Annotated in this window: 99 protein-coding genes and 4 pseudogenes (1 of these 103 running past the window's edge); 23 read left to right on the forward strand and 80 right to left on the reverse strand. The window is 54.5% G+C overall.

Annotated features, from left to right (window positions below):
- Nucleotides 1-175: 175 nt before the first annotated feature.
- The 6 genes and pseudogenes from GOW93_RS15400 to GOW93_RS15425 all read left to right on the forward strand — a co-directional run.
- Nucleotides 176-862, forward strand: a pseudogene (locus tag GOW93_RS15400) (IS30 family transposase); the annotation flags it as partial.
- A 267-nt stretch (nt 863-1,129) separates the two neighbouring features.
- On the forward strand, nt 1,130-1,804 hold the full coding sequence (locus GOW93_RS15405) for a phosphatidylserine decarboxylase (protein ID WP_170386170.1): 675 nt from the start codon (nt 1,130-1,132) through the stop codon (nt 1,802-1,804).
- Between the two features lie 12 nt (nt 1,805-1,816).
- On the forward strand, nt 1,817-2,563 hold the full coding sequence (pssA, locus tag GOW93_RS15410) for a CDP-diacylglycerol--serine O-phosphatidyltransferase (protein WP_170386173.1): 747 nt from the start codon (nt 1,817-1,819) through the stop codon (nt 2,561-2,563).
- A 9-nt stretch (nt 2,564-2,572) separates the two neighbouring features.
- Nucleotides 2,573-3,196, forward strand: a complete 624-nt coding sequence (locus GOW93_RS15415; RefSeq protein WP_170386176.1) for a class I SAM-dependent methyltransferase — start codon at nt 2,573-2,575, stop codon at nt 3,194-3,196.
- Nucleotides 3,197-3,412: 216 nt separating this feature from the next.
- Nucleotides 3,413-4,885: a pyridoxal phosphate-dependent decarboxylase family protein gene (locus GOW93_RS15420; RefSeq protein WP_170386179.1), complete on the forward strand. Its 1,473-nt coding sequence runs from the start codon at nt 3,413-3,415 to the stop codon at nt 4,883-4,885.
- Between the two features lie 146 nt (nt 4,886-5,031).
- Nucleotides 5,032-5,715, forward strand: a complete 684-nt coding sequence (locus tag GOW93_RS15425) for an IS6 family transposase (RefSeq protein ID WP_170386182.1) — start codon at nt 5,032-5,034, stop codon at nt 5,713-5,715.
- A gap of 218 nt (nt 5,716-5,933) precedes the next feature.
- Here the strand turns inward: GOW93_RS15425 and GOW93_RS15430 are convergent, their stop codons facing one another.
- From GOW93_RS15430 to GOW93_RS15530, 21 genes are all read right to left on the reverse strand, one after another.
- The gene (locus GOW93_RS15430; RefSeq protein WP_170386185.1) at nt 5,934-6,770 is read right to left on the reverse strand and encodes a shikimate dehydrogenase family protein; all 837 of its coding nucleotides are present in this window, start codon (nt 6,768-6,770) and stop codon (nt 5,934-5,936) included.
- 259 nt (nt 6,771-7,029) lie between these two features.
- Nucleotides 7,030-8,424 carry a dihydrolipoyl dehydrogenase gene (gene lpdA, locus GOW93_RS15435; protein WP_170386188.1) on the reverse strand — a complete coding sequence of 465 codons (1,395 nt, stop codon included), beginning with the start codon at nt 8,422-8,424 and terminating at the stop codon, nt 7,030-7,032.
- Nucleotides 8,425-8,492: 68 nt separating this feature from the next.
- Nucleotides 8,493-9,491: a zinc-dependent alcohol dehydrogenase gene (locus GOW93_RS15440; protein ID WP_217354794.1), complete on the reverse strand. Its 999-nt coding sequence runs from the start codon at nt 9,489-9,491 to the stop codon at nt 8,493-8,495.
- Nucleotides 9,488-10,489: a Gfo/Idh/MocA family protein gene (locus GOW93_RS15445; protein WP_170386191.1), complete on the reverse strand. Its 1,002-nt coding sequence runs from the start codon at nt 10,487-10,489 to the stop codon at nt 9,488-9,490. The genes GOW93_RS15440 and GOW93_RS15445 overlap by 4 nt, the downstream gene beginning before the upstream one ends.
- The gene (locus GOW93_RS15450; protein WP_170386194.1) at nt 10,486-11,574 is read right to left on the reverse strand and encodes an SDR family oxidoreductase; all 1,089 of its coding nucleotides are present in this window, start codon (nt 11,572-11,574) and stop codon (nt 10,486-10,488) included. Before GOW93_RS15450 ends, GOW93_RS15445 begins: the two co-directional genes overlap by 4 nt.
- Nucleotides 11,571-12,638, reverse strand: coding sequence for a 2,3-butanediol dehydrogenase (locus GOW93_RS15455; protein WP_170386197.1), 1,068 nt, complete (start codon nt 12,636-12,638; stop codon nt 11,571-11,573). The genes GOW93_RS15450 and GOW93_RS15455 overlap by 4 nt, the downstream gene beginning before the upstream one ends.
- 11 nt (nt 12,639-12,649) lie before the next feature.
- Nucleotides 12,650-13,417 (reverse strand): SDR family NAD(P)-dependent oxidoreductase, encoded by a 768-nt coding sequence (locus GOW93_RS15460; RefSeq protein WP_170386200.1) that lies wholly within the window; start codon nt 13,415-13,417, stop codon nt 12,650-12,652.
- Between the two features lie 17 nt (nt 13,418-13,434).
- A complete protein-coding gene (locus tag GOW93_RS15465; RefSeq protein ID WP_170386203.1) occupies nt 13,435-14,214 on the reverse strand; it encodes a glucose 1-dehydrogenase in 780 nt (259 codons plus the stop codon).
- 17 nt (nt 14,215-14,231) lie between these two features.
- Entirely contained in the window at nt 14,232-15,206 is a 975-nt protein-coding gene (locus tag GOW93_RS15470; RefSeq protein WP_217354795.1) for an ABC transporter permease, read from the reverse strand.
- Nucleotides 15,206-16,168, reverse strand: a complete 963-nt coding sequence (locus GOW93_RS15475; protein WP_170386206.1) for an ABC transporter permease — start codon at nt 16,166-16,168, stop codon at nt 15,206-15,208. The genes GOW93_RS15470 and GOW93_RS15475 overlap by 1 nt, the downstream gene beginning before the upstream one ends.
- A 13-nt stretch (nt 16,169-16,181) precedes the next feature.
- A complete protein-coding gene (locus GOW93_RS15480) occupies nt 16,182-17,672 on the reverse strand; it encodes a sugar ABC transporter ATP-binding protein (RefSeq protein ID WP_170386209.1) in 1,491 nt (496 codons plus the stop codon).
- A gap of 65 nt (nt 17,673-17,737) precedes the next feature.
- Nucleotides 17,738-18,868 (reverse strand): ABC transporter substrate-binding protein, encoded by a 1,131-nt coding sequence (locus GOW93_RS15485; protein WP_170386212.1) that lies wholly within the window; start codon nt 18,866-18,868, stop codon nt 17,738-17,740.
- A gap of 308 nt (nt 18,869-19,176) precedes the next feature.
- Complete coding sequence (locus tag GOW93_RS15490; RefSeq protein ID WP_170386215.1) at nt 19,177-20,445, reverse strand: pyruvate dehydrogenase complex dihydrolipoamide acetyltransferase; 1,269 nt, start codon at nt 20,443-20,445, stop codon at nt 19,177-19,179.
- 12 nt (nt 20,446-20,457) lie between these two features.
- Entirely contained in the window at nt 20,458-21,003 is a 546-nt protein-coding gene (locus tag GOW93_RS15495) for a VOC family protein (RefSeq protein WP_170386218.1), read from the reverse strand.
- 1 nt (nt 21,004) lies between these two features.
- Nucleotides 21,005-23,200, reverse strand: coding sequence for an alpha-ketoacid dehydrogenase subunit alpha/beta (locus GOW93_RS15500; protein ID WP_170386221.1), 2,196 nt, complete (start codon nt 23,198-23,200; stop codon nt 21,005-21,007).
- Between the two features lie 24 nt (nt 23,201-23,224).
- Nucleotides 23,225-24,679 carry an NAD-dependent succinate-semialdehyde dehydrogenase gene (locus GOW93_RS15505; RefSeq protein ID WP_170386224.1) on the reverse strand — a complete coding sequence of 485 codons (1,455 nt, stop codon included), beginning with the start codon at nt 24,677-24,679 and terminating at the stop codon, nt 23,225-23,227.
- Complete coding sequence (locus GOW93_RS15510) at nt 24,676-25,584, reverse strand: NAD(P)-dependent oxidoreductase (protein ID WP_170386226.1); 909 nt, start codon at nt 25,582-25,584, stop codon at nt 24,676-24,678. Before GOW93_RS15510 ends, GOW93_RS15505 begins: the two co-directional genes overlap by 4 nt.
- 52 nt (nt 25,585-25,636) lie before the next feature.
- Nucleotides 25,637-26,995, reverse strand: a complete 1,359-nt coding sequence (locus tag GOW93_RS15515; RefSeq protein ID WP_170386229.1) for a M24 family metallopeptidase — start codon at nt 26,993-26,995, stop codon at nt 25,637-25,639.
- Nucleotides 26,996-27,371: 376 nt separating this feature from the next.
- The gene (locus GOW93_RS15520; RefSeq protein WP_170386232.1) at nt 27,372-27,896 is read right to left on the reverse strand and encodes a VOC family protein; all 525 of its coding nucleotides are present in this window, start codon (nt 27,894-27,896) and stop codon (nt 27,372-27,374) included.
- 14 nt (nt 27,897-27,910) lie between these two features.
- Entirely contained in the window at nt 27,911-28,990 is a 1,080-nt protein-coding gene (locus GOW93_RS15525) for an aldo/keto reductase (protein ID WP_170386235.1), read from the reverse strand.
- A gap of 57 nt (nt 28,991-29,047) precedes the next feature.
- Entirely contained in the window at nt 29,048-30,205 is a 1,158-nt protein-coding gene (locus GOW93_RS15530; protein WP_170386238.1) for a substrate-binding domain-containing protein, read from the reverse strand.
- Nucleotides 30,206-30,452: 247 nt separating this feature from the next.
- Here GOW93_RS15530 and GOW93_RS15535 point away from each other — a divergent pair, with 247 nt between their 5' ends.
- Complete coding sequence (locus GOW93_RS15535; RefSeq protein WP_170386240.1) at nt 30,453-32,075, forward strand: FAD-dependent oxidoreductase; 1,623 nt, start codon at nt 30,453-30,455, stop codon at nt 32,073-32,075.
- On the opposite strand, the gene GOW93_RS15540 is transcribed toward GOW93_RS15535, so the two are convergent.
- Nucleotides 32,069-33,607, reverse strand: a complete 1,539-nt coding sequence (locus GOW93_RS15540) for an ABC transporter substrate-binding protein (protein WP_170386243.1) — start codon at nt 33,605-33,607, stop codon at nt 32,069-32,071. The two genes, GOW93_RS15535 and GOW93_RS15540, sit on opposite strands and share 7 nt — an antisense overlap.
- Before the next feature lie 507 nt (nt 33,608-34,114).
- On the opposite strand from GOW93_RS15540, the gene GOW93_RS15545 reads away from it, so the two are divergent.
- Nucleotides 34,115-34,891, forward strand: a complete 777-nt coding sequence (locus tag GOW93_RS15545; RefSeq protein ID WP_170386245.1) for an SDR family NAD(P)-dependent oxidoreductase — start codon at nt 34,115-34,117, stop codon at nt 34,889-34,891.
- Nucleotides 34,892-35,116: 225 nt separating this feature from the next.
- Here GOW93_RS15545 and GOW93_RS15550 read toward each other — a convergent pair whose 3' ends face one another.
- From GOW93_RS15550 to GOW93_RS15575, 6 genes are all read right to left on the reverse strand, one after another.
- A complete protein-coding gene (locus GOW93_RS15550) occupies nt 35,117-36,349 on the reverse strand; it encodes a threonine/serine ThrE exporter family protein (RefSeq protein WP_170386248.1) in 1,233 nt (410 codons plus the stop codon).
- Entirely contained in the window at nt 36,342-37,322 is a 981-nt protein-coding gene (locus tag GOW93_RS15555; protein ID WP_170386251.1) for a CobW family GTP-binding protein, read from the reverse strand. Before GOW93_RS15555 ends, GOW93_RS15550 begins: the two co-directional genes overlap by 8 nt.
- Before the next feature lie 79 nt (nt 37,323-37,401).
- Nucleotides 37,402-38,631 (reverse strand): carcinine hydrolase/isopenicillin-N N-acyltransferase family protein, encoded by a 1,230-nt coding sequence (locus GOW93_RS15560; protein ID WP_170386254.1) that lies wholly within the window; start codon nt 38,629-38,631, stop codon nt 37,402-37,404.
- Nucleotides 38,632-38,721: 90 nt separating this feature from the next.
- Nucleotides 38,722-40,242, reverse strand: coding sequence for an amidohydrolase family protein (locus GOW93_RS15565; protein ID WP_170386257.1), 1,521 nt, complete (start codon nt 40,240-40,242; stop codon nt 38,722-38,724).
- A gap of 191 nt (nt 40,243-40,433) precedes the next feature.
- On the reverse strand, nt 40,434-42,821 hold the full coding sequence (locus GOW93_RS15570) for an arylsulfatase (protein ID WP_170386260.1): 2,388 nt from the start codon (nt 42,819-42,821) through the stop codon (nt 40,434-40,436).
- Between the two features lie 127 nt (nt 42,822-42,948).
- Nucleotides 42,949-43,230 (reverse strand): hypothetical protein, encoded by a 282-nt coding sequence (locus GOW93_RS15575; RefSeq protein WP_170386263.1) that lies wholly within the window; start codon nt 43,228-43,230, stop codon nt 42,949-42,951.
- Between the two features lie 109 nt (nt 43,231-43,339).
- Here GOW93_RS15575 and GOW93_RS15580 point away from each other — a divergent pair, with 109 nt between their 5' ends.
- Nucleotides 43,340-44,773: a DUF1254 domain-containing protein gene (locus GOW93_RS15580; protein WP_217354796.1), complete on the forward strand. Its 1,434-nt coding sequence runs from the start codon at nt 43,340-43,342 to the stop codon at nt 44,771-44,773.
- A 54-nt stretch (nt 44,774-44,827) separates the two neighbouring features.
- Here GOW93_RS15580 and GOW93_RS15585 read toward each other — a convergent pair whose 3' ends face one another.
- The 4 genes from GOW93_RS15585 to GOW93_RS15600 all read right to left on the reverse strand — a co-directional run bounded on the left by GOW93_RS15585 (nt 44,828) and on the right by GOW93_RS15600 (nt 48,948).
- Nucleotides 44,828-46,138: a TRAP transporter large permease gene (locus tag GOW93_RS15585; RefSeq protein ID WP_170386265.1), complete on the reverse strand. Its 1,311-nt coding sequence runs from the start codon at nt 46,136-46,138 to the stop codon at nt 44,828-44,830.
- Complete coding sequence (locus GOW93_RS15590) at nt 46,135-46,659, reverse strand: TRAP transporter small permease (RefSeq protein ID WP_170386268.1); 525 nt, start codon at nt 46,657-46,659, stop codon at nt 46,135-46,137. The genes GOW93_RS15585 and GOW93_RS15590 overlap by 4 nt, the downstream gene beginning before the upstream one ends.
- A gap of 65 nt (nt 46,660-46,724) precedes the next feature.
- Nucleotides 46,725-47,726, reverse strand: a complete 1,002-nt coding sequence (dctP, locus tag GOW93_RS15595) for a TRAP transporter substrate-binding protein DctP (RefSeq protein WP_170386271.1) — start codon at nt 47,724-47,726, stop codon at nt 46,725-46,727.
- Nucleotides 47,727-47,937: 211 nt separating this feature from the next.
- Nucleotides 47,938-48,948, reverse strand: coding sequence for a helix-turn-helix transcriptional regulator (locus GOW93_RS15600; protein ID WP_170386274.1), 1,011 nt, complete (start codon nt 48,946-48,948; stop codon nt 47,938-47,940).
- Nucleotides 48,949-49,193: 245 nt separating this feature from the next.
- On the opposite strand from GOW93_RS15600, the gene GOW93_RS20940 reads away from it, so the two are divergent.
- The 8 genes and pseudogenes from GOW93_RS20940 (at nt 49,194) to GOW93_RS15640 (ending at nt 58,472) form a co-directional block, all read left to right on the forward strand.
- Nucleotides 49,194-49,532, forward strand: coding sequence for a helix-turn-helix domain-containing protein (locus GOW93_RS20940; protein WP_368039681.1), 339 nt, complete (start codon nt 49,194-49,196; stop codon nt 49,530-49,532).
- 44 nt (nt 49,533-49,576) lie between these two features.
- Entirely contained in the window at nt 49,577-50,377 is an 801-nt protein-coding gene (locus GOW93_RS15610) for a trimeric intracellular cation channel family protein (protein WP_217354797.1), read from the forward strand.
- Nucleotides 50,378-50,457: 80 nt separating this feature from the next.
- Complete coding sequence (locus GOW93_RS15615; protein ID WP_170386280.1) at nt 50,458-51,954, forward strand: amidohydrolase family protein; 1,497 nt, start codon at nt 50,458-50,460, stop codon at nt 51,952-51,954.
- 198 nt (nt 51,955-52,152) lie between these two features.
- Entirely contained in the window at nt 52,153-53,172 is a 1,020-nt protein-coding gene (locus GOW93_RS15620; RefSeq protein ID WP_170386283.1) for a CobW family GTP-binding protein, read from the forward strand.
- A 373-nt stretch (nt 53,173-53,545) separates the two neighbouring features.
- On the forward strand, nt 53,546-54,298 hold the full coding sequence (locus tag GOW93_RS15625) for a hypothetical protein (protein WP_170386286.1): 753 nt from the start codon (nt 53,546-53,548) through the stop codon (nt 54,296-54,298).
- A 149-nt stretch (nt 54,299-54,447) separates the two neighbouring features.
- Entirely contained in the window at nt 54,448-55,770 is a 1,323-nt protein-coding gene (locus tag GOW93_RS15630) for a carbohydrate porin (protein WP_170386289.1), read from the forward strand.
- Nucleotides 55,771-56,365: 595 nt separating this feature from the next.
- Nucleotides 56,366-57,349, forward strand: a complete 984-nt coding sequence (locus GOW93_RS15635; protein ID WP_170386292.1) for a BamA/TamA family outer membrane protein — start codon at nt 56,366-56,368, stop codon at nt 57,347-57,349.
- A gap of 130 nt (nt 57,350-57,479) precedes the next feature.
- Nucleotides 57,480-58,472: pseudogene (locus GOW93_RS15640) on the forward strand (IS30 family transposase).
- A gap of 85 nt (nt 58,473-58,557) precedes the next feature.
- Here the strand turns inward: GOW93_RS15640 and GOW93_RS15645 are convergent.
- From GOW93_RS15645 to GOW93_RS15720, 16 genes are all read right to left on the reverse strand, one after another.
- Nucleotides 58,558-59,394, reverse strand: coding sequence for a hypothetical protein (locus GOW93_RS15645; protein ID WP_170386295.1), 837 nt, complete (start codon nt 59,392-59,394; stop codon nt 58,558-58,560).
- 224 nt (nt 59,395-59,618) lie between these two features.
- A complete protein-coding gene (locus GOW93_RS15650) occupies nt 59,619-60,551 on the reverse strand; it encodes an alpha/beta fold hydrolase (protein ID WP_170386298.1) in 933 nt (310 codons plus the stop codon).
- Complete coding sequence (locus tag GOW93_RS15655) at nt 60,548-62,464, reverse strand: acyl CoA:acetate/3-ketoacid CoA transferase (protein WP_170386301.1); 1,917 nt, start codon at nt 62,462-62,464, stop codon at nt 60,548-60,550. Before GOW93_RS15655 ends, GOW93_RS15650 begins: the two co-directional genes overlap by 4 nt.
- 4 nt (nt 62,465-62,468) lie before the next feature.
- The gene (gene phaC, locus GOW93_RS15660) at nt 62,469-63,572 is read right to left on the reverse strand and encodes a class III poly(R)-hydroxyalkanoic acid synthase subunit PhaC (RefSeq protein WP_170386304.1); all 1,104 of its coding nucleotides are present in this window, start codon (nt 63,570-63,572) and stop codon (nt 62,469-62,471) included.
- Nucleotides 63,565-64,410 carry a poly(R)-hydroxyalkanoic acid synthase subunit PhaE gene (locus GOW93_RS15665; protein ID WP_170386307.1) on the reverse strand — a complete coding sequence of 282 codons (846 nt, stop codon included), beginning with the start codon at nt 64,408-64,410 and terminating at the stop codon, nt 63,565-63,567. Before GOW93_RS15665 ends, phaC begins: the two co-directional genes overlap by 8 nt.
- A complete protein-coding gene (locus tag GOW93_RS15670) occupies nt 64,410-65,564 on the reverse strand; it encodes an iron-containing alcohol dehydrogenase (protein WP_170386309.1) in 1,155 nt (384 codons plus the stop codon). Before GOW93_RS15670 ends, GOW93_RS15665 begins: the two co-directional genes overlap by 1 nt.
- Before the next feature lie 99 nt (nt 65,565-65,663).
- The gene (locus GOW93_RS15675) at nt 65,664-66,353 is read right to left on the reverse strand and encodes an SDR family NAD(P)-dependent oxidoreductase (RefSeq protein WP_170386312.1); all 690 of its coding nucleotides are present in this window, start codon (nt 66,351-66,353) and stop codon (nt 65,664-65,666) included.
- Nucleotides 66,354-66,377: 24 nt separating this feature from the next.
- Nucleotides 66,378-67,835, reverse strand: a complete 1,458-nt coding sequence (locus tag GOW93_RS15680; protein WP_170386315.1) for an NAD-dependent succinate-semialdehyde dehydrogenase — start codon at nt 67,833-67,835, stop codon at nt 66,378-66,380.
- Complete coding sequence (locus GOW93_RS15685; protein WP_170386318.1) at nt 67,832-68,953, reverse strand: glycerol dehydrogenase; 1,122 nt, start codon at nt 68,951-68,953, stop codon at nt 67,832-67,834. Before GOW93_RS15685 ends, GOW93_RS15680 begins: the two co-directional genes overlap by 4 nt.
- Before the next feature lie 776 nt (nt 68,954-69,729).
- A complete protein-coding gene (locus GOW93_RS15690; protein WP_170386320.1) occupies nt 69,730-70,029 on the reverse strand; it encodes a hypothetical protein in 300 nt (99 codons plus the stop codon).
- Between the two features lie 172 nt (nt 70,030-70,201).
- Entirely contained in the window at nt 70,202-70,849 is a 648-nt protein-coding gene (locus GOW93_RS15695; RefSeq protein WP_170386324.1) for an HAD family hydrolase, read from the reverse strand.
- Nucleotides 70,850-70,873: 24 nt separating this feature from the next.
- A complete protein-coding gene (locus GOW93_RS15700) occupies nt 70,874-71,590 on the reverse strand; it encodes an ABC transporter ATP-binding protein (protein WP_170386327.1) in 717 nt (238 codons plus the stop codon).
- Nucleotides 71,571-72,308 (reverse strand): ABC transporter ATP-binding protein, encoded by a 738-nt coding sequence (locus GOW93_RS15705; protein WP_170386330.1) that lies wholly within the window; start codon nt 72,306-72,308, stop codon nt 71,571-71,573. The genes GOW93_RS15700 and GOW93_RS15705 overlap by 20 nt, the downstream gene beginning before the upstream one ends.
- Nucleotides 72,305-73,300, reverse strand: coding sequence for a branched-chain amino acid ABC transporter permease (locus GOW93_RS15710; protein WP_170386333.1), 996 nt, complete (start codon nt 73,298-73,300; stop codon nt 72,305-72,307). Before GOW93_RS15710 ends, GOW93_RS15705 begins: the two co-directional genes overlap by 4 nt.
- An 11-nt stretch (nt 73,301-73,311) precedes the next feature.
- Nucleotides 73,312-74,196 carry a branched-chain amino acid ABC transporter permease gene (locus GOW93_RS15715; RefSeq protein WP_170386335.1) on the reverse strand — a complete coding sequence of 295 codons (885 nt, stop codon included), beginning with the start codon at nt 74,194-74,196 and terminating at the stop codon, nt 73,312-73,314.
- 63 nt (nt 74,197-74,259) lie between these two features.
- A complete protein-coding gene (locus tag GOW93_RS15720; protein ID WP_254443626.1) occupies nt 74,260-75,513 on the reverse strand; it encodes an ABC transporter substrate-binding protein in 1,254 nt (417 codons plus the stop codon).
- Nucleotides 75,514-75,767: 254 nt separating this feature from the next.
- On the opposite strand from GOW93_RS15720, the gene GOW93_RS15725 reads away from it, so the two are divergent.
- Complete coding sequence (locus tag GOW93_RS15725) at nt 75,768-76,571, forward strand: shikimate dehydrogenase family protein (protein WP_170386338.1); 804 nt, start codon at nt 75,768-75,770, stop codon at nt 76,569-76,571.
- Here GOW93_RS15725 and GOW93_RS15730 read toward each other — a convergent pair.
- The 9 genes from GOW93_RS15730 to GOW93_RS15770 all read right to left on the reverse strand — a co-directional run bounded on the left by GOW93_RS15730 (nt 76,568) and on the right by GOW93_RS15770 (nt 85,618).
- Complete coding sequence (locus GOW93_RS15730; protein ID WP_170386340.1) at nt 76,568-77,005, reverse strand: acyl-CoA thioesterase; 438 nt, start codon at nt 77,003-77,005, stop codon at nt 76,568-76,570. The genes GOW93_RS15725 and GOW93_RS15730 overlap by 4 nt on opposite strands.
- Before the next feature lie 17 nt (nt 77,006-77,022).
- Entirely contained in the window at nt 77,023-77,997 is a 975-nt protein-coding gene (locus tag GOW93_RS15735) for a zinc-binding dehydrogenase (protein WP_170386343.1), read from the reverse strand.
- Between the two features lie 68 nt (nt 77,998-78,065).
- Nucleotides 78,066-78,530: a cupin domain-containing protein gene (locus GOW93_RS15740; RefSeq protein WP_170386346.1), complete on the reverse strand. Its 465-nt coding sequence runs from the start codon at nt 78,528-78,530 to the stop codon at nt 78,066-78,068.
- Nucleotides 78,531-78,556: 26 nt separating this feature from the next.
- Nucleotides 78,557-79,591: an ABC transporter permease gene (locus tag GOW93_RS15745; RefSeq protein WP_170386349.1), complete on the reverse strand. Its 1,035-nt coding sequence runs from the start codon at nt 79,589-79,591 to the stop codon at nt 78,557-78,559.
- Entirely contained in the window at nt 79,581-81,074 is a 1,494-nt protein-coding gene (locus GOW93_RS15750; protein WP_170386352.1) for a sugar ABC transporter ATP-binding protein, read from the reverse strand. The genes GOW93_RS15745 and GOW93_RS15750 overlap by 11 nt, the downstream gene beginning before the upstream one ends.
- 64 nt (nt 81,075-81,138) lie before the next feature.
- Nucleotides 81,139-82,383, reverse strand: coding sequence for a sugar ABC transporter substrate-binding protein (locus GOW93_RS15755; RefSeq protein ID WP_217354799.1), 1,245 nt, complete (start codon nt 82,381-82,383; stop codon nt 81,139-81,141).
- A 74-nt stretch (nt 82,384-82,457) separates the two neighbouring features.
- Complete coding sequence (locus GOW93_RS15760; protein ID WP_170386358.1) at nt 82,458-83,699, reverse strand: sugar ABC transporter substrate-binding protein; 1,242 nt, start codon at nt 83,697-83,699, stop codon at nt 82,458-82,460.
- A gap of 81 nt (nt 83,700-83,780) precedes the next feature.
- A complete protein-coding gene (locus tag GOW93_RS15765) occupies nt 83,781-84,758 on the reverse strand; it encodes a transketolase family protein (RefSeq protein WP_170386361.1) in 978 nt (325 codons plus the stop codon).
- A 2-nt stretch (nt 84,759-84,760) separates the two neighbouring features.
- Nucleotides 84,761-85,618, reverse strand: coding sequence for a transketolase (locus tag GOW93_RS15770; RefSeq protein WP_170386364.1), 858 nt, complete (start codon nt 85,616-85,618; stop codon nt 84,761-84,763).
- Nucleotides 85,619-85,724: 106 nt separating this feature from the next.
- Here GOW93_RS15770 and GOW93_RS15775 point away from each other — a divergent pair, with 106 nt between their 5' ends.
- A complete protein-coding gene (locus GOW93_RS15775) occupies nt 85,725-87,212 on the forward strand; it encodes an aldehyde dehydrogenase (RefSeq protein WP_170386367.1) in 1,488 nt (495 codons plus the stop codon).
- On the opposite strand, the gene GOW93_RS15780 is transcribed toward GOW93_RS15775, so the two are convergent.
- From GOW93_RS15780 to GOW93_RS15880, 21 genes are all read right to left on the reverse strand, one after another.
- Nucleotides 87,187-87,903 carry a GntR family transcriptional regulator gene (locus GOW93_RS15780; protein ID WP_217354800.1) on the reverse strand — a complete coding sequence of 239 codons (717 nt, stop codon included), beginning with the start codon at nt 87,901-87,903 and terminating at the stop codon, nt 87,187-87,189. The genes GOW93_RS15775 and GOW93_RS15780 overlap by 26 nt on opposite strands.
- A 109-nt stretch (nt 87,904-88,012) precedes the next feature.
- On the reverse strand, nt 88,013-89,620 hold the full coding sequence (locus tag GOW93_RS15785) for a GMC family oxidoreductase (protein ID WP_217354801.1): 1,608 nt from the start codon (nt 89,618-89,620) through the stop codon (nt 88,013-88,015).
- A gap of 281 nt (nt 89,621-89,901) precedes the next feature.
- Nucleotides 89,902-90,819, reverse strand: a complete 918-nt coding sequence (locus GOW93_RS15790; protein ID WP_217354802.1) for a MurR/RpiR family transcriptional regulator — start codon at nt 90,817-90,819, stop codon at nt 89,902-89,904.
- 62 nt (nt 90,820-90,881) lie between these two features.
- On the reverse strand, nt 90,882-91,763 hold the full coding sequence (locus tag GOW93_RS15795) for a sugar phosphate isomerase/epimerase family protein (RefSeq protein ID WP_170386374.1): 882 nt from the start codon (nt 91,761-91,763) through the stop codon (nt 90,882-90,884).
- A 9-nt stretch (nt 91,764-91,772) separates the two neighbouring features.
- Nucleotides 91,773-92,558, reverse strand: coding sequence for an SDR family NAD(P)-dependent oxidoreductase (locus GOW93_RS15800; protein ID WP_170386377.1), 786 nt, complete (start codon nt 92,556-92,558; stop codon nt 91,773-91,775).
- A 3-nt stretch (nt 92,559-92,561) separates the two neighbouring features.
- A complete protein-coding gene (locus GOW93_RS15805) occupies nt 92,562-93,557 on the reverse strand; it encodes an ABC transporter permease (protein WP_170386379.1) in 996 nt (331 codons plus the stop codon).
- 11 nt (nt 93,558-93,568) lie between these two features.
- Nucleotides 93,569-95,077, reverse strand: coding sequence for a sugar ABC transporter ATP-binding protein (locus tag GOW93_RS15810; protein WP_170386382.1), 1,509 nt, complete (start codon nt 95,075-95,077; stop codon nt 93,569-93,571).
- 59 nt (nt 95,078-95,136) lie between these two features.
- Nucleotides 95,137-96,180 carry a sugar ABC transporter substrate-binding protein gene (locus GOW93_RS15815; RefSeq protein WP_170386385.1) on the reverse strand — a complete coding sequence of 348 codons (1,044 nt, stop codon included), beginning with the start codon at nt 96,178-96,180 and terminating at the stop codon, nt 95,137-95,139.
- Between the two features lie 124 nt (nt 96,181-96,304).
- Nucleotides 96,305-97,609: an MBL fold metallo-hydrolase gene (locus GOW93_RS15820; RefSeq protein WP_170386387.1), complete on the reverse strand. Its 1,305-nt coding sequence runs from the start codon at nt 97,607-97,609 to the stop codon at nt 96,305-96,307.
- Nucleotides 97,606-98,526, reverse strand: coding sequence for a phosphoglycerate dehydrogenase (locus GOW93_RS15825; RefSeq protein ID WP_170386390.1), 921 nt, complete (start codon nt 98,524-98,526; stop codon nt 97,606-97,608). Before GOW93_RS15825 ends, GOW93_RS15820 begins: the two co-directional genes overlap by 4 nt.
- Nucleotides 98,527-98,542: 16 nt before the next feature.
- Entirely contained in the window at nt 98,543-99,118 is a 576-nt protein-coding gene (locus GOW93_RS15830; protein WP_170386394.1) for a glucose-6-phosphate isomerase, read from the reverse strand.
- Nucleotides 99,119-99,130: 12 nt separating this feature from the next.
- Nucleotides 99,131-100,081 carry a shikimate dehydrogenase family protein gene (locus GOW93_RS15835; RefSeq protein ID WP_170386397.1) on the reverse strand — a complete coding sequence of 317 codons (951 nt, stop codon included), beginning with the start codon at nt 100,079-100,081 and terminating at the stop codon, nt 99,131-99,133.
- Between the two features lie 8 nt (nt 100,082-100,089).
- The gene (gene glpK / locus GOW93_RS15840; protein WP_170386400.1) at nt 100,090-101,592 is read right to left on the reverse strand and encodes a glycerol kinase GlpK; all 1,503 of its coding nucleotides are present in this window, start codon (nt 101,590-101,592) and stop codon (nt 100,090-100,092) included.
- 23 nt (nt 101,593-101,615) lie between these two features.
- On the reverse strand, nt 101,616-102,671 hold the full coding sequence (locus tag GOW93_RS15845; protein WP_217354803.1) for a galactitol-1-phosphate 5-dehydrogenase: 1,056 nt from the start codon (nt 102,669-102,671) through the stop codon (nt 101,616-101,618).
- Nucleotides 102,668-103,723: a zinc-dependent dehydrogenase gene (locus GOW93_RS15850; protein ID WP_170386402.1), complete on the reverse strand. Its 1,056-nt coding sequence runs from the start codon at nt 103,721-103,723 to the stop codon at nt 102,668-102,670. Before GOW93_RS15850 ends, GOW93_RS15845 begins: the two co-directional genes overlap by 4 nt.
- 4 nt (nt 103,724-103,727) lie before the next feature.
- On the reverse strand, nt 103,728-104,564 hold the full coding sequence (locus GOW93_RS15855) for an SDR family oxidoreductase (RefSeq protein ID WP_170386406.1): 837 nt from the start codon (nt 104,562-104,564) through the stop codon (nt 103,728-103,730).
- A 34-nt stretch (nt 104,565-104,598) separates the two neighbouring features.
- Nucleotides 104,599-105,237, reverse strand: a complete 639-nt coding sequence (locus tag GOW93_RS15860; protein ID WP_217354804.1) for a bifunctional 4-hydroxy-2-oxoglutarate aldolase/2-dehydro-3-deoxy-phosphogluconate aldolase — start codon at nt 105,235-105,237, stop codon at nt 104,599-104,601.
- Between the two features lie 117 nt (nt 105,238-105,354).
- The gene (locus GOW93_RS15865; RefSeq protein ID WP_170386411.1) at nt 105,355-106,380 is read right to left on the reverse strand and encodes an ABC transporter permease; all 1,026 of its coding nucleotides are present in this window, start codon (nt 106,378-106,380) and stop codon (nt 105,355-105,357) included.
- Entirely contained in the window at nt 106,380-107,357 is a 978-nt protein-coding gene (locus tag GOW93_RS15870; protein WP_170386414.1) for an ABC transporter permease, read from the reverse strand. Before GOW93_RS15870 ends, GOW93_RS15865 begins: the two co-directional genes overlap by 1 nt.
- Nucleotides 107,358-107,368: 11 nt before the next feature.
- Nucleotides 107,369-108,871, reverse strand: a complete 1,503-nt coding sequence (locus tag GOW93_RS15875; protein ID WP_170386417.1) for a sugar ABC transporter ATP-binding protein — start codon at nt 108,869-108,871, stop codon at nt 107,369-107,371.
- A gap of 68 nt (nt 108,872-108,939) precedes the next feature.
- A complete protein-coding gene (locus GOW93_RS15880; protein WP_170386419.1) occupies nt 108,940-109,935 on the reverse strand; it encodes a substrate-binding domain-containing protein in 996 nt (331 codons plus the stop codon).
- A gap of 179 nt (nt 109,936-110,114) precedes the next feature.
- Between GOW93_RS15880 and GOW93_RS15885 the strand changes: the two are divergent.
- Nucleotides 110,115-110,384 (forward strand): annotated as a pseudogene (locus GOW93_RS15885) (DDE-type integrase/transposase/recombinase); the annotation flags it as partial.
- Between the two features lie 275 nt (nt 110,385-110,659).
- Nucleotides 110,660-111,166, forward strand: a pseudogene (locus tag GOW93_RS15890) (ATP-binding cassette domain-containing protein); the annotation flags it as partial.
- Between the two features lie 224 nt (nt 111,167-111,390).
- Here GOW93_RS15890 and GOW93_RS15895 read toward each other — a convergent pair.
- On the reverse strand, nt 111,391-112,536 hold the full coding sequence (locus GOW93_RS15895; protein ID WP_170386429.1) for a serine hydrolase domain-containing protein: 1,146 nt from the start codon (nt 112,534-112,536) through the stop codon (nt 111,391-111,393).
- 327 nt (nt 112,537-112,863) lie between these two features.
- Nucleotides 112,864-113,985, reverse strand: coding sequence for a linear amide C-N hydrolase (locus tag GOW93_RS15900; RefSeq protein ID WP_170386432.1), 1,122 nt, complete (start codon nt 113,983-113,985; stop codon nt 112,864-112,866).
- Between the two features lie 173 nt (nt 113,986-114,158).
- Here GOW93_RS15900 and GOW93_RS15905 point away from each other — a divergent pair, with 173 nt between their 5' ends.
- Together GOW93_RS15905 and GOW93_RS15910 are read left to right on the forward strand one after the other, a co-directional pair.
- Nucleotides 114,159-114,947 carry a Crp/Fnr family transcriptional regulator gene (locus GOW93_RS15905; RefSeq protein WP_170386435.1) on the forward strand — a complete coding sequence of 263 codons (789 nt, stop codon included), beginning with the start codon at nt 114,159-114,161 and terminating at the stop codon, nt 114,945-114,947.
- 273 nt (nt 114,948-115,220) lie between these two features.
- Nucleotides 115,221-115,343, forward strand: the 5' end (the start) of a protein-coding gene (locus GOW93_RS15910; protein WP_170386437.1) for a tyrosine-type recombinase/integrase. 933 nt of this gene lie beyond the right edge of the window; the window shows 123 of its 1,056 coding nt (coding positions 1-123); it begins with the start codon at nt 115,221-115,223; its stop codon lies beyond the right edge, outside the window.

The raw sequence follows: 115,343 nt of genomic DNA on the forward strand, positions 1-115,343 counted from the left end.
AACAGTGGACGACTTTTGCTCCGCCCAATGGCAGACTTTCTCACCGCCGTTGACACGGATCTGGTAGCTAATTTAACATAATTTAGCTTACAGGCCGAATGTCTATTCAGGGGGTGGATTCACAAACGAAGTGCGAATTCTGTATCAAAACAGAGTGTTGCATGGAGGATGTTGAATGGGAAGCTGTTACCCTCACCTGAGTTTGGAAGAACGTCGTAAGATTGCCAAGTGGCGAGACGCCAAAATGCCTGTGCCAGAGATTGCGGATCGGATGGGGCGCGCTCCGTCGACGATTTATCGCGAATTGAAGCGCAATTTCTTCAGGGACAAGGAATTGCCGCAGCTGAACGGCTATCACGCGATAGCGGCACAAAACATGTATGAACGCCGCCGGGCCATCCATCGGAAGATGATCGCGTACCCGGATTTGAAGGCTGCCGTAGAGGATCGCCTAAAAGCTGGCTGGTCTCCGGAGCAGATCGCAGGTCGCATGCGCCTGGAACGCCACCCGATCCGTGTGAACCACGAGACGATCTACCGTTTTGCCGATTCCAAGGATGGGCGTGACGAGCAGTTTTACCGGCATCTCCCCGAACACCGAAGACGCCGCAGGCCACGCGGACATCGGCGGCATCACCGCACGCAGATCTTCGACAGCCAGAGCCTGTCACGAAGGCCCGAGCGCGTTGGAGAACGTACCGAGTTTGGCCATTGGGAGTGCGATCTCATAATGTTCCGCAAAGAGTATGGGAAGATCAACGTGACGTCCCTTGTCGAGCGTGTGAGCCGCTATGCGGTCGTCATGCGCAATGAAGACCGCCAGTCCAAGCCGATCATGGAAGCGTTGATCCAGGGTCTAGCCCTAAAATATGTATGTTTTCCATCGGTTCATCCTCCCTATCGCGGCGCTCATTGGGCGCTCCGGTTCGATTATTAGTCGGCGGGAGGGGCATCCAACCCATCAGCTTACCGGTCACAAGGCTGAAGCCTAAGCGCCGAGGTGCTTTAAGTAGCGCCCATCAACTTGTAACACCCTAACATCAATTGACGCCAATCGCGCTAGTCACACTTGCCTTCCCCACCAATCCACTTATGAAGTTCGATCAATTGACCTAAGGGAAAGTTTGCGATGCGCATGCGCGATACGTTCATCAAACCGATGCACCCGGAAGGTATTCGGTTTGTCGCGATCTTTGCCGCCATAACGGTCGGTCTGTTTCTCCTGTCCGACATTCTGGGCTGGATCGGCGTCGGTCTCACGGTTTGGTGCTACTATTTCTTTCGCGATCCTGAACGTGTGCCACCGACAGGAGACGGCCTGATTGTTAGCCCGGCGGACGGGGTGGTTTCGCTGATCGAAGCGGCAGTGCCGCCGAAGGAACTTGGGATGCCCGACACACCTCTCACCCGAGTCAGTGTGTTCATGAGTGTCTTTAACTGTCATGTGAACCGGACGCCCATTGAAGGTGAGATTACCGCAGTTGCTTACCGCCCTGGCAAGTTTTTCAACGCATCCCTAGACAAGGCCAGTGCCGATAACGAGCGCAACAGCCTGCGTATCCGTATGAAAGACGGTCAGGACTTGGCCGTCGTTCAGATTGCCGGCCTTGTGGCCCGGCGGATCGTCTGCTTCGTCAGACCAGGCAACGCGCTTCAAACAGGAGACCGGTTTGGATTGATCCGTTTCGGGTCTCGGTTGGATGTCTATCTTCCCGATGGCGTGGAGCCGCAGGTACGTGTCGGGCAAACGATGATTGCGGGTGAAACCATCCTTGCCGGCTTGCACAGACCCAAAGAAAAGTAGGTGGCTGGATCAGTGGCAGAACCATCCAAACAGGAAGAGACCGGGTTTGCGCTGATCCAATTGTTGCCAAATGCGCTGACCATAACAGCCATTTGCGCGGGCCTGTCTGCAATCAGATTTGGCGTTCAGGGCAACTACGTGCTCGCGGTGCAGCTCATTATTGCAGCCTGTGTGCTGGATGGGCTGGATGGCCGCATTGCCCGCCTTCTCAGCAGTGACAGCAAACTGGGGGCGGAGCTGGACTCACTTGCAGATTTCCTGAACTTCGGCGTCGCGCCACCGCTCGTTCTATATTTCTGGGCCTTGCAAGATATGCGCAGCGCGGCGTGGATTGCCGTTCTGTTTTTTGCAGTGTGCTGTGTCATGCGTCTGGCGCGGTTTAATGTGGGTGGCAAATCCGAGACCTGCGATCAGGACAATGCCTATTTCGAAGGGGTTCCGGCTCCCGCAGGGGCACTGCTGGTCATGTTGCCAATGTATATTTCCTTTGCTTTCGCGGATGCCCCTTTGCTGCCCAGCATATTGATATGCCTCTACATGGTGATCATTGGCCTTTTGCTCATCAGCCGCATTCCGACCTGGTCTTTCAAGGCCACGCGGATCTCACGCGAAAACGCGAAGTTTTTTCTCATCGGTGTCGCTGTTGTGGGGGCCGCTCTGCTGACCTTTGCCTGGGTCACGCTGATCGCGCTTTGCGGCGGGTATGTGGGAATGGTCGCCTGGGCCTGGCTGGACAAGAAAGTACCTTCAAACCATTAAGGACTCGAAATGGATATCAAAGCCGTTCAAACTTCTTATGCTCGCTGGGCACCTATCTATGACAAGACGTTTGGGGCGATTACCAATGTCGGGCGACAGCACGCGGTTGATTATATTAATAGACACCCAGGTAAGGTATTGGAGGTCGGCGTAGGCACCGGGCTGTCATTAGAAAATTACGGGCCAGAGACGCAGGTAGCAGGAATCGATTTCAGCGAGGACATGCTGCAAAAGGCGCGCGACAAAGTAAGCAATATGTCGCTAAGCCATGTTGCGGAATTGAGGCAAATGGATGCCCGCGCGCTTGATTTCCCAGACAACCATTTCGATACGGTTGCAGCGATGCATGTGCTGTCCGTCGTTCCGGAACCGGAAAAGGTGATGGCGGAAATAGCGAGGGTCTGCAAACCGGGTGGCAGAGTGGTGATCACCAACCATTTCCAACGTAAGCGGGGGCTGCTTGCATCTTTGGAACGCATATTTGCCCCGCTGGCAAATACAATCGGTTGGCATTCAGATTTCGAGATCGAAACTGTGCTGCAAGAGGATGCTCTCGCTGTCGAAGAGCAAAGGCCTCTGCCACCGCTTGGGATGATGACCTTTCTGGTTTTGAGAAAAACTGAAACCGTGTAGTACCCTCCTTCACAAAGATGTATCAAGGACGAATCTTGCCGCTGCTATAGATGGAAGTGCGACATCTGTTAAAGAAGACAAAATGGTGGATGAGATCTCGCTAGTCGAGCGCACCAAGCGTTAGCGAACGTACTCAACTGCTACCTTTTTGCCCCCAACTTCGGACGGCAGTCGCACACTCCGACGAGATAGGACATGCAAACTGGCAAATAAAATATGGAAAAACCATTTATAGAAAAACGTGTTCTTGCAGACCAGGCGAAGCTTGATCCGGAAGACTGGGACGTGTTCCGGCGGTCGGCCCACGCCATGCTTGAAGCAGCCATTGATCATATGCAACGGGCCGAAGAAGGGAGAGTGTGGACGCCATTTCCCGAGGATATGAAGGTTTCTCTGGGCGTGCCCGTTCCACAACAACCCACCGATTTAGACAAAGTTAGAGAGCAGATCGAAACCTTGCTGCCCTATGGCGTCGGCAACACCCACCCGCGTTTTTTCGGATGGGTTCATGGCAGCGGTTCGCCGGGAAACCTGATCGCTGAGATTGCAGCGTCAGCGCTCAATGCCAATCTAGGTGGACGCGATCACGGAGCAATCTACGTCGAGCGCCAGGTGGTGGAATGGTGCCGCCAGATTATGCGTTTTCCGTCGAGCGCAAGCGGGTTGATCGTGACCGGGACATCAATGGCTACTGTCATCGCCCTTAAGATTGCTCGCGACCGGGCTCTCGGCTGGCAAAGCCGTTCTGATGGAATCGGGAACACGCGGCTGGTGGGGTATACCTCAGAACAAACCCACAGCTGCGTAGCGCGGGCCTTTGACATCCTTGGGCTCGGGTCAGCTGCATTGCGTAAGGTTCCGACCGATGCAGATTATAGGTTGGATCTTAATGCGCTTGAAGCGGCTTTGGCGGCAGACAAGGCCAGTGGGCTGACGCCTTTCACCGTAATCGGTACGGCGGGTTCGGTGAACGTAGGATCGATAGATGATCTGAATACCTTGTCCGCGATCTGCGAAAAAGAAGGTCTCTGGTTTCACATTGACGGTGCCTTCGGTGCTCTTGGGATGCTCTGCGATGCGGTGAGGCCAAAGTTAGCAGGGCTCGAAAAGGCAGATTCCGTTGCTTTTGATTTCCACAAGTGGATGCATGTAAACTACGATGCCGGCTGTGTACTGATCCGGAACAAAGATGAGCATCTGCGTACGTTTTCGGAGCGCCCCGAGTACCTGAAAGGCAAGGAACGAGGACTTGCGGCAGGGCACCCCTGGCCGGTGGATTTTGGCCCCGAACTGTCGCGCGGGTTCCGGGCGCTCAAGGTTTGGACGCAAATAGTCGAGCATGGAACCACCAAGCTGGGCAATGTGGTTGAACGGAATTGCGATCAGGCAGCGTACCTCGGTGATTTGGTTAGCGCCAGCAATGCTACTGAATTGCTAGCGCCCGTCGCGCTCAACATCTGCTGTTTCCGCGTTGTTAGGGAAGGGATGGTTGAACAAGAACTCGACGCGCTTAACGAAGAAATCGTTATCCGCCTGCAAGAGGAAGGAACGGCTGCTCCTTCAACCACAATTTTACGCGGGCGAGTTGCAATCCGAGTGAACATCACCAACCATCGCACCCGCCTTCAGGATATGGACGTTCTCTTTGATCGCATCGTCACGCTAAGCGGCACGGAACCGCATCCATGAGCACCCGCCCAAGGTTGGGCGATGACTATATTTGTTTGTCGCCAGTACTATTTATGGATGTGTCGAAAACTCTGGGGTCTAGTTGACGAGCATGTGTGATCTGAGGTTTGTACTGGTCGAATAATTTTCAAACAGGTTATTTGAGCATGATCTCGTTAAAGGGCTGTCATTTCCCCAAGGATGCAGTTTTGTACGCTGTTTACTTCTATCTGCGGTACATGGTGTCCTATCGTGACTTTGAAGAGATCATGGCTGAGCGCGGTGTACGGGTTGACCTTGCCACATTGAATAGGTGGGTTGTGAAATACTCGCCGATCGTCGCAGGCCGTGCGCAATCGAAGAAACGCCCAACGCTAAGCTCCTGGCGTATGGACGAGACCTACATTTGTGTTCGCGGCAAATGGATGTACCTCTATCGGGCCGTCGACAAAGCTGGGAATACCCTTGATTTCATGCTGTCTGAGCGCAGGAATCGTCCAGAGGCAGCAAGTTTCTTTGCCAAAGCGCTGTCTTCAAATGGAATCCCGAGCAAGATCGTCATCGACAAAAGTGGGGCCAACACGGCGGGCATTCGAGAGGTGAACAAAATCCTTAATCGGTTTGGCTGCCCAGCCAAAATCCAAACGGTCAGGTCCAAGTATTTGAATAACCTGATCGAGCAGGATCATCGGTTCATCAAGCGTCGCGTGCGGCACATGTGCGGGTTTAAATCGTTCAGATCCGCTTCGGCTACTCTGGACGGTATTGAGATTGCGAACATGATCCGAAAGCAGCAGTTCTCAAGCGATACGACTTCTGGCTTTCGGCTATTCGCCGAGATCGCAGGATAGGTGTCTCCAGTAAATCGCTGACTTTGGCCGTTCCAAATGTTTGCGACACATCCATCTGAAGTCTCCGCCCTGACAGGCTTTGCTACCGTCGTGCCCTGTGGTGACACTTCAGCTTTGCAGAACCAGTGACATTTCTACTTGGTTGCAACACAAGTATCGTTCACGTCACACGCGGGCTATATCCCGAACCTGGATTGCTTATGGATGCATCTACACCTTCAGAACCATATCTGCCGAGTGACCAGTGAAACATCATATGTGATAGGAAGCATCCCCAGGAAATCGAGGATCGCGTCAACTTGACTGTTTATCGTTCGAATAGTCGAATTGGCGGCGCATTTGGTTGAGCATTCAGCTTTGAGTGGTTCCGATTCACCGTCCATCTCAACAAATACTTGATGCCTACTCAATAGATTGACACCATCCCTACCCTGCGTTCCAGTCGATGAAGTGTTGATAACAATATCGGCTGCCCGGATGTTGTCTGTACCCACTCGAAATGTCGTAGGCAGCCTCTGGTTGGACAATTTGGACACGAGGGTCTCGGCCTTCTCAACCCGACAGTCCGACACCGAGACCTCAGCCGCTCCGGCCTGCGCCACAGCATGTGCAACCGCGGCACCAGCGCGCCCACATCCGAAAATATGAATTGCTCTCTCTTTTACGATTACACCAGACCGCCAGAGTTCGCGCACCAACGCTTTGCCATCTGTCACGTCAGCAACCCAAGCCCCGTCAGCTTCGACCCGTACGATATTTGCCGACCCCACAAATCCCGCAGATTCCGAGATGTGGTCGACATACTCCAGCACAGCGGCATCATGCGGCTCCGTGATTACGAGACCCGCCCAATTGCGCAAGTGCCGAAATCCCTCGAGCACCTTGCGCAGACCGTCGGGATCGACATCTACTGGAATAAAGAGCGTGTTATGACCAAACTGTGCTGCCCGGTCGCTTAGCAAGACTGGATAGTCGGTCTCGGAGACGGGGTTGCCGAACACCGGCACAATGAGCGTCTCGCTCGAAACACTTAATAGTGTCGTTTCAGTATCCATTGTCCCCCACTGACAAGTACTGTCCTCGGAACCTGCTGTTACGGCGGCGCGATACATTTCGTCACCCCATCACAATCATTCCGTCCTTTGCATCAATCTGACTGCCGGTTTGAACGTGAATCGATTTGATCTCCACATGGCGTTTAACGTGGATTTCAATTCCCGTGTTCGTTGCTTGGATGATCAGCACAGACCGGAGTCTTTGACGCAATCTGTCACGAAGTTTGCGCCAAAACCGTCGCTTTCAATTACGATCCTTCTACATGTGGATTACGCGCCCGTACGCATCCAGCACGCTTTCGTGCATCATTTCGGATAGCGTTGGGTGCGGGAAGACGGTGTTCATCAGGTCTTCTTCCGTGGTTTCCAACTGGCGACCGACGACGTAGCCCTGGATCAGTTCCGTCACTTCTGCACCGATCATGTGGGCACCCAGCAACTCACCGGACTTGGCATCAAACACCGTTTTGATCAGACCCTCCGGTTCACCCAAAGCGATGGCCTTGCCGTTGCCAATAAAGGGGAAGCGGCCGACTTTGATGTCGTAGCCGAGCTCCTTGGCTTTCGCCTCAGTATACCCGACTGAGGCCACCTGTGGCTGACAATAGGTGCAGCCCGCGATGCTTTCGGGTTTGACCGGGTGCGCATGCTGGCCCGCGATCAGGTCGGCGACCATCACACCTTCATGGCTGGCCTTATGCGCCAACCACGGCGCACCGGCGATGTCTCCAATGGCATAAAGACCGTCTACCCCGGTCCGGCAATATTCATCGGTCACGACATGGGTGCGGTCGATTTTGACGCCCAAAGCCTCCAGCCCCAGGTTTTCGACATTGCCGACGATGCCAACAGCCGAGATTACGGTATCGAAATCATGCTTTTCGACTTTGCCGTTGCTTTCGATATGCGCTGTGACCTTGCCCTTGGCGCGATCCAACTGCTTGACCATCGCTTTTTCTTTGATGGTCATGCCCTGCTTGGTGAATGCCTTTTTTGCGAGTGCGCTGATTTCAGCATCCTCAACCGGCAGCACGCGATCCATCACTTCAACAACTGTCGTGTCCGCACCCAAGGTGTTGTAGAAGCTGGCGAATTCGATACCGATCGCGCCCGAGCCGATGACCAGCAGTTTCTTTGGCATCCGCGGCGGCTGCAGCGCGTGCTTGTAGGTCCAGACGAGATCGCCGTCGGCCTCGAGCCCCGGCAGTTCCCGCGCGCGTGCACCGGTGGCCAGAACGATATTCTTGGCCGTCAGTTCCTCAGAGCCTTTGTCGGTTTGGACGCTGACCTTGCCCTTGGCAGGGATCGTGGCCTCACTCATCACCACGGTTACTTTGTTTTTCTTTAGCAGATGCCCGATGCCGCCCGAGAGTTGCCCCGCAATCCCCCGAGAGCGCTTAACCACCGCGTCCAGATCATACCCGATCTTTTCCGCCTTCAGACCGAAATCCTTGGCGCGCTCCATCAAGTGGAAGACTTCGGACGAGCGCAGCAGCGCCTTGGTCGGAATACAGCCCCAGTTCAGACAGATACCACCGAGATGCTCACGTTCGACCACGGCCGTTTTCAGACCCAGCTGAGCTGCGCGAATAGCCGCAACATAGCCGCCCGGGCCGGCTCCGATTACGATCAGATCATAGGAATTAGACGACATCTTTGACTCCGTGAGGTCTAGGATTGAGCCGCCTAAACAGCCGTACCCAAATAGTTAGGTGAAAGATTTCAGTTTGCTATGTCGAGCGTGACCTTCACCGCCTGTGTCGGCTCTTTCCCTAACTCATACGCCTCAGCCGCCTGATCCAGATTGAACACATGAGTCTGGATTGGTGACAGGTCCAGCCCCGTCCGGCCGAGGAACCGAATGGCTCCGGGCCAGACGCCCGGCGATCCGATGCAGCCGTTTACTTTCAAGTCCTTGATCTGGATGAGGCCAAGCTCTACAGGAAATTTCTGACCGATATTGATACCGACCATGGACACCCGTCCCTCCGGGCGCGCGTAGTCAAACACATTGGCGAGCGACGACGCGTGGCCTGCGGCCTCAATCACCAGATCGGCCCCGCCATTGGTCAGTTCCTGCACTGCCTCAACAGGGTTCCCGTTGGTTGGGTCGACCGCCGCATCCGCTCCGAGTTTCAATGCCGTCTCGCGTCGCAACGGGATCGGGTCGACAACGATCACGCGCGCACCCATGCCAATCGCCGCGGCCGCTGAAACCAGACCGATTGTACCACCACCAGAAACGACGACGGTTTCGCTGGCGTTTGTGCCGCCTCCGCGCAAGACCGCATAGTAACCGCATGTGAATGGTTCGATCAGAGCGCCCTTGGCATCGTCGACCTCGTCCGGCAATTTGTGCAGCCACTCGGGTCGGGCCGTGAAATACTCCCGATCCGCGCCGTTCATCGAAAATCCGAAATGGTGAATGCGTTCTGGGGTATTGATCACGCATTCGCCAACTACGCGGTCACCCAGCGCAAACCCAGTTACGTTTTTTCCTACTTCAACAACCTCGCCGACCCACTCATGGCCCGGAACAACGGGATAGCTGATCGGAATGATGTATTGCCCAGCCAACAACTCATAGTCCGAGTGGCAAATGCCGACCTTTCGCGTTTTGACCAGAACCGTGTTGGCGTCAATCTCGGGAACGGGTTGAGATGAGACGACAAGCTTTTTGGGTTCTTCGAAAACAAGTGCTTTCATCGTTGAATTTGTCATGCAATTTCCTCGATCTTTCCACTATGGGCCGATTTGAAAACGCTCTCGAGCAGCGCGATGTTGTTGACCAGATGGTCAGATGTAATTGGGTAGGAATTCTTACCTTCGACCGCATGGGCAAAGGCGATCAGGTTGAACTTTACTGCTTCCGCTGTTGGGATTTCCTCGACTGTAATTGGCGTATCCACCAGTCCTTTGGTGACAACCCATCCGTCCGGTGCCTCGACATGAGCCTTATCGCGGATTTCGACCCAGCCCTTTGATCCGTAGACCGCAAAACGCGAGACGAATGGATTCGCCAGAGAGGCCGAGACATAAGACGTACCGCCATTTTTGAACTTTACGAAGGCCGCCACGGTGTCGCCCTGCGGTAAATCGGTAGATAGGTTTTCGCAATGGCACAGAACACTTTCCGCCTCACCGAGCAGTCGCACCGACAAGTCCAGCAGGTGAATACCGGTAGCGGTCATCCCGCCAGCTGGGGCCTGATCGGCCTTGAGGCGCCAGTTGTCTCGATCAAGTGACACGAATTTGTCGTGGCTAAAATTGGCCTCGATCTGATGGACACGCCCCAGATCTCCTGAATCTGCCATGGCAAGCAGTTCGGCCATGGCCGGTTCGAACCGACGTTCATGACCCATACCCAAAACCAAGCCCGCTTCCTCGCATAGGCGCACGGCCTTTTCAGCACCTGCTTTCGTGAGGGCCAGCGGCTTTTCACAAAAGATATGCTTTCCGGCAGCAACCGCCTGTTCGATCTGCTGCTCATGCAGAGAATGCGGCGTCGCCAGAACGACCGCCTCAACCTCTGGATCGTTGAGAGCATCCGCGTATTCCGTCGTAACAAACAGCCCCTTTTCGCGCGCGAATCTTTTCACCGCACTGAGGTTTGGTTCTACCGCGCGCACAATCTCAATCTCATCCGGCGCGGCTTGCAGGACAGAAACCATTTTCTGCCCCCACCAACCCAGTCCGATCATGGCGACTTTGACTGTCATGTTATTTCCTTTCCAATCGGAGCCGGGATAACCCGGTTTTTCACAAGCGCCTCAAAAACTTCAAAGAACGAGCGAGCACTGTTTTGATGAGAACAAAACCCGGCCTGACGGCTATTGCGCATGTCGTTGAAGCATTCGATCTCCCGACCCAGATCAGCGTCCGTGTGCCACCAAGAGGCCAGCTTGACCGCAGAATGATCCTGGAGCGCGTGTTTGCTCACAATCCGGGGCCACACTTCGCCTGCGTCCTCCATTTGGGATTCCAACGGAGTGACATGGTCGGGTGCGCCTGCATCTTCGAGCCCGAACCAGTCCGCGATACGGCCCCACATCCACTCCCACCGGAACAGATCTCCGTTCACTACGTTGTAGGCAGTGTTTGCCGCGACCGGCGTTGTCGCAGACCATTCCAGGTGTTGGGCCAGTAAGCGGGCATCAGTGATGTCTGCCACAGCATGGTACTGTGCCTTCGATCCGGGGAACAGAAACGGCCGTCCTGTTTCAGCACAGATTGACGCGTAAACGGCCAGCGTAACGGCCATGTTCATTGCATTACCAAGCGTATAGCCGATCATCGTGTGCGGGCGATGGACCGACCATGTGAAACCGCGTTTTTCGGCAGCGTCGAAAATTTCGTCTTCCTGTTCGTAGTAGAAGTTTTCACCCGGCAATCTGGGCTGATCTTCCAGAAACGGGGTGTACGGTCGACCCTGCGCATAGGCTTCGAATGGCCCCAGATAATGCTTGGTTCCGGTCACAAGGGCGACATGCTTCAATGGGGAATTTTTTAGCCCTGTCAATGTGTTGCGAACCATCGCCCGGTTCACCCTACAGTTTTCGGCCTCGGTTTCCTGTCTTGACCAAGTGCAGAAAAAGACATGGGTGACATCGGTCAGCTCAGACAGCAGCGCCACGCTTTTTGTTTCATCCGTCAAATCCGCGGCGAGGGGCATGTCGACGCCGGGCACGTCCTTTCCCCCACGGGACAAACCGTAAACATGCCAGCCTCCGGATTGGCTCAGGCGAGCTGCCAGATTGCTACCGGACAGGCCAGTAGCGCCTATGATCAAGGCTGTCCGGGTCATGTCTCTACGAGTATCTTGAGGTGTTCACCGCCCGGGTCCAACAGGGCCTCGAACCCTTTGGCGACTACATCATCCGCATCGATCCGACCAGTGATCACTTTTTCCACCGGCAGCTTTCCGGCGGCGATCAATCCCGCAAGACGAGGCCAGACATAAGTTGGATAGCACCACGTCGCTTCGACGCTGATATCCTTGAGCGCCCAAAGCATCGCATCAATGCTGGCGGGTTTCATGTGAAGCCCCACCTGAACAACCTTGCCGCCTCTGCGCACCGCGTCGACGCATGTGTTCAGCGATACTTCCAGTCCAACACATTCCAGCGCGACGTCGACGCCAACATGGTCCTCGGTCAGATCTCTGGCGACATCGCCCGCCTTTTCGGCTACCGGATCAACAACGATCACAGCGGGATCGATCTGTTGGATGATCCGCCGCCGGTTGGGGTTCGGTTCAGAGACGATGATCAGGCTTGCTCCGGCAGCCCGCGCACAAATCACCGTCAAGGCACCGATCGGACCGGCGCCCGAAATCAACACGGTGGATCCCGCGCCGATCTGGCCGCGATCAACCCCATACATAGCGACCGCAGCAGGCTCGATCATGGCGGCTTGATCATCAGACACCGCATCCGGCACAGGCTGTGCGCAATAGCCCGGCAGCACCGCCTGTTCGGCCATACCACCCCAGGCCCAACTGAGGCCGACACATGCCATTTTGTCACTCAGATGGTATTGACCACGCCGACCAAAATAGTCGTCCCGAGGCGAAATCAGTGGCTGAGCGGAAATCCTGTCTCCGGGTTTCACGTGGCTGACATTGCTACCGACCGCCTCGACCACTGCGACGAATTCGTGGCCCAGAATCTGAGGGTTCGTGGCCCCTGTAAACACATGCGGTGTTTCCGGGGTCACGATGGGGCCTGCGATGTATTCGTGCAAATCGGTTCCACAAATCCCGCAGGCCCCTGGTCGCACCAGCACTTCGTCAGCGGCCAGATTGCTGTCGGGCGCGGGCACCTCTTCTACGCGGATATCCTTGGCGTTATGAAAGCGGACGGCACGCATATCTTGTCTCCTTATTGCGCTGTATAGCCGCCATCTACGGCCAGGCTTGCTCCTGTCACAAAGCGGGCCTCGTCTGAGGCGAGGAACAAAACACAGTTGGCCACATCAACCGGCTCTCCCAGACAGAGTGGATGAAGCTTGCCCATCATGTCGAGGTAAGCTTGTTTGCCTTCGGGATAGGTTTCCGCCGCCTGCATAAAGATTTCGGTCATGGTCGAGCCGGGATGCACAGTGTTCACCCGGATGCCATGGCGCGCGTAACACATCGCGTCGGTTTTGGTCATCGACAGGATTGCGCCTTTGGTAGCGTGATATGGTGGCAAGTCGTCGTTGCCGATCAGGCCGTAGATCGACGAGAAATTGACGATTGCGCCCTTCTTTTGCTCCATCATCGGCCGAACACCGTACTTGGTGCACAGGAACGAGCCTTTGACGTTCACATCAAAGACCTTATCCCATTCTTCGGCTTCGACCTCATGAGCAAATTTGTTCACGCCGGTGATCGCCGCGCAGTTCACCAAAATGTCGAGCCGTCCATGCTTGGCAATCACCTCATCAATCGCCGCTTGCACGTTCTCTTCGTTGGTGACATCAACCTTGATGAAATCAACATCCAAACCCCTGCTCTGTAGTTTTTCGGCATGGGCCAGCCCGGCCTCTTCGATCACATCAAAGATCGTGACCTTTGCGCCTTCTTCAGCCAGTCGCTTTACCGTGGCTCCACCGATCCCGCGCGAGCCACCAGTAACGATGGCGATCTGGTCTTGTGTACGTCCCATTGTCATTGTCCTTCTATTCAGATCAGAACCATGCCGCCGTCGATCATGACGGTTTGGCCGGTCATGTAGTCAGAGGCTGAGGAGGCCAGGAACGTCGTCGTTCCCACGATATCGGCTGGAATCGCAGCATGACCCAACAGAATGGATTCCGAGAACCCGTCGATCGCCTCATTTTCTTTTTCGGTGACGCCCCGTTCGATGAACTCGCGGTCCAGCTGCTCCCACAGCTCGGTTTTGACGACCCCGGGTCCAAATGCATTCACCGTGATTTTGTGCTCGGCTAGAGCGCGTGCCGCGGCCTGAGTGAGCGCGGCGACCGCAAATTTCGAGGCACAGTAGTGGGCAAAGAGCGGATAGCCCTGTTTCGCGGCGATCGATGCCGTATTGATGATCTTGCCCGGTGTACCCTGCGCGATGAATTGCCGTGCCGCTTCCTGTGTACCGATCAACACACCCTTGCCGTTCACATCCATGATGCGCTGCCAGTCGTCCTCGACGATTTCCATGAACGGGCAGGTCTGGCTGATCCCGGCATTGTTGAAGATGACGTCAAGCTTACCGAATGTCGCCACTGCTGCGCCGATCATCGCGCGGGTGGATGCCCGGTCGGCCACATTGACGCCGACACCTATGGCCCCATGACCAATCTTGGCGGCTACCTCTTTCGCGGCCTCTTCGTTTAGATCCGCAACGCAGATCTGTGCGCCTTTCTCAGCCAGGTCCTTTGCGATCCCGGCTCCTATTCCCCGACCTGCGCCGGTCACGATGATCGATTTACCTGTAACGTCGTTACCCATGTCTTCCTCCTGGCGCTTTAAGCGCCGCGTTTAACGTAGAAGGCGGCCGCGATGACGATCACGATGCCTTTGATGATGATCTGAAACTGAACCGGCATTCCGAACAGCAGAACTGCGTTGAACACGACGATCAGGATTGCGGCACCAACCAGGCCGCCCAGAATGCTGCCGCGTCCGCCGGACAGGGCAATGCCTCCCATGACGGCTGCCACGATGGAGTCCAGTTCGAACCCGCGGCCAACCCAGTTGTCCACGATGCCGACGAACCCTGACAGGACCAGTCCGGCAATGGCAGCAAGGCCACCCGAAATAACATAGCAGATGATGGTGACCTGATCCGCGTTGATTCCGACCAGTTGCGCGACCTTGGGGTTGCCGCCGGTGATATATACCTGCCGGCCAAAGGCCGCCTTATGTAGCACGACCGAGAAGATGACGGCGAGGATCGCCAGAATGACCACGTTGTACGGCAGCCCATAGAAGGTCTCGGCACCAATGATCCGGAAGAAATGCGGTACATTCCCGGATGGTGCGCCTTGCGTGTAGGCAAAACGTAACCCTTGCAAAACGATCATGGTCGCAAGCGTGGCAAGAAACGGGGATACGTCGCGCTTGGTAACCAACAGGCCATTGATCAAGCCGGTGCACAGCCCGATACCCAATGCGATCAGGATGATGGGTATGACATCCCCGGGCTGGCCGTTGAATGCCGTGGCAACAACGGCTGCTGTCGCCATGATAGAGGCCACTGACAGGTCCAGACCGCGCACAAGGATCACAAAAGCCTGACCAATCACGACGATACCAAGCGGCGCCGCTTGCAAAAGCATGTTCGAGATGTTGTTGCCCGACAGAAAGGCCGGAGACACAATGCCCGACACTACGATCAGGGCGACAAGCGCCAGATGAATACCGTAGCGGGCGCCAAGTTCCTTTATTGCCCTGGATTTCTGGTTTGTGGTCGACATTTCAGCGTTCACGGCTTGTTGCATCACACAGCCCTCTTTTTCTCGACATAAACGGACACGGCCAGAATGATGATCAGACCCTGGATGATAAGCTGATAGTGCGTGGAAATATCCATGAAATTCAGCAGGTTATTCAAAAGCGAGATCAGGTAGACTCCGAACAGAGTCCCGATGACACCACCGCGACCTCCGGTCAGAAGGGTGCCTCCGACCACCACCGGAGTGATCGACGCAAGCGTGTAGTTTTGCCCGGTGTAGACATTGCCTACCCCGAACCGACCAACAAGGTAGATCGCAGTCAGTGCGCAACAGAAGCCGGAAAACGCATAGACAAAGACAAGCACGCGCTTGCGTGGAAGTCCCATCAGGCGGGCACCGGCCTCATCGTCGCCAACTGCATAGATAAACCGGCCAAACGGAACATACCGAAGGAACAGAGCCACCAGAATGAACAGGACGATCGTGAAGACCGCACCGACTGGCAGCCCAGCAACTCGGCCATAGGCTACAAAGTCGAACTCAAATGGAACCGAGCCTGCCGGTCCCAAAGTATACAGAAGAGTAACTCCCTGCAGCAGTGCACCCATGCCAAGTGTGACGATCAAAGGATGCACTTTCAGCCAGATTACGGTCAGGCCGTTCAGACTTCCGATGGCTGCGCCCAGTACCATGATGCCCAGACACACAGGCAGGACCCGCGCCGCTTCGCCGTCAATCGTGCCGGACAGAAGTACGCTGAGCAGGCTGATCATGGAGCCAACCGACAGGTCAATCCCTGCGGTCAGCACCGCCATTGTTTGCCCAAGGCTAACCAGTGCCAGCCCGGTCGATTGTTCAAACACGTTCAATATGTTCGAGGCAGAGCTGAACCTGTCGGAAATAAACGCGCCAAACAGTAAAAGCAGGACCAACAATCCAATGACAACCAACAGGCCAGACTGACGTTTGGTGAAAAAGTTGTAAGAGCGATAAGCAAGTTCCGTCATGTTTCGTCCTCCCTCACGCTGCTTCCTGCTGGGTTGCCAGCTGCATGATTGCTTCTTCTGAGAGTTCCTCTTTCGATAACTCTCCGGTGACGATGCCTTCTCGCATCACAACGACCCGGTCCGACATTCCGACAACTTCGGGCAGCTCGGATGAGATCATCAGGATCGCGATCCCCTTGGCCGCCAGTTCCCGCATAATCCGGTAAATCTCGGTTTTTGCACCGACATCGACACCCCGAGTAGGTTCATCCAGGATCAGGACCTTGGAGCAAGTGCGCGCCCAACGCGCGACGATGACCTTTTGCTGGTTGCCGCCTGACATCGTTGCTACCGGGTTGCGCGGCCCGCGACAGGCAATCTGATACTCTTCGATTTCCTGTTCCGCGATTTTGAATTCTTTGGTGAAATTGATGAGACCGGATTGTGTGACCGAACCCAAATCAGAGGCCGTCACATTCGCGGCGACATCCAGTTGCATTGCCAGCCCCTGCCCTTTGCGATCCTCGGTCACGAGACCGATGCCCATTTTAATCGCCAATGCAGGATTCATCTGAGAATAGGTTTCGCCGTCGATCTCAACGGTCCCGGACTTGAGAGGCAGACCACCAAAGATGCCCATCGCCAACTCCGTACGCCCGGCACCAACCATCCCGGCCAACGCGGTGATCTCACCAGCTCTCAGTTCGATACTGGCATTGTGAACCCGCCCATTCACTGAAATGTTCTGAGCACGCAGAACAACGTCACCGGCAGGCGCATCGTCTTCCTTGATAGGGAACAGTTCGGACATATCACGGCCAACCATCAAGGCGATCAGTTGGTCCCGGTCGATCTCGTCGATTTTCTTACTGTCCACGAACTGACCGTCTTTCAGAACGGTGACCCGGTCGCAGATCTCAAAGATTTCTTCCAAACGGTGCGAAATATAGATGATGGCCACGCCATCCGCTTTTAAAGCCTCGAGACGTTTGAACAGCAGCTCAACCTCGTGACCCGAGATCACGGCAGTTGGTTCGTCCAGGATAAGCAATTTAACCTTGTGAACCATCGCCTTGGCAATTTCGACCATCTGTTGGTCAGCGACCGTCAGTTCGGACACAAGCTGATCGGGGTCGATGTCGACGCCAAGGCGTTGCAAAAGCTCACGCGCGTCCCGGCGTGTCTGCGCATAATCAATCAGACCCAGCCCATTCCGGCGTTCATTTCCCAAAAAGATGTTCTCGGCGACCGAGAGATGCGGGAATAGAACAAATTCCTGATAGATGACATGAATTCCGGCGTCTTTGGCATCGCCTGGCGCGGTCCAGTGAATGATTTCCCCGTCGAACTCGATCTGACCTTCATCGGGCTGGTAAACCCCGGCAATCGTTTTGGTCAGCGTCGACTTGCCGGCCCCGTTTTCACCGAGCAGCCCGTGGATCTCACCGGCACGGACATCAAGATCGACTTGGTCCAACGCTTTAACGCCCGGGAATGATTTGGATATGGAAGTGAGTGTCAGCATGTCTGGCCTCAGCTGTGGGTTGGACAGGGTCCTTCAGGACCCCGTCCGGTTTGAGTGGTTAAGGCTTACTTGGGATAGTCGACGGAGTAGGTCGTCGGGTCATAGTCCTGCCCCATACCGCCGGTAACCAGCATGTCCGGTGCGCCGTTCGGCACGACAAGGTCGGTCAGACGCAGGTTGGTTTGAATAGAAGGCGTATTGTGACCTTCGGACACGGCGATCTGAGCGTTGATTTCATAGATGCAAGGCACCGGTGCACCAGCCAGAACGTCCAGTGCGACACCGACCGAAATTCCGCCCATCGCCGGAGGATAACCGACCTCAAGCATCGGGATGCCGTGTTCGATCGCCATTTGCAGCGGCCCGTTCACATCCGCTGTAGTATGTGGGGGAATATTTTCGGGTGCCCACCCCGCTTCGAGGAACGCCTCGACCGAGCCCGGCGTTTGCAGACCATGCGCAGACCACACGGCATGTATGTCATCACCGTACTTGGCAATCATGCCCTGCATGACCTGTTTGCCCTTCACAGGCGACCAGTCGGAGTAGACAGTTTCCAGAATATTGATGCCAGGATACTGCGCGAACACTTCACGCGCGGGTTTTTCGCGGTTTTCCGAAGGGCTGGATCCGGCCTGGCCGGCCAGCATCACAACATTCCCTTCACCATCCAACTTTTCCACAATCCACTGTGCAAAGAGCCGTCCCATCATCGCGTCCGACGCGGTTACGAAGGTCACGAAATTGTCCGAGGCAATCCGGCGATCCATCATGACCACAGGGATTCCGCGCTGCATGGCGCGGGAAACGGCGGGGTCCAAAGCCTGTTGTGTGTTTGCAGAAACGATCAGCAGATCCACACCCCGAGAAATCAGATCCTGAATATCAGCGACCTGTTTTGCATCGTCATGTCCAGCGTCAGTGATGATAAGTTTTTCGATCTGATCACTATGCTCGGCGGCGGCAGTCATGACCGAGTGCTGCATGACGACGCGCCAGCTGTCCCCAAGACCGGCGTTCGAGAACCCGATCGTGTAGGGACCTTCCTTTTTATACTGCGAGGTATCGTTGAAACATACCTCAACATCGGGATTGTACAGATATGTGCGCGGCGCGCCGGTATAGACTTCGGCTGCGACTGCGGTTGCGGCGATAGAAGCCACGGCCATCGCCGCCGCAATTTTAAAGGTTCTCATCGGGTTCTCCTCCAACTTCAGACGTGCCGGGCCGCAATTTTGAAGCCCTCCCCATTCCGCTTTGCCCCAACCTGGGTGGCTCTCAGAATCGGCACATGGGTGCATGAAAAAAGGTTACGACTTGGAAGGGTTCGAATGGCTCCGAAGTTATCCGCATTGGATATTGGCGGCATGTCGCCGGACAGCGCGATTGCCCCGGTATTGTAAGGCATCCACAAAAATCAAAACCGCATCGCGCCGGGAGCGGGCGCGATGCGGTATACCCGTGATCGTAGGCGCAATAACGTCTTCGAATCGGGTGAAAAAAGTCAGGACAGGATAGTCAGCGGCGCTTCGACATAACGTTTGAAAGCTGTAAGAAGCTCTGCGCCAACTGCACCGTCCACCATTCGGTGATCAACGGATAGAGACACCGTCATAACGGTTGCAACCTCTACCTGTTCGCCTCGAACAACCGGGCGGCGCGTGCCTGCGCCGACAGCAAGGATAGTCCCTTGCGGTGGGTTGATCACCGCATCAAACGAGTCCACACCAAACATACCCAGATTGGATACCGAAGTAGTCCCACCCTGGAACTCTTCCGGCGTAAGTTTGCGCGCCCGGGCCCGTTCGGCAAGGTCCTTCATTTCCGACGAAATGGCTGAGATGCTTTTTCCCTGGGCGTCCCGAATGATCGGCGTGATCAACCCGCCGTCGATCGCGACCGCAACGGCGACGTCAACGGCCCGGTGACGCAACACATTGCCGTCTGCCCAAGTGACGTTGGCATCCGGTACTTCTGCCAGAGCCAGCGCAAGCGCCTTTATCACCAGATCGTTGACCGAAATCTTAAAGGACGGGGTTTCCTCTACTTTCGATGCTGCCGCATTGAGTTGCGACCGCAGCGCCAACAACGCATCCAGTTCAACGTCCGCCCGCAAGTAGAAATGGGGGACGGTTTGCTTGGCCTCGGTCAATCGCCGTGCGATCGTTCGGCGCATAGAGTCCAGTTCGACAACGTCATAGCTGCCTTCAGGATATAGGTCCGAAAACTGCGCTGTTTCAGACGTGGCTGGTTCTTTCCGAGGTGGTGCTTGTTTAGGTTGCTTTAACGCATTCTCGACATCCAGCCGAACGATCCGCCCCTTGGGACCTGTGCCTGAGACACCCGAAAGATCCAGCCCACCTTCTGCGGCGATCCGTTTCGCCAGAGGTGACGCAAAAACCCGGCTATTTGATTGAACCGCCTTAGATGCGATGTCTGGATTTGGTTCTGGGGCGTCCGGAAAACTGACAATTTCAGCCTGTTTTTCAGGCTTATTTTGACCTGGCAGTGCTATGCCTGATGCGTCTTCACCGTCTTCGGCGATTATGGCTATCAGTGTACTGACAGCCACGTTTTCAGTCCCTGCGGGCACCAGGATTTTCGCAACGGTCCCTGCATCTGTCGCCTCGAACTCCATCGTCGCTTTGTCAGTTTCGATTTCGGCGAGTATGTCACCCGGGCTCACTTGCTCCCCTTCGGAAACAAGCCAGGAGGCGATCGTTCCTTCTTCCATTGTCGGGGAAAGAGACGGCATTGTGATTTCAATGGGCATGGTTTTACCTGTTCATTCGGAAGGGTTTACCGGGGTCCAAAGGCGTCGGTCGGTGGTCATTTCATACCCTTTGCCATCTGGAAAACTCACAAGTTCCAGTTGCATCCCCCAAGGTGCAAGAAAGTACACCCAGGTCTGCCCCGCTGATGGTCCTTGATGGCGCACCACGGGTTCGCCCAGTATTTCGACATCGTGGTCACGCAACCAATTCAACGCCCCGTGGAAGTCATCGGTGTAAAAGGCCAGATGGTGTCCGCCGATGTCACTGTTTTTTGGTTGGGCCTTCCGTTGGTCCGGTGCTTCGTATTCAAAGATCTCAAAATTCGGCCCATGCCCACAGCGAAAGAAACGGAGGTTCTTCATCACTGTACGGGGGTGAACGTTCAACTGACGCGACATCCAATCGTCATCGAACTGGAACGGACCGAGATCGTAGAATGCCTCGCACCCCAACACGTCGACGAAGAAACGAGTCGCCTGTTCAAGATCCGGCACGGTAAAGCCCACATGCTCAACCCCGCGCAGCCCAGGCATCCTGTTTGGTCTGCCATCAGCCATGTCAAACGCCGACCAAGGCCCCACGGCCCGTATCGATCATCATCTGTTTCAATCTGACTTCGACCTCGGGGGCCATCGCAAAGGCTGCCCGCTCTAGCACTTTGGACACACTGGGAGAGCTTTCGCCGCCATGCACCCGCTGGACGGGTTGATCAAGATGGTCAAAGAACCGACGCTGCAATTCGTCAGTCAACATCGCACCATAAGAAACGGTCAACGGACTTTGCTCGACAACCACCACATTGTTGGTTTTGCGGATGCTTTCACCGATGGTCTCCCAATCGATACCAGCACGGTCCAGAGAGCGTAAATCGATGATCTCGGCATCCAACCCAAGTGCCTCGGCCGCCTTGCGGGATTCTTCGACCATCGCTGAGTATGTCAGGATGGTCATAGCACTACCTTCCCGCACCACCTTGGCCTTTCCAAGCGGTATGAAATAGTCATAATCGTTGACCGGCCCGGGCATCTTTTGCGTGTACAAACCCACATGTTCGATCACCAGAACAGGGTCGTCGCAGGCCAAAGCACTGTTCATCAACCCGACGTAGTCGAACGCGGTCGAGGGCGCGACGATGCGCCAGCCCGGCCACTGCGCAAACAAGCCAGCCGGATCCATCGAGTGCTGCGACCCGTATCCGGTTCCGATCGCGATCTTGGTACGGAACACGATTGGCATCGCGGTATCGCCGCCAAACATGTGCCGGGCCTTGCCGATCTGGTTGAACAACTGATCCGCTGCGACCAGCGCAAAATCGGGATACATCAGTTCGACAACCGGACGGTATTTACCCGACATAGCTACGCCACCGGCCAGCCCGCTAAATCCTGCCTCGGCTATGGGAGTTGGAATGATCCGGTCCGGATATTTTTCGGCAAGTCCCTTTGTGGCACCATTGGTTCCACCCTTCAGGCGGTGAATGTCCTCGCCCAGACAAAAGATTCGGTCATCTTCGGCCATGCGCCGGTTCATAACTTCGGCGACGGCATCCACATATCTGACAGGTGCCAACGTACCCGAGAATTCTTCTTGTTCTTCGAAGCGTTTGCCGTCCAATTCACTCAAATCTCCACGCAATCCTGCGTCGCGCATTGCGGTATCTGGCCACAGAGCTTCGATAACAGTGCGTTTATTGCCATCCTCAACCGTCAGCGCCGAGGCCGCCAGTTGCATCGCGGACTTGGCACGCGTGGCCAATGTGGCGTCACCGTCATCGTCCAGCCATCCACGTGTTTTTAAACCGTCCAGCATCACCAAAATTGGATCGCGTTTGCGCCAAGTGGCTTCGTCTTCTTTGCTGCGGTATCCGAAGGCACTGGCTGGAACGCCGCCCCCATGATGGAAAAAGCGATAGAGCACGGCTTCGATAACCGTCGGCCCTTTGCCCGAGCGCATGATATCCAAAGCGCGTTCAGTCGCGACGCGGACCGCGACTGGGTCCATGCCGTCAACCCGGAAGGACGGGATGCCAAAAGCCAAACCGCGAGATGAGACCCGAGTTTCGCGCGTTTCTTCTTCGACCGTGGTCGCCACGGCAAACCCGTTGTTTTCAATGAAAAAGCAGACAGGCAAGTCCCAAAGCGCTGCCAGGTTCATTGCCTCTGGGACCGAGCCGATATGTGCGCTGCCCTCGCCGAAATAGGAAAACACCGCTTCGTCGGTGCCGCAGCGTTTTTTGGTCCACGCGGCCCCGGTTGCAAATGGCACGCCACCACCAACAATAGCGTTGGTGCCCAACGCGCCAGCCTCTTCCCAACGCAAATGCATCGAGCCGCCGCGACCTTTACAATAGCCTTGTGCCAGTCCCATGATTTCAGCCAAGGATTTCTGCAACAACTGCAGAATGTCGCCTGACAAATCGGTCGTCAGCGGATCGACGTGACCGGGATCAAGATATGCCAAAGCCTTAGCGACAAACTGGTGATGGCCTCGATGGGACCCGGTGACCTGATCTCCTGGCTTCAAGGGTGAGATTGATCCGATCGCGCCACCCTCTTGCCCGATCGAGCTGTGTGCAGGACCGTGGATCAACCCCTGTGCATCCATTTCCAGCACCATCTCTTCGAAAGCGCGCACAAGATGCAGATGGTTGTGCATCTTGATCGCTTCGGCTTTGCCGAGCTTGTCCCAGTCGGCTTCGGTGGCGGTGATATCCACCCAGTCGACCATCGGTTTGATTTTCGTTGTTCTCGGCATTGTGCTCTACTCCGCGGGCAAAGGTCAGGCGTTCAGCCCGCCCATGCACAGGTATTTCGTCTCAACAAATTCCTCGATTCCGTAGTGCGCGCCTTCCCGTCCCACGCCGCTTTCCTTGATCCCGCCAAACGGCGCGACCTCGGTCGAGATGATGCCTTCGTTAATCCCGACCATGCCGTATTCAAGCGCTTCGGCGACACGCCAGATCCGGCCGATATCACGGGAATAGAAATAGGCGGCCAGGCCGAATTCAGTGTCGTTGGCCAGCTTGATTGCCTCTTCCTCGCTGTCGAATGTGAAAATCGGTGCCAGCGGCCCAAAAGTCTCTTCCCGCGCGACGGCCATATCCGTTGTGACACCGGTCAAGACTGTCGGTTGAAAGAAAGACCCGCCCAACGTGTGGCGCGCGCCACCTGCGGCGACCGAAGCACCTTTCGAGCGCGCATCGGCAATGTGCTCTTCGACTTTCTCAACCGCCGCCAGATCGATCAATGGCCCCTGCTGTGCACCTTCGGCGAACCCGTCCCCGACAACCAGTTCATTCACACGCGTCACCAAACTTTCGACAAATGCATCATGGACGTTGCGTTGCACCAGGATGCGATTGGTGCAAACACAGGTCTGCCCGGTATTTCGGTATTTCGACGCGATGGCCCCTTCCACAGCAGCGTCGATATCCGCGTCATCAAACACGATAAACGGCGCGTTGCCACCCAGCTCCATCGAGACTTTCTTCACGGTATCGGCGCTTTGCCGCATGAGCACCTTTCCGATGTCGGTCGATCCCGTAAACGTCACCTTTTGTACAGTCGGATTGGCCGTCAGCTCGCCGCCGATTGCGCGTGCTGATCCTGTTACGACATTCAACACGCCATCCGGGACACCCGCCTCTTGTGCAAGTGCCGCAATCGCCAAGGCAGAAAACGGTGTGGCGGAAGCGGGCTTGACGACACAGGTGCAGCCTGCGGCCAAAGCCGGCCCGACTTTGCGCGTGATCATGGCAATGGGAAAGTTCCAAGGTGTAATGGCCGCAACAACCCCAACCGCTTGTTTCACAACAACAATACGCCGGTCTTCCCAAGGGCTAGGGATGACATCGCCGTAGATGCGCTTACCCTCTTCCGCGAACCATTCGATAAAACTGGCGCCATAAGCCACTTCGCCCCGCGACTCGGCCAGCGGTTTGCCCTGCTCTGCAGTCATGATCGCTGCGAGGTCTTCAGTATGCTCGATGATCAGTTGGTACCAGCGACGCAGGATTGCGGCGCGATCCTTGGCCGTGCGGCCCTGCCAATCCGTCAAAGCCGATTGAGCCGCCGAGACCGCCTCACGCGTTTCCTCGGCCCCGAAATTCGGCACCGCGCCCAAAACTGCACCGGTTGACGGGTTGTCTACGGAAACCACTCCACCAGCCCCGGCGGGTCGCCATTGGCCGCCGATCAGACAAGCGTGCTTCATGAGTTCTGGGTTCAGAGTCATGCCGCCGTCTCCCTGCCGTCGCTAAGGGTCGCGCCTGCGCGCTGCGTGGCCAGCTCGACGTATTTGAAAAAGTCCGTCTCGCCATCACCATCGGCGATCAGTTCGCTCCAACCCTCGCGGACCTGTGCGGCCAGCGGCATTGGAACGGCGGAATGACGACCAGTTTCCAAAATCAGATCGAAATCCTTGGCCATCTGCGTGACCTCGAACGCGGGTGAGTAATCCCTCGTTTTCAACGCGTCCAGCTTGTAGTTAACCAATGGCGACGCAATCGCGCTTGCGCCTATCACATCCAGCATGGTTGCCCGATCGAGCCCGTTTTTCAGCCCAAGCGCCAAGGCTTCGCCCATCATGGCAGCAGTGAACCCCACCATCATGTTGATCGACAGCTTCAGAACCCGTGCCTGCTCGTGACTTCCGACATAGAACTGGCGTGCACTCATCGCGTTCAGGACTTCGAGACAATCGTCAAAGGCATCCTTCGGTCCCGACGCCATAACGGCCAGAGTGCCAGCCTCAGCAAGAGCAACCGACCCGGAAACCGGGGCCCGAAGATATCGCACACCGTAGCCATCCGCCGCGCTGGCAATGTCTTGCGATACGGTCGGAGATACTGTGCTCATATCAACTAGGATGGTTCCTGAGCACATCTCTTTCAGAGCGCCTTTGTCGCCCAGGAGAACTTGGCGCAAGGCACAGTCGTCCGACAGCATGGTAAACAGGATATCCGACTGAGCGGCTAACACACTGGGCTTGGTTGCCAACGCCGCGCCCGCGTCGAGAACGGGTTTGCCCTTGTCAGGGCTTCTATTGAACACGGTCATTTTGGCGCCGGCCCGGCACAGATTGATTGCCATCGGAGCGCCCATTTTACCGAGCCCGATCCAGCCAATTCGCGTTTTCATATTTGCCTCTCGGACTCTGAACCGCATCTCGGGTTCAGGTTTTCATCAGGTGTTAGTCTTCCCAGGTTTTGCCGAAACGCGGCTGCGTTGTGTTTTCGGCCTGCGGGAAAACGCGGTGGTTGTTGAAGTGAGATTCGCTGTGGCGAATACCCGGCAGCATGTCGTGCCCGGACCAATACTGGCGACCACAAACCAAGAGCTCTTCGGCCGGGAATTTCGAGATGACTTCGACCCCGTCTTTGGTTACGACCATTTCCTCTTCGATACGCGCCGCATGGTGACTGCCTTTGGCGGGCCAGAAGGTTTCAAGTGCGAAAACCATACCTTCCTGAATAACCTCCGGATGGTCGATCGAGACCAGGCGGCTGATGACCGGTCGTTCCCAGATCCCCAGTCCAAGCCCGTGGCCGTATTGCAAGCCGAATGCTGCTTCTTCATTGGGGAACCCGAACTCCTCGGCTTTTGGCCAGACCTTTGCGACTTCTCCGGTGGTCACACCGGGCTTGATCATTGCGATCGCCTGATCGAGGTAATCGCGGCATCGCTTATAGGCATCCTGCATTTCACGGCTTGCACTACCCACTGCGAAGGTCCGGTAGTAACAGGTCCGATATCCCATGTAGCTATGTAGGATGTCGAAGTAAGCCGGGTCACCCGGGCGCAATGCCCTATCTGAGAAGACATGCGGGTGTGGGCTACATCGCTCACCCGAAATCGCATTCACGCCTTCGACGTATTCTGATCCGTTGTTATAGAGGAAGTTCGACGCAATCCCGACCAGTTCGTTTTCGCGAACACCGGGGCGGATGGCGCGGTAGATTTCCTCGTAGGTGAAATCCACCATGGCCGAGGCGTGGGTCAGCAGGCTAATCTCATCTCGCGTTTTGATGACCCGCGCATCCTGCATAAGCCATTGGCAATCGACGACTTTCACGCCACGTTCCTGCAGCGCGAACATGATGGGAGGTTCGACAAGGTCGATCCCAAGCGGTTCGTTCTTCAAGCCGTGCTTTTCCAGCTCGCGAACAATCTTGTCAGCAGTTTCCTCAGCCCGACCCATGTTTGGCGTCATAGCGCCCCGTAACAAGGGGATACCCGCGCGGGATCGCTCTTCGCCTCCCATCCAGTCGCAATGCAGCGCATGGTGTTTTGCTGCCGATCCGAAGTCCCAAAGGATCGGTTCACCGCCGCGCGGCAGCAGGGTCCAGCGAGACACCTTGTCCTGTGCCCAGGTACCAATATGAGTGCCTGTGATATAGCGCACATTGGTCATGTCGAAACACAACAACGCACCCATTTCCGACTGCTCGAGCTTCTCTTTTACGCGGGCGAGGCGTTCAGTCCTCAACCGATCAAAATTGATGCGGTTTTCCCAATCCACGGCCATGGTGCCATAGGTCTCAATCGCCATTTCGCGCCTCTCTCTCACTATCTTTCATGATGGGATCACAGGTCAGAAACCGAGATCCGCTTTTGGGCGAATGACCCCCGGAACAAACAGACTCTCAGGGATCGTTTTCTATGATTCCCAATATTGCAGAGGGGCGCCGGACGATGTGTGATGATGATATCCAATTTCGATATTCATCACGCCGCGACTGAAAGTGCTGCACCCAAATTTGTGAAAACACAGGAAATCTGCAATACGCGGTCCTGCCCTCAACCTGAGCTCGCCCACAAAGTGGAGCCAATCCGACATGGATTTCAGTCAAGACAGAGCACCTGCACGACCGCAAAGCTCTTTGCCTGTGACCACTGATCTTGGTCCGTTTTGTCGCTCTAATAGCCTACGATTTCGGGGACCACATTATGTCGTCGGATGTGGCTTCATAAGCCAGCCCATTCTGATAGCTGACCAGCTCAAGCTGCATGCCCCATGGTGCAAGGAAATAAACCCAGGTCAGACCTTTGCTGGGGCCCTGCTCCATGTAACTCGGTTCGCCTTGAAACCGCACACCATGCGATTTGAGATAGGCAACAGCAGCGTCCATATCTTCAACATAAAACGCAAGATGATGCCCGCCATGATCGCTGTTTTTCGGCAACTCTTCTCGCTGATCGGGCGAGGAATATTCAAAAATTTCGAAGGCAGGCCCGTTTCGGCATTTCAGCATGCGAAGGGTTTCAATAACCGCGCGCGGATGGACGTTCAGATGCTCAGTCATCCAGTCGTCATGCGCCACAAAAGGCCCGACTTCGAACAGTTCAATGCACCCGATTACATCTACGAAGAACCGAGTTGCCTCTTCGATATCCGGAACAGTGAAGCCGATGTGGTCACTTCCTGCGAGGCCGGGAATTCCTTTGCTCATTTCACTGCCTTTCCCTAAACGGTTTCTGTCTCAGCAGGGACCGGGGCCGCATCTGCGATCAGACCCTCGTGCTTCAATTCCGCCCACAGGTCATCGGGAATGTCTGCTTCCAGAGCGGCAATATTCTGTTCGAACCGTTCGGGGCGACCGGCCCCAACGGGGATGCTGGATACGATAGGATGTGCTGCTGAAAACTGGATTGCTGCCGTCGAGAGAGGCACATTGTGCCGATCACATACGGCCCTCAGCGCCTGCGCCCGCTTCAACCAGTATTCGCCGGTCTCATGCTCCGCAGGTGCGCGCACGCCGTGGTCCAGAACGTTGGCGCGCCAGTTTTCATCCAGGGGCACGTAATCAAACGACGCACCCTCGACCGGAGTATTCAGTACGCCGGAATTATACACACCGCCGATCAGAATTGTCGTGCCACGTTTTTCGCAGATCGGGAACAGTTCGGTCAGCGCCGAATGATCCAAGAGCGTGTATCGGCCAGCAAGCAGAAACACGTCCATATCCACCTCAGCCGCCATCCGCGCCAGTGCCGGGTTTTGGTTCATGCCTGCCCCGATGGCGGACACCGTTCCCTCGGATCTCAGTTTATCGAGAGCCTTATAGCATCCGCCAAGGGCTTCATCGAGGTGGTCATCGGCGTCATGGATCAGCAACATATCGAACCGGTCCAATCCGGTCCGTTCAAGGCTATGTTCTACCGAACGCATGACACCGTCATACGAAAAATCGAAACGGTAAATCCGGGGCGGAGCGCCCTTCCAGAACTCGTCATCACCCGTTGGTTCGCTGTTGTCGGGATCGTCTTCGACGATACGACCGACCTTTGTCGAAATTACAAACGACTCTTTGGGCTTGTAGGCCAGATAGCGCCCCAGCCGCTCTTCGGACATGCCCATGCCATACATTGGTGCGGTATCAAATGTACGCAGGCCAGCATCCCAGGCGGCATCGAGTACCTTTACGGCGTCCTCTTCCGGCAGGCGGCGCGGCCAACCGCCTATCTGGACGGTACCCAGGCCAAGGAGGTTGGTCTTGAGCTTCGTGCGTCCAATCTGACGCAATTCTGTTGGGTCAAATGGCATGGCGTTGTCCTCCTCAAAAAAGAAAGGACGAGCCCCAAAGGCTCGCCTGTGATGAATTTATTTTGGGTAGTCCGCGTTGAACGTTGTGGGATCATAGTCCGGGCCCAGACCTGTCGACAGGATGAGATCGTTGGGCCGGTCAAGCCGGGCGTAGTCTTCCATCCAGATGTCTGCCTTGACTGACTCAGTCTCGTCACCTTCGGTGATCGAAATCTGTGCGTTCACCTCGTATTGCTTGGGAACCGGTTTGCCGGCGAGCACGTCCAGCGCCACATTGACGGATGCGCCACCCATAGCTGGCGGGTAGTCAAAATTGATTGCCTTGACGTCATGCTCGACCGCCTGCTTCACACAACCGTTTAGATCTGAACAGGTGATCGGGGGAATGCTGCCATCCTCCCACCCGGCTTCGACAAACGCCTCCAACGCGCCCGAGCCTTGCAAGCCGCTGTCAGACCAGACGCCGTGGATGTCCTTGCCATATTTCTGGATCAGCGCGGCCATGACCTGCTTGCCCTTGGCCGGGCTCCAATCGGTGTATTGTAGGTCGATCACGTTGATATCGGGGAATTCAGCGAACACCTGTTTGGCAACCGCGATCCGGATTTCTGCCGGGCTAGCCCCCGCGATGCCACCCAGCATGACGACATTGCCTTTGCCGCCAAGTGTTTCAGCCATCCATTGGGCCTCGAACCGGCCAAGCGCGTGGTCTGAGGCAGTTACGAACGAGATGAAGTTGTCAGATGTCACCCGGCGATCGACCATAACCACCGGCACACCGCTGCGCATTGCGCGGGTCACAACAGGGTCCAATGCTTCGGATTGGGCTGCCGAAACGATCAGGATATCGACATCACGTTGCAGCAGATCCTGAATGTCGGAAACTTGCTTTGAGGGATCGTCGTTTGCGTCGGTGATAATCAGTTTCTCGATCAGATCGCTGTTATCTGCCGCGGCTTGCTGGATCGAATGCAGCATCCCGACCCGCCAGATATTTGAGATCGAAGCATTCGAGAAGCCGACGACATAGGGCGGTTCCTTGGCGTATTCCGATGTGTCCACATACTCGATGTCCCGGTTCGACCACAGCAATGTGCGGGGTTTACCTGCATACCCCGCGCTGTCCTCGGCAACGGCTGTGTTTGCGGCAGGCAAACTCATTAAAAGCGCCAAGGATGCCGTGGCGAGCGTCTTCATGGGCGAATGCGATTTCATGGTGTCTCCTCCTGAGTGGTCACGGCAGCCGAACACGGCTTTCGTGAAGCTGCCAATATTGTTGGAGACGTTTGTCGGGACCGGGCGACAAAGATATCCGCATGGGATTTTCTCTCTGGGAAACGATGAGAAACCGTGACATCCGAACGACTTGCTGCACCTGCACTGAACTTGCCTGAAATGGATATCTTTGCCGCCCGCCCGACTGATTTCGACCGGTATCAAGTGTTCAACGGAAGGAGAGACAATGACCCGTATTGTGATTCTGGGTGGCGGTTTTGCAGGTTTATTTGCCGCGAAATCGCTTGTGAAACATCTGGGAAAATCCGCTGAAATCGAACTGATCAGCGACCAGAATTTCTTCGTGTTTCAACCGCTGCTACCTGAGGTTGCCGCGGGTTCAATCACTGCGGCACATGCCATTTCCTCTCTCCGCGGTTTGTTGAAACACGTCAAGACAAGGAAGGCGCGGGTTCATTCCATCGATTTCGAAGCAAAGACTGTAACCGTGTTTCAAGGTGTCCAAAGACGCCCCACACAAGTAGCTTTTGATCAGCTTGTCATAGCCCTGGGGCAATCTACTGACCTGTCCCGAACACCCGGTCTATCGGACCACGCGCTTGCGATGAAAACGCTGGCAGATGCCAGCAGACTGCGGGCGCATGTCATCGAGAAACTGGAGCACGCCGACATCACGCAACTGCCCGAAGTCAAGCAGGAAGCCCTTACTTTCTGCGTCATCGGTGGCGGGTTTTCCGGCGTTGAAACTGTCGGCGAGATCAAAGAGCTGGTTGACCGATCTCTGAAATACTACCCCTCTATCGACCCATCCGAAGTTCGAGTCATTTTGCTGGAATATGCAGACAATATCCTCAGCGAACTGCCCCCGCGCCTGCGCCAATACGCGGCCCAAAAGCTGGCCGCGCGGGGTATCGAGGTCCACACGTCAACCGGTGTTGCCAGTGCAACCGGTACGGCAATCGTAACAACAAACAATGACGTTATCGGCACACGGACGGTTATTGCGACCATCGGCAATGCACCTTCTGGCGTCGTTCGTGGAATGAATGTCCGCTGCGAACGCGGCAAGATCGTAGTTGACCGTTCGCTCGCGGTTGCAGGCGTTCCGGATGTCTGGGCCTTGGGCGATTGCGCATTGGTTCCCTTGGTCGAAGATGCGAGCGCGCCGAATGAATTTGCGCCACCTACAGCCCAGTTTGCAGTGCGTGAGGCACGGACAGTGGCGGAAAACATTCGCAGAAAGCTATCAGGCCAGAAGCCCCGTCTATTCAGCTACAAATCAAAGGGGGCAATGGCGTCTTTGGGTGGCAAACGGGGTGTAGCCGAGGTTATGGGCCTGACGCTGACGGGGTTTCCCGCATGGCTGTTATGGCGCGGTTTCTACTTGTCCTTCTTGCCTGGGGCATCTGCAAAACTGAAAGTCCTTCTGAATTGGGTGTTAGACGGTCTGATGCCTCGGAGCATCGTTCAGGATGTTAAGCCAGAGAACAGCCATACCCAAATTGCGCACTACCGAGCCGGAGACCGCATTTTCGAAGCGGGCAATTGGGCAGACGGGTTTTACACCATTATCAGCGGCAGGGTCGAAGTGCGCATGAAGGATTCCAACACCGGTGAGTTGACCACCCGGGAGATCGCAGCCGGCGGGCATTTCGGCGAAAGGTTGATACTTGGGGAAAGCCGACGCGCAGGAACCGTACGCGCCCTCGACGCAACGGAGGTATTGGTGATGGATCGCCAGGAGTTCCTCAGACTGGCTTCGGCGTTTCCGGCGTTCCAGAATTATTTCCAGGCCTATTTCAAAGACACTTACGGCATCGACTGGACACCAGCAGGTCAAGCTCAATAACGCCCGTTCTCCTGCATCGCGCGGTCAACTTCATTCTGGGCCATCACCAACGCTTCTTTGTCAGACAATGCGCCGGACAGCGCATCATGTATCCGTTCTCCAAGGATGCTCTCGATTGTACGATACTCGGGAATCGGGGGACGCTGCCAGGTACACAGCATGCCCCGTTGCGACAACCGGTCGACGAACCGAACAATGGGCGAGGCCGCGGCTGCCTCCGGATCTGCGGCCACCGAGAACCGAGGCGCAACCGGCAGTCCATTCGTGACGTGCCGCTTCATTGCCTCCGGCGAGGCCATCCAGGCAATTGCCTCAAATGCCAGTTTCGCGCGTGATTTTGGCAGGTTGGCCGGTATGCCTAACAGAAAGCCTCCTGTCGGATTGGCACTCATGCCCATTGGACCTTTGGGCTGCGGAATAAGTTCGGACCGTTTTTTGACCATGGAGCCGATATCGTAATCAAAACGCGCCGCCCGCATGGTCCAGCAATAGGCCATGGCGACCTCACCTTCCAGAAACGCTTCGATCCGGCGGTTCCAGTCCATGTTCAGGATATCTGGTGGTGATATTTCGACCAGACGGTGCATGTAATCAAGAACGATCTGGCCTTCTTCGCTGTCGATTCTCGGACGGAAACTGTTGCCGACAAGATCAGCCCAGTTGTGATACCGCCGCGCCCGCGGGATGTTCAGAATAGGGGCCCCGCAACAGCCCATCAGGATCATGAAACTTGAGGCGATCGGCATCCCCCTCGCAGCGTTCCAGGCAACACCAAAGAAACCCCGAGACGGGTCCTGCAATTGCCGACCCGTTTCAATCACCTGATCGAATGTTCGAGGATGTGGCAGTTCATGCTCGGAAAACAAATCTTTGCGTACCGCCATCGCTTCAATCGTAACATAAATCGGAACCCCGTATTGGCGACTGCCCCATGTACCCGACGCCCAAACCGCCGGGTGGAAATCCATCACGCGGATATTGGTTTCATCGATGAACTCATCCAGCGACATGAGCATGTCCCGTTCGGCAAACTCACCCAGCCAGGGCATATTCAGCGTCACCACATCAAATTCAGATTTGGGCAGGAACTCATGCAGGCGTTCGTGCAGGTCGGGCAGAAAGTGTAACGAGAAACTCTTTCTGGACCCCAGATTGTTTCTATAATCCGCCCACATGTTACGCATGGCCGAGAAGTAGTTGTCGTTGTGCAACAAGAACTTCAGTTCCTGATCACTCTCTGCCAGTTGAGATTGCAAGGGAGGTGGTGGCAAAATGTCCCGCGCAAAATCTGCACCGCCAAAATAAAACTCATCCGCGTTTTCCATGCCGGTCAACCCGACTGTTTCCGCCAGCAACGACTTGACTTTGGTGACATAGTCGACAAATGCCGAATACATCTCAGGGCTGGGTTGCAAGTAAAAGGATTTGCCGGTCGTCGAGCGCGCGACCTTTACGATTTGCCCATCCTCAATCATCGCGTGAATGCGCCGCTGAGCCGTTCCATAAGGCACTTCCGCCGCATCAATGAGCATAGAAATCGTGACCGGTTCCCCCTTTAGGTAAGACGTAACTAAGAAAGATGTCAGATTCCAAGACGGATCCCCGGGCCCTCTCCGTACTAGTTCATTAAACGGAGTTCTGGTACGCGAGAGGAACCTGATGATCCTTATAACTTCATGATCAGTGATATCCGATTTGAGACTAGAGACAGGCACCGCGACACTCCAAAAAAAGCGCCAGCAATGCGCCGGCGCCAAGTCCTGGGAGGAATTTTCAGCCGCACAACGCGTTGCTGTTGAAAACACCATATCAAAGTTCTGACGAACTGCGTGCATTGAATATCCAAAATGGATTTTCTTTCTCACAATAAGATGTACAGATTGCGCAGAAGATGGTCTGCAATTATCGCCGAACCTCGCGTTTGTCCTGCTTCCAAATCTTCTCCTTTTCCGAAAATTCGAAAGGTTACGGGAAATGTCCCGCGAGTTGCGGGATATCTGCAGGCGAACGGAAAGTTCAATCATGATACGGAGGTCAAAATGGCAAAGAACCTGAACATATTTTCGCTTGAAGGTAGGATCGCAGTAGTCACCGGCGCGGCCCGCGGGATTGGCGAGGCGATCTGCCGCCAACTGGGCGAAATGGGTGCTCATGTCGTCATGGCCGACCTGCTTGATCTCGTCGACGAGACCGCATCAAAACTCGCCGACGAGGGGCTTTCGACCGAAGGGGAACGGATTGACGTGACCTCCAGTCAATCCGTGCAGGATCTGGCAGATCGTGTGAACGCGAAACACGGCCGTGTCGATATTGTCGTCGCAAATGCGGGTGTGGCCTATGAAAGCTCCACCGAAGATCACAGCGACGAGGACTGGCGCCGTGTGATGGCAATCAACCTGGACGGTGTGTTCTTCGTGGCCCGCGCATTCGGAAGTATCATGTTGGATCAGGGCAAAGGGTCGATCGTCGCGATTTCATCGATCGCCGGAGTCAAGGCCGTGCGTCCAGAGCTTCACATTGGGTATGACGTCACAAAGGCTGGTGTCGCACATTTCTGCAAGGTCGCCGGAGTCGAATGGGCGACGCGCGGTGTTCGTGTGAACGCTGTTGGGCCAGGCTACACCAACACTGAAATGCTTCAAAAGGTTGGGTTAGAGCAGCCCGCGGTTATGGCGCGGTGGATCGACGATATTCCCATGAGTCGCCTCCTTGAACCTGCCGAAATCGCCCAAGCGGTTGCCTTCCTAGCCTCAGACGCGGCAAGTGGGATCACCGGTCAACTTCTTATGGCGGATGCGGGGTATTCTGCAGCGTGAGGTGCAACCGGGATCAAAGCGAGTGGGTCAGGCATCGCGAAAATTGGTTGGAATTGCACTGCTTATTTTTCCGAAAGAATCGCGCGCACCCAAGCTTCACATAATTTAGCTTCAGGTGTCGGAGCTGTGTTCCGAGCGTGCTACCTCTGATTGCGACACTGTTTGAAACTACTGGGTGACCAAAACTGTCATTCCAAGATACTGTCACACAGTTTCAAAGGCCGGTCACTGCGTTGATTTTGATGAAATTACAGCAGATGCTACCAGGAGCCCAGCAATGATGGCACCGATATTTGCCAGAGCTTGCCATTCAGTTGTGAGGCCACTTGTCACCCCGTCAAGCGCAACTGATCGCAAACCTCGCAGCGCAGTCGCCCCGGGAACAAGAACCATGACGGCCGGTATCAGGACTGTGGAAGTAGGTTGGTGCCGCATCGTCGAAAAAATACTGGCGAATACCCCGACTCCAAGAGCGCCAAGAAAAGAACCTTGCCAAAATCCAAGACCTGATCCGAGACTCACTCCGAAGTGAGCAACAAGACCTGCCAGTAAAACCCAGATAAAGTCTCTAGGCCTGACCTGAAAAACAAATGCAAGTCCCGCGACCAAGAGTACCGCGAACAACCAGACCCAGATTGTATCTGGAGGCGAGGAGGGTAAAGGCGGGGCTATCGAATGCACATGAGATAAAAGTGCTAGTCCGATTGTCGCCCCAATGAACAAATTCAGCAGCGTCAATGTTCCGGCTGTTAGCCTCTGAAGCCCGGAAGATATCTTTCCTAATGACAGTTCAGCAATACCGAGAGTTAAGGAATACCCAGGTAGCAGGACCACCAGCCCCGCCAATATAACGGATATATGGTTGCTTCCGGGGAAGATAAAGCCGAACAGAACGGCTAGCGACGCAACCAACAGGCCCGATATGAGCTCAATCTGCCCGCCACATTGCGGCCAGCTCCGACACAGCAGGACCACGGCAAAGACGGCCAGGCTGGCAACAGCAGAGAAAAATACATCCATCCATCCAAGATTCAATAGAACACCGAAGCCAGCCCCACACAAAGCATAGCCAAGCCCAACCAATAGAGGTCCAAACGCAGGAGGCTGGGTCTTAACGTCGTCCATGGCTGCAAACGCCTGCCGAATAGTCAATGAACCATTTTCGATACCCGCCCTGATCTCGAACAGTCCGTTGACGCGTGTCAGGTCGAAACCCGGCGACGGCATTGGAGCAAAATGAATCCTTTGCCGTCTATCTTTCGGAAACCAGACAACGAACAAAATCGATGCTGGTGTTACTTCGAACTTTCCCATCAGCCCGACGGACCCAGCCACCTTTTCCAGCATCGATGCAAGCCGGTGTGATGAGATACCATAGCTGTGAGCAAGGGTTCCCATATCGATCAAAAATCGGAACGCCTCTTCATGTTTGGGATCATCAAAATAGCCGTCAGGCAATAGGAGCATCCTCCGCGCACTTATCGAAAGCCCGATTGATCGCGGGGATATTGCAGACGCCGCGGCGCGCAATGAACACTAGTCGCGTTTCAGGCTGACATTCACGCCAATGCCGTTCCGATGAAAGAACCGCGCGGCGACCGACCATCTGCAGCAGATGCCGGCAGGTAGGATCATCACTGGCGTAAATGAACCCTTTGGCGCGGAGGACTTCCTTCGGTAAGTGGCTGAGTACCTGGTTCAGCAACCCCAGCCGAAGGGGTCGGTCGCTTTTGTAATTCCAGCTTTCGAACGTATTTTCATGATGGTGATGGTCAGCAACATCACGACCTATGCACGTTGACGGTTCCTGCGCGTGGTCGGCTTGAGCATTGACCGCACTGTGTTTGACCAGTGGCTTCCTTGCATCTAGTCCAAGCAAGACGTCGACTGGCAAACGACACTGACAGGCTTCGATCACCTGCGCTCGCGGATTGATTGAAGACAGCCAGCTCTTCATTTCCCGCAGCGTTTCATTGTCCACCAGATCTACTTTGTTCAGGATGATCAAATCCCCGCTTTCAATCTGTTCGCAGGCCAATTGTTGCTCTTTTTCCGGCAGACACCCGGCCTGTTCGGCGTCGACCAAGGTCAACACTCCGTCCACAAGAACGTCATTGCGAATTTCCGGCTGCAAAAAGGCCTGATACACACTCTTGGGGTCAGCGACACCACTCGCCTCGATCAGAATATGATCAGGTCGCTCTGGGAGGTCCACAAGGCCCAGAACCGCCCCTATCAGATCGGACCGAATGGCACAGCAGATGCAGCCATTGGCCAGGCCCACGATGCTTTCGCCAACATCTGCTATCAGATCGGCATCAATGTTGATGGAACCGAAGTCATTCACCACCACGGCGGTCCGCAGCCCATGATCTGAAGTGAGAATGTGATTCAACAACGTGGATTTTCCAGCGCCCAAGAACCCGGCCACGATGGTTACCGGGACGGGAGCGTTAGCGTGGGTTGTATTATTCTGCGTCACTTGGCCAACAAAATCTCTGCAGTGCAGTTCAGAACCCGAAAGAGAAAAATTCGCTCATGCGCGTTTTCACTTGGTTCGTGCCAGCGACCGGACCGATATCTCCTAGGTACCACCGCACACTGATCTCTGGCTTCGACAGGTCGGCTGTTGTGTTAACCAGTGTTCTTTCTTTCGGGCCGGCTTCGGCCAACTCATCATCTACAAATGCACAGTGAATAGAATCCGTGAGTGCGGTGACGTCTTCTTTCGTGAAGGGCGGTGTGAGGGCTGCATACGTATCTCGCAAGATGCACTGCCGCGTGAATGTGTTGTGCTCATGGGTCATATCAAAGTCCGGGTACGTGCTCGGGCCAGGGTACCTGGAATTTGGGTGGTTCGTCACAAACAACGGCTCATTGGCTTCACGGTCTACAAAGACATAGGCCTGTGAATGCCGGTCGATCTCGAACACGGTGGCGTCACCACTCTTGTCCGCGATCATCATGTGACCCCGCATGATGGTTTGCATGATGCGGTTTTTAAGGATTACTTTTTTGGCCTCCTCGACCGTGGCGCACGTATCTATCAAGAGCGCAAACAACTGAGTCAGAGTAACGCCGGACACATTCTGGCCGCCGGGAGATCCGATTTCGTCACCAACACCCCATGGATCGTGCATCGCCGTGATGTAGAGACCTTTTTCGTTGATTGCGTCGAGCCACGGCGCCAGCATTTCCTGCCCACCCACATGGATGCTTCTGAATCCTCCTTTCGGACGAGTTTCCAGAACAACGCCGCGTGACCAGGCATTTTTTGCACCTTCGGGTGGTATCTTTCCCAGAAGCCCACTCCACAACGGCATCGCCGTGAGATCAAAGTTTCTGGAAACAAATGTCGCGCCTTCCTTCGTCTTCTCTATGGGAAGAACGGCTCCCGAACAGGTGTTCGCGCCCAGGTCCGCGCCTCTTGCTTCGTCATACCAATCAAACGGCAAGACGGTCGCATCGAAAACGACGTCATTCTCCGGCAGTCCATAGGCGCTCTGAACACCCTTGCTTCGTTCCAACATCTGTCGCCAATTCGCTGCCATATACTCACGGCGGGCTTCAGCATAGACAGGGTCGTCATAGACGCACAATTTGCAGCCGTATTCACTCTTGGCCAACGTACCAAGATCGAAACCGATCTCTTCGTAGCTTCCCTCGACAATTATGTGTCGAGGATTCGAGTAGTCGCTGTCCTTGAATGGATAGATCGGGTCATTCTTTACAATTGCCATTTGTTCCTCCTGAACGTCTTTCTTGCAATCAGGGCGATGCATCTTGATTTGAATACTTCAACTGTTCCTCTGAGATTGGCCAAGGAATCCTCAAACGCGGACCGGTGCGCGAACTGCACGGCCAGCCATTGCATTCGGGTCAAGCTCCGCGTTCCGGATCAGGAATGTACCGTTGACCAGTACATGACGCATGCCCACCGAGAGTGCCGAGGGATTTTTGAAATCAGCCTTTTCGCCAATCGTTTCCGGGTCGAACACAACGACATCCGCGTCTGAACCCTCCTGAAGCCGTCCTTTCCGTTTCATCACTGGAACGCTTTCTTCTAGGATGAGCGCCGGGTTCAGAGAAGTTTGACGAATTGCATCCATCCAACTGATTATGCCTCGCTCGCGCACCCACTTTCTGAAAAACCGCGCGTAGTTGCCTGCAGCGCGCGGGTGGTTGTTCAGGCCTTCCGGTAAAGGCCACTCATCCTTTTCGTAGAAACTACCGTCAGCCTGAACGAAGGGCAGGCCGTCAGTGCAAATCGCTGTTCCGGGAAACAGGACGGAAATGTCCAGCAGTGCCGCATCATGCGCGTCATCATCTTCGTGCAGAAAATGAACAATGACGGAGTCCTCGGGGTGAGCTTCACGGGCAGCGACGAATTCTTCCTTTGTCTCAAAGTCTTTCATCGTTTTCACAAGCGTGAAGTCGGACCATTCAACTTCCATGCGTTCTTCGACATCTACGGGATCCCATTCAGCTGCACCAATGCCGGAGTTGCCAGCACCATAGACGTAGGCTTCGGTCGTGATCGGTAGCCCAGCCTTCTGGGCGTTGCGAACGATGTCGTGTATCAGAGGTATGTCGCGCAGGCTTGTGCTATTCCAGTGGCAGATATGTGTACGTGCGCCTGTGGACGCTGCCAGCCCCGCCAGTTCAATGACATTGCGCGTACCACTGTTGGGATCGAGAACAGACATATTTTGAATATGCGTATATGTCGGCTGGTTGTATTTCTTAGCCAACAACCAGAGTTCGCGTAGTTCTTTCAATCCAGCGCCGGGCGTGTATCCCCACGGGCAACCAATGCCAATGGCGCCTTCTCTCAATCCTTGTTCCGTTAGCGCAAGTATGGCGTCCAGTTCCTTTCCGTGGGCGGGGTTTTCGACCCATTCCGTTGAGCCCAAAGATTTCAGTAGAAATGCGAGTGACGGTTCGGGTTTGCCCCCGGATACAGCGCCGGGGCTCAACGTCATGATCCGTGCCGCAGCCCAACCGGCAGAGCATCCAAAGTTGATGGGACGGCCTTCTGCTGCACAATTGTCGTAGAACTCGCTGACAGGTAACATGCCGGCCTCAAGCTCTAGGGCTGTAGTTAACCCATCGAACGCCTGAATACGGTTACTGGCAATGTTCTGACCGTGGGCGTGCAGGTCTATGAAACCCGGCGCAACGATAAGGCCAGTAACATCAACAACTTCTTTTCCGTCCAGCGGTTCGGTCGAAATGGCCGCGACGGTGTCATCTGCAATGCCGACGTTGAGTACCCTGTCCGTGTAAGTCTCAGGGTCAATGACACGTCCGCCGCTCAATACCACGTCGAATTGCTGTTTTTCAGAACGCATATTCCTTCCCCTATCTGTGGACAGTAAAAGGCGTATTTGCTTGTTTGTTCCCTTGGCACTCCGAAGCCACACCTGCGTCGAAGAATTTGCCCCTTTGTAGACTTGCCTGCTCTGTCCTACCCGAGTTCCAAAATCGCCTGCGGAAATTGATCAAAATTTCGAACTGCGATTGCTCCGCCACAATCAGTCCTTCAATCTTTGAGGCTGATCGTCACCTTGTCTATTTTTCCGGTGAAACGGCTTCCTTCACGGTCGTAGTCTTCGACAACGGGTGTTTCAGCATCGAAACCCGTGCCCGCGCTTTCGTCAGCCGAAAAAATGGCAAATTGCGTTTTATCGACCTTTGCGGTTGCCACCTGTTTGTCGTTGACAGACAGCGTTACGGAGCCACCTTTTCCGAGGTCGCCTTCCTTGCCGTCGTAAGCGAAATCCATTTTGATCGTGGCTTTGCCTTTAGGCAATGCTTCGCTGCCAGAGGCCTTGGTGACATCAAGGCCAAGGTAGTTATAGGCGAACACCGGCTTTCCATCTTTGAGGTACAAAGACCAGCCGCCAAATCGGCCACCTTGGGAAGTGATGACGCCATTTTCGGGTTTGTCGCCACTTTCGATTTCAGCAATTATTCCCCACGACGTGTTCTTGATGTTGATAAAGTCATTCTCCAGCAGGTAATTCATGCCTTCGCCAAGGGTCAGGCTTTTTCGGCCGAACATGAGATCTGGCCTGCCCGCCGTCACCGGGTTGAATAATTCCTGCCGCCGGTCATCGAGTGGTAAGACGTTGTATTTCGGGGCTTCTTCAAGGAACGCCTTTTGCAATTCAGCCAGCTTTTCGGGGTGTTTTTCGGCGAGGTTTTCCGACATGCTGAAATCCTCGGCAACGTGATAAAGTTCCCAGGTGTCGTCAGCAAATTTGTTTTCAACTTTGCCCCAGGGTTTCAGATGGATTGTTCCTGCGAACCACCCATCCAGATAAATTCCGCGGTTCCCGAACATCTCAAAATATTGAACAAGGCGCCGGTCCGGGGCCTCAGCGTCTTCGAAGGAATAGGTTAAACTCTTACCTTCGATTGGACGCTGAGGGGTTCCATTGACAACACGTGGTTCCGGGACACCAACGGCTTCCAAAATTGTCGGCACGATGTCGATGACATGATGCCATTGAGTGCGAACCTCATCCTTGGACTTGATGCCATTTGGCCAGCGCACGACCATCCCGTTCCGGGTGCCGCCGTAGTTGGAAGCAACCTGTTTTGTCCAGGTGAAGGGGGAATCGAAGGCGACAGCCCATCCAGCCGACATGTGCGGATAAGTCTCGGGACCACCCCATTTGTCGTAATATTTCAACATGGTCTCTACAGAAGACCCGTCGGGTTCGTTGTTGAAATATGTGAGCTCGTTGTAAAGCCCGTTCATCACGCCTTCTGCGCTCGTCCCGTTATCGCCAGCGATATAGATGAGAAGCGTGTTGTCCAGTTCGCCCATGTCATCGACGGATTTGAGCAGCCGACCTATTTCATGGTCGGCCATGTCAAGATAGGCGGCAAACACTTCGGCTTGACGTGCAAAAAGTTTCTGTTCGTCCGAAGAAAGATCGGACCAGTCTTTGATATCATCCGGTTTATTGGCAAGCTTTGTGCCCTTGGGAATAATTCCCTGTTCAAGCTGCTGTTTGTGAATTCGTTCGCGGATCACATCCCAGCCTTCGTCGAATTTACCTTTATGCTTGTCGATGTAATTCTGAGGCACGTGATGTGGAGCATGAACTGCGCCGGGGGCGAAATAGACAAAGAATGGTTTGTCCGGGGTGAGCGCCTGTTGGAATTCGATCCAGTCAATCGCTTTGGTCGTCATGTCGTTCATGAAGTGGTAGCTGGGGTCGTCCGGTGTGTCGACGCGATTTTGGTTGTGAAAAACCGCAGGCGACCACTGATTTGTTTCACCCCCCATAAACCCATAGAACTCGTCGAAACCTTGGTAGTTTGGCCAACGGACCATTGGACCTGACGGGCTGATCTCCCACACCGCAGTCTCGTGCCACTTTCCGAATGCCGCGGTACTGTAGCCATTTTCACGCAGGATGGTTCCGATCCCCGCGGTGTCATTTGGCAACATGCCTGTCGCGCCAGGGAAAGATGTCGCAGTCTCCGATATTTTGGCTTGATTTACAGAATGATGGTTGCGCCCTGTGCGCAACGCCTGCCGCGTCGGTGAACAAAGTGCCGTAGTGTGAAACTGGGTGTACCGAAGACCCTCCTCAGCCAGAGCAGTCAGTTCCGGGGTCTCAATCACGCCGCCAAATGTGCTCGTCCCGCCGAACCCGAGATCGTCGATCAGCACGATCACAACATTCGGGGCGTCTTTGGGTGCAGTCACCTGAAAGACTGCTGGCGGTGTGGCGTCTCGTGCGTCCAAAGTGGTAATTGGGGGATATACCGGCGCTGGGATTGGTAACTCATAGCGGTTGACAACTGGTTGCAGTTTTTCTTGCGCCGCTTCGTCGGAAATACTTGCGGTTGCCCCCAGCACGAGTGACGAGGTGAATACCACCACGGTGACTATCAAGTTTGTTTTTGGCATAAGAACCTCCTCCGCAAAATCGGCTTAAATTGAATGAGTAGGCGTGAACCGCAGGGCGAGTGCGGGGTGCTATGTTCCGGTATTTTTAGGGGCGTCGGTCCTTAGAACAGGTCATTACATGCCAATGTCAAACTTTTTGAAGCCCATATTCGTGGACTTCATCAAAGCGGATGCGCCTTCCAGAAAACTGTTTTGCACTGGACTTGACGACGACAAAACACTGTTTTGCCAAAGCTTGGTAATTGCTTAGCCGAGAGCGAGAACGATCCAGCTGTTGAGCAATTGGGGCGCACAAAGGCTCTGGTTGAGCGATTGTGATGTGGCGCGAACTGACCGGAAACTTTCCGACGACGTGGTAGCTTTTGGATCTATGAAAAACGACGCTGTTCTTTTTGCGTGGGGTTGCCATGAACAATATCACTACAACCATTTTGCATAGTATTTCGTGTGGTTTCGCCACTATAATAATGGGTTCCACGCTCGTCGTCGCTGAAACTTCGAATCCACCGAAATTGAAAATGACAACACTTGTCCCCCCCGAGGTTGCGACCCCGGACAAGGTGGATTCTCCGATTGGGTCCTTTGAATTCTTTGACGGAGTACCGACTCAGGAAACAGTTAAACTGGTTTATGACAATCTAGATCGAATGCGCGGCGTCGACGTGTTTCTCAATCTGCTGCCAGCCGTTTCAGTTTATGGGCTTCGCATAGGGCACGAAAACGTATCTGGCAAAGGAAGCAACAAAGTCTCTTTATTCAAGGGCCTTATGGATTCAAAATCGCTGTATCTGACGGCCAATACTTCTACATTATACGCTTTTGCCTTCACAGACTTGGATAAAGACGGCCCCACTGTCATAGAACTACCATCCGGCATGTTGGGCGCATTGAATGACGGTTTCTTTCGGTACGTAGGCGACTTCGGCCCGGCTGGCCCCGACAAAGGGAAGGGGGGAAAATATCTGATTCTTCCGCCCAATCACAAAGGTGATATACCCGACGGGTATTTTGTCTTGGAGCCCAAAACATTTCGCAATTGGATCTTCTTGCGGGGCAGTGTGTCCGATGGGTTGGAGGAAGCTGTTAATAACATCACCTCGAATCTGAAAATCTACCCACTTTCCGAGGCAGATGACCCTCCAGAAACCGAGTTTACCGATGTTTCGGGTAAGTCTTACAACACGTTGCCGCCAACCGACTTAAGTTTTTTCGAGCAACTCAACCAGGTCATACAAGAGGAGCCCCTGGGGTCTTTAGATCCCGAGTTGCGCGGGCAGTTGGCAGCCATAGGTATCGCCAAATCCCAATCCTTTGACCCCGACGAACGGATGAAAGCGCTCTTGGAACAATCTGCCGCAATCGGGAATGCCACAGCGCGGTCAATTGTTTGGTATCCACGCGAAAAAGCTGTCCAGATTTATCCGGATACAGACAGCGCATGGGTTATGGCCTTTGCCGATCGAGACGTGTTTTTCGAACAAAACGGAGCGCGTAACCTTGATGCCCGCACCATGTTTTTCATGAACTACACAGCAGTCACCCCCGCCATGGCTAAGCCCAGGCCCGGAGTGGGCTCGGATTACGCCATCGCTTATCTTGATGACCAAAAGAAACCATTTGACGGGTCCAAAACTTACAAACTCACTCTTCCCAAAGATGTTCCGGTCAAAGACTTTTGGGCCGTGACGCTTTACGACACCCAAACGCGATCCATGCTGCAGACGGATCAACAGTTTCCAACACGAGGAAGCAACAGTGAGGGGTTTGTCCAGAACGCAGATGGTTCATATGACATATTTTTTGCGCCAAAGGTCCCAACAGGGCAGGAGAACAACTGGTTGCAAACAATTCCAGGAAAAAGTTGGTTTGCGATTTTGCGCATCTACGGTCCCGAGCAGGCATGGATAGATCAGTCTTGGCGCCCTGGTGAAATCACAGAGTTCGAGGAGTAAATAGTTTATGCGCCTGTGTAATAATTTGGCGCGAGAATACCAAATGTTGCGATTCTAATCGGCAACACTGCCCAGCAATTTGTCAGGCAGCCATGTCACGACCTCGGGCACTATGGTCAATATGGCAATACCCGAGAGGAGTATCAGCCAATATGGGAGAGTCTCTCTGGCAGCTTCACCTACAGACACCTCATTATTTGCAATACTGGACAGAATAAACAAATTGGGTCCAACCGGTGGTGTCACCATGCCAATTTCGATCAGAATGGTGATTATTACCCCCAGCCAGACCGGATCGAAACCCAAGCCGAATAATAACGGAGCAATGAACGGGACCGTGAGTAGCAACATCGAAATCCCGTCGAACAAGCAGCCGAGCGCAATATAGATCACGACGATTCCGAAAAAAACTGTGTACGGACCGAGGCCACTTTCGCTTATGAACGCAATCAATTCGCGTGGAAGGCCCAACATAGCCACGGCAGTTTTCAGCACCACAGCTCCGACTATGACAAAAACTATGGCGCCGTATTTTGCCATCGCAGACATCAACACGGGTACCAAAGACGTGGGTGTCAAATCGCCGATGGTAAGCCCAAGCAGTAAAACCATGAAAAATCCAAAGGCCGCAGATTCCGTGGGTGTCGCCATACCTGAATAAAGCGGACCCAGCACCGAAAACATCAGGAAGATTAAGGGCCAGACCTGGACCAACGCAGTCAAACAGTGAACTAACCCCAGACGTTCGTATTCCTTCGGAAGCAATGACGGGTTTATCTGGGTTCTTGCTGCAATGAAAATCATGAATGCGAGACCAAACCCAAGAGCCGGCACTATACCCGCCAAGAAAAGCTTCCCGATTGACGTATCGGTCATTGCACCAAAAAGAATAAGTGTGAGGCTCGGGGGGATTAGCAACCCCAGCGTCCCGGCTGCGGCCAAGGACCCAACGATCGTGCCCTTGTGGTACTTTCTGCGTGAAAGTTCGGGATAGGCCGCCGCCCCGACGGCAGCTGCAGTGGCGGAACTGGTACCGCTGACGGCACCGAACATCATGCAGACAACCACGTTTGTATGCAGTAGGCGGCCCGGTATTCTTTGAAAAAGGGGAGCAACCGCCCCGTAGCTACGCGTGCTCAACCCGCTGGCAAAAAACAATTCTCCGATCAAAACGAAAAGTAAGATGGCGCTGAATGCAAAGTTGTTAAGGGTCGCCCAGACACCCTCAAAAGCAATAGCCAAATTTCCGCCGCCACCTACAAACAGACCAAACAAAGTTAATCCAGCAGCCATAAGTGTGGCTCCCAAAGCTACACCACCAAAGCCGAACAAAAGCAGAGTGGAGATGATGACAGCCCACATCATTTCCTTGGCTCGTTTTGTGAATAATGATCATTCGGCCAAGGTGTTAAGAACTCCCCCGTGAGCAGATTCGAGATCAAGGCGAGCTCGAAAGAGGTTAACGCGATCAACGATAGAACTTTTATTGGGGCAATCGGAATCTCATTGACTTCAGACACTTCTCTGTAATGGAGCGAATATGAGATATCTTCAAGCGAGTAGAACGCGAATATTCCAACCACCAGGATAGTCGCCATAAGTGCAATCCTGTGAAAGTTAGATTGCATCTCGGCTGATAACCGGCTTGTCAGAAAGTCGAGGCTGATATTTTTTCCTGCACGCGCCGCATATGGCATTGCAAACAAGCTGGAAAGCACAGATGACAGCGTCACCAACTCATCAGTAAACCCCAAGGGAATGCTGAAGAAATATCGCGTAACGGCCGAGGCGAATACCAGCATCCCAATAAGGCATGCTATGGCAGCCGACAATGCGAGTTCGACGATACATAGGTTATCAACGAAGCGTACAAAATATCGGGTCAATTTCGAACTCCAAGAAGGGGCCAGGTTTAGCTTACCGGCCTTGCATTTGCCCGGTGAGCAGAGCTTCAATCCGCTTTCATTCGGGCCACGACGGCTTCGGCGTCCGGTCCCGCATTCTTAGCCATTTCATCCCAGGCCACCAAAAGAGCGGCTTGGATCTCTTCCAGATCAGTACCAGATAGTTCGCCGCTGTCGGAAAACCCGCTCGCATACCTTTCCTGTCGGCTATTACTCGCAGCCGAACGAACTTGGTGAGCGGCAGACAGGGATTGCTGGAACGAATCCCGACCTGCATTTGTCAGCGCCGATCTCTGATCATCATCCAACGCGCGCCAGGTCGGGTCGTTCACGACATAGGGCATAGGGGCCGCGATCCAGGGCATCATTCGCAACTCATGACGGGCGACTTCCTGTATGCCGATAGTCGATGCAATCTCGGCAGGAAAAAGGGCGCAATCGATGACTCCGGTTTGAAGGGCAACGTAAAGATCTTCTTTTGGAATGATCTGAGCGGCGACACCAAGTTTTTGGAACGCCAACAGCTGGTGTTTTGTCCACACACGAACTTTTTTCAGGCGCAGTTCAGCCAAGGTGGCAACCGGTTCGCTGCAAAAAAACGAATGGTCCAGAAAAAGCGGCTGAATGTAACCAACAACATGTAAATTGAACTTATCTGATAGGCCGGTTTCCATCATTTCTTTAAGTCGGGGAATATACTTGTCGTACTTCGCCGTGTCGGTGATTACTCCGTCGGGCAGCGCGATCGACAGGCCGGGAAGCTCGCGCGTGTAATACGGTGTCGCCAGCGCGGCAATTTGCACAGTATTTCTTTCAAGGTGACGGATCAGGTCTTGTACAGGAAAGCCCAATCCCCCCGGATAATAGGCTTCAATCATTAAGGTGTCTTTTGACTGTTCTTCAGCTTGCTGAAAAAAATCTGCAACCATTTTACTGTCAGGGCGATTTGGTGCAGCCGGAATAAACCCTTTTAGCGTGATGTCAGCATATACCGGTGCAGTGACAAGCGTTGCGCCCACCACGCATGAAGTTATGAGCCTCTTTAGCATGCTGTTCCCCCCGAATACGGCGCGTATTCATGAATAGTTTTGCCGCGAGCTGTTCGGGCACCCCTAAGAACGGTTCTCAAAAGCATCTACCTACAATAGATGTTAACCCGACACCGATCAGCCTCTGGTCATTTGACGCCAACTCCCTCAGATCGAAGCACCAGGTCCACAGTACGACTCGAACAGCCAGTTCTTGTCACGACGCCTAAGGTTAAAGTTGGCCGTTTTGTGCTTCTACACGAAATTGGGTTGGACTGATCCCCGACACACGACGGAACGCTCGCGCGAAGTTGGACGAATCCTCGTAACCAACGCACATCGCAATATCCACAATCTTGATATTGGCGTCGCGCAGCATATCTGACGCCACTTCAAACCGGGCAGCCTCGATTAGATCGGAATAGCTGACTCCCACATTGTTTAGACGCCGTTGCAGCGTTCGAATGCTCATACCTGCAATTTCCGCAGCCAATCCAATTGGTGGACAGCCGCTTGCCAAATAGGGTTCCATAAGGTTCCGCAGGTCCGACGCAAAGCCTTGACCTTTACTTTCAGACCCGGTTGCACCTGGCACATCGAGATTACGGATTTTGCCATTTGTTCTTTTGGCGAGATACTTAGTTGGCAATACAAAGGAGGTATGGGGCTCTTCGAAATTGAAGCGGGTATTGCCGTATTCGTCCAGGCTCTCGTCGCACAAATCAAACTTTTGCTGGAAAGTAATTCGGTTCGGCACCCAGCTTTGGCCCAGAACCGAGCGGACTATCCATATGAGCGCGCCAATGTGAAGCCAGGAACTGTCTGAGTGCGGCTTTGCCATTCTCTTGCCCGGAACATCAATCCAGATCAAAGTCTGTCCCCCGAAATGGTGCATACCTGACCGATTGTCAGAGTTTTCTTTTGCTACCAATTCAAAAAACGCCTTCAAACGACAGGCCAATGTAGGAGCGCCGGAAATTGAAGAGGCCAGATGTTTGCTGAGCAACGAACTGTCGAACTTCTTCAAGCTCAGCCAGCCTAGATTCTCTATACCTGCGCTGCGAGAACACCTTCTGGTGAAATTGCTAAGTGCGATGTTGCTGACATAAGCGTTGGGCATTTCCCTTATAAAAACGGGAAGATTGGCACGGCGCAACGCTTGTTCTACCGGTGCGCCAGTATCCTCCAACGTCTCGATAAAATGTATGAGGTGTGCTGCCCTCGCCATAGGAATTCGGTTCATCGCGCACCTAGCTCCCAACAATTCATCAATCAGATAACGCCACTACAGTCACAGCCGCCAAGAAACTTCTGGTCATTTCGCGCCAAATCGCCCGAATTATTATCCACTGGCGCGGCGAGACCGGAAGAAAAGGCCCCGTAAAGTAATATTCTTCGTCTAGGTAACACAAAATCTGGAATGGTTTCTTGACCTATCGCAAGTTAAATCTGCCCATTTCCGACGTCAGGACGGCGATTCTGGAATTATTGCCCCGTGGACAGACAAACATCGGGGATATTGCTCAGCGACTTGGGGTCAGTTCCAGAACACTTCAGCGGAAACTTGCGGCAAAAAACGTAAGTCACACTCAACTGGTCCAAAGAGCAAGAAACGAACTGGCGTGCATGTATTTGGCTGAGAACAAAACTCGCGTCTCTGTGATTGCAAGCCGTTTGGGGTATCGGGATGCGAGCAATTTCAGTCGGGCGTTTCACCGTTGGACGGGGCAATCACCTTTGGAATGGCGAAAAAAATTTCAGACCACCCAGCCGACCGACCAATCTTGCTCGCATCGCGGCACGGTAGTTCATTGTGCACGATCTTAATTTACTGGGGGTCACTCCAAAGTAGCTGACACAGCATCATTGTCGTGCGCCACAACCTGCGAAATCCAAAAATAGAGCCACGTTGGCATGAAATGACCAGCGGAGCCCAAGGGAATGAGGTCCGCTGGGCTGCAATCCGTGATTACAGCAATGCCGGAAAGAGTCTCATGGCAAATATCGCACCTCTTAGCGAGAACATCACCGTGCTGGTGTATTTTGGCGACGTGGTCTTCGCTGTAAGTGGAGCGCTGACAGCGGCCAGGTATCGGATGGACGTGATCGGTTTCATTCTGATCGGGACAATTACGGGCATCGGAGGAGGCACGGTTCGGGACCTCATTATTGGTCGAACGGTTTGGTGGACCCAGAACCCATTTGAGTTGCTGCTGTGTGTTTCTGTATCACTCCTGACCTACTTTTTTTATCAGCGCGTCGCTCGACACGCGAGCATGGTATGGGCCGACGCGCTGGGGCTTTCGGCTGCGGCTGTTGCAGGCTGTCACATCGCGCTTGGCTTCGGCGTGGCTCCGGAGGTCGCAGTATTCATGGGGATGCTGACAGGCACCGGAGGTGGCCTGATCAGGGATATTATTACAAACACAAAGCCAATGATAACGGGCGGGCAGCTCTATGCCAGCGCGGCATTGATGGGGTCAGGGTGCTACGTCCTATTGCATCTGGTCCAGGTTCCCGAAGTTGTCGCGCAAATTGCCGCTTTCGCGACGGCGTTCGGATTGCGGGCCGCCGGCATCATTTTTGACGTGCGTATGGGGCCACCGGGCGAATTCATAACGATCGGTGACAACTCAGAACCAACATCACCTTCAGAGAATGAAGAACAGTGAAAATCAGCGGAGTCACATAACGAGACATTTGCCGGCCAATTGCGGCGACCGCGTCAGAGAATTTGAAATGGAGAAAACCAATGGCATATGATCTGGTCATTCTAAATGGGCGCGTCATCGATCCGGATAGCGGCCTCGACGCCATCAGAAACGTCGGGATCCGCGGTGGTACTATTGCTGCAGTCACCGAGAAATCGATCTCTGGCATCGAGTCAATTGATGCGACCGGACTGGTCGTCGCTCCAGGCTTCATTGATATGCATCATCACAACAGCGCAGTCCCCTTTGGTGAAAAGGTGGCACTGCGCGACGGAGTAACATCACCGCTGGAGCTTGAGGCTGGCGTTTCGCCTGTGGCCGACTGGTACAATAGATGCGAGGGAAAATGCCGGTCCAACTACGGTGCCACGGTAGGAACAATCGCCGCGCGGGAACGGACCTTCAATCCGGCCTATCAAACTGTATTTGCAGGCGACACCGTCTACGATCTGATGGCGGCACCCAAACAAAGTAATTCAACCGGTAAATGGTCAACGCAGGTGCCAACCGCAGACGAGATCACCAAAATTGGAGGGTACCTGGAGCAGGGTCTTAAAGAAGGTGCTATCGGGATCGGACACTGTGCTGGCTATATGGTTGGTGGCTCCACCACACAAGAGTCGATCATTGCACAGGAATTATCAGGCAAGTTTGGTCGCGGCGTCTATATCCATGCGAGATTCTCCAGCCAAATGCCACCGACGAGCGGGCTTCTTGGGTTCCTGGAACAAATGGCTGCGCAAGAGGTTTACGGAGGTGGCTTGCTGCTTATGCATATGACGGCTCAGGCCCTTGCCGAATCCCAACGCGCGCTCGACCTATTTGATGCAGCCCGCGCAAAAGGTATATCGATCTTAGGTGAAATATACCCCTACGATTTTGGGGGAACAATTGTCGGTGCCGACTATCTGCATCCCGACAATTACGGGCCAAATATGGGCCGAAAGATCAGTGACATTATTGAGACTGCTACCGTTACGCCTTTGACGCAGGAGCGGTATGACGAGTTGATCAAAACTGCGCCAACAACAAACGTAATGTTCTATAATGCAACGTGGGAAACCGTTTGCCAGTCCCTGGCGCATCCGACAACGGTTGTCGGCAGCGACGCCTTCCCCTATGTGATGAAATCCGACGGTAGTCCGGCTCTCGAATGGGACGTCCCTTTTGAAGACGTAAATGGCCATCCACGTGGCGCGGGTACGCACGCAAAATTCCTGAAAATGGTCCGAGAAAAACAAGTGGATATTCCATTGCCTCTGGCGATCGCCAAGATGACCAGCATGATTGCCGACTTTCTTGCCGAGAATGGAATTGAACAGATGAAGCGCAAGGGCCGTGTACAAGAGGATACTGATGCCGACATCGTTCTGTTCGATCCCGAAACCGTGACTGACAATTCCACAATGAAGGACGGCGGGCTTCCTTCGACCGGCATTCCCTGGGTTGTCGTAAATGGTACCGTAGTCGTTCGCGACTCGGAAAACGTGAATGATGTATTTCCAGGTCAGCCGATCAGAGCGGCCGTCAGCGGGTAAGCGATTTGCCAGGAAACCCGTCCGAACTCAAATGGCGTGTCAAGGCGTCGTGTCGGAGCATGAGATGACAGAAATACAGGCGAACGGTCTTTCATGGACCAAAACGTTCTGGACGCCGGGCGTTTCTTTCCGGGTTCCGGTGTTTCCTTGTTCGCGGCCGTTGTCTGATGTCATTCAAACAGAAACAGGATGGATGAGATGCGCCCCACGATCCCGGTAACCATTATAAGTGGATTTCTTGGAAGCGGAAAAACCACGGTGTTGAATCATATTCTCAGCGAATCCCATGGTGTTCGGGCCGCTGTCCTGGTGAACGATTTTGGAGCTATCAACATTGATGCAAAGCTGGTCGTTGGGGTGGAAGGGGAAACCGTAAGCCTGGCAAACGGTTGTATCTGCTGCAACATCCGAACCGATCTGATTGACGCTTGTAAGAATATCCTGGCGCGCACCGAACTTCCGGAGGCGATAATCGTCGAAACGAGCGGAGTATCTGATCCACTGGAAGTGGTTCACACATTCGACGACCCTGCTTTGCAAAACGTGCTGACGATTGGCGGTATTCTTGCTGTAGTTGACGCGGAACAGTTTCCTGTGCTGCAAACCGGGGAAGTGCGAAATCTTGCCCGAAATCAGATCCACGCATCCGACATCGTAATTTTGAACAAGACGGATTTGGTTGACACGAACCAACTGAAAAAGACACGGGACTTGATCCTGGAGGTTTCGCCGACCGCGCGGCTTTATCAGACGGTAAACGGGCGCGTGCCCTCATCATTGGTCTTTGACTTCGGGGATCAGTTCGCAAGCGCCGCTGACAAAATGGGGAGCCAAACCGGGAACCCTGCCCACAGCCATATATACGAGCAATTTGACACCTTTCACTGGTCCAGCAACCGTCAAATGTCATTAACTTGCCTTAAAAAACTGGCCGAGACCTTGCCAGATGAGATCTACCGGGCAAAAGGAATTGTGCATCTTGAGGAATTGCCCGGATATCGTGTTTCATTTCAAATGGTTGGAAAACGCTATAACTTTCAGGAAATTGATCTATGGGGACAGGACACCCCGAATACCGATATCGTTGTCATCGGTTCAACCGGCGTTTTCGACAAGGCTTGTTTAAACGACCAATTTGAGGCCTGCGTGGGGACAGGAAACGCCGAACAATCGCCGTTGCTGAAGCTCTCTCGCAGGCTCGGTCTCGCCGCAGAATAGAATCCGAGCGGCCTGCACAACAACTCCTGACACACACTTTCATAAACAACGATTTGACCCTGTCGCTCCTGGCTGAGTGAAACGAAGCGTTTTTGGCGTGAGATGACCGGACACATATCTCCTGTTGACTATCCTGACTGCTAACTCGGACCGAACGACCCTCTGATTGATATGAAAGGATTGGAGCCACCTCACCCAACAGAAATGTACAGATCCAGCCGGAAGCATATCAACCGCGCAAAGGCTCGGAACGCGCGCGCAATCGGTCGGCGCTAAAGCCGCCCCTGCTGATCCAAGGCGGCTCCAGAATTTGGTCGGATAATCTCGGCAGCGAAACTGTTAACCGGTTCGCGAAACGGAAAGGCAAACCAAAATGGCTAAGTTCGTTAATTTCATTGCGACCGCAAGTACGTTTGTGGCTGTCATTGGTCCCGCGACTGCCCAGGAAAGCGGGGCGTCCGATTGGAGCTTTTCAGCAGACGTCTATTTCTGGGGAGCGTCAATCGACGGAGACACTACGGAAGGCGATGAGATTGACATAAGTATCGATACTCTGCTGGACGACTTCAAGCTGGGGTTCATGGGCAATCTAACGGCCTACAACGGCAACTGGTCAATCTTTGCGGATCTTATTTACTTGGATGTTGGCGACAACGCGACCCAAAACGGTTCTATAGTGGGAATTCCCGCGGAACTGAACACAGACGTTGATCTTAAGGGCTACATCTCAACATTTGGTGTCGGCTATACGGTTCTCAAAAATGATACCACGCACCTCGATATCATCGGTGGCGGCCGTTATCTTGAGCTTGATACAAAACTCAAATTCAGTCTTACCGGAGGCGGGTCGCAGAAGTACAGTCAATCTGACTCGGCCTTTGATGCAGTTGTTGGTATTCGCGGATACAGTGACCTTAACGACAAGTGGTATGTGAACTACTACGCTGATATCGGTGCGGGAGACAGTGATCTGACCTATCAATTGGCCGCGGGTTTCGGTTACAGATTCGATAAGTTCGATCTCGCGTTCGGATATCGATACCTTTCTTGGGATCTTAATAACTTTGAACCGTTCGACGACCTAAACTTCTATGGTCCGTATATTGGCGCGCGGTTCACATTCTAGCCAGAGCCAACCGGCAATCTGTTGCGGCCCATCAATGATGCTTTTCGACGAGGGCACCATTGTTTCCCTCAGACGCGAACGGAGAACGGCTTTTGGTGGGATCCTTTTCACAAGCTGTTGAAACCCTTGACCTTTAGCACCGAACAGAAATGGAAGCTCGAACCGGATACCATGTCGAGGGAAGACCAGGAGTAGAAATTGCTCGCGCAGTTCAAAGAATTTTTTGCGCGGTTTCATTTTTCGTTTTGGTCGCGCCTGTCGTGGCTGACACTGCGCTCGCTCAATCGCAATTAGATATCTGTAAGCCTGATACTTCCCGGTTGGGCGGTCCTTCTAGTGTGCAAGGCCAGCTATCCGCCGACCAAAAACAGGGGTTATCGCCAGTAGACTCATCAGGAAAGCGCACCTGGTCGGACATTAAGGATTCGCTCAGTTCAGAATGTGGTTTTTCCATTGGGGGAGATCTCAATTTTCTGGGGCAGTTTTCTAATGGAGGAGCCGACAATCGGGATGCGGTTGGCGGAGTGGCCCGCTTGTATGGAATCTGGACAATCATTGGCAAAGGCAGCCCCGATACTGGTGCGATTCACTTCAAAATTGAAAGCAGGCATCGCCTTGGTACGTCGATTGCTCCCCAAGGTTTGGGGCCGGCTTTAGGGTACGCCGGGCTTACATCGGTCAGCTTCAGTGATGCCGGACAGCTGTTGACGAACTTGTATTGGCAGCAAACCTTCAATGATAATCAGTTCGCTATTGTTGCCGGTATCGTGGACACCACAGACTATCTGGACGTTTATAACCTGGTCAGCCCCTGGACAGACTTCAACAATTTGGTGTTTTCCAACAACCCGACGATTCCTGCGCCTAGCCAAGGGCTTGGAACAGCAATTCTATGGCGTTTTGGGAATCACAACTACGCCATCGCAGGTATAGCCGACGCAAACGGTCAGCCCGATGATCCAACTCAGGGCATCAGAAATCTGTTTGATAATGGTGAAACATTCAAGCACGTCGAGGTTGGATGGTACGATACTTTGGAAACCCGTTTTAGTGACAATTACCACTTAAGCGCCTGGCAGATTGATGCCCGCAGCGATGCTGGTATTGGCGGCGGCTGGGGTCTTGCGGTGCACGGCGGCCGGACGATTGCAGAGCGCTGGACACCGTTCATACGCGCAGGATATGCAAATGGCGGCGGCGCACCTGTGGACCGTAGCGTCAGTATTGGTACCGGATACTCGTTTTTTGATGGCCGGGACCAATTAGGATTCGGTCTGAATTGGAGCCGTGCGCCTCAGAATACAGTGGTTCAACCGTTGCGTGACCAATACACGGCAGAAGTTTTCTATCGGTATCAACCGATGCCAAGCCTGCAGATCACGCCAGGCCTACAGTATCTCGTCAATCCGGCTAACGCCCCGGACATCACCGATGAGCTTGTTGTCGGATTGCGGGTCAGGATAGTTTTCTGAGAACCTGTCATCGCGCGGAACCCGAAGACCTGCAGTTCTTGTAAAACCTATACCGGATGAAAAAGGTCAGCCACGGAAATGCGGATCCAGCGTGGATCGTTGCAGCGTCGATCAGTTCGAAACGTCACCTAAGTATGCGTCGGTCTGAACAAATCGGCAATTGAGCTCTGGTGGCGCGAAATGACCTGACTTCGTAACCACTCTGTAGCTAGCTTCAATTCAGTCCAGCCTCAAAGCCCAAGTCTTCTAACTACTCGTCAGCTGGACACCCAAGGCCTGGTCGAAGTGGGAAGGGTTGCCACCATTGCGACTGGACTGATGTCGGCCAGGTGAGTCAGGAACAAGAATGAAAACCTGTAAGCTTTGGACATTGAGCACATGCGACGCTGAACAATTCAGAAAAGTAACCACTTCTGATGTCAACTGCGCATTCGTTGATTCAACTACGTCACGTGTATTTCAGATGCTGTGTCTGTGTGTAGTAGTTTTAGTTCCTAGCGCCACTCTGGCTGTTGATCCGGTGCTTCACACTGTTTCTACAACCCGACATGCGGCCGCCCACAGTGATGCCGGTATTCGGAACGGAAACTTGATCGTGGCCCCCATTCCCTTCAGCAACGACACAATCGGAAGCGGATTGACACTCGGAGCAGGGTATCTTTTCAAAAACGAAGGATCGCGACCCTCCGCCGTTGGTTTGGCTTACGTGAGAACAAGCAACGGGACCAGTATTCTCGGGGCCGCTGGAAACATCGTTTTCGAAAATAACCGCTGGAGTCTTGGGCTGGGGGCGGTTGATGGTAACATTAACTACGATTTGCCCATACTTGGCGGCGCAGAAGTTCCTCTGTCACAATCGGTCACCGGTGGTGGAGCTCGACTGGAATACGGATTCAACGATGAATTCCAGGTCGGGTTCAGCCTTGGATATGGACAGTCAAAGATCACCATTGACTCCGACACAATCAATAATCTGCCTGCAAATTTGCAACCGGATCTTGACATCGACTTGGCCCGGCTGACCATTGATGTCCGGTATGACAATCGCAACGACACTTTTTATCCGACAGACGGCTACTTCACCTCATTCGATCTTTCCTATGCCGAAGTAGAAGATGATCTTTTTGATGGGAAAATCGGTCTAAGCGACCGAAACTATCTTAAAGGGATTGCAAAAGCGAATATTTACAAGGGGCTAACCAGTACCGGCGTTTTAGCGGGTAGCGCAGTATTGTGTGGTACACAACGCGAAGCTCCATTTTTTGACAGTTGCGGCGTTGGATTTGTTGACGGTCTGCGCGGTTTTTCTTCGCTGGGAGCGCTCGAGGAATGGTCCCTGTCAGCCCAAATTGAGTTTCGCCAACGCCTCGGGAAACGAATAGGCGTCGTGGCGTTCGCCGGTGCAGGTGCCGGAGGCGACGGATTAGACAGCCTGTCATTCGACAATGGCGGCGCTGCACTTGGAGCTGGTGTACGGTACCGTCTCTCAAAAAAATTCGGATTGGACTATTCGGTAGACTATGCGGTCAATGATCAAGGGGAGGGATTTTTGTATTTGTACCTTGGTAATCGCTTCTAAAAGCTCACGTGCTAAACCAGCATATGCAATCGAGAAATTGCAAGAATAGCTTCGGGCTGCCTTAGGGGGCACATTCTAACCTGCGTTGCGACAAATCCCCTATCTTGCTGAAAAGCAAGGAGAACGGAAAATGGCACACACGGAATTAGATCTGCACGAGCGGCGCGCCATTGAGAACATGTTGAACGCAAAGATGCCCGTCAGCAAGATTGCGGTCGAGATCGGCAGGCATCGGTCCACGATTTATCGAGAGATCAATCGGAACCGTTTCGAAGACTCCGAGTTGTCGCATCTGAGTGGCTACTATGGCGTCAAAGCACAACGAACGGCGCAGTCCAGACGCGCTCGGCGGCGCAAGCTGATCCGTTTGGAAAACCTGCGCGCGCATGTCATCGACCGTTTGATTGCAGGTTGGACACCGGAACAGATCGCGGGCCGCCTCGGTTACGACGATCAGCCTGTCCGGGTCAGCCACGAGACGATCTACGCCCATGTCTACAGCCCCGAAGGCCAATCCGAACAACTGGCGCGGCACTTGCCGAGCCGACGTAAGAAACGCCGACCGCGTTATGCCAGACGCCCCAGAGGCCAGGTTTTCCCGCCGGATCGGTCCATTCACCAGCGCCCGGGAGGCGTAAAAACACGCGAAGAATTCGGCGATTGGGAAGGCGATCTGATGATCTTCGAGCGCCACACGGGTAAAATGAATGTCGCCTCGTTGGTCGAGCGGAAGACCCGGTTTGCTGTGCTGTTCCGCAACAACGACCGCAGTTCAACGCATTTCATGAACAAACTGATGGATGTGATGGAACCCCTGCCCCAACCAGCACGACGCTCAATTACATTTGACCGGGGTTTTGAATTCCGAGAGTGGCGCAGGCTCAAATCGGGCATAGGTACTGAGAGCTGGTTCTGTGATCCTCAAGCGCCCTGGCAGAAGGGATCGGTTGAAAACCTGAACAAGCGGGCCCGCCGATACCTTCCACGCGACACCCAACTCGCGGCGCTCTCAAATCGCAAAATGAAGGCGATTTGAGAGCGCCTGAACGGAACCCCGAGAAAGTGCCTCGGATGGCAAACTCCAACCGAGGCATTCAGAGATGAACTCATGAAACTGAGATAGCGGGAACCGTCGCAACGACCCTTGAGACTTCTTCACGTCACACGTGAGCTACATCCCGAACCTGGATTGCTTATGGGTTACACCTTCAGAACCATATCTGCCGAGTGACCAGTGAAACATCGTATGTGATGGGAAGCATCCCCAGGAAATCGAGGATCGTGTCAACTTGACTGTTTACCGTCCGAATATTCGAAATGGCATCGCATTTGGTTGAGCAGTCAGCTTTGAGAGGTTCCGATTTACCGGCCATCTCAACAAATACATGATGCCTGCTCAATAGATTGGCACCACCCCTGCCCTGCGTTCCGATCAATGAAGTGTTGATAACAATATCGGCTGCCCGGATGTTGTCAGTACCCACCCGAAATGTCGTAGACAGCCCCTGTTTGGACAACTTGGATACGAGGGTCTCGGCCTTCTCAACCCGACAGTCCGACACCGAGACCTCAGCCGCTCCGGCCTGTGCCACAGCATGTGCAACCGCGGCACCAGCGCGCCCACATCCGAAAATATGAATTGCGCTCTCTTGTACGATTACACCAGTTCGCCAGAGCTCGTTCACCAACGCTTTGCCATCTGTCACGTCAGCAACCCAAGCCCCGTCAGCTTCGACCCGTACGATATTTGCCGCCCCCACAAATTCCGCAGATTTCGAGATGTGATCGACATACTCCAGCACAGTAGCATCATGCGGCTCCGTGATTACGAGACCTACCAAATTGCGCAAGTGCCGAAATCCCTCGAGCGCCTTGCGCAGACCGTCGGGATGGACATCCGCTGGAATAAAGAGCGTGTTATGACCAAACTGTGCTGCCCGATCGCTTAGCAAGACTGAATAGTCGGTCTCGGAGACGGGGTTGCCGAACACCGGCACAATGAGCGTCTCGCTCGAAACACTTAATCGTGTCGTTTCAGAATCCATTGTCCCCCCAATGATATGTACTGTCCTTGGAACCTGCTGTTATGGCGGGGTGGTGCATTTCCTCACCCCATCACAATCATTCCGCCCTTTGCGTCAATCTGACTGCCGGTTTGAACGTGAACCGATTTGATCTCCACGTCGCTGTCGGCATGAAGGTCTGCTCCCTCGTCCAGCCAACCAAACTCCTACAGCAATGCAGAGAAACCGTCGTGTGCCTCGGCGAATTAAACCCGATCATTTCCAGATGAACTCCTTAACCAATCCACGACCGGATCAATCTGCGCTGAAGAGTTCAGCGTTGGTGTGTGACCGACGCCCTCGAACTCAAGGAACTCGGCGCTGGGAAGGCGGTCGATCATCCTGTCGAGCAGGTTGGGAGGCAGAAAATCAGAGTCCGTTCCTCGCAAAATCAGGACGGGACATGTGATTTTTTCCCAGAATTTCCATAGGTTGAAATGCATGAACATGAAATATTGGCGAAAGTTCTGCATGATGTCGGGGTCGTGGTGAGTGTGGTAACCGTCGCCGGCTTCAAAGCTGCTGGTTTTGGCCATGCGCGCCCAGTCAGCGTCGGTCATCGGACCAAAAGGGGCCAGTGTTTCGCGCAGGTGCGCCTCAACCTCTTCCAAAGATTCGAACACGCGTTGATTTCCGGCATAGCTGGTTATCCTGCGCAGCGCGGTATAGGGAATCTCGGGCGCAATGTCATTGATAATTAACCGCCGGATTGGAGTGTTTGACAGCCCTGCCAGTGCAATACCGATGAGTCCCCCCAAGGACGTGCCAACCCAATCGATGCTGCTATAACCAAACCGCGACAAAAGCACCGTCATATCCATGTTGTACTGCAACAGGTGGTAGTCGGACGGATCGTTGAGCCAGTCGCTTTGGCCCCGACCTGGCAAGTCGGGACAGATGACCCGGTGGGTTACCGCCAGCCGCGCAGCCAACGGATCGTAGTCATGCGCGTTGCGCGTCAGCCCGTGCACACAGAAGGCTCTGTCTGACGCGGTCTCGTCTCCCCAATCGCGATAGGCGACATCATGAAAACCATGCCTTGAGATACAGCGCACTTTGCCCAAACGCGGCTCTGCGGGAGGGCCTGATGATTGTGTGACCTTTTTCGTTGTTCCGGATTTTGGATCAATTTTGTTCATCGTCTTTCCGTCACGACAGCTGATCTGCCAACGCGTGTGCTGAGATCTCGCTTTGCCAGTTCGGCGCCGAAACGCAGCCTCAGGAACGGGCTGCGTGTCAGCCGAACTGCGGAACGGTAGTAGCGTTTTTCTAACTCCGCAATCGCATCCTGGTAGGCGGACTCCAGCGCTGGATCGAGGCTGAACCCGTCGTACCAAACTGTGCAATCCACTTGGCCTTCACGTCCGGCACAATGGCGCGCGACTATCTCTTGCAACTCTGTAAGTTGCGACGGAGTTGCCATCCTGTAACCGCGAAAGTTCACATTTAGTCGATTGGCTTGGGCGTCAAAGCGGATACGGTCCTCTAAGGTCGCATCGAATATGTCGGCGCGAATCCCCATCGGCTGTTCGAGGAAGATGCGTGGATCCATTTGGCGCACGGATTTGATTACCGGCACAAAACCCATGTTGGGCAAGATATCGCGTTCAATCTCCACCCCCGGCGCCACCTCTATCAGTTCCAATCCGTCCTTAGACGCGCGGAAGACGCAACGCTCGGTGACGTAGAGCACCGGCTGGCCGGTTTCGGCTGCAAGCTCGCCGGAGAAGGTGATCTGCTCGACTTGCGGCACGAACTTCTGCACTTTGCCTTCCTGCAGGATGTGCAATTCGCTATCTTCCACTGCCACCTTCAGCCCGCCAGCAGTCAAGGTACCGGCGAGTACCAGTCGGCTGGCATTCTGACTGATATTGATGAAGCCACCGGCACCGGCAAAGCGTTGCCCGAATTTGGAGACATTGACGTTGCCGATACGGTCGGTCTGCGCCATGCCGAGGCAGGCCATATCGAGCCCGCCGCCGTCATAAAAGTCGAACTGTGTGTTCTGTGGAATGATAGCGTCGGGGTTAAGTGCAGCGCCGAAGTTGAGCCCGCCCTGCGGCATGCCACCGATGACGCCCGGTTCGGCGGTGAGTGTTAGGCAGTCGAGCATGCCTTCCTCAGCAGCCACCGCCGCTACGCCCTCCGGCACGCCGATGCCGAGATTGACAACGCCGCCCACTGGCAGCTCAAAAGCCGCGCGCCGGGCGATGATCTTGCGTTCATTGAGGGCCATGACTGGCATCCGATCGAGCGGATGGCGCAACTCGCCGGAATAGGCATGGTTATAGGGAGTGGCATAGGTCTGCAGGTGGTTCTCGGGCTTCGAGATCACCATGGCATCGACCAGTGCGCCGGGTATCATCACGCGCTTGGGGCTGAGCGAGCCGTGGATCGCGGTGCGCTCAACCTGAACGATCACCACACCGTCGGAGTTGTGCGCCGCCATTGCCGCCGTTGTGGCATCCAGTTTCAACGCCTCGCGCTCCATGGTCGCGTTGCCCATGGTATCGCCGGTTGTAGCCCGCAGGAGGGCGACATCGATAGGGAAAGTCTTGTAAAAGAGCCAGTCCTCGCCACCGATCTGTTGCAGCTCCACCAGATCCTCGGTGGTGTGGTCATTGATCTTGCCGCCTTGCTGACGTGGGTCGACGAAGGTTCTGAGACCAACTTTGGAATGAATGCCCGGTTTGCCACCCGCGATTTCGCGGTAGAGCTGGCTAACCACGCCCAGCGGCAGGTTGTAAGCCTCGATCTCGCCTTCTACCGCCATTTTCGCCAGTTTCGGCACCAGCGACCAATGTCCGCCAATGCCACGTATCACCAGCCCAGGATGTGCCAGCCGGTTAAGGCCGCGATCTTTGCCGTCGCCAGGAGCGGCCGCGAAGACCAGTGTCAGGTCGCGCGGGTGGCCTGTTTCCAGAAACCGTTTCTCCAGCGCGATCAATAACTCGTCCGGCGTGCCGACGCCAACAAAACCGGAAATGCAAACCGTATCTCCGTCTCGGATGACCGAAACCGCATCGTCGGCGCTAGCGAGCTTTCCCTGCATGGCGTTATTGCCGCTCCATCAGCCAGTCAAACACCCCATCGCCGACGATGCCCTGGCTTTTGCCGCTCACATAGACGCCGACATGGCCGCCAGGCAGGGCGATCTCGGTATAGTCCGGCGTGCCGACATATTTCTCCAGCGCCTTCGAACAGGGTGGGGGAATGATGTGATCCTGCAACGCGTAGACGTTCAGTACCGGCATCGTGATGTTTTCCAGATCGATGGTCTGACCAGACATCTCAAAGGTACCCTTGATCAGCCGGTTTTCCTTGTAGAGCTCGATCAGCCATTGCAGCGCCGCTGCCCCTGGGTGGTGCGGCCGGTCGGCAAGCCACTTCTCCATCCTGAGGAAGTTCAACAAACGCTTTTCGTCCGAGGCTGCCTCGATCAGATCGAGATTGTATTTGGTCAGTGTTCTGACCGGTGTCATCATCTGAAAGACGCTCGCCATGATCTCGCCCGGCAGGTTGCCGAAAGCGTCGATCAAGAGGCGAATATCCTCATCTTCGAGATTGCGGGTCCAGAGATTGATGAAACCATGGGTCTCGTCCGCATCTTCTTCGTCGCCGTGGAAGTCGATCGGCGTGATGGTCAGGATCAAGTTCTTGACCTTTTCCGGATGCTGGGCGGCGTAGAGGGTCGAGAACACACCGCCTTCGCAGATCCCCAGAAGCGTCACCGCATCGACCCCGGCGTGGGCGCAGATCGCGTCGACGCAGTCGTCGAGATACCAGTCGACATAATCATCCAGCGTTAGGTTCTGATCTGCGCGTGTCGGGTGACCCCAGTCAACCACGTAAAGGTCAACACCGCGTGCCAGTAGGTTACGCACCAGCGATCGATCCTCCTGCAGATCGGCCATGGTGTAGCGCCCGATTAGCCCGTAAACGATCAGAACCGGCCCTGTCTTGGCCTTAACACCATCGAGCGGATCGTAATGGTGAAGTGTGATCTTGTCCTGCGCGTGGATCGGGGTCTTCGGCGTCGCGCCTACATCTACATCTGCCTCTTTCACCTGTGCCAGCGTCTTGGCGCCTCTGGTAAGTTTCACATAGAAGTCAGAGGCTTCCTTGAGTGCCAGGTTTTCAGGGGCCAAATCGTCAGTCATTGGATACCTCCGCATTGGTGCTCGTGCGTGGCTTACGCGCAGTAGACTTGCGGGCCGGTGCGGATTGCGCCGCGACGATCTTTTTCAAATCCCGGAGTTCGCGCCGCAGCCGATAGACCATCTCGTGCAGGTCATCGATCTCGGTGCGGGTCGGGATCGAATGGGTCTCGCACCAGAGCTCGACCATCTCGCGCTCTCGCAAGCGGTAGTCCACTCCGGCGCGCAGAAGCTTGCGTTGCGCCTTGAGGAACGCATCGGTGCGCTGGGTGGCGATGAGCTCGTCATTGGCGATCTCCAACCAACGGGTAATCACCACGCGGGGGCCGGTTTTCCAGATATCTGGATCGGCCATCGCTTCCTTGCTGAACCGTTCGAAGGCTTTCGACCAGGCCTTGGCCGTCACCATCCGGTATTCGGCGCTTGCCTCTCTGAGCGCCAGCCATTCCTTCGTCGCCTTCAACCCCTGCCGCTCAAGCGTGCCGATATCGGCAAATTCCGGACCTTCGACCAGCTTCTGAATGGTCTGGTTGATCTCGTCGGAGCCGGCATAGAGGAACTGGCCCGGGTCGAGCATCCGCTTCAGCACTTCCTGCGCGATCCCTTCACCGCCGGGCGACCCCATACCAGACTGGCGCAGGAATTTGCCAGACCACTCCTGCGCCTGGCTGCGGACATCCGACCAGAGCCGTTCCGTCGTTGCCATCAAATCATCATTGCCAATTGTGCCCATGTTTTCGGTCATCTGCTTCCAGAACGGCGCCTGTGCCTCAAACATCTGGGTCTGCGCGTTGATCCAGGCATTGTAAAGCGGATGCACTTTGAAGGGATCGTCGGTCATCACAGCGCCCGCTCGTAGATATCGCGCGCCGCCTCAAGCGTCATCTCACGCGGGTTGTTGATCAGGAGACGCTCCTGTTTCATCGCGTCTTCTGCCAGCATGGGCAGGTGATTGTGGCCGACACCAACTTCTGCGAGCTTGGATTGCATCCCAAGTTCCGGCCCAAGCTTCAGGAAGCCATTGACCATTCCATCTGCCCGCGCGGTAGTAGACTTTCCGGCAAGCTCGGGGAAGATGATCGGCGCCAGTTCGGCATACATCGATTGCGCCTCGGGCATGTTGTAGTCGAGTACGTAAGGCAGGACGAGTGCATTCGACAGCCCGTGTGGCACGTGGAAATGCCCACCCAGCGGATAGGCGAGAGCGTGGACCGCCGCCACTGGCGCGTTGGCGAATGCCATGCCGGCGAGCATCGAACCCAGTAGCATCTGGCTCCGAGCCTCGCGGTCTTCGGGAGTGAAACAGGCCTTGCGAATATTGGCGCCCAGAAGCTCCAGCGCCTGTTTGCCGAGACAATCTGACACCACGTTCTTGAGCCGCTTTGAGGTGAAGGCCTCAATGGCATGTACCATCGCGTCGATGCCCGTGGCGGCCGTCACCGGCGCCGGCAGGCCCACTGTCAGTTCGGCATCCAGTATGGCGTAGTCGGGCAAGAGCTGTGATGCCACCACGCCCTTTTTCTCGTTGGTGCCGGTGGTGACGATCGAGATCGGCGTCACCTCGGACCCGGTGCCCGCTGTTGTCGGCGCCAACACCAGCGGCAGCCGTTCGCCGCGTACCAGATTGACGCCGTACATCTCGCCCACCGACTGATCAGTGTTTAGAAGCACCGCGATGAGCTTGGCGGTGTCGAGCGACGAACCTCCCCCTACCGAGGCCACACAATCGACATTTTCCGCCCGCGCCTGTTCGACGGCATCCAAAATCATCGCCTCTGGTGGGTCAGGCTGCACCTCCGTGAAGGTCCAAACTTCGAGCCCTGCAGATTTGAACCCGTCAAGTGCCGCATCAGCCAGACCCAGCTTGAGAATCATCGCATCGGTGACAAAGGCCACCTTCTTGCACCCGTGCGCCGCCAAGATCTCGCCAATCTTGGCCGTCGCCCCCACTTCGGACAGGACCGAGCGAGTGGTTTGAAAGCTAAAGGATGTCATTGACACCTCCTGCGCATGGGTTACGAGTATCTGTGTTTGAGGGGGGGTCGTATAATTCTCGTTTCTCGCGGCCGTCGGGTTTGACCAAGCGAAGATCGATCAACCTATAGAATAGCCCCCATCGACAGGCAGAAGCACTCCGGTCATGTATTTGGCTTCATTGGACGCCAGAAATCGGATAACGGTCGCGATGTCTGAAGGCTCGCCCCAATCTCCCATTGGAATTCGATCCATTATCTTTCGGGAGCGTTCCTCGTCGTTATATGCATTCGAGGCGAGTTTCGTTTTGATCCAACCCGGAGCCACGGCATTCACACGGATACCGTCCTTTGCCCAAGCTGTGGCCATGGAACGGGTTAGAGCAACGATTCCGGCCTTGCTTGCGGCATAACCCGGCGAACCCGGTGATCCGAAGTAGCTCCACATCGACGCGATATTGACAATCGACCCTCCAGCCTTGGCCAGGGCTGCTTTTGCTGCGTTGGCGCAGTATAGGACCGCGGTCAGATTTACATCGAGAACAGCTGAGAAATGGGCAGGTTCCCACTCCCTCTGATGCCGCAAGATGCCTGCACAATTCACCAATGCAGATATCTCGTCGAACTCCTCGAAGAAGGCATTCACTTCTGCTTCATCCGAGAGGTCTAGTTTCTCGAATCGGATATTCTCGGGCAGCTCGTCAGTTCGATCCAGACCGACCGCCACAACGTCGCGCCCGGCGTCATGCAATGCAATTGCCGTTGCCGCTCCGATGCCGGTCCCTCCGCCAGTCACTATTGCCGTCGCCATGACTTCTTCCTTTCTAATTAGTTTTTAAGCAACCGCATCGATCCCGCCAAAGCACAGGTATTTGAGCTCCAGATAATCATCGATGCCGTATTTGGAGCCTTCGCGTCCAAGCCCGGACTGTTTGATCCCACCGAACGGGGCGACCTCGGTCGAGATGATGCCCTCGTTGATCCCCACCATGCCGGCCTCGATTTTCTCGGCTACGCGCCAGACCTGGCCAATGTCGCGGGAATAGAAATAGGCGGCCAATCCAAACTCGGTGGCATTGGCCAATCTGATGGCCTCGTCTTCGGTCTCGAAGCGAAAGAGCGGAGCCACCGGACCGAAGGTTTCTTCGGTGGCGATCAACATGTCTGTGGTCACGTCGGTCATGACGGTGGGTTGATGGAAGTTTCCGCCCTTCGCATCTGCCGCGCCCCCGACGACAATCCGGGCGCCCTTTTCGGTTGCGTCCTGAATATGCTGCTGGACCTTCCCGATGGCCGAGGAGTTGATCAGAGGTCCCTGATCGAAGTCGCCCTGCTGCGCGTCGCCCACGGAGAGCTGGGACACCGCAGCCGCCAATTTATCGGCGAACTGGTCGTAAACGCCCGATTGCACAAGCAACCGGTTGGCGCAGACGCAGGTCTGACCGGTATTGCGGAATTTCGATGCCAGAGCGCCTTGAACGGCAGCGTCGAGATCGGCGTCGTCAAAGACGATGAATGGTGCGTTTCCGCCCAGTTCCATCGATACTTTCTTGACCGTCTGAGCCGTCTGCTCCAACAGCACGCGTCCTATCTCGGTCGATCCAGTGAAAGTCAGCTTGGCGATCTTGGGGTTGGTGGCAAGTTCCGTGCCCACGGCAGACGCGCTACGGGAGGTCACCACCTGGAACACGTCTGTCGGTATGCCGGCCTTGTGCGCCAGATGCTCCAAAGCATAGGCGCTCAGTGGTGTCGCGCTGGCCGGTTTTAGAACCATCGTGCACCCAGCCGCCAGAGCGGGTGCGGCCTTCCGTGTGATCATGGCGTTTGGAAAATTCCACGGCGTAATCGCTGCCACCACGCCGACGGGTTGTTTGATCGTGGCTATCCGGGTGTTGGCTGACGTGGCTGGGATCATGTCGCCATAGACCCGTTTCGCCTCTTCACCGAACCACTCGATGAAGGACGCACCATAGAGGACCTCGCCTCGGCTTTCGGCCAGCGGCTTACCCTGCTCGGCGCTCATGATCCGAGCAAGATCTTCCTTGTTTTCGATCACCAAATCGAACCAGCGGCGCAGGATGGCAGCGCGGGCCTTAGCGGTAAGCTCTTTCCAGGACGGCAGCACCGCTTCGGCCCTGTCGACGGCGTGCCTGACATGATCAACGGGAACATCTGGAACCCAGGCAATGGTTTCCCCCGTCGCCGGATTGTCGACCGGATTTCCCCGGTTTTCCGCCACCAGTGACCTGCGCAGCAGCGATGGGTTGTCGATCAGATCAAGAATTGAGGTCATCCGAGTTCATTCTCCGGTGTTTTGCTGAACAGGGCTTCGGTCGACTGCATCGCGTCGATCAGTTGCCGGGCGGAAACCTCTGCCGGGAAGTTCTTCAGATGCTGTACGTTTGAGGTCGCCTGGGCGATCACCTCGTAGTCGCCCTGTGTGATGGGGCGCCCACACAACTCTGCCAGTGTGACCGGAAGTCCGACATGCCGCATCAGGTCCAGTTTCGCTTCGGGCACGGGTGATTCTGCGACCATGTGCTGAACGCACAAGCCATAGGCCACCTGATAGCCATGCGGCGCTTCCTTTGCTCCGGGAACCAGCGACAACCCGCGGGTCAAAGCATGCGCAATCGAAAGACCGCCATTTTCAAATCCAAGACCCGCCATAAGGATCATGGCCTCAGCGGATGCATCGAAGGCCTCGGTCACGACCCCGGACCCGGCCACGTCAAAAGCAGAGGTGCCATGTGCAAGCAGTGTGTCCTCGCAACACTGTGCGATGGCCAGGGCAACGCGCGGCGGCGCGGCGCCGAACATGTTGACGCCGCCCGCTTTGGCGCAGGCCTGTGCCTCGGAGAACTTTGCCAGTGCATCGCCCAACCCCGCAGCGAACATGTGTTTTGGGGCGCGTGCGAGTATCTGCGTGTCGACGATCACGGCATCAGGATTCTTTGGCAAATGACGCACCTCGACCAACCGATGAGACGTGTCGTAGAGCACGAAGTTCTTGCTGGTGGGAGCATCGTTGGATGCAACGGTCGGAATGGTGATCAGCGGTGCCTTTACGATCTCGGCCAGGGCCTTGCCGGTGTCGATGGCCCGCCCCCCGCCGCATGCGACGATAACGTCACCAACCGACGGCACGTAGAGTTCCTTAAGCTGGCTTGCCGTATCTTGAAGAAGATTGCCGTTGAATTCGACAACCTCGAAAGCCGTGTCACTCGACGTCAGGCACGCGGTCAGTTGATCGCCTATCAAGTCAAGCACAAGCTTGTCTGAAACAACGATTGCACGATGTCCCAGATCACACACAAGTCGCCCCACCTGCCCGATGGCGCCCTGTCCCTGAATGTAGCGGGACGGCGAGCCATAAACGCGCAGGTCTTTGTCAAACAGGGTGGCGGGCATTGTTGTGATTCCGATTGAAGCAAAAGTTGTAATCAAACATGATATATGATATTCTCTTAGTCAAGCCTTACTAGTGAGTAAAATTTCCAGAGACTGTTATTCAAAATGGTTCTATCAGAGCGCAAAAGTCGCGCACGCAATGTTCGATCGCAAAGCGCACCAATAGGTTGTTGGTTAGGCAGCTCAGCCCACAGCTTTCCGAGTTTCCATAAGGTGGGAGATCAGCGCAACACAGACGCTAGAAACAAATACTAAGACCATTGCGATCAAAGTCACGACATCCGGCCAATGTCCAACCGCCAGGAGACCCAGAAAGGTCGCCCATGCCAGGTGAAAGAAATTGACAGGTGCTATGATCGAATTTAGAGCCTCGCGATAGCTGATTGGAAGCAAGAAATACCCGCCAGTTGCCAAACCACCCAGAGCGCAGGCGGCAAAAAAACACCGCCCGTTGGCAACGAACCATTGACATATGGAACCGCAGCAGCCGCAAAGAAAACCGCGCCGGCAAGCGTGATCCAAAATAACAAAGCTATGGGACACTCGGTGTGAGACAATCCCGGGTCATCAAGTGAAAGAGTGTTGTAAACGCTGCATTCAATGGCGCGAAAGTCACTCCAAGATAATCCACCTCTCCTTCCGTTCGAATGATCAACAGCACCCCTAAAAACCCAAGTATAGCGAGAAACCATCCAACCTAAGTGACCTTCTCCCCGAAGTCGGGCTTAGCTAATGCCATAGCTGCGAAGGGAGGCAGATATAGGATTGCAACGGTTTCACCGACGGGAATTCGTGTTGGCGCGAGCCCCATGGTCAGTGAGATAGCGGTCACCACCGTAGCGCGTAGTAAAAACGAGCCCGATGCGGTCGGTCCGCCAAATCTTCGTTCCGATACGCGGGAAGACCACGACAAGAAGAAGGACAAAACTCGCGACATAACGAAGCGCTACAACAACCAGTACCGGGTAGCGTTCGACCAAGGTATCGGCGGTCGCGAACATGAATACAGCCAGCAGTGCGATCCCTAATCCCAGGTTTGGGTGCCCAATATCCTTCTTTACGGTTGTCGTGGTCATCCGTTGGTTTTCAAAGTTCAACTTGTTTAATTCGGCGCCTCGAGAGCTTGACGATCGCGAAATCAATGCACCGGGTAGAACCAATGAAATGCAATGGGTGCTGTATCATGTTGTCGCCTGACGTTTGATTTGCCATTCGCAAAACGATCATCTGGTGGCGACTAACCTCAACCTATAAATCTGCAAGTTTTAGTAGATGTTCTGTGCTGCTAAAAAGTAAATCTGGATTGAGAACGGCCAACTCTTCCCGACGATAGTAACCCCAACAGGCAGCCGCACATTTCAATCCAGCTGAACGGGCTGCTTGAATATCATGCGGACCATCACCAATGTACCATGTGTTTTCGCGGGAGACTTGGTGAAGCTCTGTCATTGCAAAAATTATTGGCGCAGGATCAGGTTTGCGGGCCTCCGTGTTTTCAGCAGTAACAATGACATCAAAAAAATCTGCCTTCCATCCTATTTCTTCGAGATCCATTTCCACTCGCGCACGAGCTTTATTTGTGACGATGCCGATCAATCCAGCGTCCTTAAGGCTTCTCAAAATAGGCGATAAAGATGGAAAGGCCTTTACCTCAGATGACTCGTAAAGAGAGGAGTACGAATTTGCCAACTCGACCTCCTTCCCCGGATAGTGCTGAGCGAAGTACTCCAAGGGTCTACGACGCAGTAGATCTTCCTGGTGGTTATCATCTGGCAAGATCCTGTACCCTAAAACAGTTTCGATAGCGCGCCGATAGGCATTGACTATGGAAGCTTTCGTATCGAGTAACGTGCCATCCAAATCAAAAAGAAACAGCCGATCCTGTGCATTTTTCAAAGTTCGCTTCTCCGGCTTAGATGTTCAGAGTCCAAGATAGGCACGTTTCAAGTGATCATTTGCCAGCAGCTCAGATCCGGTACCAGAAATCGTGACTTCCCCGTTTTCTAAAACGTAGCCATAGTCAGCCATCTCCAATACCTGAAAGACGTTTTGCTCGATAATAAGAATGGCCAGATCAAGCTCTCGGATACGGGCTATCGATTCAAATAACCGGTCGACCATTATCGGAGCGAGGCCAAGGGATGGCTCATCCAGAGCAAGCACTTTTGGTTTGGCCATCAGGGCCCGTCCGACCGCGACCATCTGCTGTTGCCCACCGGACAGGCTGGCAGCAGGATCGTTGCGCTTTTCTTTTAGGATTGAAAAAAGCGAATAGACCTCTTCTAGCGTTTGATTGCGCGCGGACCTTGCCCTGACATTGTGGGCGCCAACTATCAAGTTTTCCTCGACAGTCATTTCAGGGAAAAGTTGCTTTCCTTCTGGTGAGAGAGCAAAACCCGCTTCTGCAATCTTATATGGCTTTTTGCTGGTCAGCTCTTCGCCGAAGAGTTTGATCGAACCCGTCCGACCAGGAAGCAATCCGGTAACGGTCTTCAAAAACGTTGTTTTTCCCGCTCCGTTTGCGCCGATCAACGCTGTTATTGACTTCGGTGGTATCGTCAGATCGATTCCCTGAAGAACATCGTTTTCGCCATAGCCTGCTGAGAGGTTAGTTACTTCAAGCGCTTTGTTGGACATACTTCTCTCCGAAATAGGCTTTCATGACATCGGGGTCGTTCACCACCTCGTGCGGATTTCCATCCGCAATCAGGTTTCCAAAATCCAGTACAATAACGCGATCGCTAAGGTTCATGATGACATGCATTACGTGTTCAACGATCAGGATCGACACACCAGTGTCGCGAATCTTTTTCACCAATTCCACCATTTCGGTCGCTTCGGATGGCGTGGCTCCGGCAACAACCTCATCCATGAGCAATAGCTTTGGTTCCGTAGCCAGTGCGCGGCCAAGTTCCAGTTTGCGCCGGTCAAACGCTGTCAGATCCAGCGCGTCCATTTCGGCAACATCCTTCATATCCAAAAAGTCAACAACTTCGTCGGCGCGGGAGGCAATTCTCTTGCGGTCTGCACTTCGGGCAAAGCCGCCAACCATGATGTTTTCACGTACGCTCAAGTCACCAAATGGCTTGGACAATTGGAAGGTTCGACCGATACCCGCCTTACAGATGTCCCATGGTTTCCTGCCCTTGATGGAGACACCTTCGAACACGACGTCTCCCGTATCACTTTCAAGATACCCAGCGATCATGTTGAAGGCAGTTGTCTTTCCCGCTCCGTTGGGTCCAATCAAGCCGAGAATTTCGCCCTTGTTTACATGAAAGGAGGTTTCCTTGACAGCCTGATTCCCGCCAAAACGCTTAGAGATGCGGTCGACTTTCAGAAGCGGTTGAGTCATTTCACATCTCCTCCACTGATGCGCGCCAGGAGCTTTCGCAAAGGCACAATTATTCCCTGAGGGAAATAGAGAACCGTCAAGGCAAGAACAGCTCCATAGATGACCAGGTGAAGACCCAAGAAGGATCCGCCTAATGACGTTCGGGCAACCTCGGCGATGGGGTGCAGGATGAATGAGCCCAGGATTGGACCAAGTACCGTTCCCTGTCCGCCGATGATTGACATGATTGCCATGTCGATAGACAGGTCGATTCCCATGTTCCGCTCAGGATTGATGTATCGGAAGAATTGGGCAAAAAAAGCCCCGCCTATTCCGGTAAAAAAGGCACTGATCGACAGGGCAATCAGGCTGTATTTGGTAGGATTGATACCCAAAGCTTCGGCCCCATCCCTATCGCCGCGGATAGCCTTTAGGTAATAACCAAGTTTTGAGCGTTCCATGATCGCCGTTGCAATGACGATGATCGCCAGCAAGGCCAATGCAATGTAGTAGTAGGGAAGCTTTTCGTTGAACTGAAATGCCCAGAAACTGTCACCGACAAGCGGTACCACAAGTCCTTCGGATCCTTTCAGCGGAATACCTATGAAATTATCGGTATTTTCGAACCAAATGCGCATGATCTCGGCAAACGCAATGGTGGTAAGTGTAAAATATGGCCCTTTGAGGCGAAACGTCGGAAAACCAATTGCAAGCGACAAAACCGCCGCAAAAAAACCGCCAAACAACATTCCGATCCACGGCGACAGCCCCATCTGTGTAAACATCAGAACCGTGACATAGCCTGCCACGCCGCTAAACACTGAGTGCCCCAAAGAAAGCTGGCCGACATAGCCGCAAACAAAGTTCCAAGAGGCTGCCATGAACGAAAAGTATACGATCATTGTCGCCGTATGAATGTGATATGGGTCGCGCACTATCGACGGCAAGAAAACGAGAAATGCCGCGACAATAAGGATTAGAGCGCGTTCGAGCGTTGTTGCAGAACCAAACATTGTGTCTTTCCTCAAGCTTTTCCCAAGAGTCCGCTTGGCCGGACAAGAAGGATCACCACGAACAGGCCGAACGAAAAGATCTGCGCGGATGTTGCGGTTACAAATTGAGAAGCGAAAGCTTCAAATAAGCCGAGTACGATGCCACCCACCACGCATCCCCAGATCGAGCCGATGCCACCCAGAACGACGACGACAAAACTCTTGATTCCGAATGCAAGCCCAAGTGTCGGCGTTACCGAGAAAAACGGCACCAGTAACGCGCCAAAAAGGCCAAGAATTGCAGTACCCAGTCCGAAAGTGATGTTGTAAACAAGCGGGACGTTGATACCCACCATGGTTGCCGCATCCCGGTTTTGAGCCGTCGCGCGAATAGCACGGCCCATGTCAGATGTTTTCAGCCACCAGGACAACACACCTGCAACGCCAATTGCAGAAACAAATGCGATAAACCGCGGGATGTTTATCGGTATATCGCCAAGAAAGAAATTCGCGTATGCCAAGTCGATCGAAACCGCCCGAACATCTGGACCGAAGATCATCAGCACTAGGTTGTCCATCACCAGAAACACGCCGGCGGTTAGAAGAAGTGCGCTCAGCGGTTCAACAACAAAGGCCTTTTCGCGCCGAAAAAGATGAGAAATGATACAGGCCTGTACCAAATACCCCAAACCGAACAAGGCGGGGACGGTAATGATCGCTCCAATGTAAGGGTGCAGCCCCAATCCAGCCCACAAACCCCAAGCCAAGTACATGGCGACCATCAGCATGGACCCGTGGGCGAAATTAATGATACGCATCACTCCAAAAATCAGGCTGAGGCCCAAAGCAACGCCACCGTATATGCCGCCTATCAAAAGCCCGTTCTTCACTACGTGAAGTGCAAGAGTCGGATCCATCCGCTTCTCCTTTTTTTGAAAAGACCTGCCACGGCTCAAACCGTGGCAGGTAATTGCGGAGTATTAGCGATCCCGCCAGCTCGGAATCGGCCAAGCAGGTGTTGTGCTTTCCAGACGGTTTTCCTGAGGCCAAACGGTGAGACGCTCTCCCGCGATATTCTGGGAAATCACACCGTGCGCGTCCAAGTTCTGACCATTTTCGTCGAAGCTGACCCGCTGATACCCTGTGATCAGCGCAGGTCCTTCAGTAATGTCCGTTGCAGCAAGAGCATCGCGGATTGCGTCGCGTTCGGCTGACCCAGCACGCGCGATGGCGTCAGCGGCAATATAAATGTTCGAAAAGCCCTGTGCACCGTAGGAATTGAAACCATAGCCAAGAACCTTCTCAAACGCCTCGTCTCCGGCGATAACCTCCGCGGGCAAGTTTCCGGACTGCATGCGGTCGATTTGCCAGTCTTCCTGGGTGAACATATACTCATAGCCAGCCTCAGGCACGGCCTCGTAGAAACTTGGGTCTTCTGCTCCACCACCCACCGAATGCAAGCCGAATGGGAGATCGATGCGGTTGCCCAGCATCTGCTTATTAAATAGGATGTGGTCGGCAGTACCCGCTACAAATATTAGTGCTCCAGGTTTTTTGGATCGAATCTTGAGCAACTGCGCCGAGAAATCGACTTGCCCGGGAACGTAGGATTCGTCCAGCGAGATCGTGTATCCGCGCTCTTCGGCGATTTGTTTGACTGCTTGTGCGTGGCTACGACCCCAATCGTCGCCACGATAGAACAGGCCAATGCTTTCGGGTCTCTCGCCGGTTTGCTCTGCTAGCAGGTCGATCGCATCAATTTGTTCACGAGCGTCATAAAAGGCTTTGTTGTTCGGTCGGAAGATGTACCTAAAACCACGTTCGGTAATTTCGTTCTTTACTGAACCCGAAACAAGCCACGGTACACCGTATCGCTCAGCAACCTCGGAGGATGGGAAAGTTACTGCCGAATTATAAGCGCCAACAACCATTGCGACTTCTTCACGCTGGATTAAGCGTTCAGTTTCCGAAACCCCAATATCCGGCTTTGACTGACTGTCAGCAAAAACCAACTCCAGTTTAGAACCGTTAACACCGCCAGCTTCGTTAATCTGAGCTGCGGCGACCTCAGCGCCGGTTTTCGTTTGGTTGCCGACGGCCGCTGATCCACCAGAAAGAGGTAACAACAAACCAATCTTGATGCTTTCCTCTTGTGCGAATGCGGCCGTGCTAGCCGTATACAGCATAAGACCTGCGAACGTGGCGTTTCTTCCAAACTCTCTCCGATTCAGCATACTTTGCACTCCTCCTTGCAGTTACGTAGTTGAAGAATGCCCTCCAATACATCATATATGATACCTCATCAAGGAAATATATGATATTTGATACTGGCACCACTCCAGTTCTCCACTGGGGATGAACCTAAAGCGTAATGAGGCGCACCAAGAAGGCGCGGAAAAAACACAGACGCTGGACCATGATCCCGGTAATTGCACTTGCCATATGATATATGATATGCCTTTAATCAAGCCACAGAACGGAGACGAAAATGAACATAGACGGTCGGACCCGGGTTATCGTGCATCTTGCCTATCCATCGACGCACCTCAGAACCCCGTCTTTTTTTAACCCACTGATCGAGCAACAGGGACGGAATGCCGTTCTCGTACCGTGGCAGGTCAGCCCAGAAAACCTACCGAAAGTCTGGGATGCTCTGCGACTGTGTGAAAGCCTGGCCGGCGTGATCGTAACGATCCCGCACAAAACCGATGTTGCGGGTCTGTGTGACGAATTGGAGGGCGCTGCCCGTTTCCTGCAGGTGTCCAACGTTGCTCGGCGCACCGAAGACGGAAGGTTCATTGGCCGGATGTATGACGGTCCCGGCTACCTGCAGGGTCTGCGCAACGAAGGGCATGAGATGCGGGGGCGGCGCGTTTTGCTGTTGGGTGCAGGGGGTGCGGCAACCGGCATCGCACATTCGTTGGTCGAAGAGAAGGTTGAACGCCTGACAATCGCCAACAGAACTCGATCGAAGGCCGAGGATCTTGCCGCAAAGCTGAACACCGAATTTGGAACCGACATCGTGTCAGCCGGCGAGGCAGTCGGTGGTGACCATGACGTGGTTATCAATGCCACTTCGGTTGGTCTGAAGGCGGACGACCCGCTACCGATTGACCCGGACAGTATTCAATCCGACGCGCTGGTTGGCGAGGTTATCATGCAGCCGGATGTCACCGCGTTGCTGGAGGCAGTGCGCGCAAGGGGATGCACGATCCATAAGGGCAAACACATGATTACTGGTCAGACCCAGTTATTGGCTGATTTCCTTTTGGGACCCCTAGGTGCAGACTAAGCATCCTTGCAAAAAAGGCGCTCTCGGACATCGTCTGGATAGGGGACGGGAGCGCCGCTTTGAACGTCGAACAACACGATCGTACAAGAGGCCCGAAATACCACCTCTACCCCGCGCAAGATCGTATACTCGGCGTCTTGGCTGGTTCGACCGATCCGTACCACCTGCCGTTTCACCGTGAGGAGATCATCAAGCGAAACTGGTGACAGGTACTCCGCCTGCGACGCTACCATGATCTGAGATGGGCGATCCGGTGCTGGTTGGCCAAGGCCGATCTCGACAGCTTGTCGGTTGCGCGCGTCCTCGCACCACCGCCAATAGGCGATATTGTTGGCGTGCCCAAGCCGGTCGATATCGGCCCATCGCACACGGGTTTCCATCGTGTAGATCATTCCCTGCGGCTGAGCCGCATCATCGGTCGATTTTCTGTTCACGACATTCTGCCGCCGCCTCAGAGGCGCACGACCCTATTTCCCGGGTTTGGACCACACTTAAGCCTGGCCAAAGCATCTGGCAGTGCGGTGAATTCAGCAATTTCAATAATCTGTGGATCAAAGACACCCGTCAAGCAGCGCTCAGCGATAGAGCGCCCGGCGGCGACAAGATCAGCCCACTGAGCGTCGGTGCCGCAATTGTGCAGACCGTTGAGACCAACTTCGTGCAGCGAAATTGTTGTCGTAAAGGCTGGAAGCGGGGCGGTTTCCTGACGGTCCTGAATACAGACAAGATGCCCGTTGGCTGCAATAGTGTCGGCCAGCTCCGCCGCATGGCTGCCGCTGACCAGGTCCACAACGGCCCAGAACGGGCGACTTTCATCCCCGATCCGCAAATGATTGCGCCAGTCCGGGTCTCGGTAGTCGTGGCAAACAGCTGCCCCTAGGCGCCTGACCCGGTCATGCTGTGCAGAGGACGCGGCGGCATGAACAATCCATCCGCGATCTGCCGCCAATTGCAGGAATGCGCCCCCAACCGCTCCGCTTGCGCCGGTCAACAAGATCCGCGCCCCGGGTTTTTGCGGCAACTTTTCAAGAGCTTGAAACGCGGTTAGCGCGGGACATGGCAGTGTCGCGGCAACTTCGAAAGGGACACCGTCGGGCAAGGGAATAGCCGCCCGAGCGGGTATTGCGGAGCGCTCGGCGAAACTGCCCTGGCGCACCAGATCGGTGTGATAGGCAACCGGCATTCCGGCTGACAAATGTCTCACCTCGGCGCCAACCTCTACGATCACGCCAGCGCCATCGACGCCGGGAACATGCGGCCAAGTCCAATCAGGATGCCCCCATTCCACGAATTTCCAATCCACTGGATTCAACCCTATGGCGCGGTTTTCGACAACGACATCGCGAGGGCCACATTCCGGAGCGTCGATTTCGGCCAGATGGAGTGTATCCGGCGTTCCCGTTTTGTCGTGAACGAAAGCTTTCAATTGCTTACTCCGATTGCTGAACTCCAAAAGAAAACCCCACCGCCATAAAGAGCGATGGGGTAGATTTGTTACTGAGCGTCCCTCTGTTCGACGCCTATAAACTCCCAGACCTCGCCGCCATTTTCCCAGTAGTGCATCGTGTAGGGCCGGAACGTAATGACATCGCCCGCGCTGAATTCATACCGGGATACTTCGTTTCCCTCACCATCAGTATTGACCAGGGAACCCGAGCCGCGCACGACATAGAGCACATAGTTGCTGTTGCCTTCGTGTTCCGCGATGTAGCCATAGGGTTCAACGCGACCAAAGCGAACATTCACCGCGCTTTCGATCCCACCGATAGTGCCATACAGGAACCGTTTGTTTGGTAACCCGCCGATGTCAGGAATTTCATCAACACTTGTTGCGGGCATCGGGGTCACAATCGGATGCCCGTCCGGCCCATTCTCGATCAGCACATTGCGTGCTTGTGCGCTCATTGCTGCGGTCGCAAGCGCTGCCACCATCAGCCCGGTTTTGATCCAGGGTTTCATAGCCTTCCTCCTGTTGGCTGGTAGATTTAGATTTTTGCATCCCGGTTTCCGAGGCCTTGCAACAGCACGGCGAGGATGATGATCGCGCCCTTGATGATCTGCTGTGGGTAGGCAGGCACCGACATCAAATTCATGATGTTACCGATGAGTCCGAGGATCAGAACGCCGATCACAGTGTTCGTGACACTTCCCTTGCCCCCTGACAGCAGCGCGCCGCCAATCACACAGGCGGCGATCGCATCAAGCTCCAGCGCCATTCCGGTGACTGGTGTTCCCACAGAAGTGCGCGAAGTCACGACAATCCCGGCAAGTGCACTAAGGCCACCACATATCGTGTAGGCAAGGAACTTGTACCGGGCGACGGGCAGGCCCGCGAGACGCACAGCTGTTTCATTGCTCCCGGTGGCCACTGTCATACGTCCATAGCTGGTGCGCCGCAGGATCAGAATGAATACAACGATGATCACCGCGATCATCACAATCGGCCAGGGGATGCCTAGCCAGGGAAGCCCTTTCGAGCCAAAGGTTTTGAGGATCTGGGCTGTTGACAGTTCGCGATCAAAACGCACCGGCTGACCATTGGTCAGCATGTAGGCTAGACCCCGTGCCATTGTCATCATCGCCAGAGTGACCACGAATGGCGCCATATTGAACTTGGCAACCATGATACCGTTCATGGCTCCGAGAAGTGCGCCAGCCGAAATCGCGAGCAACACACAGCAGATCAATGCAATCGCACCTTCAAAAGGCATTGCCGGCATCAACATGGCAACAGCCATGCCGCCGATGGCTGCCAGAGAGCCAACGGACAAGTCGATCCCGCCGGTCAGTATGACCAGCAGCATGCCTATCGAGGCCAGAAACAGTGGCACCAATTGCCGCAACAGATTGAATCCGTTCTGCACCGTCAGGAAATGCTCGGATAGCAGGGACGATGCGACGATCAGTGCCGCCAGCATAATGAAGATGTTGTACTTGATCAGCAATCCGACGATGGACAGTTGACCAGATTCCGAAGGCGCCTTTGCGCCACGTGTTGTAGTGGTTGTATCAGTGGACATTGTCTTGCCCCATTGCCAGTTCGATTATGTTTTCTTCCCGGATGGCGTCGCCTTCAAGCGTGCCCGCCATTCGGCCACCGCGCATGACCATCACCCGGTCACACATGCCGATCAGTTCGATCATTTCCGAGGACACCATGACGATGGCCGCCCCTTGCTCTGCCAACTGGTTGATCACGCGGTAAATCTCGACCTTGGCGCCGACATCGACGCCGCGAGTCGGTTCGTCAAGCAGCAGCACATCGCAATGTGCGACCAGCCACTTCATCAGGGCAACCTTCTGTTGGTTTCCACCAGAAAGCGTTGAGACGTTCGCATCCTGGCTGGCTGCCTTAAGTCTCAATTCCTTCCAAAGCTCCTGAACCTTGTCGCGCTCGCTCGCCTGGTTGATCCAACCGGTGACAGAGATAAAAGGGTTGACCGGGGTCATCAGAGCGTTGTCTCGGATCGGGAGATCGAGCAGTACGCCCTGATGCTTGCGGTCTTCCGGAAGCAAACCGATGCGGTTCCGGACACCCTCCCCAGCCGTTCGGTTGTGCACCTCTTGGCCGTGCAGGGTGACGGTCCCACCATCGCGTTTGTCTGCGCCGAAGATCGCACGAAGGGCTTCGGTGCGGCCTGCCCCGACAAGACCTCCGATGCCAAGCACCTCACCTCGACGGACGGAAAAGCTGACATCCGAAACCATGCTGCCGGAGCGGAGACTCTGCACCTCAAGTGCCACTGCGCCGATCTTTGCGTTTCGTTCGGGAAAGAAATCCGTCAGCTCGCGCCCGATCATCAGATTAGTCAGACTGTCATGGTCCAGTGTGTTTGTGTCCCATGTGCCGACAGTGCTGCCGTCCTTTAGGATCGTCACTCGGTTACACAGATCGAAAATTTCATCCAGCCGGTGCGAAATATAGATCACACAGACTCCCTGATCGCGCAGCTTTCGGACTAGCCGGAACAGTTTTTCCGTTTCGTGGTTGGTCAGAACGGCGGTCGGTTCGTCCAGCACCAAAATCTTGCATTCATGCGATAGCGCCTTGCAGATTTCGACCACCTGCTGATAAGCCACCGTAAGATCCGAAACCGTGCTGCGCGGGTCGATGTCAGAAAAGCCCATCTCATCCAAAAGTCTGGCCGCACGCCGGTTCAACTCGCGGTAATTTATGGAAAATTTCTCGCCAAGCTCGTGCATCAGGATGTTTTCGGCGACTGTCATATGGCTGGCGAGAGAAAACTCCTGGTAAATGATCGACACCCCAAGTTTCATGCCCTCGTGGGGAGAATGAATACTGGCACGGTTACCATCGATCCGGATTTCTCCGCCTTCATGGTCATAGGCTCCGGAAAGCACTTTCATCAGCGTGGATTTTCCGGCTCCGTTTTCACCCATCAGGGCATGGACTTCACCACCCTGAGCAGAGAAAGACACATCAGAAAGTGCGTGGATACCACCGAAGCGTTTGGATATCCCGCTCATGCTAAGTCGTTCCATGTCCCCTCCTCTCTGGGTTCGTAGGCAATGCTAGCCAATCTAGCCTTGCTGAATTAACTGTGGTTTAGTGACGTATTTCTTCGATGGTGCGAAATTCAGGTACCTCGTATTTGAAAAACGGGTTGCTATCATCTTCGTCGATGAAGCCAGCAACGTTGTCCTTGGTCGCGATCTGCGGCGGCGTATAGTACGATCCCATCGGCAAGTTATTTGCATCCCTACCGCCGTCGAAGATTTCGTGGATCAGCTTCAACACACCTTCTCCTGTATGGGTTCCAGAGTTCAACGCCGTCACCATCATGTCGCCGGACTGAACAAGATCGAGCGCGACACGGAAGCCATCGGCAGCGGCCGCAACCTTAATGTCACCGCTACGATTCTGGTTCTCGAGCGCACCTATAGCGCCAATTCCCATAAAATCGTTCCCAGCCAGGATCACATCAAGTGTGTCGCCATGCGCCGACAGAAAGTCCTCCGTCGCGTCCAACCCGCCCTCTTCAGTCCAGTGCGCCACACCTTGGGCCAAAACTGAAAAGTTGACAGCATCCGCGTGGAATGAGCCTTTCTTGTTCAGCTCCTGAAAGCGATTGAAGCCTTCCAGCATGGCGTCTTCTTTGGACCAGTTCAGGCCTAGTTGCTGGCTGCGTTCATAGATAAAACCAGAAATGAGACCGTTCACACGGCTTTCGGCGGTTGAGTTGCCAACGCGACCAATCAGTGTTGCGGCGTTGATCTGCTGGTCTTTATCATATTGCTGCGCCACGTATTGGCCAGCGGTAAATCCATTGCCATACGGGTTGAACAACACTGTTGTCACGATCGGCGATTCATCCGGAACGGTGCCCAGGGCGATCACGGGAATTCCCGCCTCGACCGCACGTTCGGCATCAATTGCTGCCGAAGCCAAATCCGTCGGGTCGACCACGATGACGTCAACACCTCTGGCGATAAACGTATCGAAATGCGCCGAAGTCTTGGCGGGGTCGCCATCGGCAACTTGGACGTCGAGTTCGTAACCGTATTCTTCTGCTTTTTCTTTCGCGACATCAATAACGCCGACAAACCAAGGATTGCCCAACGTGATCTCGGTCCACCCGATTTGGAGTTTATCTCCATACTGACCGGGCGCCTCTGGCAACGCCTTGTCGATACCAGAGCGGTCGCTCATGTGTGGGTCAATCACGCCCGACAACGACGAGTGCGGCAGCAGCGTATAAATTTCATGTTTGTCCTGCGCCGATGCCGGTGCTGAGACTGACAGCATTGTCGTCGTTGCAAGTGCCGCGATTGAATTTTTCCAGTGTTTCACAGATTTCCTCCCCAAAAGAAAACACATTGGTGGTGAAAAGCCGGGAGCACCCGGCTTTTCGGTAAGTCCGACATTCAGTTCCGCAGATCGTCGATCGTTTTGAATGGTGGGATTTCGTACACGTAGAACGGGTTGTCTTTGTTGGGGTCGATGAACTTGTCGACATTGTCCGGAGTCACCGTCTCTGGTGGCAGGAACGAACCCATAGGCATGTTGCTGGCGTCGAACCCATCGTCAAAAATCTGATGGATCAGTTCAATGGTCGCTTCACCGACATGCGTGCCCGAGAACAGGCCAGTCGCCATCAGATCACCCGATTTAACCAGGTCCAGTGCAATCCGGAACCCGTCGGCCGAGGCTGCCACGTCAATCTTGCCAGCCAAGCCCTGATTATCCAACGCGTTGAGCGCACCGATGCCCATGAAGTCGTTACCTGCCATGAACAAATCAAGGTTTTCGCCATGGGCGGTGAGGATGTCTTCGGCCGCGTTCAAGCCGCCCTCTTCAGTCCAGTGCGCAACGCCTTGCGCCAAAACTGAAAACTTAAGCTCATCCGACGAAAAGGATCCGCCGGTATTGACAGCCTGAAAGGCGTTGAAACCGGCGAGCATCCCATCCTCTTCGGACCAGTCCTTGCCCATCTGCAGGCCGCGCTCGTAGACAAAGCCCGACACCATGCCGTTAACACGACTTTCCGAAGTAGAGTTGCCAACGCGCCCAATCAGAGTGGCGGCGTTTACATGCTCGTCGGCGCTGTACTGAGTTGCCATGTAACGACCAGCCAAGAACCCGTTGATATAGGGGTTCCAGGTCACCGTGGTGACAATCGGGGATTCATCCGGAACGGTGCCGATAGCAATCACCGGAATGCCCGCTTCGACCGCGCGTTCTGCATCGGCGGCAGCCGAAGCCAGATCCGTCGGATCAATCACGATGACATCCACGCCTCGCGCGATAAAGGTGTCGACATGAGATGAGGTTTTTGCTGGATCGCCATCAGCCACTTGAACGTCAAGTTCATAACCGTATTTTTCGGCGGCCTTCTTGGCGTCGTCGATCAGGCCCACGAACCAGGGGTTGCCCAAGGTGATTTCGGTCCAGCCGATGCTCAGCTTGTCACCATACTGACCAGGCGATTCAGGCAGTGCTTTTGCAATATCCGCCCGGCTGTCCATGTTCGGATCGATTAAACCTACCAACGACGTTTGCGGCAACAAAGTATAGATCTCATGTTTATCTTCCGCTGATGCCAGCGTTGGCACCGCAAGCGTTGTGCCGAATGCCACTGTCGCAAGTAATTTCTGATAGTGTTTCATGATTCCTCCTCCTAGGTGTGGCTTCCTGTATATCAAACATCATATATGATGCATTTTTTGTCAAGCATTGATAAGAAAGCTTTAGCCAACGATACCGCGCACCACCTCTTCGATACCTTTTTCATCGAGCTTGTAATGCGCGTAGAGATGCGTCGGTGGTGCAATCAGCGCGTATTCGTCGTTAATGCCGTGGCGTACAAGCCGGGCTGGGCTACCAGCTTCGGCCAGTACTTCGGCGACGGCGGCACCCAATCCACCCAGAACGTTGTGTTCTTCGACGGTCAGGATCACCTTGGAACGCTCCGCTGCCTCAAGGATCGCTTCCTTGTCGAGCGGCTTGACCGTCGGCATATCCAGCACGCCGACGGAACGCCCTTCTCCATTCAACTTTTTCGCAACCTGCACAGAAGGGTGTACAGGCAGGCCACAGCCGATGATGGTCACTTCCTCGCCTTTTGCATGCTCGATGGCCTTGCCGAAAACGAAGTCTTGCTTGGGATCATAAAGATCGGGTTCGCGCCCGCGGCCGGTGCGGAAATAAATCGGGCGATCATGGTCTCCCGACGCGCGGATTGCCGCTTCGAACTGGGGACCGTCTGCCGGAGATACCACTGTCAGGTCTGCAATGGACCGCATGGTTCCAATGTCTTCCGTTGCGTGGTGAGAGGTGCCGTAAAAACCCATCGAGATGCCCGTGTGATGCCCGACCAACCGAACCGGAAGCGCGCAATAAGCGATGTCCATCCGAATCTGCTCGCAAGTCAGAAGACCGACAAACGAGGCGAAAGTCGCCACAAATGGCACCATCCCAGTTGTTGCCAGACCGGCAGCGGCAGATACCATATTCTGTTCCGAAATCCCGAATTGGATATAGCGGTCCGGGTATTTGGCTGAGAACCGGTTCAAACCGTTGGAGTATTGTAGATCGGCAGACCCGGTAATTACATCATGGCCAGCATCGACCAATGAGAATAGACCATTCGAAAAATGATCGAGACCGGGGTTCTTGGTGTTCAGTTCGCGGTACTGCCACGAATTTGGGGAAAGCGGCTTGTTCATGATCAGATCACCTTGTTAAGAATTTCTTGACGCGCTTCTTCGGCGTCGCTGGGGTCGAGATAGCCCAAGTGCCAGCCCGGTTCAGTTTCCATGTAGGAAACTCCCTTACCTTTGAGCGTTTTGGCGATAACGCAGGCGGGTTTCGTTCGGGATTTATCGGTTTTCAAGCGGCGTAACAGCGGCGTCAGTGCCGTCAGGTCATGGCCGTCTACCTCATGTACGTCCCAGCCGAAGGCACGCCATTTCTCGTCTAGCGGCTCGATGGCCATAGTGTCGTCCACTTTACCATCCAGCTGGTATCCGTTGCGGTCGATAACCGCGACGACATTGCTAAGCTGGTGATGTGCAGCACAAATGGCTGCTTCCCAAACCTGCCCTTCTTGCATTTCACCGTCGCCCAGCATGACGAATGTGGTGAAATCCAGACCCTTGGAACGTGCGCCAAGCGCCATACCCAGGCCATTGGAGAGTGCGTGCCCAATAGAACCGGAAGAGAAGTCGACCCCGGGAACCTTCCGCATGTCGGGATGATCACCCAGCGGATTACCCAGCCTAGTATACCCGTCCAGCGTTTCGGTATCGAGATAGCCCAGATCCGCCAGTATCGGGAAAAGACCAACCGCGGCGTGTCCTTTGCCCATCAAGAACCGATCACGCTCGGGCCAGTCTGGATTCGTTTCATGCAGGCTCATTACATCATAGTAGAGAGCTGCAAAGATCTCGGCCGCAGAGAACACGGAGCTATAGTGTCCAACTTTTGCGATTTCGATCAGTCGGATTGTCTCGAGTCTGATGAACTGAGCGCGGTCACGCAGTCTATCCAGTTCAGCAGACGTTAAAGTGAGATCGTTGTTTAACATGTGATGTTGCCCCCGGTTCATGCCCAAAACGCAGAATTGGATTGAAGTGTTAGGAAATACGTTATATGATATATGATACCTAGGTCAAGGGAGGAAAGGATTGAACATGCCCCTGGACAAAACCTCTATCTCAGAGATCACGAACAAGCTGCAGCCGAAGGGCCAGGCTTTCATCGACGGAGAATTCGTCAACGCATTGTCAGGTAAGGTTTTTGACAACATCTCGCCCCGTGACGGACAGGTCATCAATCAGGTCGCCTCTACCGATTCCGAAGATGTCGACCGCGCCGTCAAAGCCGCCCGGTCGGCCTTTGAATCCGGTGCCTGGTCGCGGATGGCGCCAAAGGACAGAAAGAAAAAGCTCCTGCGATTCGCTGAACTGTTCGAAGCAAACATGGACGAGCTAGCGGTCCTTGAATCTCTGGATATGGGCAAGCCGATTTCGGAAAGCCGGGAGATCGACGTGAATGTCGTGCTCGAAACGCTTCAGTGGTATGCGGAATGCCCTGACAAGATCTATGATGAGATTGCCCCAACGGGCGACAACGCCCTGGCGATGATCACCCGCGAACCAATCGGTGTTGTCGGCGCCGTGGTGCCGTGGAACTTTCCAATGCTTATGGCGTCGTGGAAATTTGCACCTGCCCTCGCCACCGGTAACTCTGTCGTCCTAAAGCCGGCCGAACAGTCTCCTTTGACCGCAATCCGGATGGCGGAGCTGGCGTCCGAGGCGGACATTCCCGACGGTGTTTTCAATGTCGTTCCCGGATTAGGTCCGACCGCAGGACGCGCGCTTGGCCTGCATATGGATGTCGACTGTCTTGCGTTCACCGGGTCCGGTGTCGTCGGTAAGATGTTCCTGGAATATGCTGGTCAATCCAACATGAAATCCGTCTGGTTGGAATGCGGCGGCAAAGGTCCCAATATTGTTCTGGACGATGCAGATCTCGAAAAGGCCGCACAGCGCGCCGCAACAGCGATCTGCTTTAACCAAGGCGAGGTCTGTGTTGCCCCCTCGCGCCTGATCGTGTCAGACAAAATCCACGACGACTTCATGCAGATCGTCGTCGACACCGCCCGCGCCATCGAACCCGGCGATCCGCTGGACCCCGACACAAGATTGGGCGCTCTGGTTGAACAGGAACACCTTGCTCGGGTTGAAGGCTATGTTGAAAAGGGCAAGGCTGAAGGGGCCGAGTTGGTCCTGGGTGGAGACCGACCCAACACCAACCTCGGCGGCTATTACCTGAATCCGACCATCTTCGACAACGTGACCAACGACATGACAATTGCGCGTGAAGAGATCTTTGGCCCGGTCCTGTCAACAATCACGGTAAAATCGGATGAAGAAGCCGTCGCCGTGGCCAATGACACGCCTTTTGGACTGGGCGCGACGTTGTGGGGCAGCGATATTTCCCGCGTGCATGGTATTGCGCGATCCCTTCGGGCCGGCACAGTGTGGGTCAACAATCACGATCACAGCGACATCACAGTACCCTTTGGTGGCTACAAGCAGTCGGGCAATGGCCGGGACAAATCACTGCATGCGCTGGACAAATATACCGAGCTTAAGACAACTTGGATAGAACTCTAGCCCCAGGCTCGGGCGCTTCAAGCGCCCGAGCTTCGATCCAGGCAACCATGTTCAAACCCAAAGCAATGTCGTCCTGAATAGCTTTCTGAGCCATCGCGCCGTCGCGCTCTTTCAATGCCTCAAGCACATCGAAATGCCCGTGACGACCACTCGTCAGATCGCGCGAGGGTGCTTCTACATGGAACACACGCAATAGCGGTCCCATCAAGGTCCACATGTTTTCGACAGTCGTATACAGCATTGGCATTTCGGCTATTTCCATCAATGCAAAGTGGAATTCCCGGTTCAGATATGCCGCTTTCATCGGGTTCTTCGCAGCAGTCTCCTGAAATGCTTTGTGCGTCTCTTCAAGTTTAGCGAGCTGTTTCGGCGTCACTTTCGACGCGGCCACCTCGGCTGCTTTTCCCTCGAGCAACATTCGGATAGTCTGAATCTCGCGTAGCTGATCAGCAGAAATCTCTGGCACATAGATTGCCGTCGCGGCCTTCATTTCTAGTGCCCGTTCACTGACCAGCCGGAAAATTGTTTCACGCACTGGCGTAATCGAAACACCCAACTCACTCGCCAGACCGCTAATTGTCAATCGCTCGCCCGGTTCATATTTTCCATCCATCAAGGCATCTCTGACCGCGGAATAAACCTGCTCGGACAAATTGCCCTTCTTCAGAGGTTGCAGATTGGATTTGCTCATGAGGCACCTCGCTCTTCTCATATTTGATATATGATACTTTTACCTTCTGCTTCCACCCCTTTTCAGAAAAAAACGGCCGAAGCATAACTCCGGCCAGTTCAGGGAGGTCTCAGGCGTTTGTTGGTGGCAGTGGCGTTGCTCCTCGCAGCATGTCTGCCGCTTTTTCACCGATCATTATTGCAGTTGCATTGGTGTTACCTGAAATCAGACTGGGCATGACAGAGTTGTCGACAACACGAAGATTTTGCACCCCCCGCACCCTCAGTTCGGGATCGACCACGGCGAGGTCGTCCTTGCCCATTCGGCAGGTTCCAACGGGATGATAAACAGTTTTACCACGCTCTTTGACGTATTGCGCGAGCTCGGCCTCATCGGTCATGTTTTTTCCCGGAAACGCTTCCTCGCCTTCCAGAAAATTAGCGAAAGAGGGTTGCGCGAGGATGTCCCGCGCCATGTTTAGTCCTTTGACTGAGATCCGCAGATCCTCAGGATCAGATAAGTACCGCGGGTCCATGATCGGGTGATCCTTCGGATCCGCAGACTTAAGACGCAGTTCCCCCCGGCTACGTGGCTTCACCACGCAGGGGTTTATTGTCGCCCCTGCCCTTGAAATCGTCTCGCTACCCATGTCCAGGAAAACAATCGGTACAAAATGCATCTGCAAGTTGGGCTCTGCATCCATGTCATCCACATTCACGAAACAGCACGCTTCGGTAACGTTAGACGCAACAGGGCCCGTCTTAAAGAACAAGTACTGCAAGCCGTTCTTAATCGAGTTGAAGAAGCTGTCCTGCCCGTAATACCCGTATTTACCAGTGCAGTAGCGCACGGCTGGATATTCCAAGTGGTCCTGCAGATTCTGTCCGACACCTTCCAAAGCGACTTTCGTTTGGAGCCCGTGTTTTTTCAGTTCGCCTTCTGGCCCGATACCCGACAGCATCAAGATTTTGGGGCTTTGTACCGCACCGGCAGAAAGGATCACCTCTTTGGCGGCCCGTGCCGTTTTCAGCTGGCCCCCTTGAACGTATTCGACGCCAACGGCCTTGTCGCCCTCGAGAACAATCTTTGTCACAAGGCACCCGGTTTCGACGTCGATCAGGCCTTTTTTCCGCATCGGATGCACATAGCCAACAGCCGCGCTACAACGGCGTACGTTACGCGTTGTTGTTTGATTGAAGCCGACACCTCGTTGACGTGCACCGTTGAAATCGGAGGTGAACGGGATGCCAGCTTCCTGACAAGACCTTACAAACGCCCGCGTTATGTCGGTTATTTGGCGCAGATCAGACACTCCCAACGGCCCTCCCACCCCATGGTAATCATCGGACAAACGGTCATTGTCCTCGGCACGCTTAAAGTAAGGCAAAACCTCCGAATAGGACCAACCGTCCGCGCCGTCTTCGGCCCAACCATCATAGTCTGAACGCTGGCCCCGGATGTAGATTGCCGCGTTTACCGATCCGCCACCGCCCAGCACGTTGCCTTGCGGCATGATCCTGGATTTTCCATCGAGGTTTTCCTGCGGTGCGGTTTCGTAGTGATGGAGATACTTGGTATCCAGCAGCTTTGTGAAGCCGGCGGGAATATGGATCATGGGGTTCCAATCTCGTCCACCTGCTTCGAGAATCAATACTGAGCCTGCGTTTTCCATCGCTAGCCGGCCAGCTACAGCGCAGCCCGACGAACCTCCTCCAACGACAACATAATCGTGCATCATTCATCTCCCTTATAGGTATATGATATATGATATTAGTAGGTGCTGTCAATTGGAGAGATTTTCCATTTTTACAGCAACGCGTGATGGCTTGGAGCCTAAGAATTAGTTAGGAGTATGCTTTGGAGGGTGGGTAGGAACCGCGCAAAAAGCTACAGCTTTCTCGGATTTGTTTTGGCATCGATACGCATTTAGATTGCAGTATATTTTTTCAATGGCACGGTGCGGAAACTGCCGGCTAAGCCTGCACTTCGTCAAGTGCCAGATCGATATCATGCGTTACGCTAGTACCGAGTGACAGAAGTGACGTTTGATGTCTTCTCCAGCCCTTCCATGGCGCTTCCGAAGTTTTTCACTGCGTAGATCGAATACAAAATGTCGATCATCTGAAGTTGCGCAATTTTGGAAACCATAGACTCATGGTAGTCTGCCGCGCCTGTCGCTCCTGTAACCGTTGGCGTGAACAGTTTGATATCTGAGTATTTCACAATGGGGCTATCAGTGAAGCTCGTAATACACAGCGTTCTTGCGCCTTGTTCTCTTGCGGCTTTGAGTGCATCTACAGTCGATATTGTGCGACCGGAATTGGAAATACCAATCGCCAGGTTGCGGGGTCCAAGCGATGCTGTCGAAATCTGACGAACACCAAGATCGCGAAAGAACTGACAGCTCTTGCCGACGCGCATGAACCGCATCAATGCGTTTTCAACGCATATCATGGACGAGCCCATGGCAAAAAACGAAAGCGTATCTGCTTCCTCGATTGCCGCAACCGCGGCCTCAAATTGTCCAGAATGCGACCCGGCCATAGTGTCCTGAACAGTCATAGCATAACGCGCAGATACCTTGTCGATGATCGCTTTTGAATCGTCCGTTTCAGAAATATCTTCATAAACGTGCCGATCTGATCCAGAGGTCTCGGTCGCCTGAGACTGCGACAGCTCTTCTGCAATCAGGATTTTGAACTGCTGGAAACTCGACACATCAATTTCCCGCACGAAACGGGTAACTGTAGATTCCGACACGTCGCAGATTGTGGCCAGCTCCTTGATCGACATCGACTTCACTTTTTCCGGTTTTTTCAGAACCTGCTCTGCAATACGGCGCAAGGCTGGGTTGAGATATGCAGACATATAGCGAATCCGGCTCAAAATCCCGGTTGAGTGCGCACCATCCATATGATCGTCCTTGTTCGGTTCCATTCTTTCCTCATGCCGGACTTTGCTGTCGAACATGTAGCACGAAAGAAAATTTTATTGCATCCTCATTTATTCCAAGGAGAAACAGACAATTCCGCGGTCTGCATATGTGATTTGACAACAGCGTGGGCCGAAGTGGCGGCGTCTTTCGCGTCGAGCCAACCCTTCCGCCACAGGCTGACCTCTCCAACCAGGTCGGGGCCGAGGACTTCGGGTGAGAAGCTTTCAACGGTAAAATCGCCGGAATAACCCACATCTGCCAAGGCGCGGAAATATACACTCCAATTAAAATTGCCGGTCCCGAGAAGGCCACGATGGTTTTCCGCGACATGGGCGTAACCCAAAAGATCAGCGTTCCGCGAAATAACAGACGGCAAATCCGCCTCTTCAATGTTCATGTGGAACGTATCCATATGAATAAACATGTTGGCCGCATCGATTGACCGGATCATATCACCAGCCTGGTCCAGGCTGTTGATCATGTTTGATTCATATCGATTTACCGGCTCGAGTCCGAGCTTGACACCCAGATTGCCCGCCAATTTGTCCAGACGTGCCAATGCTGCCATAACAGCGGCTCTTTGCGCATTGGTTGGCGGCGCTGTGTAGTTGTTGAAGGCCGCGTAAGTGATCCCACTGACCGCCGGCACGCGGAGGTCGCTTGCTATTTCCAGGCAGCGTGCAACGGTTGCTTCGCCGGCTTTGGCAATTTCTCGATTGGTGCTGGAAATATCCGCGCCCGGGCCAAGGGCCATACCAAGTCGCAACTCAAGCCCAGCGTCTTTGACGACCCGGCCCGTCATTCCGGTATCCAGCGCCTCGGGATCAAAAATCAGCACCTCAAACAGATCATAGCCGATCTCGGCCGCAATACCTGTTGCCCGCTGCGCGGTTTCCTCGGTCCAAGTGTCTCCGAAAACAAGGCTATGGATGCCAATCTTGCTCATCTTCTTCCCTTACCCAAAAATCGACCGGATCGTACCACCGTCGGCCCGATGGCAGACCCCGTTCATCGCCGCATTTGTGGCCAGTTGCAGAACGCCCCGCCCGTGCATCGTTGGGTCTATAAGTTTTTGCGGCAGATTGCCGGGCTGCACGTCGCGGTAGAAGTCTTTTAAAGCAGCCTCGACCGTCGTGCCCTGATCTTTAGCCAATCCTTCGAAGTAGCCCATCACCGACTCCGTTGCGGTTGTGCCAGGCATGTAACTCGTCACACGCACATCAGTGCCGCGTGTTAATTCGGATAGTGAACGGCTGAGGCCAAGCATCGCAGATTTTGTAGTGGAATAGGGCACCATATTACCGATCGACCGGATTGCGGCTTCGGAAGCAATGAAAACGATGCTTCCCGAGTTCCGATCTAGCATATCCCTCAGCACCAAACGGCTGATCCGGACAGACGTCATGATGTTGTGATCAAAATACTCCACCCAACGGTCATCGCTGACCTCGAAAAAGTCGTTCACATCGAACACGCCAATGTTGTTCACCAAGAACTCCACAGATCCATGTGCTTTGGCGAACTCAAAGAGATCCGCTGCCCCTTTGGCATTGCGTAAATCGGCAACAACTCCGTACGCACGTTCACCAATCTCAGCGCAGGCAGAGTCCAGCTTCGACTGCGTCCGACCGTTGATGATGACGATGGCACCCTCGTCGTGGAAGGTCTGGGCGATTGCCCTGCCAATTCCGGTTGCCCCGCCTGTCACGATGACGACTTTTCCTTTTACCCCGAAATCCATGGCTTACACTTCCTTTGTCTTGGCATTCAGAAACCCAGCGATTGATGCACCTATTCGACTCCGCCAGACATCTACACCGACGGCGACCAGAATGATCAGACCGATGGTCAAGCTTTGCATCGAGGTAGTAACCGCATTTAGGTTAAGGCCGTTCTGCACCACGATGATAATCAGCGCTCCGATCAAAGTTGAGATCACGCGCCCCCTGCCCCCGGCCAAGCTGGCGCCACCAACCACGGCCGCCGCAATCGCCTGCAATTCAATCAAGGTGCCATAATTCGGTGAGCCTGAGTTCAAACGTGATGAAAGAAGCACTGCACCAACTGCCGCACAGAGCGCCGCAAACACAAATGCGATCAACCGCACACGGGCAACATTGATCCCTGAGAGTCGAGCCGCAGATTCATTCCCACCAACCGCATAGATCTCTCTTCCCAACCGGGTGTGCTCCATGATGATTGTGAAAAGCGCATAGGCGCCGACTACGTAATAGAATGGCAGCGGCAAGCCTAGGAAAGTGCCATAGAACACTTCACGCAATTCCGGTGACAGTGAAAAGGCAGGAGTGCCACCATTTAGGGTTAGGGCAAGACCCTTGAACGCTGATAGTCCGGCAAGGGTTACAATGAAGGCTGGAATACCGACATAGGCTACGAGAATGCCGTTGATGACGCCCAGCCCACAGCCGATCAGCAAGGTAAGAGGAATTGCGACCCAAAGCGAGAGCCCATAGGTCTTGATGAAAACCGCAAGGCACATAGTAAGCAGCGCAATCATCGAGCCAGGTGACAGATCAATACCACCCGTGATGATTACAATGGTCGACCCAATTGCCACAATTGACAGGATGGACACTTGCAACGCGATATTACGAAAGTTTTGCGGCTCTAAAAATGCGGGAGTGGTCGCTGCTACGATCACCACAATCAGTAGAAGTGCGATTAGCGGCCCAACGAACTCCTGACGTGCCAGACGTCCAAGAAAACTTGTCTCACTCATGTCATTCCTCCTTAGGCCGCATCATGGGTCAGTTCCTGTGCGGATGACTGAACCAGATGGGTGTGTGTCACGCGCGCTGCAGGCATGGTCTCAACGAGGGAGCCTTCGCGGATGATGCCGATACGATCGGACATCGCGATCAGCTCGTTATGATCCGAGCTGATAAGGATCACGGCGTAACCACGCGCTGTCAGCGCATTGATCAGATTGTAGACGGCGATCTTGGCACCGATATCGATGCCCTGAGTTGGCTCATCCAGGATTAGCACCCGGCTGTCGGCAAAGAGCCACCGAGCGATGACGATCTTTTGCTGATTGCCACCCGACAGCAGACTGACGAATTTCCTGGCCGCCGCAGGCGAGATCTCGAGCTGATCGATGTAGTCTTGTGCGACGTCTGCCTCAGTTCGTTTTTTAAGCAGAAACTGACCGCGGATTTTGTCCAGCGCCGCTGCGGTCATGTTGGGGCCGCCATTGAAGTTGAAGAAAAGCCCGTCGAACTTGCGGTTCTCCGGTACCAACGCCAACCCTGCGCGAATTGCATCCTGCGGGTTGCGGATCCGCAGTGTCTTCCCGTCGATACTAACCTTGCCGCTTGTCAACGGATCAACCCCAAAGATTGCGCGGGCAATTTCAGTCCGTCCGGATCCGATGACACCGCCCAATCCGTAGACTTCTCCGGCATGCACATCAAAACTGACGTCTCTCACGCCGTTATCCGTCGACAGGTTCCGCGCGGAAAATAGAACGGTGTTGGTCGCATTTTTCTGTTTGGGATAGTGTTCGTCGATATCCTCTCCCACCATCTTGGAAACGATCTCATCGACGTCCAGATTGGTACCATTGGCGGTTGAGACGACCTTGCCATCCTTCAAAATCGTGGCTGAGTCGACCAATGAAACCACCTCATCCAACCTGTGGGAGATGTAAAGGATCGACACGCCGCGATCCTTCATGCGCCGTAGAAGCTGATGGAGAGCGACAATCTCTTGCTCGCCGAGCGCGGTGGATGGTTCATCCAGAATGAGCAGCGTTGCATCGATAGAGATCGCTTTGGCGATTTCGACCAATTGCTGCTCGGCCACTGACAATGTTCCAACAATGCGATCCGGAGCAATTGCGATATCGAGCGAACCCAAGACCTCAGCCGCTTCACGTTTCATGCGTGGCCAGTCGACCAACGGCCCCCGCCGTGGATAACGACCAAGAAATATATTTTCTGCCACTGTCAACGTAGGGGCGAGAGAGAACTCTTGAAATACGGTCGCAACGCCTTCCCCCCTTGCTTGGATTGGACTGGTGAGTTGGACCACATCGCCGCGCCTGCGGATCGTACCAGCGTCTGGCTGATGCACGCCGGACAGAATCTTGATCAGCGTCGACTTACCACAGCCGTTTTCGCCTAGTAGCGCATGAATCTCACCTGCATGCAGGCGGATCGAGATTCCGTCATTCGCGCGAACACCCGGAAAAGTTTTGGTGATCCCTTCGAGTTCCCAAAGTGGGGATTGATCTTGCATTGGAAGCCTCCTTCAAAAAACGGGGGCGGTTTCCCGCCCCCGACCCAGTTGGGGAGGTATCAATAATCCTTGGACGGCAGGGGGAAGAGGTCTTCAGGTGCTTGCAGAACCTGAACTGCATTGCCTTCATGCACGATCCGTGTCGGCGTATTCACATATCCGCCCTCGCTCTTCCCTTCGATAAGGTCGAGCACAAAGCAGGCTGCCTTGCGGCCCATGATGACGGGCGAAGTATCAGACGTGGCCGTCATACCTCCCGCCGCAATGTCCTCAAGCGCGCCTGTATCGCCGTCGTAACCCAGAATGGAGATATCATCCCGACCAAGAGCTTGGGTGGCCAAGACAGCGCCCAAAGCCATGTAGTCGTTCGAGGCGTAGATCACTTCGACCCCAGGATTTGCCTGGATCAGGTCCATCGCCGCAGTGTTGCCCTTTTCGACGCTCCAGCCACCATTGATGCGCGCGACGAGCTCCCAGTTAGTGCCTTCGATTCCGTCGGTAAAACCACCGGCCCGTTCAGTCGCCAGATATCCCGGCTCGCCGTCGAGCACACCGACCTTACGCGCTGCGCCATCGGCCTGCTCCATGGCCCAATCGGCCAAGGCGTGATTTACAGCCCGCTGGTTTACACCAACAACGCCATGTACCGGTGTCGGAAAGTCCGGGATGTCAGAGTTTATGATCACGACGGCCTTGCCAGCGTTTACCGCCTCTTCAACCAGCGGCGCCAACGCACTTTCGTCAAAGCTGATCAGGATAATGGCATCGACATCGTCGCGGGCCGTCACATCCTGCAGCATGCCCATTTGACCTGCCAGATCACCTCCGGAATAGGGCGACAACAAGAAGCTATCAACTCCGTCGCGTGTTTCGGTGACGTCAGTGATGCCTTCGCCGAGCGCGATGTGGTAGTTAAATTCGGTTCCCATCGGCAGATAGGCGATCGTAATTCCGTCTTGGTCATTCTGGATCGTACCGGTTGCGGCTTGCGCACCATCGTTCAGGGCCGTGGGGGCCGCATAGTCACACATGTCTTCGGCCCAAGCACCACCTGCGATGCCCACAAAAGCAACACTCGTCAGCAAGGTCTGTCTCAGGTTCATGTCGTTCTCCTCCAGTTGAACTTTGATCTCGCCTTCTGGCGATTCCCTTCACCAGATTTCGTAAAATTCTGTTCCATTAGCCATAGTTTGTAAAGAATTTCTTTCGTTTTGGAGGCAAATAGAATCAAATTCTCTTTGCGAGTTGAACACAAGCAGTTGATATTTCTGCGAAACACTTTTCAAACTCTGCCTCGCCAAAATCATATGGGTCCGCAATATCGTGGCGTTGACCTGGGCGGATCAAGTCACCAAGTCTCAAAACACGTGCCGTTGCATCCACAGGTGCGATCTCGGCAAGCGCGGTACAATTGTCCGCGTCCATCGCCAGGATCAGGTCGAAGTCACGAAAGTCCGCAGAAGTGATTTGCCGGGCGCGCTGCCTCGTTAGGTCCAACCCATGAGTTTTCGCGATATTGATCGAGCGTTTGTCTGGCGCACACCCCACATTCCAATTCTTGATTGCCGCGCTGTCCACAACCCAGTCCGAACGATGCTTCAACAAATCTGCCAAAATGCCCTCTGCCAACGGCGACCTGCAAATGTTGCCGCGGCAAATCGCCAGGATCTTTCGAGGTGTCCCGGCTGACTTGGACCTCACAACATAACGTTTCCCCAATTCCACAAGACGCACACGCGAACAGTCAGCGTTTTTGCTCAGCCATTTTTGTCCAACGTCTCGGTCGAGTGTGTTGAAGTCGAACAGATCTAAATGGTGCCCCAGCATGGCCCCTGCCCCAACCTCCTCGGTCAACGCAACAGCCTCTTCCAAAGTGAGGTTTCCGGGCACACCATTGCTTGCGCGGACTTTATCGCGGCCGTTCACAGGTAAGAGGACAAGATCAACCAAGAGAGGAGCAACCGATTCAACCAGCCCTGGAAAAGGAATGGTATCTCCGGAATGCCAGATCGTCGCGTCTGGACCTCTCAGGGCGTAGCCCAGAAACTGCGCGTTCCCCTGGCCGTCGCGGCTCAACGTTTCATGAGCCGCTGGCGTAGCAAACAGCGTCACGCCGCCCAAGTCCAGCCACTCACCGTCATTGACGGCAACCAAACGATCTTGCCAAACTCCACGTTCCTTGGCGCGCGCTACGTCCGATCTGGGCACCACGACCTTCGCCTCCGGGTTTGCCGCAAGGAGCGGAGGAATAGTGCCCGGGTCCATATGATCGGTGTGCCCGTGGGTGCAAAGTAACCAATCAATGCCTTCCAAATCGCCGGGCCCAACAGGAGCTTGGGTCATTCGGATATGTGGGAACTTTTGACCCTTGTATTTTTCCGCCAGCGAATCCGACAGATAAGCGTCGATCACGATCCGCAACCCACCCATTTCGATCAGGAAACCCGCCTGCCCCAACCACCAGACAGCTGCCCCCGAGCTTGGGCAGCCCAGCGTTTCGGGAGAGGGCCAAGGATCGCTAGTGATACTCATTGCTCCAAAACTTTCAGCAAATTGTACACGGCGGTTTCTGTGGCGCGCGTAACGCTTTCCTCAGTGAACCCACCCGCATGAGGAGTCATGATCACTCGGTCGTGCGACAAAAGGTTGGACGGCTCTGGAGGTTCTTCCCGGAACACATCCGTCGCAAGACATGAGACTTTCTCGCTCTCCAATCCTGCCAGAACCGCCTCGTCGTCAAGGAGTTCAGCTCGTGCGGTATTGATGATCAGGACGCCGGACTTCAAACGTGCAATGACACTTGCATCGATCAAAGGATTTTCCGAAGGCGGGCAATGCAAAGTTATGGCGTCTGACATTTCAAATACCTCGTCCAAAGATGCCTGCCGATAGCCTTCCGGTGAAAAACCTTTCGGAGGATAGGGATCATGTCCCAGAACCTTCATTCCCAATCCGATGGCAATGCGCGCCACGGTCTGGCCGATGGCACCGCAGCCAATGATACCCAGCACGCGGCCTTCGGCTTCGACCCCTTTGCGGCGTTTCCACCTGCCCTGATGCAGCATGGCGTCGGACCAGGGCACATGACGGAACCCCGCCAACATGAGCGCAATGGCAAGCTCCGCCACGCCGCGCGCATTGGTGCCTGCGGCGCGTTCAATGGCAATGCCGTGGCGTTCGGCGGCGGCCAGGTCGATATTGTTCACGCCAACTCCGTTGCGGCTGATCACGCGCAACCCCTCCGCCTGATCGAGCACAAGCGCCGGGATCGGCTCCACTCCGGCAAGCCAGCCGACGCAACCTGGCACCGAAGACAACAGCGCATCCTCGGAAGGTGTCTGCCCCGGTGCGGGAAAGACAAGCTCATACCCCTTATCAGTCAGCATGGACAAAGCGGGATGGCCCCCGCCCGAAAGCGAGCGCGGTGTGATTGCAATTTTAGATGTCATCTGAGTACCTTGGAGGCTACCCTTGCCAGCGCGGATTATCGATCAACGTGGGTTTGCCATCGCGTTCCACCAGCAGTTTACGGAAGCCTTTGGTTTCGATCGTCCCATAGTCGTGACCGGCGTGCCCCGGGAAGGCGAAGAACATCACAAAGTCCTCGCTGTCAGAAATGTTGATTGATCGATGCGCCCAGCGACCCGGCACGTAAACCGCATCGCCTTTCTTCATCTCACGCCATTCGACCTTGCCTTCGGGTGTCTCCATCATCATTCCACCATTACCGGAGAGGCAGTAGTATACTTCGGCGGTGTCCAGCACGGTATGGAAGTGACCCTTGGTCATGTAGTATTCCTCACCGATTTTGCCCGGACGGATACGGGTGGTGCCATAGGCGACATTGCCGCTGGTCTCCGGTACGCCCATGTCAAAATACTCATAGACCATGGCATCATCTTCCGTGACCGCTGCGTTAAAGGCGTCCTCGTCAGCAAAGTAGCCCTTGAGGGTCGACAAAGGGCGTGCAATCGGCTCTGCGGTTTTGGACGCGCCAGTCTCGACGTCGAAATCAAACAATGTGGGTGTCATGTCGTTCATGAAATAATCCTTTCAGGAAGTCGCTTCTTTTGCGATCCGGCTCAGCTCGTCAAAAGCCGGTCCGGACATGGGGATATCGATGTCGAAAACCTCGGCTATCACGCGCGTCCAGCCGTGGATGAAATAGACCCAGCCATCGACCACGGTGAGGTTTTTCGCCTCTGCCTGCGCGTTTGCCTGATCGAGAAAGACCAGATCGCCACGGTAGTTAAACTCCCAGACCAGAGCGTCCTCGGGGTAGCTCACCGCATCTGAGACAGGTGACCCGGGGCCGTCTTTGCCAAGCCCAGTGGCGTTGATCACCATTGAGCCTTTCGGCAGTTCCGAGACAACTACATCGGCTTCTGATGGGGTCGGAGCCAGCCGGTATTCGATTGGAAGGCTGAACCCGATATTACCATGAACGGTGCGCATTTCGTCGAGGCTGGCGTCGCGCCGGGCGGTGACGATGATCTTACCTGGCACATCGCCGCCTTCTGCAGCTTTGTTATGTAGATAAAGCGTCAGCGCCAATGACGAACCGCCAGACCCAAGGATCAGCATTTCACCACCGGTTTGTACCCAATGACCGTCTGCAACAATCGCTTCATACGCCGCTCCGGCACTGATGGGATCCTTTGCATGGCCCGCCAGCCGGTCACCCCGTTTCGAGATCGATGAAATCTCGTGTAATGTCTGTGCATAAGGATCGAGATCATCAAATAGATCGCGCGAGGCTTTCAGAAGATTGACCTTATGGGTCGTCACAAGCGCCCCAAACGACAAGGGATCCGACTTGATAAAAGAAACAGCACCGCGATAAGCGTCGCGGTCCGAGTTCGGTGCAAAGTCGATGCCCTTAAGTTCGGCGTTCAACCTCAAATGCTCTGCCCAAGCAGGAAACACCTTCATGATGGACGATTTGGTCGTGGTCACGCCTATGAAGTACATCGTTCGGCGCGTTGCAACGGCGTAGTTGGTCATTGTTTTTCCTATTCGTGTTCGGCCCAGTCGCGCGATCGCTCAACGGCACGGGTCCAACCCGCGTACAGCTTGTCGGCTTGCGTCCGGTCCATCTGTGGATCGAATTGCTTGTCCAGTGTGAATGTCGCGCGTAGATCGTCTGTGGTTTCCCAAAATCCGACTGCAAGACCCGCGAGGAAGGCAGCGCCGCGTGCCGTGGTGTCGACGATCTTGGGTCGGAGCACTGAGACATCCAGCATGTCAGCCTGAAATTGCATGACGAAATTATTCATGGCCGCGCCCCCGTCGACCTTGAGGTCGGCAAGCGTGATCCCGGTGTCCTTCTCCATACAGGTGATGACATCCCGGATCTGGTAGGCCATGCTTTCCAGCGAGGCTCGCACGATGTGATCGCGGTTGGCCCCCCGAGTGATGCCAACAATCGTGCCCCGCGCATATTGATCCCAATGCGGCGCCGAAAGGCCTGTGAATGCCGGAACGACATAGACTCCGTTTGTGTCTTCAACATTGTTTGCCGAGACTTCACTCTCGGCGGCGTTGTGGAGGATTTTCATTTCGTCGCGAAGCCATTGAATGACCGAGCCGACGGTAAAGAGCAGACCTTCGACCGCGTATTGAGTTTTGCCATTCACGCGACAGGCAACCGTCGTCAGCAGGCCGTTCTCGGAGTATTTCACCTCTTCGCCAACGTTCATCATAAGTGAACCACCGGTGCCGTAGGTCGCCTTGACCATGCCCGGCTCAAAACAAGCCTGACCAAAAAGCGCGCCTTGTTGATCCCCGATGGCAGAGGCAACCGGGATCTCCGCACCGTCAAAGACATTCGGATGTGTGGTTCCATACACTTCAGAGCTGTCTTTTATATCCGGCAATATCGCGCGCGGCACCCGCAATTCGCGCATCAGCTCCTCGTCCCATTCACAGGTCCGGATATCCATCAGCTGAGTCCGCGACGCGTTCGAGACATCCGTGACATGCACTCCACCAGTGAGCTTCCAGATCAACCAACTGTCGATGGTGCCTGCAGCCAATTCGCCCCGTTCGGCCCGCTCCCGCGCGCCTTCCACGTTGTCGAGGATCCAGGCAATTTTGGTTCCTGAAAAATAGGCGTCCACAACAAGTCCGGTCTTTTCACGGATCGCTTCCTCAAGCCCCCGCGCCTTGAGCCCGTCACACACGTCTGCCGTGCGGCGATCCTGCCAAACCAGGGCATTGTAAATGGGACGGCTGGTTTTGCGGTCCCAGATCACCACGGTTTCGCGTTGGTTGGTTATTCCAATGGAGGCAATCTCTGCTGGATTGGCATTAGCCGACTTCATGGCTTCCTGAATGACCGCCAGCTGCGTTGTCCAAATCTCGCGAGGATCATGTTCAACCCAACCCGGTTGAGGGTAAATCTGACGAAATTCCTGCTGACCGATGGCCGCGATTTCCCCGGCTTTGTCAAATAGAATGGCGCGGGCGCTTGACGTCCCTTCGTCCAGTGCCAGCACATATTTCTTGTCAGTCATATCGCCCTCCCTCGCTCTTGCCTTCAAGTGTTCGGCTTGAACAGAATCTTGTGATACGGCCCAAAGCTACGATCTTTCAGTTTGCGAAAGATCTCTGGCGCTTCATCCAGAGAAGCTCGATGCGTGATCAGCGGCTCAACATCCAGACGTCCAGCTTCAAGCAAACCCATGATGTCGAACCACTCTTTGCCCGGAAACGGCACAGAGTAAGAATTCCACGAGCCAATCACTTCAACCTCTTCGCGCACAACTTTGTCGAACGCCGCTTTGGAGAAAGTTACATCCCCATAGGCCGTCCCATAGAGCACGACTTTGCCCTGTTTCGCGCAGGACAGGATAGACAAGTCTCGCCCTACGTCATTCCCGGCCGCTTCCAGCGCCAGTGCAACTCCCCGGCCCTTTGTCGCCTGCTTGATTGCCGCAAGCGCATCAGTCTGAGCAGGATTGATGCAGACGTCCGCTCCGACGCGTCGCGCCAGTTCGAGCTTTTCCTCATCAACATCCACCGCAATCAGGGGCTGCGCGCCGGACAGCTTGGCGAACTGAAGGGCAAAATACCCGAGCGCACCGCATCCCACGACAACCACGGCATCGCCCAGGCTTAGGTTCACCTTATGGATACCATGAAGGATAATGGCCGCCGGTTCGATGGTCGCAGCGACCTCAAGGCTGACATTGTCCGGAACCTGTAGGACATTTTGTGCAGGGGCCTTAAGATATTGCGCAAAAGCGCCATCGGTACGAGAGCCCAGGAAGTTGTAATCCTCGCACAAGGAGTAGTTCCCACGCGCGCAGTCATCACAGGTCCCGCAGGGCATCAACGGTGCAACGGCAACTTTGTCCCCGGGCTTCAGATGCGAGACCTCGGCACCGATCTCTTCCACGACCCCTGCGAATTCGTGCCCTGGTATCGTTGGGAAACTATATGTCCCCGTGACCATAACGCGACCGATATCTGAACCGCAGATGCCACAGGCAGCCACCTTGACGAGTACCTCGTTGTCTCTCAAGTCCTTGGGAACCGGAACGTCTTCAACCCGAAGGTCAGCGGGGGCGTGGAGAACTGCAGCTTTCATCATGCGCTTGCCTCTTGAGGAAGAATGAGTGTTTTCATGCCCTTGCCGGTCAGTGCGTGATCGAAACCAGCGACCGCGTCATCCATGCCGAAACGATGGGACACGATGGATGTCACGCCGATCTGGCCGCTTTCGACCAGCTTCATCGACCGCGCGTAGTCCTCGACGCTGGACCCGGTGCTGCCCAGAAGGGTCAGCCCCCAATAGTGCACCTTGTTGGTATCCAGTTCGACTGTGCTGCCTTTGGTCAGCCCAGAGAAGAAGTTCATCCGCCCGTATCGGGCCAGCAATCCCAGGGCGAGGTCCTGAAGCTCTGGCGCGGGCGCGCAGGTCAGCGCCACATCAACACCGTGCCCGCCGGTTACACGCATCACCTCATCATGTACATCAACATCGGAAGAGTTCACGGTATCCGTGGCCCCCTGCCCCGCGATTTCCTGCAACCGGCTGTCGCGACGCCCCACGACAATGACTTGCCGGGCACCGTAGGATTTTGCCAGTTGCAAAAAGAGCGCGGCGATCGGCCCGGTGCCCAGGATCAGCACGCGATCTTCAGGTGTGACGTGCAGATCTTTCCAGGCATTGAAACAACATGACAGCGGCTCGACCAAGGCGGCAGCTTCATAGTCAAGACTGCGAGGAATTTCGAAGAGGTTGCCACCGTAAAGCGCGGCCGGCGTCACAATCATGTATTGCTGAAAACCGCCGTCGATGTTGATACCAAAGGCATCGTATTTCGGGCACATATTGTTCAGCCCTTTGCGGCACATGTCGCAACGCCCGCAGCCGATATTGGGAACAACCGAGACACGCTGACCAACCTTCCAATGGGCAACATGATCGCCAACCGCCACGATGTCCCCCGCAAGCTCGTGACCCAGAACGCGTGTTTCATCAGGGCCGACCCGGAAATGGCCACCGCGCACAATCTTCAGATCGGTGCCGCAAATCGATGCGGCATGCACCTTGACCAACACTTCCTCAGTGCTGATTGCAGGCATCTCGCGCTCATCGAGCGTGACCGTGCCGACCCCTTTGAAAACAGCCGCCTTCACTTGTTCAGACCTCCATCCCGTAGCGGTGCACCTTGTGCGTGGGATAGAGCGAGATTGTCGGGATCGTGACGTCGGGTGTACGTGTCGCAACGTAGAGTGCCAACCAGCCTACGTTTTCCACGTCGATGCACGAGGCATGGATGCCTTCCTTCAGCTCTTTCTCGTCCAGCCAACCGTCTGTGTAGGCCTTCAAGTCACCGTCATAGAGACCCTTGTCGATGATCTCGGTCATCGGAGTTTTCACATGGCTCGGGTTCAGTACCGTGACACCGATATTCTTCTTCTCACCATCCAACAGGATGTTCTTCGAGAAACCTATCATACCGTGCTTGGAAGCTCGGTAAGGGCTGTGGCCGGGTCCCGATGCAACTCGGGTTGAAGACGATCCCATGTTAATGATGCGTCCGCCGCCCTGCGGTTCCATGTAGATGAAAGCCTCGCGGCAGCAGAGGAACACGGCCGTCAGGTTTGGCCCGATGGTCTTGTTCCATTCCTCCAGCGTCACTTCGTTCAGCGGAGGCGCCAGGCTGTCGCGCCCGGCCGAATTGACCAGGACATCGATCTTGCCCCACTTTTCATGCACCTGTTTGAAAAACGCGCGGACCGTCTCTTCTTCTGTGACATCAGCGTAGATTGGCAGAACATCCCCGCCTTCGGCTGCGATTTCCTTAGCGACGCGATCAAGACGTTCCTTATCAAAATCCACCATCGCAATTTTGCATCCGGCGTCAGCATAGACGCGGGCCACTTCTTCTCCGATCCCCGAAGCCGCGCCGGTGATGATGCTGACCTTGCCCTCAAGCGTCATTGGAGCGCGTCTGCCATTTCCATTTATCGACATGATGTTTCCTTTTCTTGAAGAACTTGAACTCTGTTCACGCAGCACGAGCAGCGCTTAAGGCTGCGGCCGTCAAATTTCTGATTTCGTCAAATTTCCCGGCGGCGATCAGCTTGGGGTCGACCATCCAGGATCCACCGCAAGCAACCACTTGCGATATCCCGAGGTAGTCCGACACATTCCCCGCGTTGACGCCCCCGGTGGGAACGAACCGCATGTCGCCATAGGGCCCCGTCAACGCTTTGAGGAATGGAACTCCGCCCGTTGGTCCGGCGGGGAAGAATTTGACAACTTTCAACCCGTGCGACATTGCCTGCTCGACACCGGTTGGATTGTTGATCCCCGGAACAATCGGAATTCCCTTGGATTGCGCGTGGCGGACAACGTCAGGGTTGAACCCTGGGGTCACGATGAAAGTTGCGCCCGCCTCGGCGGCGGCATCCAACTGATCTACGTTCGTGACCGTGCCTGCCCCCAAAAGGATCTCCGGGACGGCTTGTGCGATGGCGTGTATGGAATCCTTAGCCGCTGCTGTTCGAAAAGTGACTTCTGCGACGTCCAACCCACCCGCAAGCAGAGCCTTCGCCAGCGGCACGGCATCTTCAGCTCTCTCCAGGACTACCACAGGCAAAAGCCGTGCAGCGTTGATACGCTGGATGATGTCTTGCTCTGTCACCGTTCTTGTCTCCATCGAATGAAACGTGATTCTTTTCACAGTCAGCTTATCGCGCAAAATTTTTTTCTGCAATAAAATTGTAGAAATTATTTTCCTACCTTGTGCCGACCTCGAAATTTACTTCCCCCGCCGTGCTCGGCGTAGAGAACGCCAACCATCGGACACAACAACAGAAATCAGAACTGAGCCAACGACAACCTTTTGCCATTCCGCAGCAACCTCAAATAGGTTGAATGCGTTATTGACCAGCGTGATGAACAGCACACCCAAAACAGACCCAAGCACCGAGCCGCGCCCTCCGGCGATGCTGGCTCCGCCTACGAGACAGGCAATGATGATCTGCAACTCCACGCCAGAGCCAATATGACGACTGGCCAAACCGGTTCGCGCGGCGATGAACATACCGGCTATCGCGGCCAAAACACCGCACAAAACGAAACCTGCCAACTGAAGTCGACGCACCGGTATACCCAACGACCGCGCCGCATCCGGATTGTCACCAGCAAGATAGAGGAGGCGCCCAATCGGATGGCGGCGCAATATGACATCTGCGCCAAGCGCCAAGACAATCGCCAGAAGGAGAATAATGTGAAGCGGTCCGATATGCAGCGATCCAAACGCATAATAGCCCGGATCAACTTCGGGACCTGACACATACATCCAAGGCTGTGGACGACCGCCTCCGATCATCAGGTCAACCAAACCACGCAGTACATACAGCGCCCCAAGGGTCACAATCAAAGGGTTCAACCCGACATAAGACACCAACACGCCGTTGAATACTCCGACAATTGCTCCAACACCGACACCGCCGATCATGGCCACTTGCCAAGGCAGACCCGCAGAAAGAAGCCATGTCGCCACGAGACCGGCCAAAGCCATTGTGGCCCCGATCGACAGGTCGAATGTGCCGGTCACAAAAAGCACTGTCATGCCAATTGCCAGAAGGACCATTGGTCCAATGCTGGTTTGCAGGGAGGCGAGGTTGTTCGCGTTCAGGAAAAAGGGACTACCAAACACCAAAACCAGAAGAAGCACTGCAACCACAATACCGGCTGTAACCTCGGGCTGTGCAAGCAAGCGGCTTAGAGTTATTGATTGTGCGGGAACAGTCTTGGGTGTCGCCACTGCTTCAGCAGACATCACGCGCCCTCCTTCTTGTTTATGATCATGTCGACCAACACTGCGCAAATCAGCAGCACACCAATGGCGACCTGTTGGGCAAGCGGGTTAACGTTGTACATGACGAGGCCATTCAGGATCAGCGCAAGAAAGAGCAAGCCAAGCACCGAGCCTCCGACACCACCACGCCCTCCATATAGGCTTGCACCCCCCAAGATGGCCGCCGTGACATAAGTGAATTCCAGGCCAACCCCCATATCGGTACTCGCATGGGTTAAACGAGATGCGGTCAGGACCCCTCCGACCCCGGCGAAGAAGGCCGACGCAACAAATGCCCAAAGCTTGAATGCGTCAGTTCGGATGCCATAGATACGCGCCGTCTCTGAATTTTCTCCAACCAGATACATCTTGCGGAACAGCGATGAGCGCAGTTGCAGGAACACAAGGACGGCAAGCGCAAAACCCGCGACAATGATTGTTGCATTTATTCCGAACCAACGGGTCTTTGCCAAAAGCCTGAAGTCTCGCGGATAAACGCCCCCAACCAAATCAGTGGCCAGGACACCGACGACCCCTTGAACAAGGATCAAAGTGCCGATTGTTAACATCAACGAATTGACTTTGAACCGGGTTACCAGAAAACCATTGGCAAAGCCGACAGCGGTTGCAACGCATAGCGCCAGAACGATCGCGGGATAAAGGTCCAGCCCACCCACCTTGAGAAGCCACCCTGTCAGTGTTCCGGCCAGCGCGTAGACGGCACCTACTGACAGATCGATCTCCCCGAGCACCATCACATAGGTGAATCCAAAAATCGCAATCGCATCGATCGAAAGCGCGAAAGCAAGGGAGTAGAGATTGTTGTAGGCAGAAAACTGAGCCTTTGTGACCGCGAGGAAGACAAACAGCAAAAGCACCGCTGCAACGAGGATACCGCCGGAGGCGGCAAATCCGCGGAGATTGAAAGGTACGCTCATCGATTGATCGGTCGCAGCCATGTCTCTTCCTTTCAGTGAACGGCGCTGCCAGCGGCCAGTGTCATCGCGCTATCTTCGGTGATTTCATCGCCAATCAATTCGCCAACTATGCGATTGCTCCGCATGACGATCACGCGGTCGCAGAGGCTCACGAGTTCTGGAAGTTCGGAGGAAAACACCATCACGCTGGTGCCGTTTTCGGCCAACTCAATCAACTTGCGGTGCATCTCGGCCTTGGCACCAACGTCTACGCCTCTGGTTGGTTCATTGACGATCACCACATCTGGATCTGGCGTCAGACAAGCGGCCATCATCACTTTCTGCTGATTGCCGCCACTAAGCGATGCGGGCGTGCTGGCCAACCCGCCCGCCTTGATCTCAAATCGGTCCGAATACGCCCGGGACGTATCTTGCACCTTCGTACGCCGGATCAACCCCATACGGCTGAGCCGAGACAGGACAGGCGCGGTAATGTTGTCCGTCAATGCCCGGTATTTAAACAACCCGGATTCAGAGCGGTCTGGCGATAAGTAGGTGACCCCTGCGTCGATCATCTTGAGCGGCGTAGGGTTGGGAACGACGTTTTCCTTCACGTGCAGGGTTCCCGCGGCCGGAACATCAAGCCCAAAGAGAAGGCGGGAAAGCTCACTCGCCCCCGAACCTTCCAGACCGAAAACCCCCAAGACCTCGCCCTGGTACAAATCTAGAGTCACGTCGTTGAGGCCGCCAACACCTGACACCCCTTTGGCGCCAAAGGCGACGATGTCCCGGTTTGCGCCGCTTGACGCTCGGCGCCTATGCAGCTCGCCCATGTCACGCCCAACCATGCGTTGCACCAAGTCTGCCTCGGTCAGACCCGCATTCTCCAGCGTCTCAATGTACTCTCCGTCTCGCAGCACGGTTATCCGATCACTGATCTCGAGGACTTCCGGGATCCGGTGCGAGACAAACAAAACACTTTTACCTTCCGCCCGCAGTGACTTGATGAGATCTAACAAAGTTTCCGTTTCCTGCGCATTCAGGCTGGACGTTGGCTCATCAAGAATGATCAGGCGGCGGCTCTCAGAAATGGTCCGGAGGATCTCTACAATCTGCTTCTGCCCGGTTGTCAGTGAGGACATCAGCTGATCCGGCGCAATAATTAAATTGAAAAGATTGAGCTTGGCAGTTGCAAATTCATTCAGTGCCTTTCGGTTTACAAAACCGGCCCGGTTGCGTGTAGGCAAGTCGGGGGCGAGGTTCTCGGCGACGGTCAAGCCATTAAAGATCGCCAGTTCCTGGTGAACCATCGCGATACCGAGATCATCAGAAACGGCTGGAGAGAACCGCGTCAGCGTTTGACCGGCCACAACCACCTCGCCCTTCGAAGGGGCGGTCTCACCTCGCACCACACGCATTGTCGTGCTTTTGCCCGCCCCGTTCTCGCCAAGGAGCGCGTGGACTTCACCGGCGCGTATGGAGAAACTCACATCCTTCAGCGCCTGAACCGGCCCGTAGGACTTGGACACATGCCTGAGTTCGACAAGATCTGGCATCTTTTCCTCCGCGAAGCAGGGCTTGGTCCCACGCGCTGGCAACTTCCTGCGCGCAGGACTTGTTCTCCTCAGTCGTACTGGGGGATGTTCTCATGCATGAACGACTCAACGTTTTCTGCATTGATGACCTGGGCACCCATATAGATGACCTCGGGTGCCGAGGTGATGCCGGACGCTGTATTGTCTGCAGAGATCGGTACACCAGCCAAACCAACATTCGCATCGTTGAAAGCTTCGAGGATTTGGATCGCCATGAAGCTTTCCAATGCAGTCTTGTTAATGATCGAGCTATCGATCACACCATCCGCGATACACTCAAGAACCGGAGCTTCCCGATCGTTGACCACCACCGCGAGGTCAGCGATATCAAGGCCAAGTTCCTCTGCTGCCAGACATATTCCGGTGCCCGATGAAGCGTCGAAGCCAACGATGGCGTCGATGTCCTCATAGGTGTTGAAGATCGCCTTACCAGCTTCAATAGCATCTGCCGTATTGGCTTTGTCGTCAACGCGCCCGGCTTCCTGCCAATTGGAATTGGCGGTGACGTAATCGGTAAAGCCCGTGATCTTTGCGTCAGTGTTGGACGCGCCCCAGTTCCCACTTGCAACATAAGCACCTTCGGTTCCAGCGAGACGGATCAACTCTTTGGCTTGTTCCACGCCGGATTGATAGTTGTCCAAACCAATAAAGGTCATTGCGCCGTGGTCGTCGACGGTCGCTTCGATAACAACGACGGGAATGCCTTGGTCCATCGCTCGTTTGATTGCAGGAACCGCACCTGGCTCCCAAAGCGATGTGATGATCCCATCAGGTTCTTTGGCGATCGCTTGCTCGACTGCTTCGGCATGACCTGCAGGATCCCAACCCTGGGGGCCAGTGGTGCGGATCTCTACACCGAACTTATCAGCCGCATAGCGCATGCCAAGATGGTTATCGAGCAGGTAAGGGTGACCCAGAAGCTGGGATGCATAGTAGTAGACGCGATCTTCCGCAGACGCGGAACTTGCCGCGACAATGGCCGTTCCTCCGATCACGGCAGCCTTGAGCAAAGTCGAAAGTTTCATGGACTCCTCCCTTCGAAGAAATTATTTTCACGATTCCTTATTAGCATCGCATGAAATTTTATTGCAAGATAAATCTGTAGAATCTTATGAAATTGCAAGGCTCGCTTTGTGGCATTGATCTGCGGATGAGCCACGGACTGCATTAGCCGATGTCAGTGGCCGACCGCAGCCATGGCGTCAAATATGCGCCGACGGTCGCTACTCGAGCGCAATCGAAGAAACGCCCGACTCGGAATTCCTGGCGTACGGGTGAGACTAAAATACAGGTTCGCGGCAAGTGGATGTATCGCTACCGAGCGGTCGACAAGGCAGGAAACACACTTGATTTTATGCTTTCTGAACGACGAAACGGCCCTGCAGCGAATAGATTCTTTGCCAAAGAGCTGTGGTCAAACGGCACTCCAAGCAATACCGTGATCGATAAGAGCGATGCCAACGCAGCGGGAATTTCCTAGCACCACGACGTCTGGTGTTCGGCTGTATACCGAGATCGTCGGATAAGTGCGCCCGGTAAGACGGTGACTTTTGCCGTTCCAAAAGTTTGCGACAAATCCTCACTCGAATGCGCAACATAAACAAGTGGTTTGGCGACTATCACCCATTGCGATCTGCTAATTTGGACGTGTTTGAAGGAGAAAAGCTTGTGTTGTGTGGCCCTTCGGTATCCGGAAATTCAACACCTCTGCAAACTTTGAACGGTTTGTAGCCCCACGAGGACGGAGAAGTCCGGATCGGGAACATAAGGTTGTCAGAACGCGACGGATCTGCACATGACCTCCAGCGGCACGTCAGGATGGTGTTTCAAGCGTTTAACCATTTCCCACATCTGTCAATTATTGAGAATTGTTGTCTCGAGCCAACGAAAGTACTCGGTTTAAGCCAAAAAGTTGTAAAAGAACGCGCAATGGTGGAACTGGTGCGCCTTGGGATCGCAGAACAGGCTTACAAATATTCCGCTGCACTTTCCGGCGGCCAGCAGCAGCGCACCGTAATTTGTCGCTCGTTGTGTATACGCCCCCGCGTAATGTTATTTAACGAACCCACGTCAGCGCTGGATTCAGTAGCGTCACGTGTTTTGAAGGATGTTATGTTTGAGCTCGTGGAAGAAGGAGTGACGATAATAATTGTCTCTCACGAGATGTGTTTTGCACGACGCTTCGCGGATCGCATAGTAATGATGGAGCATGGAAGGATTCCTCATGAACCAGCCGCCAAGACTCTTTTTAGGTGATTGTGTCCACCTGAGTGATAACGCCTTCATCAACGGATTTGTCCAGGAATAGGCCGCAGATACACAGCGGTTTGTTTGTACTCTGTTTATTTGACGGCAGCATCGTTGAAGTTAGTGTGCCGATAGTACTACCGGTTGGGCGAACTGCTGAAACGTGCGGATTCCGGGCATGAATTGACCCTTCAGACACGCTCTGTGTTAACTCGACCACGCTCAATGCGGGTTCAGAAAAGCTTCGCTATTGCCCTTGCCATAGTTTCTTCCTGATCGTCGCCGCTACCTGTCGAGAAATAAGCGATCACAAGATTCCGTGACGGGGAAATGTAAAGCCCCTGTGCACCCACGCCTTTCTTCCAGAAATCGCCATCCTCAAAGACGGCATCCCACTGATAGCGGTTCGAAATGTTCCGGTCATCCGGGAAGCCCTTGCGGGCGTTCAACTCACCGAGATATCCGCGATGATAAATCGCCGAATCTCCACCGGTTTGAATGTTGCTGATGATGGCGTCTGATATGATCTGCTCTTCGGAAATCTCGCTCCAGCTCGGCGTGAACAGCATGCCAAATCGGGCCATGTCCCTCAGCGTCGAATTCATTACTCCGAAACTTGCCGGCAGTCCGCCATCGCTGACCGCAACGAAGGCATCATGCTCCATTCCGGCCTTCCGCCAAATCCGTTCGCTGAGGAATTCGGGCAATGGTTTGCCGGAGACGTTCTCAACAATGAGGTCAACGACGAAAGTGTTGATTGAGTTGTATTCGAAAACTTCATAGCCCGGGCCACGGCGCTGCATGCCAGCTAGCACCTCTAAGGGCGTCTCCTCGACGCCAAGTGGATTGTCGAGCAAGCCCATGGCAGATGTCCAACGGTACCATCCTTGTTCGGGGTTACTGCGCGAGTCGCCGGCCGGTTCGTCAAGTTCGGTTGAATCGAGACCCGTCGCCATGTCGAGAGCGTGTTCGACCGGTACTGTGTCCCACACGGAACCTTCAAGTTCAGGGATATAGGCACTGACAGGTTGCGATATATCGACTTTTCCCTCTTCTTCCAGCAAAGCGAGCAGAGTGCTTCCGAGTATCTTTCCGGAGGAATACCAGTTGTGCTTGTCGAATGGGCGCATTGTTTTGTAACGCTCAAACAAGATCTCACCATCTTTGACAACGATCAGCCCGTCCATTGGGTACTTGTCGAACTGTTCGTTTACGGTGGCGGTCGAACCGTCTTCACGCGTAAACTCGATATCTCCGATCGAGGGGTCTATTTTCTCCTGCAACTCGCTGATCGGACCGTCGCGAAGGACCTGCGCCGTCGGGAAAAAGCGCGACATGTTTTGCCATGCCCATTGCGTGCGCGGGCTTGCCGCCAACATCTGAACCCGGTTTTCCTCCTCGCCGAAAAAATCATGGTTACCGCGAATTTCCCCAAGCGGTGTGTCAACGGCCAGCTTATTTTCAGCGATTGTAATATGCGGCAGGAAAGCCGAAGCGCCTGCTAGTACTATCGCCCGCAGGGATGGCCGGAAGTTTGAGGTTGGGGTGTGACTGTTTGGTTTGCCAAGACGGGCCTGCATTTAGATATCACCTTACTGTTTAGAAATGCACCGGAATGCGATTGCCAAGTCGCATCGACAAGAATGTTTGGAAATGACCGGGGTTCAAGGGCTCGTTCTGTTCGAAAAACCCTGCCAACAAATTGGTCAGTTGCTCGGTGTCATGTCGACAATTGTGGGTTCGCGATCACCGCTTGTCGGGAAGACCACCATCTCATCGCCCATGGCACCAAATTCGATTTTGCTGAGATCGACCTTGTGCACGGTCCGGTCGTACATGGTGTGATAATAATATGTGAGGTTCTGAGAGTCGCTGGCGGTGGTGACCTGCGTTGCACTGTAGAGCAGATCTTCCGATTGGACGTCGTCCTGTGCTCCCTCAGCGGCATCGGCCGGGATGTTGAAATTGTCGAGTATCCGGAAAGCTTCCCGAACGGTATCGTAGCCGCCCTGGGTTTCACGAGCGGTTTGCGAGAAAGCAACGGCACGCACAAAGCGTGACGGGGGTGTGAAATCACCAGGCAGGCCGATCATGCCGCTGCCTGCGCCAAGCGGAGCAAAAGTGACGCCGCTGGCTTCGACCTGCGGCACGCCGATAGCAGTCAGGTTGACGTAATTGTTGAGGTTGGTCATGTGCCAATCATAGTTCGGCGAATTGGTGATTACGCCAAGCGGGGCATCGAAAACAGTCAACTCGCCATCGATATATTCGATGACGATCCGTCCACCTGAGCGGTCCGCCACCAGCATGTGAAATGGAAATGGGAAACCAAGCGTCTCATCTACCACGCCCACGACACGAATATTCTCGAGCCCATCTTTCGCTTCCTCAACTGTTTCGAAATTCGACAGGACATAACTTGCCAGCAAATCACCGGGGATCGTGTTGTCCGCAAGTTCAGGCACGTACGCCTGATATTCGGTGAAGCCCGGCAGGTAGAACAGCCCGGCAGTCAGCCCTGCCTCATTGATCCCGTCAGCGGGCGCGCCGTGGTCCAACATGCTGATGCCGACCATGCCGTATTTTCCGGTCCATGTCGCTCCCAGTTTTCCGTCCGGCATTTCGCCGGCACTGTACGAATAGCCCCTCGGGATGATGTTGATCTTGGTTTCGAGATCGAAAGGCCCCCATTCGGCGGTCCTCGCGCGAATGATACTTCCGTCCGAACCGGTCAGCATGATGCCGGTGCAAGCCCATGCCACTGAAGTAGTTGCGATCAAGGCAACGACCGTCCGGGCAAGCGATTTTGTCAACGGGATGATGTTCATAAATGATCTCCTGTCGTGGCGTCTTTCAATATTCTGGAGTTGCTCGATGATAATCGTGCGTCAATTGCAAGAACCTACTTCCGATTGGCAGTTTGCATCAAAACTAAGTGGTGTTTCATATCGATTGTATCTGATATTCAGTGCTGATCTGTAGCAATCACGACAAAGTCGGCATGGGCCAAGGTAAAAACTTCATTGATCCTGCCAAAGGCAGGCATGGAAACGTTCTCTCGGCGGACAAAAGCCGTGATCAGGAGGATTCGGCCAGGCAACAATTGGATATTACTTCGGCGAAGAGCGCGGTTCTCAGTTGCGGGTGGCTTGCCGAACAAGACAAGGCGTTCCAGGCCGTCATACTGGAGAAGGCCACGCTTCGGACTTTTGCAGTCGGTCGCCGAGTCTTCGACGTCGGCGACTTTCGCGGCGGCATCTTTGGAGTTGCAGGAGGCGCTTTTGGAATCAAGGTTCCACGACGCAGTGGCGAAGACAGGCTAGCCCACGTATGCCGAAGCGGCGTGTGGTTCGGATATGATGCCTCGCTTAGCCGGCGCCATCGGAACCTGACATTCGTGGCGGTTGAACCCTCAATTGCGTTCCATGTCCCGCTGGTCGCGCTGGACCAAATAGCTGCGTCCGATCCGAGATATCACCGGGCTCTGACCAAGGTCGCGTCCCACGGCATGGACATTGCTATCGCGACCGTCTCCGATCTTCTGATACCCAATGTCCAACAGCGCATTGCCTCGACGCTGCTGCGCATCGGTTCAACACATGACGCCGGGCAAAAAGGCACCGCTGTCATTTCGGGGTTAACACAGGAACAGATCGGTGAATTGGCCAATGCCGCGCGAGACGTGGTCAATCGAACTCTCAAGCAATTTGCATCAAAAGGGTGGATTGATGTCGCTTACAAGAGGATCAGGATACTGGAGCCCGCGGCGCTGGAAGCGTTTTGCTCATGACCCGATATACAAGACGGATGTGTGCAGTAGATAGCTGACGCAGTCCGTTCCAAAAGTTTGCGATACATCCAATCGGCCTAGTGGCTGCAGCGAACTTAGGCAGCCAACTCAGAGAATTTCCAAATTACTTGAGCGCTCCTTCCGAATTACGCGCAAAATTCACTCTTTTTGAGTGTTACCTTTTCTTATTTCGTCAAAAGCCAATTATATCTGATAAGTATCCCTTATCAGGTATGATTGATTTAGGCGCAAAAGCAGCGCAGAATGGGTCGCATGAAGCCCCCTGCCCCTTATCTTCCCGCGCCCTCCCCGGCCCTCTCCGCCGCCGATCAGGAGGCGCTCACCGATCTCTATATCCGCGGCACCCCTGCCAATACGCTGAGGGCCTACGAGCGC

Origin of the sequence: Ruegeria atlantica (genome assembly GCF_013032455.1) — a bacterium.
Lineage (GTDB): Bacteria > Pseudomonadota > Alphaproteobacteria > Rhodobacterales > Rhodobacteraceae > Ruegeria > Ruegeria atlantica_B.

What these genes read in the sequence shown, in the direction of transcription:
- GOW93_RS15405 (WP_170386170.1), top strand. Translation starts at nt 1,130, where the DNA reads ATGCGCATGCGCGATACGTTCATCAAACCGATGCACCCGGAAGGTATT.
- GOW93_RS15415 (WP_170386176.1), top strand. Translation starts at nt 2,573, where the DNA reads ATGGATATCAAAGCCGTTCAAACTTCTTATGCTCGCTGGGCACCTATC.
- GOW93_RS15420 (WP_170386179.1), top strand. Translation starts at nt 3,413, where the DNA reads ATGGAAAAACCATTTATAGAAAAACGTGTTCTTGCAGACCAGGCGAAG.
- GOW93_RS15425 (WP_170386182.1), top strand. Translation starts at nt 5,032, where the DNA reads ATGATCTCGTTAAAGGGCTGTCATTTCCCCAAGGATGCAGTTTTGTAC.
- GOW93_RS15430 (WP_170386185.1), bottom strand. Translation starts at nt 6,770, where the DNA reads ATGGATACTGAAACGACACTATTAAGTGTTTCGAGCGAGACGCTCATT.
- lpdA (WP_170386188.1), bottom strand. Translation starts at nt 8,424, where the DNA reads ATGTCGTCTAATTCCTATGATCTGATCGTAATCGGAGCCGGCCCGGGC.
- GOW93_RS15440 (WP_217354794.1), bottom strand. Translation starts at nt 9,491, where the DNA reads ATGACAAATTCAACGATGAAAGCACTTGTTTTCGAAGAACCCAAAAAG.
- GOW93_RS15445 (WP_170386191.1), bottom strand. Translation starts at nt 10,489, where the DNA reads ATGACAGTCAAAGTCGCCATGATCGGACTGGGTTGGTGGGGGCAGAAA.
- GOW93_RS15450 (WP_170386194.1), bottom strand. Translation starts at nt 11,574, where the DNA reads ATGACCCGGACAGCCTTGATCATAGGCGCTACTGGCCTGTCCGGTAGC.
- GOW93_RS15455 (WP_170386197.1), bottom strand. Translation starts at nt 12,638, where the DNA reads ATGCGTGCCGTCCGCTTTCATAACGCCAAGGATATCCGCGTAGAAGAG.
- GOW93_RS15460 (WP_170386200.1), bottom strand. Translation starts at nt 13,417, where the DNA reads ATGGGACGTACACAAGACCAGATCGCCATCGTTACTGGTGGCTCGCGC.
- GOW93_RS15465 (WP_170386203.1), bottom strand. Translation starts at nt 14,214, where the DNA reads ATGGGTAACGACGTTACAGGTAAATCGATCATCGTGACCGGCGCAGGT.
- GOW93_RS15470 (WP_217354795.1), bottom strand. Translation starts at nt 15,206, where the DNA reads ATGCAACAAGCCGTGAACGCTGAAATGTCGACCACAAACCAGAAATCC.
- GOW93_RS15475 (WP_170386206.1), bottom strand. Translation starts at nt 16,168, where the DNA reads ATGACGGAACTTGCTTATCGCTCTTACAACTTTTTCACCAAACGTCAG.
- GOW93_RS15480 (WP_170386209.1), bottom strand. Translation starts at nt 17,672, where the DNA reads ATGCTGACACTCACTTCCATATCCAAATCATTCCCGGGCGTTAAAGCG.
- GOW93_RS15485 (WP_170386212.1), bottom strand. Translation starts at nt 18,868, where the DNA reads ATGAGAACCTTTAAAATTGCGGCGGCGATGGCCGTGGCTTCTATCGCC.
- GOW93_RS15490 (WP_170386215.1), bottom strand. Translation starts at nt 20,445, where the DNA reads ATGCCCATTGAAATCACAATGCCGTCTCTTTCCCCGACAATGGAAGAA.
- GOW93_RS15495 (WP_170386218.1), bottom strand. Translation starts at nt 21,003, where the DNA reads ATGGCTGATGGCAGACCAAACAGGATGCCTGGGCTGCGCGGGGTTGAG.
- GOW93_RS15500 (WP_170386221.1), bottom strand. Translation starts at nt 23,200, where the DNA reads ATGCCGAGAACAACGAAAATCAAACCGATGGTCGACTGGGTGGATATC.
- GOW93_RS15505 (WP_170386224.1), bottom strand. Translation starts at nt 24,679, where the DNA reads ATGACTCTGAACCCAGAACTCATGAAGCACGCTTGTCTGATCGGCGGC.
- GOW93_RS15510 (WP_170386226.1), bottom strand. Translation starts at nt 25,584, where the DNA reads ATGAAAACGCGAATTGGCTGGATCGGGCTCGGTAAAATGGGCGCTCCG.
- GOW93_RS15515 (WP_170386229.1), bottom strand. Translation starts at nt 26,995, where the DNA reads ATGGCGATTGAGACCTATGGCACCATGGCCGTGGATTGGGAAAACCGC.
- GOW93_RS15520 (WP_170386232.1), bottom strand. Translation starts at nt 27,896, where the DNA reads ATGAGCAAAGGAATTCCCGGCCTCGCAGGAAGTGACCACATCGGCTTC.
- GOW93_RS15525 (WP_170386235.1), bottom strand. Translation starts at nt 28,990, where the DNA reads ATGCCATTTGACCCAACAGAATTGCGTCAGATTGGACGCACGAAGCTC.
- GOW93_RS15530 (WP_170386238.1), bottom strand. Translation starts at nt 30,205, where the DNA reads ATGAAATCGCATTCGCCCATGAAGACGCTCGCCACGGCATCCTTGGCG.
- GOW93_RS15535 (WP_170386240.1), top strand. Translation starts at nt 30,453, where the DNA reads ATGACCCGTATTGTGATTCTGGGTGGCGGTTTTGCAGGTTTATTTGCC.
- GOW93_RS15540 (WP_170386243.1), bottom strand. Translation starts at nt 33,607, where the DNA reads ATGCTCATTGATGCGGCGGAAGTGCCTTATGGAACGGCTCAGCGGCGC.
- GOW93_RS15545 (WP_170386245.1), top strand. Translation starts at nt 34,115, where the DNA reads ATGGCAAAGAACCTGAACATATTTTCGCTTGAAGGTAGGATCGCAGTA.
- GOW93_RS15560 (WP_170386254.1), bottom strand. Translation starts at nt 38,631, where the DNA reads ATGGCAATTGTAAAGAATGACCCGATCTATCCATTCAAGGACAGCGAC.
- GOW93_RS15565 (WP_170386257.1), bottom strand. Translation starts at nt 40,242, where the DNA reads ATGCGTTCTGAAAAACAGCAATTCGACGTGGTATTGAGCGGCGGACGT.
- GOW93_RS15570 (WP_170386260.1), bottom strand. Translation starts at nt 42,821, where the DNA reads ATGCCAAAAACAAACTTGATAGTCACCGTGGTGGTATTCACCTCGTCA.
- GOW93_RS15575 (WP_170386263.1), bottom strand. Translation starts at nt 43,230, where the DNA reads ATGGCAACCCCACGCAAAAAGAACAGCGTCGTTTTTCATAGATCCAAA.
- GOW93_RS15580 (WP_217354796.1), top strand. Translation starts at nt 43,340, where the DNA reads ATGACAACACTTGTCCCCCCCGAGGTTGCGACCCCGGACAAGGTGGAT.
- GOW93_RS15585 (WP_170386265.1), bottom strand. Translation starts at nt 46,138, where the DNA reads ATGATGTGGGCTGTCATCATCTCCACTCTGCTTTTGTTCGGCTTTGGT.
- dctP (WP_170386271.1), bottom strand. Translation starts at nt 47,726, where the DNA reads ATGCTAAAGAGGCTCATAACTTCATGCGTGGTGGGCGCAACGCTTGTC.
- GOW93_RS15600 (WP_170386274.1), bottom strand. Translation starts at nt 48,948, where the DNA reads ATGAACCGAATTCCTATGGCGAGGGCAGCACACCTCATACATTTTATC.
- GOW93_RS15615 (WP_170386280.1), top strand. Translation starts at nt 50,458, where the DNA reads ATGGCATATGATCTGGTCATTCTAAATGGGCGCGTCATCGATCCGGAT.
- GOW93_RS15620 (WP_170386283.1), top strand. Translation starts at nt 52,153, where the DNA reads ATGCGCCCCACGATCCCGGTAACCATTATAAGTGGATTTCTTGGAAGC.
- GOW93_RS15625 (WP_170386286.1), top strand. Translation starts at nt 53,546, where the DNA reads ATGGCTAAGTTCGTTAATTTCATTGCGACCGCAAGTACGTTTGTGGCT.
- GOW93_RS15630 (WP_170386289.1), top strand. Translation starts at nt 54,448, where the DNA reads ATGGAAGCTCGAACCGGATACCATGTCGAGGGAAGACCAGGAGTAGAA.
- GOW93_RS15645 (WP_170386295.1), bottom strand. Translation starts at nt 59,394, where the DNA reads ATGGATTCTGAAACGACACGATTAAGTGTTTCGAGCGAGACGCTCATT.
- GOW93_RS15650 (WP_170386298.1), bottom strand. Translation starts at nt 60,551, where the DNA reads ATGAACAAAATTGATCCAAAATCCGGAACAACGAAAAAGGTCACACAA.
- GOW93_RS15655 (WP_170386301.1), bottom strand. Translation starts at nt 62,464, where the DNA reads ATGCAGGGAAAGCTCGCTAGCGCCGACGATGCGGTTTCGGTCATCCGA.
- phaC (WP_170386304.1), bottom strand. Translation starts at nt 63,572, where the DNA reads ATGACTGACGATTTGGCCCCTGAAAACCTGGCACTCAAGGAAGCCTCT.
- GOW93_RS15665 (WP_170386307.1), bottom strand. Translation starts at nt 64,410, where the DNA reads ATGACCGACGATCCCTTCAAAGTGCATCCGCTTTACAATGCCTGGATC.
- GOW93_RS15670 (WP_170386309.1), bottom strand. Translation starts at nt 65,564, where the DNA reads ATGACATCCTTTAGCTTTCAAACCACTCGCTCGGTCCTGTCCGAAGTG.
- GOW93_RS15675 (WP_170386312.1), bottom strand. Translation starts at nt 66,353, where the DNA reads ATGGCGACGGCAATAGTGACTGGCGGAGGGACCGGCATCGGAGCGGCA.
- GOW93_RS15680 (WP_170386315.1), bottom strand. Translation starts at nt 67,835, where the DNA reads ATGACCTCAATTCTTGATCTGATCGACAACCCATCGCTGCTGCGCAGG.
- GOW93_RS15685 (WP_170386318.1), bottom strand. Translation starts at nt 68,953, where the DNA reads ATGCCCGCCACCCTGTTTGACAAAGACCTGCGCGTTTATGGCTCGCCG.
- GOW93_RS15690 (WP_170386320.1), bottom strand. Translation starts at nt 70,029, where the DNA reads ATGACCACGACAACCGTAAAGAAGGATATTGGGCACCCAAACCTGGGA.
- GOW93_RS15700 (WP_170386327.1), bottom strand. Translation starts at nt 71,590, where the DNA reads ATGTCCAACAAAGCGCTTGAAGTAACTAACCTCTCAGCAGGCTATGGC.
- GOW93_RS15705 (WP_170386330.1), bottom strand. Translation starts at nt 72,308, where the DNA reads ATGACTCAACCGCTTCTGAAAGTCGACCGCATCTCTAAGCGTTTTGGC.
- GOW93_RS15710 (WP_170386333.1), bottom strand. Translation starts at nt 73,300, where the DNA reads ATGTTTGGTTCTGCAACAACGCTCGAACGCGCTCTAATCCTTATTGTC.
- GOW93_RS15715 (WP_170386335.1), bottom strand. Translation starts at nt 74,196, where the DNA reads ATGGATCCGACTCTTGCACTTCACGTAGTGAAGAACGGGCTTTTGATA.
- GOW93_RS15720 (WP_254443626.1), bottom strand. Translation starts at nt 75,513, where the DNA reads ATGCTGAATCGGAGAGAGTTTGGAAGAAACGCCACGTTCGCAGGTCTT.
- GOW93_RS15725 (WP_170386338.1), top strand. Translation starts at nt 75,768, where the DNA reads ATGAACATAGACGGTCGGACCCGGGTTATCGTGCATCTTGCCTATCCA.
- GOW93_RS15740 (WP_170386346.1), bottom strand. Translation starts at nt 78,530, where the DNA reads ATGAAACCCTGGATCAAAACCGGGCTGATGGTGGCAGCGCTTGCGACC.
- GOW93_RS15745 (WP_170386349.1), bottom strand. Translation starts at nt 79,591, where the DNA reads ATGTCCACTGATACAACCACTACAACACGTGGCGCAAAGGCGCCTTCG.
- GOW93_RS15750 (WP_170386352.1), bottom strand. Translation starts at nt 81,074, where the DNA reads ATGGAACGACTTAGCATGAGCGGGATATCCAAACGCTTCGGTGGTATC.
- GOW93_RS15760 (WP_170386358.1), bottom strand. Translation starts at nt 83,699, where the DNA reads ATGAAACACTATCAGAAATTACTTGCGACAGTGGCATTCGGCACAACG.
- GOW93_RS15765 (WP_170386361.1), bottom strand. Translation starts at nt 84,758, where the DNA reads ATGAACAAGCCGCTTTCCCCAAATTCGTGGCAGTACCGCGAACTGAAC.
- GOW93_RS15770 (WP_170386364.1), bottom strand. Translation starts at nt 85,618, where the DNA reads ATGTTAAACAACGATCTCACTTTAACGTCTGCTGAACTGGATAGACTG.
- GOW93_RS15775 (WP_170386367.1), top strand. Translation starts at nt 85,725, where the DNA reads ATGCCCCTGGACAAAACCTCTATCTCAGAGATCACGAACAAGCTGCAG.
- GOW93_RS15780 (WP_217354800.1), bottom strand. Translation starts at nt 87,903, where the DNA reads ATGAGCAAATCCAATCTGCAACCTCTGAAGAAGGGCAATTTGTCCGAG.
- GOW93_RS15785 (WP_217354801.1), bottom strand. Translation starts at nt 89,620, where the DNA reads ATGATGCACGATTATGTTGTCGTTGGAGGAGGTTCGTCGGGCTGCGCT.
- GOW93_RS15790 (WP_217354802.1), bottom strand. Translation starts at nt 90,819, where the DNA reads ATGGAACCGAACAAGGACGATCATATGGATGGTGCGCACTCAACCGGG.
- GOW93_RS15795 (WP_170386374.1), bottom strand. Translation starts at nt 91,763, where the DNA reads ATGAGCAAGATTGGCATCCATAGCCTTGTTTTCGGAGACACTTGGACC.
- GOW93_RS15800 (WP_170386377.1), bottom strand. Translation starts at nt 92,558, where the DNA reads ATGGATTTCGGGGTAAAAGGAAAAGTCGTCATCGTGACAGGCGGGGCA.
- GOW93_RS15805 (WP_170386379.1), bottom strand. Translation starts at nt 93,557, where the DNA reads ATGAGTGAGACAAGTTTTCTTGGACGTCTGGCACGTCAGGAGTTCGTT.
- GOW93_RS15810 (WP_170386382.1), bottom strand. Translation starts at nt 95,077, where the DNA reads ATGCAAGATCAATCCCCACTTTGGGAACTCGAAGGGATCACCAAAACT.
- GOW93_RS15815 (WP_170386385.1), bottom strand. Translation starts at nt 96,180, where the DNA reads ATGAACCTGAGACAGACCTTGCTGACGAGTGTTGCTTTTGTGGGCATC.
- GOW93_RS15820 (WP_170386387.1), bottom strand. Translation starts at nt 97,609, where the DNA reads ATGAGTATCACTAGCGATCCTTGGCCCTCTCCCGAAACGCTGGGCTGC.
- GOW93_RS15825 (WP_170386390.1), bottom strand. Translation starts at nt 98,526, where the DNA reads ATGACATCTAAAATTGCAATCACACCGCGCTCGCTTTCGGGCGGGGGC.
- GOW93_RS15830 (WP_170386394.1), bottom strand. Translation starts at nt 99,118, where the DNA reads ATGAACGACATGACACCCACATTGTTTGATTTCGACGTCGAGACTGGC.
- GOW93_RS15835 (WP_170386397.1), bottom strand. Translation starts at nt 100,081, where the DNA reads ATGACCAACTACGCCGTTGCAACGCGCCGAACGATGTACTTCATAGGC.
- glpK (WP_170386400.1), bottom strand. Translation starts at nt 101,592, where the DNA reads ATGACTGACAAGAAATATGTGCTGGCACTGGACGAAGGGACGTCAAGC.
- GOW93_RS15845 (WP_217354803.1), bottom strand. Translation starts at nt 102,671, where the DNA reads ATGATGAAAGCTGCAGTTCTCCACGCCCCCGCTGACCTTCGGGTTGAA.
- GOW93_RS15855 (WP_170386406.1), bottom strand. Translation starts at nt 104,564, where the DNA reads ATGTCGATAAATGGAAATGGCAGACGCGCTCCAATGACGCTTGAGGGC.
- GOW93_RS15865 (WP_170386411.1), bottom strand. Translation starts at nt 106,380, where the DNA reads ATGTCTGCTGAAGCAGTGGCGACACCCAAGACTGTTCCCGCACAATCA.
- GOW93_RS15870 (WP_170386414.1), bottom strand. Translation starts at nt 107,357, where the DNA reads ATGGCTGCGACCGATCAATCGATGAGCGTACCTTTCAATCTCCGCGGA.
- GOW93_RS15875 (WP_170386417.1), bottom strand. Translation starts at nt 108,871, where the DNA reads ATGCCAGATCTTGTCGAACTCAGGCATGTGTCCAAGTCCTACGGGCCG.
- GOW93_RS15880 (WP_170386419.1), bottom strand. Translation starts at nt 109,935, where the DNA reads ATGAAACTTTCGACTTTGCTCAAGGCTGCCGTGATCGGAGGAACGGCC.
- GOW93_RS15895 (WP_170386429.1), bottom strand. Translation starts at nt 112,536, where the DNA reads ATGTTGGCGGCAAGCCCGCGCACGCAATGGGCATGGCAAAACATGTCG.
- GOW93_RS15900 (WP_170386432.1), bottom strand. Translation starts at nt 113,985, where the DNA reads ATGAACATCATCCCGTTGACAAAATCGCTTGCCCGGACGGTCGTTGCC.
- GOW93_RS15905 (WP_170386435.1), top strand. Translation starts at nt 114,159, where the DNA reads ATGGGCCAAGGTAAAAACTTCATTGATCCTGCCAAAGGCAGGCATGGA.